The organism is Pseudomonas sp. SJZ074, from assembly GCF_007828215.1.
Lineage (GTDB): Bacteria > Pseudomonadota > Gammaproteobacteria > Pseudomonadales > Pseudomonadaceae > Aquipseudomonas.
Genome location: NZ_VIUE01000001.1, coordinates 55,668 through 171,010 on the forward strand (window position 1 = coordinate 55,668; position 115,343 = coordinate 171,010).

General features: G+C 60.4%; 111 protein-coding genes and 1 tRNA gene (1 of these 112 only partly in view). 59 read left to right on the forward strand and 53 right to left on the reverse strand.

The genetic code is table 11. The features are described from left to right. The first annotated feature begins 669 nt into the window (after positions 1–669). Positions 670–807: a hypothetical protein gene (locus FBX99_RS28805; protein WP_003178782.1), complete on the forward strand. Its 138-nt coding sequence runs from the start codon at positions 670–672 to the stop codon at positions 805–807. 90 nt (positions 808–897) lie between these two features. Then, on the forward strand, positions 898–1,863 hold the full coding sequence (locus FBX99_RS00310) for a leucyl aminopeptidase (protein WP_145130368.1): 966 nt from the start codon (positions 898–900) through the stop codon (positions 1,861–1,863). A 272-nt stretch (positions 1,864–2,135) separates the two neighbouring features. Here FBX99_RS00310 and rluB read toward each other — a convergent pair whose 3' ends face one another. The 5 genes from rluB to FBX99_RS00340 all read right to left on the reverse strand — a co-directional run bounded on the left by rluB (position 2,136) and on the right by FBX99_RS00340 (position 6,929). Continuing rightward, positions 2,136–3,353, reverse strand: coding sequence for a 23S rRNA pseudouridine(2605) synthase RluB (gene rluB / locus FBX99_RS00315; RefSeq protein WP_145130369.1), 1,218 nt, complete (start codon positions 3,351–3,353; stop codon positions 2,136–2,138). A 288-nt stretch (positions 3,354–3,641) separates the two neighbouring features. Then, on the reverse strand, positions 3,642–4,580 hold the full coding sequence (gene scpB, locus FBX99_RS00325; RefSeq protein WP_144924881.1) for an SMC-Scp complex subunit ScpB: 939 nt from the start codon (positions 4,578–4,580) through the stop codon (positions 3,642–3,644). Between the two features lie 11 nt (positions 4,581–4,591). Further along, a complete protein-coding gene (locus FBX99_RS00330) occupies positions 4,592–5,290 on the reverse strand; it encodes a ScpA family protein (RefSeq protein WP_173668659.1) in 699 nt (232 codons plus the stop codon). A 132-nt stretch (positions 5,291–5,422) separates the two neighbouring features. After that, positions 5,423–6,052, reverse strand: a complete 630-nt coding sequence (locus FBX99_RS00335; RefSeq protein WP_024779546.1) for an L-threonylcarbamoyladenylate synthase — start codon at positions 6,050–6,052, stop codon at positions 5,423–5,425. Between the two features lie 13 nt (positions 6,053–6,065). Continuing rightward, a complete protein-coding gene (locus FBX99_RS00340; RefSeq protein WP_144924876.1) occupies positions 6,066–6,929 on the reverse strand; it encodes a PHP domain-containing protein in 864 nt (287 codons plus the stop codon). An 87-nt stretch (positions 6,930–7,016) separates the two neighbouring features. On the opposite strand from FBX99_RS00340, the gene FBX99_RS00345 reads away from it, so the two are divergent. The 6 genes from FBX99_RS00345 to FBX99_RS00370 all read left to right on the forward strand — a co-directional run bounded on the left by FBX99_RS00345 (position 7,017) and on the right by FBX99_RS00370 (position 11,105). Next, positions 7,017–7,613: a septation protein A gene (locus FBX99_RS00345; protein ID WP_144924872.1), complete on the forward strand. Its 597-nt coding sequence runs from the start codon at positions 7,017–7,019 to the stop codon at positions 7,611–7,613. Between the two features lies 1 nt (position 7,614). Further along, complete coding sequence (locus FBX99_RS00350) at positions 7,615–7,914, forward strand: YciI family protein (protein ID WP_144924869.1); 300 nt, start codon at positions 7,615–7,617, stop codon at positions 7,912–7,914. 96 nt (positions 7,915–8,010) lie between these two features. Next, positions 8,011–8,421 carry a translation initiation factor 2 gene (locus FBX99_RS00355; RefSeq protein ID WP_144924866.1) on the forward strand — a complete coding sequence of 137 codons (411 nt, stop codon included), beginning with the start codon at positions 8,011–8,013 and terminating at the stop codon, positions 8,419–8,421. Between the two features lie 7 nt (positions 8,422–8,428). After that, the gene (locus FBX99_RS00360; protein WP_144924863.1) at positions 8,429–9,106 is read left to right on the forward strand and encodes a response regulator transcription factor; all 678 of its coding nucleotides are present in this window, start codon (positions 8,429–8,431) and stop codon (positions 9,104–9,106) included. Positions 9,107–9,261: 155 nt separating this feature from the next. Next, positions 9,262–9,699: a Spy/CpxP family protein refolding chaperone gene (locus tag FBX99_RS00365; protein WP_144924860.1), complete on the forward strand. Its 438-nt coding sequence runs from the start codon at positions 9,262–9,264 to the stop codon at positions 9,697–9,699. A 65-nt stretch (positions 9,700–9,764) separates the two neighbouring features. Next, positions 9,765–11,105 (forward strand): HAMP domain-containing sensor histidine kinase, encoded by a 1,341-nt coding sequence (locus FBX99_RS00370; RefSeq protein WP_144924857.1) that lies wholly within the window; start codon positions 9,765–9,767, stop codon positions 11,103–11,105. Between the two features lie 28 nt (positions 11,106–11,133). On the opposite strand, the gene FBX99_RS00375 is transcribed toward FBX99_RS00370, so the two are convergent. Together FBX99_RS00375 and FBX99_RS00380 are read right to left on the reverse strand one after the other, a co-directional pair. After that, entirely contained in the window at positions 11,134–12,612 is a 1,479-nt protein-coding gene (locus tag FBX99_RS00375) for a hypothetical protein (protein WP_145130371.1), read from the reverse strand. A gap of 2 nt (positions 12,613–12,614) precedes the next feature. Next, positions 12,615–13,436 carry a hypothetical protein gene (locus tag FBX99_RS00380; RefSeq protein ID WP_256663989.1) on the reverse strand — a complete coding sequence of 274 codons (822 nt, stop codon included), beginning with the start codon at positions 13,434–13,436 and terminating at the stop codon, positions 12,615–12,617. 286 nt (positions 13,437–13,722) lie between these two features. Here FBX99_RS00380 and FBX99_RS00385 point away from each other — a divergent pair, with 286 nt between their 5' ends. The 5 genes from FBX99_RS00385 to FBX99_RS00405 all read left to right on the forward strand — a co-directional run bounded on the left by FBX99_RS00385 (position 13,723) and on the right by FBX99_RS00405 (position 21,679). Further along, on the forward strand, positions 13,723–15,150 hold the full coding sequence (locus FBX99_RS00385) for a di-heme oxidoredictase family protein (protein ID WP_145130373.1): 1,428 nt from the start codon (positions 13,723–13,725) through the stop codon (positions 15,148–15,150). Positions 15,151–15,176: 26 nt separating this feature from the next. Then, complete coding sequence (locus tag FBX99_RS00390; protein WP_144924851.1) at positions 15,177–16,241, forward strand: imelysin family protein; 1,065 nt, start codon at positions 15,177–15,179, stop codon at positions 16,239–16,241. Between the two features lie 2 nt (positions 16,242–16,243). Next, positions 16,244–17,338, forward strand: a complete 1,095-nt coding sequence (locus FBX99_RS00395; RefSeq protein ID WP_144924847.1) for a DUF1513 domain-containing protein — start codon at positions 16,244–16,246, stop codon at positions 17,336–17,338. Positions 17,339–17,490: 152 nt separating this feature from the next. After that, positions 17,491–18,639: an efflux RND transporter periplasmic adaptor subunit gene (locus tag FBX99_RS00400; protein ID WP_144924844.1), complete on the forward strand. Its 1,149-nt coding sequence runs from the start codon at positions 17,491–17,493 to the stop codon at positions 18,637–18,639. Between the two features lie 13 nt (positions 18,640–18,652). Then, complete coding sequence (locus FBX99_RS00405; RefSeq protein WP_145130375.1) at positions 18,653–21,679, forward strand: multidrug efflux RND transporter permease subunit; 3,027 nt, start codon at positions 18,653–18,655, stop codon at positions 21,677–21,679. Positions 21,680–21,924: 245 nt separating this feature from the next. On the opposite strand, the gene FBX99_RS29065 is transcribed toward FBX99_RS00405, so the two are convergent. From FBX99_RS29065 to colR, 5 genes are all read right to left on the reverse strand, one after another. Continuing rightward, positions 21,925–22,152 (reverse strand): hypothetical protein, encoded by a 228-nt coding sequence (locus FBX99_RS29065; RefSeq protein ID WP_144924837.1) that lies wholly within the window; start codon positions 22,150–22,152, stop codon positions 21,925–21,927. A gap of 2 nt (positions 22,153–22,154) precedes the next feature. After that, entirely contained in the window at positions 22,155–22,865 is a 711-nt protein-coding gene (locus FBX99_RS00415; RefSeq protein WP_145130377.1) for a lipopolysaccharide kinase InaA family protein, read from the reverse strand. A 4-nt stretch (positions 22,866–22,869) separates the two neighbouring features. Beyond that, positions 22,870–23,538, reverse strand: a complete 669-nt coding sequence (locus FBX99_RS00420) for a class I SAM-dependent methyltransferase (RefSeq protein WP_144924831.1) — start codon at positions 23,536–23,538, stop codon at positions 22,870–22,872. A gap of 102 nt (positions 23,539–23,640) precedes the next feature. Continuing rightward, positions 23,641–24,930 (reverse strand): HAMP domain-containing sensor histidine kinase, encoded by a 1,290-nt coding sequence (locus FBX99_RS00425; RefSeq protein ID WP_144924828.1) that lies wholly within the window; start codon positions 24,928–24,930, stop codon positions 23,641–23,643. Further along, positions 24,920–25,603 (reverse strand): two-component system response regulator ColR, encoded by a 684-nt coding sequence (gene colR / locus FBX99_RS00430; protein WP_025215158.1) that lies wholly within the window; start codon positions 25,601–25,603, stop codon positions 24,920–24,922. The genes FBX99_RS00425 and colR overlap by 11 nt, the downstream gene beginning before the upstream one ends. Before the next feature lie 208 nt (positions 25,604–25,811). On the opposite strand from colR, the gene FBX99_RS00435 reads away from it, so the two are divergent. Next, positions 25,812–27,761: an LTA synthase family protein gene (locus FBX99_RS00435; protein ID WP_144924825.1), complete on the forward strand. Its 1,950-nt coding sequence runs from the start codon at positions 25,812–25,814 to the stop codon at positions 27,759–27,761. Between the two features lie 53 nt (positions 27,762–27,814). Continuing rightward, positions 27,815–28,558, forward strand: a complete 744-nt coding sequence (locus FBX99_RS00440) for a phosphatase PAP2 family protein (protein ID WP_144924822.1) — start codon at positions 27,815–27,817, stop codon at positions 28,556–28,558. 305 nt (positions 28,559–28,863) lie between these two features. Here the strand turns inward: FBX99_RS00440 and groL are convergent, their stop codons facing one another. From groL to FBX99_RS00460, 4 genes are all read right to left on the reverse strand, one after another. After that, a complete protein-coding gene (groL, locus tag FBX99_RS00445; protein WP_144924819.1) occupies positions 28,864–30,507 on the reverse strand; it encodes a chaperonin GroEL in 1,644 nt (547 codons plus the stop codon). Positions 30,508–30,557: 50 nt separating this feature from the next. Further along, positions 30,558–30,851 carry a co-chaperone GroES gene (locus FBX99_RS00450; protein WP_047701141.1) on the reverse strand — a complete coding sequence of 98 codons (294 nt, stop codon included), beginning with the start codon at positions 30,849–30,851 and terminating at the stop codon, positions 30,558–30,560. A gap of 243 nt (positions 30,852–31,094) precedes the next feature. Further along, positions 31,095–31,571, reverse strand: a complete 477-nt coding sequence (locus FBX99_RS00455; protein ID WP_144924815.1) for an FxsA family protein — start codon at positions 31,569–31,571, stop codon at positions 31,095–31,097. A gap of 99 nt (positions 31,572–31,670) precedes the next feature. Then, a complete protein-coding gene (locus FBX99_RS00460; protein WP_144924812.1) occupies positions 31,671–32,402 on the reverse strand; it encodes a HugZ family protein in 732 nt (243 codons plus the stop codon). A 56-nt stretch (positions 32,403–32,458) separates the two neighbouring features. On the opposite strand from FBX99_RS00460, the gene FBX99_RS00465 reads away from it, so the two are divergent. Beyond that, the gene (locus FBX99_RS00465; RefSeq protein WP_144924808.1) at positions 32,459–33,217 is read left to right on the forward strand and encodes an SDR family oxidoreductase; all 759 of its coding nucleotides are present in this window, start codon (positions 32,459–32,461) and stop codon (positions 33,215–33,217) included. 122 nt (positions 33,218–33,339) lie between these two features. On the opposite strand, the gene apbC is transcribed toward FBX99_RS00465, so the two are convergent. Then, positions 33,340–34,434 (reverse strand): iron-sulfur cluster carrier protein ApbC, encoded by a 1,095-nt coding sequence (apbC, locus tag FBX99_RS00470; protein ID WP_144924805.1) that lies wholly within the window; start codon positions 34,432–34,434, stop codon positions 33,340–33,342. A 305-nt stretch (positions 34,435–34,739) separates the two neighbouring features. Here apbC and metG point away from each other — a divergent pair, with 305 nt between their 5' ends. From metG to FBX99_RS00510, 8 genes are all read left to right on the forward strand, one after another. Next, entirely contained in the window at positions 34,740–36,785 is a 2,046-nt protein-coding gene (metG, locus tag FBX99_RS00475) for a methionine--tRNA ligase (protein WP_144924802.1), read from the forward strand. 117 nt (positions 36,786–36,902) lie between these two features. Beyond that, complete coding sequence (locus tag FBX99_RS00480) at positions 36,903–37,475, forward strand: Rnf-Nqr domain containing protein (RefSeq protein WP_145130379.1); 573 nt, start codon at positions 36,903–36,905, stop codon at positions 37,473–37,475. Beyond that, positions 37,472–38,485 carry an electron transport complex subunit RsxB gene (gene rsxB, locus FBX99_RS00485; protein ID WP_144924797.1) on the forward strand — a complete coding sequence of 338 codons (1,014 nt, stop codon included), beginning with the start codon at positions 37,472–37,474 and terminating at the stop codon, positions 38,483–38,485. Before FBX99_RS00480 ends, rsxB begins: the two co-directional genes overlap by 4 nt. After that, a complete protein-coding gene (locus tag FBX99_RS00490; protein ID WP_144924794.1) occupies positions 38,472–39,458 on the forward strand; it encodes an RnfABCDGE type electron transport complex subunit D in 987 nt (328 codons plus the stop codon). The genes rsxB and FBX99_RS00490 overlap by 14 nt, the downstream gene beginning before the upstream one ends. Then, positions 39,455–40,069: an RnfABCDGE type electron transport complex subunit G gene (locus tag FBX99_RS00495; protein WP_145130381.1), complete on the forward strand. Its 615-nt coding sequence runs from the start codon at positions 39,455–39,457 to the stop codon at positions 40,067–40,069. The genes FBX99_RS00490 and FBX99_RS00495 overlap by 4 nt, the downstream gene beginning before the upstream one ends. Beyond that, entirely contained in the window at positions 40,062–40,592 is a 531-nt protein-coding gene (locus FBX99_RS00500) for an Rnf-Nqr domain containing protein (RefSeq protein ID WP_145130383.1), read from the forward strand. The genes FBX99_RS00495 and FBX99_RS00500 overlap by 8 nt, the downstream gene beginning before the upstream one ends. Beyond that, complete coding sequence (gene nth / locus FBX99_RS00505) at positions 40,589–41,227, forward strand: endonuclease III (protein WP_144924786.1); 639 nt, start codon at positions 40,589–40,591, stop codon at positions 41,225–41,227. The genes FBX99_RS00500 and nth overlap by 4 nt, the downstream gene beginning before the upstream one ends. Positions 41,228–41,334: 107 nt before the next feature. Next, complete coding sequence (locus tag FBX99_RS00510) at positions 41,335–41,514, forward strand: PA3496 family putative envelope integrity protein (RefSeq protein WP_144924783.1); 180 nt, start codon at positions 41,335–41,337, stop codon at positions 41,512–41,514. 54 nt (positions 41,515–41,568) lie between these two features. Here FBX99_RS00510 and FBX99_RS00515 read toward each other — a convergent pair whose 3' ends face one another. Then, positions 41,569–42,195 (reverse strand): response regulator transcription factor, encoded by a 627-nt coding sequence (locus FBX99_RS00515; RefSeq protein WP_024779512.1) that lies wholly within the window; start codon positions 42,193–42,195, stop codon positions 41,569–41,571. 474 nt (positions 42,196–42,669) lie between these two features. On the opposite strand from FBX99_RS00515, the gene FBX99_RS29070 reads away from it, so the two are divergent. Further along, positions 42,670–43,161: a hypothetical protein gene (locus FBX99_RS29070; RefSeq protein ID WP_145130385.1), complete on the forward strand. Its 492-nt coding sequence runs from the start codon at positions 42,670–42,672 to the stop codon at positions 43,159–43,161. A 93-nt stretch (positions 43,162–43,254) separates the two neighbouring features. On the opposite strand, the gene FBX99_RS00525 is transcribed toward FBX99_RS29070, so the two are convergent. After that, complete coding sequence (locus tag FBX99_RS00525; protein ID WP_024779511.1) at positions 43,255–44,472, reverse strand: argininosuccinate synthase; 1,218 nt, start codon at positions 44,470–44,472, stop codon at positions 43,255–43,257. Positions 44,473–44,600: 128 nt separating this feature from the next. Then, entirely contained in the window at positions 44,601–45,626 is a 1,026-nt protein-coding gene (locus FBX99_RS00530; RefSeq protein ID WP_144924778.1) for an OmpA family protein, read from the reverse strand. A 190-nt stretch (positions 45,627–45,816) separates the two neighbouring features. Between FBX99_RS00530 and pyrC the strand changes: the two genes are divergently transcribed. Both pyrC and rnt read left to right on the forward strand, forming a co-directional pair. Further along, positions 45,817–46,863, forward strand: a complete 1,047-nt coding sequence (gene pyrC, locus FBX99_RS00535) for a dihydroorotase (protein WP_144924775.1) — start codon at positions 45,817–45,819, stop codon at positions 46,861–46,863. Next, on the forward strand, positions 46,860–47,537 hold the full coding sequence (gene rnt, locus FBX99_RS00540; RefSeq protein ID WP_047701157.1) for a ribonuclease T: 678 nt from the start codon (positions 46,860–46,862) through the stop codon (positions 47,535–47,537). Before pyrC ends, rnt begins: the two co-directional genes overlap by 4 nt. A 132-nt stretch (positions 47,538–47,669) precedes the next feature. On the opposite strand, the gene FBX99_RS00545 is transcribed toward rnt, so the two are convergent. Then, positions 47,670–48,272, reverse strand: coding sequence for a peroxiredoxin (locus FBX99_RS00545; protein ID WP_144924769.1), 603 nt, complete (start codon positions 48,270–48,272; stop codon positions 47,670–47,672). 296 nt (positions 48,273–48,568) lie between these two features. Between FBX99_RS00545 and FBX99_RS00550 the strand changes: the two genes are divergently transcribed. Then, entirely contained in the window at positions 48,569–48,787 is a 219-nt protein-coding gene (locus FBX99_RS00550; RefSeq protein WP_041020240.1) for a bacterioferritin-associated ferredoxin, read from the forward strand. 199 nt (positions 48,788–48,986) lie between these two features. After that, complete coding sequence (gene bfr, locus FBX99_RS00555) at positions 48,987–49,460, forward strand: bacterioferritin (RefSeq protein WP_041020241.1); 474 nt, start codon at positions 48,987–48,989, stop codon at positions 49,458–49,460. 230 nt (positions 49,461–49,690) lie between these two features. On the opposite strand, the gene grxD is transcribed toward bfr, so the two are convergent. From grxD to FBX99_RS00570, 3 genes are all read right to left on the reverse strand, one after another. Further along, the gene (grxD, locus tag FBX99_RS00560; RefSeq protein WP_144924765.1) at positions 49,691–50,041 is read right to left on the reverse strand and encodes a Grx4 family monothiol glutaredoxin; all 351 of its coding nucleotides are present in this window, start codon (positions 50,039–50,041) and stop codon (positions 49,691–49,693) included. Between the two features lie 99 nt (positions 50,042–50,140). Further along, a complete protein-coding gene (locus tag FBX99_RS00565; protein ID WP_144924762.1) occupies positions 50,141–52,249 on the reverse strand; it encodes a molybdopterin oxidoreductase family protein in 2,109 nt (702 codons plus the stop codon). A gap of 131 nt (positions 52,250–52,380) precedes the next feature. After that, the gene (locus FBX99_RS00570) at positions 52,381–52,665 is read right to left on the reverse strand and encodes a hypothetical protein (protein WP_047701161.1); all 285 of its coding nucleotides are present in this window, start codon (positions 52,663–52,665) and stop codon (positions 52,381–52,383) included. Positions 52,666–53,068: 403 nt separating this feature from the next. On the opposite strand from FBX99_RS00570, the gene argF reads away from it, so the two are divergent. Together argF and FBX99_RS00580 are read left to right on the forward strand one after the other, a co-directional pair. Beyond that, positions 53,069–53,989, forward strand: coding sequence for an ornithine carbamoyltransferase (gene argF / locus FBX99_RS00575; RefSeq protein ID WP_144924759.1), 921 nt, complete (start codon positions 53,069–53,071; stop codon positions 53,987–53,989). Next, positions 53,986–55,095, forward strand: a complete 1,110-nt coding sequence (locus FBX99_RS00580) for an ABC transporter ATP-binding protein (RefSeq protein WP_144924756.1) — start codon at positions 53,986–53,988, stop codon at positions 55,093–55,095. The genes argF and FBX99_RS00580 overlap by 4 nt, the downstream gene beginning before the upstream one ends. A gap of 134 nt (positions 55,096–55,229) precedes the next feature. Here FBX99_RS00580 and FBX99_RS00585 read toward each other — a convergent pair whose 3' ends face one another. Together FBX99_RS00585 and ybaK are read right to left on the reverse strand one after the other, a co-directional pair. Then, positions 55,230–56,012: a PhzF family phenazine biosynthesis protein gene (locus tag FBX99_RS00585; RefSeq protein WP_144924753.1), complete on the reverse strand. Its 783-nt coding sequence runs from the start codon at positions 56,010–56,012 to the stop codon at positions 55,230–55,232. 113 nt (positions 56,013–56,125) lie between these two features. Continuing rightward, the gene (ybaK, locus tag FBX99_RS00590; RefSeq protein WP_144924750.1) at positions 56,126–56,596 is read right to left on the reverse strand and encodes a Cys-tRNA(Pro) deacylase; all 471 of its coding nucleotides are present in this window, start codon (positions 56,594–56,596) and stop codon (positions 56,126–56,128) included. A 195-nt stretch (positions 56,597–56,791) separates the two neighbouring features. Between ybaK and glpK the strand changes: the two genes are divergently transcribed. The 11 genes from glpK to FBX99_RS00645 all read left to right on the forward strand — a co-directional run bounded on the left by glpK (position 56,792) and on the right by FBX99_RS00645 (position 69,419). Further along, positions 56,792–58,297, forward strand: coding sequence for a glycerol kinase GlpK (gene glpK / locus FBX99_RS00595; RefSeq protein WP_144924747.1), 1,506 nt, complete (start codon positions 56,792–56,794; stop codon positions 58,295–58,297). 94 nt (positions 58,298–58,391) lie between these two features. Then, positions 58,392–59,147, forward strand: a complete 756-nt coding sequence (locus FBX99_RS00600; protein WP_144924744.1) for a DeoR/GlpR family transcriptional regulator — start codon at positions 58,392–58,394, stop codon at positions 59,145–59,147. 222 nt (positions 59,148–59,369) lie between these two features. Next, positions 59,370–60,095 carry a hypothetical protein gene (locus tag FBX99_RS00605; RefSeq protein ID WP_144924741.1) on the forward strand — a complete coding sequence of 242 codons (726 nt, stop codon included), beginning with the start codon at positions 59,370–59,372 and terminating at the stop codon, positions 60,093–60,095. A 348-nt stretch (positions 60,096–60,443) separates the two neighbouring features. Next, entirely contained in the window at positions 60,444–61,982 is a 1,539-nt protein-coding gene (gene glpD, locus FBX99_RS00610) for a glycerol-3-phosphate dehydrogenase (protein WP_144924738.1), read from the forward strand. Positions 61,983–62,421: 439 nt separating this feature from the next. Further along, the gene (locus FBX99_RS00615) at positions 62,422–63,336 is read left to right on the forward strand and encodes a glutamate/aspartate ABC transporter substrate-binding protein (protein ID WP_055126729.1); all 915 of its coding nucleotides are present in this window, start codon (positions 62,422–62,424) and stop codon (positions 63,334–63,336) included. 192 nt (positions 63,337–63,528) lie between these two features. After that, positions 63,529–64,275: an amino acid ABC transporter permease gene (locus FBX99_RS00620; RefSeq protein ID WP_144924735.1), complete on the forward strand. Its 747-nt coding sequence runs from the start codon at positions 63,529–63,531 to the stop codon at positions 64,273–64,275. After that, entirely contained in the window at positions 64,275–64,946 is a 672-nt protein-coding gene (locus tag FBX99_RS00625) for an amino acid ABC transporter permease (RefSeq protein WP_041020253.1), read from the forward strand. The genes FBX99_RS00620 and FBX99_RS00625 overlap by 1 nt, the downstream gene beginning before the upstream one ends. Then, on the forward strand, positions 64,943–65,677 hold the full coding sequence (locus tag FBX99_RS00630) for an amino acid ABC transporter ATP-binding protein (protein WP_024779491.1): 735 nt from the start codon (positions 64,943–64,945) through the stop codon (positions 65,675–65,677). The genes FBX99_RS00625 and FBX99_RS00630 overlap by 4 nt, the downstream gene beginning before the upstream one ends. Before the next feature lie 159 nt (positions 65,678–65,836). Beyond that, the gene (locus tag FBX99_RS00635; protein WP_144924732.1) at positions 65,837–67,738 is read left to right on the forward strand and encodes a sensor histidine kinase; all 1,902 of its coding nucleotides are present in this window, start codon (positions 65,837–65,839) and stop codon (positions 67,736–67,738) included. Further along, entirely contained in the window at positions 67,735–69,063 is a 1,329-nt protein-coding gene (locus FBX99_RS00640) for a sigma-54 dependent transcriptional regulator (RefSeq protein ID WP_144924729.1), read from the forward strand. Before FBX99_RS00635 ends, FBX99_RS00640 begins: the two co-directional genes overlap by 4 nt. A gap of 26 nt (positions 69,064–69,089) precedes the next feature. Further along, a complete protein-coding gene (locus FBX99_RS00645) occupies positions 69,090–69,419 on the forward strand; it encodes a GlpM family protein (protein WP_178111831.1) in 330 nt (109 codons plus the stop codon). A gap of 122 nt (positions 69,420–69,541) precedes the next feature. On the opposite strand, the gene FBX99_RS00650 is transcribed toward FBX99_RS00645, so the two are convergent. Then, complete coding sequence (locus tag FBX99_RS00650) at positions 69,542–70,156, reverse strand: NAD(P)-dependent oxidoreductase (RefSeq protein WP_144924723.1); 615 nt, start codon at positions 70,154–70,156, stop codon at positions 69,542–69,544. 94 nt (positions 70,157–70,250) lie between these two features. Then, the gene (locus tag FBX99_RS00655; RefSeq protein WP_144924720.1) at positions 70,251–71,129 is read right to left on the reverse strand and encodes an MBL fold metallo-hydrolase; all 879 of its coding nucleotides are present in this window, start codon (positions 71,127–71,129) and stop codon (positions 70,251–70,253) included. A gap of 112 nt (positions 71,130–71,241) precedes the next feature. Between FBX99_RS00655 and FBX99_RS00660 the strand changes: the two genes are divergently transcribed. The 8 genes from FBX99_RS00660 (at position 71,242) to FBX99_RS00695 (ending at position 81,269) form a co-directional block, all read left to right on the forward strand. Next, positions 71,242–72,147 carry a LysR family transcriptional regulator gene (locus FBX99_RS00660; protein WP_145130387.1) on the forward strand — a complete coding sequence of 302 codons (906 nt, stop codon included), beginning with the start codon at positions 71,242–71,244 and terminating at the stop codon, positions 72,145–72,147. Between the two features lie 110 nt (positions 72,148–72,257). Next, the gene (locus FBX99_RS00665) at positions 72,258–73,766 is read left to right on the forward strand and encodes a sigma-54-dependent transcriptional regulator (RefSeq protein WP_144924714.1); all 1,509 of its coding nucleotides are present in this window, start codon (positions 72,258–72,260) and stop codon (positions 73,764–73,766) included. A gap of 424 nt (positions 73,767–74,190) precedes the next feature. After that, positions 74,191–74,574, forward strand: a complete 384-nt coding sequence (gcvH, locus tag FBX99_RS00670) for a glycine cleavage system protein GcvH (protein WP_144924712.1) — start codon at positions 74,191–74,193, stop codon at positions 74,572–74,574. A 10-nt stretch (positions 74,575–74,584) separates the two neighbouring features. Next, positions 74,585–77,434, forward strand: a complete 2,850-nt coding sequence (gene gcvP / locus FBX99_RS00675) for an aminomethyl-transferring glycine dehydrogenase (RefSeq protein ID WP_145130389.1) — start codon at positions 74,585–74,587, stop codon at positions 77,432–77,434. Positions 77,435–77,542: 108 nt separating this feature from the next. Beyond that, entirely contained in the window at positions 77,543–78,919 is a 1,377-nt protein-coding gene (locus FBX99_RS00680; RefSeq protein WP_144924706.1) for an L-serine ammonia-lyase, read from the forward strand. Positions 78,920–78,954: 35 nt separating this feature from the next. After that, positions 78,955–80,079 carry a glycine cleavage system aminomethyltransferase GcvT gene (gene gcvT, locus FBX99_RS00685; protein WP_144924703.1) on the forward strand — a complete coding sequence of 375 codons (1,125 nt, stop codon included), beginning with the start codon at positions 78,955–78,957 and terminating at the stop codon, positions 80,077–80,079. A 395-nt stretch (positions 80,080–80,474) separates the two neighbouring features. Then, positions 80,475–80,687, forward strand: a complete 213-nt coding sequence (locus FBX99_RS00690; RefSeq protein ID WP_040070294.1) for a cold-shock protein — start codon at positions 80,475–80,477, stop codon at positions 80,685–80,687. A 93-nt stretch (positions 80,688–80,780) separates the two neighbouring features. Next, positions 80,781–81,269: an RDD family protein gene (locus tag FBX99_RS00695; RefSeq protein WP_144924700.1), complete on the forward strand. Its 489-nt coding sequence runs from the start codon at positions 80,781–80,783 to the stop codon at positions 81,267–81,269. Positions 81,270–81,392: 123 nt separating this feature from the next. Here the strand turns inward: FBX99_RS00695 and nadA are convergent, their stop codons facing one another. Beyond that, a complete protein-coding gene (nadA, locus tag FBX99_RS00705; RefSeq protein WP_024779477.1) occupies positions 81,393–82,451 on the reverse strand; it encodes a quinolinate synthase NadA in 1,059 nt (352 codons plus the stop codon). 336 nt (positions 82,452–82,787) lie between these two features. Here nadA and FBX99_RS00710 point away from each other — a divergent pair, with 336 nt between their 5' ends. From FBX99_RS00710 to FBX99_RS00735, 6 genes are all read left to right on the forward strand, one after another. Next, a complete protein-coding gene (locus FBX99_RS00710; protein ID WP_144924693.1) occupies positions 82,788–84,593 on the forward strand; it encodes a copper resistance system multicopper oxidase in 1,806 nt (601 codons plus the stop codon). A gap of 11 nt (positions 84,594–84,604) precedes the next feature. After that, positions 84,605–85,516 (forward strand): copper resistance protein B, encoded by a 912-nt coding sequence (locus tag FBX99_RS00715; RefSeq protein ID WP_145130391.1) that lies wholly within the window; start codon positions 84,605–84,607, stop codon positions 85,514–85,516. Between the two features lie 56 nt (positions 85,517–85,572). Beyond that, the gene (gene copC / locus FBX99_RS00720) at positions 85,573–85,959 is read left to right on the forward strand and encodes a copper homeostasis periplasmic binding protein CopC (protein ID WP_145130393.1); all 387 of its coding nucleotides are present in this window, start codon (positions 85,573–85,575) and stop codon (positions 85,957–85,959) included. A 1-nt stretch (position 85,960) separates the two neighbouring features. Then, the gene (gene copD, locus FBX99_RS00725) at positions 85,961–86,887 is read left to right on the forward strand and encodes a copper homeostasis membrane protein CopD (protein WP_256663990.1); all 927 of its coding nucleotides are present in this window, start codon (positions 85,961–85,963) and stop codon (positions 86,885–86,887) included. A 311-nt stretch (positions 86,888–87,198) separates the two neighbouring features. Continuing rightward, positions 87,199–88,386 carry a cyanate transporter gene (locus FBX99_RS00730; protein WP_144924684.1) on the forward strand — a complete coding sequence of 396 codons (1,188 nt, stop codon included), beginning with the start codon at positions 87,199–87,201 and terminating at the stop codon, positions 88,384–88,386. A gap of 130 nt (positions 88,387–88,516) precedes the next feature. Further along, entirely contained in the window at positions 88,517–89,428 is a 912-nt protein-coding gene (locus FBX99_RS00735; protein WP_144924681.1) for a DMT family transporter, read from the forward strand. Between the two features lie 42 nt (positions 89,429–89,470). Here FBX99_RS00735 and FBX99_RS00740 read toward each other — a convergent pair whose 3' ends face one another. Genes FBX99_RS00740 through FBX99_RS00765 form a run of 6 tightly spaced genes read right to left on the reverse strand, consistent with a single transcriptional unit; the run spans position 89,471 to position 96,373 of the window. Further along, the gene (locus FBX99_RS00740) at positions 89,471–90,886 is read right to left on the reverse strand and encodes an amidase (RefSeq protein ID WP_145130508.1); all 1,416 of its coding nucleotides are present in this window, start codon (positions 90,884–90,886) and stop codon (positions 89,471–89,473) included. Between the two features lie 2 nt (positions 90,887–90,888). After that, positions 90,889–92,229, reverse strand: coding sequence for an aspartate aminotransferase family protein (locus FBX99_RS00745; RefSeq protein WP_144924678.1), 1,341 nt, complete (start codon positions 92,227–92,229; stop codon positions 90,889–90,891). After that, positions 92,207–93,331, reverse strand: a complete 1,125-nt coding sequence (locus tag FBX99_RS00750) for an aminotransferase class III-fold pyridoxal phosphate-dependent enzyme (RefSeq protein ID WP_144924675.1) — start codon at positions 93,329–93,331, stop codon at positions 92,207–92,209. Before FBX99_RS00750 ends, FBX99_RS00745 begins: the two co-directional genes overlap by 23 nt. 9 nt (positions 93,332–93,340) lie before the next feature. Further along, on the reverse strand, positions 93,341–94,222 hold the full coding sequence (locus tag FBX99_RS00755) for a TauD/TfdA family dioxygenase (RefSeq protein WP_144924672.1): 882 nt from the start codon (positions 94,220–94,222) through the stop codon (positions 93,341–93,343). Next, on the reverse strand, positions 94,197–95,759 hold the full coding sequence (locus tag FBX99_RS00760) for an AMP-binding protein (protein WP_144924669.1): 1,563 nt from the start codon (positions 95,757–95,759) through the stop codon (positions 94,197–94,199). Before FBX99_RS00760 ends, FBX99_RS00755 begins: the two co-directional genes overlap by 26 nt. Continuing rightward, the gene (locus FBX99_RS00765; RefSeq protein WP_144924666.1) at positions 95,756–96,373 is read right to left on the reverse strand and encodes a thermostable hemolysin; all 618 of its coding nucleotides are present in this window, start codon (positions 96,371–96,373) and stop codon (positions 95,756–95,758) included. The genes FBX99_RS00760 and FBX99_RS00765 overlap by 4 nt, the downstream gene beginning before the upstream one ends. Positions 96,374–96,542: 169 nt before the next feature. Here FBX99_RS00765 and FBX99_RS00770 point away from each other — a divergent pair, with 169 nt between their 5' ends. The 3 genes from FBX99_RS00770 to leuD all read left to right on the forward strand — a co-directional run bounded on the left by FBX99_RS00770 (position 96,543) and on the right by leuD (position 99,795). After that, complete coding sequence (locus FBX99_RS00770) at positions 96,543–97,478, forward strand: LysR family transcriptional regulator (RefSeq protein ID WP_144924663.1); 936 nt, start codon at positions 96,543–96,545, stop codon at positions 97,476–97,478. 284 nt (positions 97,479–97,762) lie between these two features. Then, positions 97,763–99,184, forward strand: a complete 1,422-nt coding sequence (gene leuC / locus FBX99_RS00775) for a 3-isopropylmalate dehydratase large subunit (protein WP_144924660.1) — start codon at positions 97,763–97,765, stop codon at positions 99,182–99,184. Further along, complete coding sequence (gene leuD, locus FBX99_RS00780) at positions 99,181–99,795, forward strand: 3-isopropylmalate dehydratase small subunit (RefSeq protein ID WP_144924657.1); 615 nt, start codon at positions 99,181–99,183, stop codon at positions 99,793–99,795. The genes leuC and leuD overlap by 4 nt, the downstream gene beginning before the upstream one ends. 98 nt (positions 99,796–99,893) lie before the next feature. Here leuD and FBX99_RS00785 read toward each other — a convergent pair whose 3' ends face one another. The 18 genes from FBX99_RS00785 to aspS form a co-directional block, all read right to left on the reverse strand. Continuing rightward, entirely contained in the window at positions 99,894–100,808 is a 915-nt protein-coding gene (locus FBX99_RS00785) for a LysR substrate-binding domain-containing protein (protein WP_144924654.1), read from the reverse strand. Positions 100,809–100,886: 78 nt separating this feature from the next. Next, on the reverse strand, positions 100,887–102,191 hold the full coding sequence (gene dctA / locus FBX99_RS00790; RefSeq protein ID WP_144924651.1) for a C4-dicarboxylate transporter DctA: 1,305 nt from the start codon (positions 102,189–102,191) through the stop codon (positions 100,887–100,889). A gap of 96 nt (positions 102,192–102,287) precedes the next feature. Further along, on the reverse strand, positions 102,288–103,163 hold the full coding sequence (locus FBX99_RS00795) for an alpha/beta fold hydrolase (protein WP_144924648.1): 876 nt from the start codon (positions 103,161–103,163) through the stop codon (positions 102,288–102,290). Positions 103,164–103,687: 524 nt separating this feature from the next. Next, positions 103,688–103,763 (reverse strand) — tRNA-Lys (locus FBX99_RS00805). 63 nt (positions 103,764–103,826) lie between these two features. After that, positions 103,827–104,501: a 7-cyano-7-deazaguanine synthase QueC gene (gene queC / locus FBX99_RS00810; RefSeq protein ID WP_178111833.1), complete on the reverse strand. Its 675-nt coding sequence runs from the start codon at positions 104,499–104,501 to the stop codon at positions 103,827–103,829. Positions 104,502–104,520: 19 nt separating this feature from the next. Next, the gene (gene queE / locus FBX99_RS00815) at positions 104,521–105,168 is read right to left on the reverse strand and encodes a 7-carboxy-7-deazaguanine synthase QueE (protein WP_041021787.1); all 648 of its coding nucleotides are present in this window, start codon (positions 105,166–105,168) and stop codon (positions 104,521–104,523) included. A 166-nt stretch (positions 105,169–105,334) separates the two neighbouring features. Continuing rightward, positions 105,335–106,171: a tol-pal system protein YbgF gene (gene ybgF / locus FBX99_RS00820; RefSeq protein WP_144924641.1), complete on the reverse strand. Its 837-nt coding sequence runs from the start codon at positions 106,169–106,171 to the stop codon at positions 105,335–105,337. A gap of 6 nt (positions 106,172–106,177) precedes the next feature. Beyond that, the gene (gene pal, locus FBX99_RS00825) at positions 106,178–106,678 is read right to left on the reverse strand and encodes a peptidoglycan-associated lipoprotein Pal (protein ID WP_024779460.1); all 501 of its coding nucleotides are present in this window, start codon (positions 106,676–106,678) and stop codon (positions 106,178–106,180) included. 52 nt (positions 106,679–106,730) lie between these two features. Continuing rightward, complete coding sequence (gene tolB, locus FBX99_RS00830) at positions 106,731–108,032, reverse strand: Tol-Pal system beta propeller repeat protein TolB (RefSeq protein WP_144924638.1); 1,302 nt, start codon at positions 108,030–108,032, stop codon at positions 106,731–106,733. Then, positions 108,029–109,087 (reverse strand): cell envelope integrity protein TolA, encoded by a 1,059-nt coding sequence (gene tolA / locus FBX99_RS00835; protein ID WP_144924635.1) that lies wholly within the window; start codon positions 109,085–109,087, stop codon positions 108,029–108,031. The genes tolB and tolA overlap by 4 nt, the downstream gene beginning before the upstream one ends. Continuing rightward, positions 109,087–109,539: a protein TolR gene (gene tolR, locus FBX99_RS00840; RefSeq protein ID WP_161796096.1), complete on the reverse strand. Its 453-nt coding sequence runs from the start codon at positions 109,537–109,539 to the stop codon at positions 109,087–109,089. The genes tolA and tolR overlap by 1 nt, the downstream gene beginning before the upstream one ends. A gap of 23 nt (positions 109,540–109,562) precedes the next feature. Next, positions 109,563–110,258, reverse strand: a complete 696-nt coding sequence (tolQ, locus tag FBX99_RS00845) for a protein TolQ (protein WP_042728759.1) — start codon at positions 110,256–110,258, stop codon at positions 109,563–109,565. Then, complete coding sequence (gene ybgC, locus FBX99_RS00850) at positions 110,248–110,715, reverse strand: tol-pal system-associated acyl-CoA thioesterase (protein WP_139645237.1); 468 nt, start codon at positions 110,713–110,715, stop codon at positions 110,248–110,250. Before ybgC ends, tolQ begins: the two co-directional genes overlap by 11 nt. Positions 110,716–110,841: 126 nt before the next feature. After that, the gene (gene ruvB / locus FBX99_RS00855; protein ID WP_144924632.1) at positions 110,842–111,903 is read right to left on the reverse strand and encodes a Holliday junction branch migration DNA helicase RuvB; all 1,062 of its coding nucleotides are present in this window, start codon (positions 111,901–111,903) and stop codon (positions 110,842–110,844) included. After that, a complete protein-coding gene (gene ruvA / locus FBX99_RS00860; RefSeq protein WP_024779454.1) occupies positions 111,904–112,512 on the reverse strand; it encodes a Holliday junction branch migration protein RuvA in 609 nt (202 codons plus the stop codon). Between the two features lie 114 nt (positions 112,513–112,626). Beyond that, complete coding sequence (gene ruvC, locus FBX99_RS00865) at positions 112,627–113,151, reverse strand: crossover junction endodeoxyribonuclease RuvC (protein WP_024776477.1); 525 nt, start codon at positions 113,149–113,151, stop codon at positions 112,627–112,629. A 168-nt stretch (positions 113,152–113,319) separates the two neighbouring features. Then, positions 113,320–114,066 (reverse strand): YebC/PmpR family DNA-binding transcriptional regulator, encoded by a 747-nt coding sequence (locus FBX99_RS00870; protein WP_144924629.1) that lies wholly within the window; start codon positions 114,064–114,066, stop codon positions 113,320–113,322. A gap of 118 nt (positions 114,067–114,184) precedes the next feature. After that, positions 114,185–115,343: the 3' portion of an aspartate--tRNA ligase gene (gene aspS, locus FBX99_RS00875; protein WP_024776475.1), read on the reverse strand. Its footprint extends 617 nt past the window's final position; 1,159 of the gene's 1,776 nt are visible here — the last part of the coding sequence; its start codon lies beyond the right edge, outside the window — the gene reads right to left on this strand; it ends in the stop codon at positions 114,185–114,187.

The following is a 115,343-nucleotide window of genomic DNA, read 5'->3' on the forward strand; positions in this document are numbered from 1 at the left end:
TGTTTTTATCTGTGACGAAATCGAACCCGACACGCTTGTGGCGTGGCGGAATGAGCAAGGCGGATAACCTTGAAGGTGCGTGGGTACGCGAAGGGTCACAGTAAAACGCGGCGCATTGTACACCGCCGACCCTTGGCTGTAGTGGCCTGTACGGCTAATTTGAGTACACGAATTAGCCACACAGGCCACTAGACACCTGACAAGGCATGAGGCGCATATGACCCTCCTCATGGATTGGAAACAAGCCGGCCAACACCTTACGGCACGACGTATGAAAGGTCTGCTGGAAGCTTTTTCTTACATTCATCTGGAGGAGATTTACAAACCGAGCAGGCGCACGCTTTTCGTAAGCATTCCTTTACGATGCGTAACGAAATTTTTCCACGTAGGAATTTTCTGTAGTCCGTCTACAAATTGACGGTAGGAAGTTTCCTAACATCTGACCCCTGCAGGTGGCTGTTTAAAAAAGCAAAAAAATCTGCGAGAAATAGAATAAAAAGTTCATCTCAAAAAAAATAAAATTATTTTTTGCATTCCAAAATCCCGTCGACTAGGTTTTAGCGACTTGCCCAGGCATCGTGCCGGCAAGCCCTGCGGGGCCTGATGCGGTCAGCTTTCACTCACCGGATTACCCGCAACTTTCCGTAAAAGTCATCTAGGAGATTCACTATGCAAGCACTGGACAAAGACTTGGAAACCGAACTGCAACTGGACGAATGGTTTGAAGCGCCAACCCATGAAGCCGCCGTTGAAATGATGCAAGCCGACGCCGTCGTTCCGTTCGGCACGGCGATGTGGCCTCTGTAAGCGCAACCCGGCGGAGTTGATCCGGCCGGTCGGCTCCGCCACTTTCAGCAGGTTGTCAGGGACGCTCATTCATCAAGGAAGAAAACAAGTATGGACACTCAACGAGCCATCTCACATTTCCTTTACTACCTCGGACACCACCCCGCCCTGGCCGGCATCCAGCCCGCCAAGGTACTGCTCGGCCATACCGCCGACTACGAAGCCCTGACCGGCGCCATTGCCGAACAAGCCGGCAACGGATCACCCTTCCGCTTCAGCGCCATGCGTCTGGACCTCGAATCCACCGAGCGTCTGTCCAAGGCCATTGCCGACAGCGATCTGTATATTTTCTTCTACGACTCTTCCACCTTGCCCCATCCACGGCCTGACGGTCCGGACTTCGTCCGCGCCCTGCAAGGCGTGATGGCGGACAACTGGAAAAAATCGCTGTTGTTCAAGGACTACGGCGAATATTTCTACGACACCTTCAGCGTCATCCCGCAACGTATCGCCGGGCTCAACAGTCATCTTATCCGGCGCATGTCACAAGCAAGCACGCTGAGCTTCCAGGACGAGCACGGCTCGTACTTCGATACGGCACTGGACAGCGTCAAGAAGTGGACCGACATCAACGGCCTCGGCAATTACGACCTGGCCCCTGGTGAAATCGCCACTCACAGTGACACCATCAATGGCCGGGTGAGTTTCGTCGGCACATTCCTGAGCACCATCCCGTTCGCACGCAAATATGGCGTGCTGCAGTCGCCCCTGGAGCTGTGGATCGAAGACTCCACCATTCAGAAAATCGCTACCGAGGTGCCAGGCCTGGAACACGACTTCAACCGCTACCTGGACGCCAACCCGTCCAACCGGTGCATCGAAGAGTTGGGGATCGGCACCAACGAAGGGGTCAAGAGCCTGTATGCCCGCAACGCCGGGTTCGAGGAGCGACATTGTGGCCTGCACCTGGGACTGGGTGGCGGCGCCAAGGGCAGCCATCACCTGGATCTGATTTTCGAGAGCGGTATGCTGGCGCTGGATAATGAGCCGATGTTTGATGGGCGGTTTGTGTTTTAAGGGCAGCGTTGAGCGGCAAGCTCAAGCGGCAAGCGAGGGGTGGGTCTGGAAGAGTATGGTTGGGACTGCGGGCCCCTTCGCGGGCAAGCCCGCTCCCACAGTTATCTCAGTGAATGGAAGGTTGGTGAACGCCACCGCCCCAATGTGGGTGCGGGATTGCTCGCGAAAGCGGTCTTAGCTACACCCCATCACTCAAGCCAGACCAAAAAAAAACGCCAACCCTACGGTTGGCGTTTTTTCTTGCAGCTTGCCGCTAGCAGCTCAAACCCGCCTCACTCCGGCTTGCGACGCCCAAACCCAGGACGCTGCCCCGAACCCGCCGGTGCGCCACGACGCTTGCCCGACGGCGCGTCACGATCCACCAAGGTGATGGCCGGGCGTTTCTTCGAGGTCGGCTTGGCCGGGCGCTTGACGTCGGCCGGGCGTTCAGCCACCGGGGTACCGCGACCTTCGCCACGCTCAGTCCGGCCGTTGGCCGGGCGCGGCGTGCGTGGACCACGCTCACCATCCTGACGAGGCCCCGGCTTGCGGGCCGGACGTTCGCCTTCGATCTGCGGCTCGCGTGGAGCACGTGGGGCAGGCGCTGCGCCCTCAGCCGCTGGACGCAAGGTCCGTACGCGCTCGGTCTTGCCCATCGGGCGCGAGGATTTACGCTGCATCCGCTCCAGCTTGTCCTTGCTCTTGGCGGTCATCTGCGGCATTGCCACCGGCGCAAGACCAACTTCGGCCGACAGGATGTCGACTTCCTGCTGGCTCATTTCGCGCCAGCGGCCCATCGGCAGGTCGGAATTGAGGAACACCGGGCCGAAACGCACGCGCTTCAGACGGCTGACCACCAGCCCCTGGGATTCCCACAGGCGACGCACTTCACGGTTACGGCCTTCCATCACCACGCAGTGGTACCAGTGGTTGAAACCTTCACCACCGGGCGCCTGCTTGATGTCGGTGAAGCGCGCCGGGCCGTCTTCCAACACGACGCCGGCCTTCAAGCGCTCGATCATCTCATCGTCGACCTCACCGCGTACGCGCACGGCGTACTCGCGGTCCATCTCGTAGGACGGGTGCATCAGACGGTTGGCCAGCTCACCGTCGGTGGTGAACATCAGCAAGCCGGTGGTGTTGATATCGAGGCGGCCGATGTTGATCCAGCGACCTTCTTTCGGACGCGGCATCTTGTCGAACACGGTCGGACGGCCTTCCGGGTCGTCACGAGTGCAGATCTCGCCGTCGGGTTTGTTGTACATGATCACGCGGCGCACCGTTTCGGCGGCCTCTTCGCGCTTGATCACCTTGCCATCGATGGTGATGGCGTCGTGCATGTCGACGCGCAGGCCCAAGGTGGCCTCTTTGCCGTTGACCTTGATCCGGCCCTGGGTGATCCAGGCTTCCACGTCGCGGCGCGAGCCGACGCCGATACGGGCGAGGACTTTCTGCAGTTTCTCGCCTGCGGGACCGATTTCGTGGCTGTCGTTCTTGTCTTGGTCTTTCATGCTGGGCACCTCCCGGTGTGGTCTTGAAAAGGGTCGTTTGGCGCAAGGTTCGCCAAAGGGTCGCGAATCATACGCCCGTTGAGGCGTTTGCGCATCAGAGAGTAGCTGATCTATGGGTGCCCGACGCGATTTCCGCCGATCGGTTGCAAGCCATTTTCCATACTCTCCATATTCCACTGTGGGAGCGGGCTTGCTCGCGAAAGCGGTGAGTCAGTTGGAGGTGATGTTGACTGTGCCGCCGTCTTCGCGAGCAAGCCCGCTCCCACAGAGGGTGCAGTATGAGCTGGGTCAATCGTCAAACTGGCGACGTTCGTTTTCGATCGCTTCAGCCAGCGCCCGGGCTTCGGCTTCCTCGTCGCTCAGCTCAGGCTCGGGTACGTGCGGCTCAAGGGCAGCTACAGCAGCCAGCAGTTTTTCCCGGGCTTCGGCAACTCCGAGCACGTCCTCTTCGGGTTCAGGCTCGGCCGCGGGTTCAACTTCATTGTCAGGCGCCTCGCCCTCAGGTTCCGGACCGTCACGCAGCAAGTCGTCGAAATCGGTCTTGAGCCCCTCTTCCATAGTGTCCAGTTCCAGCAGCAACGAATGGAAACTGGTTTCTTCCTTCGGCTCCTCCGGTTCGGCACTGGCATCGGCCAGGTCTTGCAAACCCTGGGGCACCGGGGCGTCGTCGAACTCGAGCATCGGCTCGGGCTCCAGTTCCCGCAGTTCGGCCAGCGGAGGCAGCTCATCGAGGTTTTTCAAGTTGAAATGATCGAGAAAAGCCTTGGTGGTGGCGAACATCGCCGGTTTGCCCGGCACGTCGCGGTAACCGACGACCCGGATCCACTCACGCTCAAGCAGGGTCTTGACGATGTGGCTGTTGACCGCCACGCCCCGCACATCCTCGATCTCGCCGCGAGTGATCGGCTGGCGGTAGGCGATCAGAGCCATGGTTTCGAGCATGGCGCGGGAATAGCGCTGGGGCCGCTCTTCCCATAGGCGCCCAACCCACGGCGCGAATTTCTCGCGGATCTGCAGGCGATAACCGGAAGCCACTTCCTTGAGCTCGAAGGCCCGCCCCTCGCAGGATTTGCCCAACAGGGTCAGGGCTTTTTTGAACACGGCCGGTTCCGGCCGCTCGCCTTCTTCGAAAAGCTCGAACAGGCGCTCCATCGATTGCGGCTTTCCCGAGGCCAACAAAAAAGCTTCAAGCAAGGGGGCCAGCTCGCGGGGTTCAGTCAGATTCATTGATTTGCTCGTTATTCGGCTCGTGCCCGCACGTGGATCGCTGCGAACGGCTCATTCTGCACCAGCTCGACCAAGGATTCCTTGACCAATTCCAGGATCGCCATAAACGTGACGACCACCCCCAACCGCCCTTCCTCGGCGGTGAACAGCTCGACGAATGGCACGAAACCGCCGCCCTTGAGCCGCTCCAACACGTCGCTCATGCGTTCGCGGGTGGACAGCGCTTCGCGGCTGACCTGGTGGCTTTCGAACATGTCGCCCCGGCGCAGGACCTCAGCCATGGACATCAGCAATTCTTCCAGGCTCACGTCCGGCAGCAACTTGCGCGCTCGTGCCTCGGGAGCATCGAGCTTGGGCACCACCACGTCGCGCCCGACCCGGCTCAAGCCATCGATGCCTTCGGCGGCGCCCTTGAAGCGTTCGTACTCCTGCAATCGCCGGATCAGTTCAGCACGGGGATCGTCCTCCTCCGCTTCGACCTCGGCCGAGCGCGGCAACAGCATCCGTGACTTGATCTCGGCCAGCATGGCTGCCATCACCAGGTACTCAGCCGCCAGCTCAAGGCGCACCGACTGCATCAGCTCGACATAGCCCATGTACTGGCGGGTGATTTCCGCCACGGGGATGTCGAGGATGTTGATGTTCTGCTTGCGGATCAGGTACAGCAGCAGATCAAGGGGGCCCTCGAAGGCTTCGAGGAAAACCTCCAGGGCATCCGGCGGAATGTACAGGTCCAGGGGCATTTCGGTGACCGCCTGGCCGTAGACCATGGCGAACGGCAACTCCTGCTGGGCGCCGGCCTGGCTGTCTACGCTGTCCACCACGGCTTCCACGGCGGACATTCAGGCCTCGACCAGAAACGGCGCCGGATCGCCGCAACCGACGCGCACCACCTGCGGCTCGCCGTCGGCCAGGTTGATCACGGTGGAGGCTTTCATGCCGCCATAACCGCCATCGATGATCAGATCGACCTGATGTTCGAGCAACTGGCGCATTTCGTAGGGATCGGTCAGGGGATCGGTTTCACCGGGCATGATCAGCGTCACACTCATCAACGGCTCACCCAGTTCCGCCAACAGCGCCAGGGCAATGGGGTGGCTCGGCACCCGCAGGCCGATGGTGCGTTTCTTCGGGTGCAGCAACAGGCGCGGTACTTCGCGGGTGGCGTTGAGAATAAAGGTGTAGGGGCCCGGTAGATGGGCCTTGAGCAGCCGGAAGGTGCCGGTGTCGATCTTGGCGAACAGGCCCAGTTGCGACAGGTCACTGCAGATCAACGCAAAGTTGTGCTTGTCGTCCAACTGACGCAGGCGCCTGACCCGTTCCACGGCATTCTTGTCGCCGATCTGGCAGCCGATGGCGTAGGAGGAGTCGGTGGGATAGACCACCACCCCACCGCCACGAATGATTTCCACCGCCTGTTTGATCAGGCGCGCTTGCGGGTTTTCCGGATGAATCTGGAAAAATTGACTCACGTGTTCTACCTGTTCAGACGGCGTCGGTAACAAGATCATGTTTGAATCTACACCAAAGTGGTGGCAGATCTTCGGGCAACGGGCGGTACTCGCCGATCTCGGACCAGCCTCCAGGGCCATGGAAATCACTGCCGGCGGTAACCAGCAGGCCAAACTCCCGGGCCAGAATCGCCAGGCTGCCGACCTGCTCGGCCGGCTGATGGCCATTGACCACCTCAATGGCGTGGCCCCCTGCTTGAATATAGTCGGCTATCAGGCGGCGACGTTTGCTACGGGTGAAATCATAGTGCCAGGGATGCGCCAGGCTGACCCAGGCCCCGGCGGCCCGCAAAGTCTCAACCGTCTGTTCCAGCGTCGGCCAATGTTGCTTGACGTCCCCCAGCTTGCCGGCCCCCAACCATTTGCGAAACGCTTCGGCGCGGTCCTTGACGAAACCTTCGCGCACCATCCAATCGGCGAAGTGCGGCCGGGCCGGCGCATTGCCGCTGTCCCCCAGTTCCTGCTGGATCTGCCGGGCGCCCTCCAGCGCACCGGGCATGCCCTTGAGGGCCAGCTTGCGGCTGATCTCCTCGGCACGCAGCCAGCGCCCATCGCGCAATTCGGCGATGGCCTGCACCAGTGGCGGCGCACCGACATCGAAACCATAGCCCAGCACATGGATGGTCGCCCCACCCCATGTGCAGGACAACTCGACGCCGTTGACCAGCTGCATGCCCAACGCTGTCGCCGCGTCGCGAGCCTCATCGAGGCCTTCGAGGGTGTCGTGATCGGTCAGGGCCAGGACTCGCACGCCGTGCTCGAACGCCCGCGCCACCACAATCGCAGGCGCCAGGGCGCCATCGGAGGCCGTGCTATGGCAGTGCAAATCAACATTCACGGGGGGTTGTTACCTCAAATCAGCTGGCCCTATCACGGCCAAGGATGTTTGTTATTATGCCGCCACATCCTGCTTCTGGCTGCCATTGTGAAACAATTCATCGACTTCATTCCGCTTCTGCTGTTTTTCATCGCTTATAAACTTGACCCACGCACCGTCGACATTGCCGGTCAGTCCCTGACCGTGGGTGGTATCTACAGCGCCACCGCGGTGCTTATCATCAGTTCCCTGGTGGTCTATGGCGCGCTGTTCATCTCCCAGCGCAAGCTGGAAAAAAGCCAGTGGCTGACCCTGATCGCCTGCCTGGTGTTCGGCAGCCTGACCCTGGCCTTCCACAGCGATACCTTCCTCAAATGGAAAGCGCCGGTGGTCAACTGGCTGTTCGCCCTGGCCTTTATCGGCAGTCATTTCATCGGCGACAGCCTGCTGATCAAACGCATCATGGGCCATGCCGTCAGCCTGCCGGACGTGATCTGGACCCGCCTGAACATCGCCTGGATCGCCTTCTTCCTGTTCTGCGGCGGCGCCAACCTGTTCGTCGCGTTCACGTTCCAGGACTACTGGGTCGACTTCAAGGTCTTCGGCAGCCTGGGCATGACGCTGCTGTTCCTGATCGGCCAAGGCATCTACCTGTCCCGCCATCTGCACGATGCCGACACCCCCCCGCAAAAAACCGAGGACTGACATGCTCTACGCAATCATTGCCACCGACGTCGCCAACTCCCTGGAAAAACGCCTGGCCGCTCGCCCCGAGCACCTGGCGCGCCTGCAGCAGCTCAAGGCCGAAGGCCGTGTCGTGCTGGCTGGCCCCCACCCTGCGGTGGACAGCAATGATCCAGGTGCCGCAGGTTTCAGCGGCAGCCTGATCGTGGCCGAGTTCGAATCCCTGGCCGTCGCGCAAGCCTGGGCCGAGGCCGACCCGTTCGTGACCGCTGGCGTCTACGCCAATGTCGTGGTCAAGCCGTTCAAGCAAGTCCTGCCATAACCCGATGCGCAATGAGCCTTCATGGCTCATTGTTCTCATTTGCCTGCCGACAACCTGTCTAATCTGTCTAAACTCGAGCGGAATTCAGGAGTGACCATGCGCAAAGGTCCGTTGTGCCTGTTGTTGATCATGTTGTCGATCGGGGCACCCGCCCATGGCGAAGAAAGCACCGAGGGCAGTCATTCGACGCCCTTGTCCCTGAGCGCGGGCGGCCAGCTCGCCGAGCTGCAGCAACGCTTGAAAGACAGCGAGCGCCTGCGCGAAGAACTGACCCAACAATTGCAGAACACCAACAGCGAACGCGAAACCGCACTGGTGAGCCGGTTGCGCCAGGAGAACCAGCGCCTGAAGCTGCAACTCAAGGAAGCCCAGTCAAGCACGCTGCCGCGCCTGTTGACCGATCAACAGCAATGGTTCGTCATTGGTGCCGGGGTAGCGCTATTGGCCCTACTCTGCGGTATCTTTGCCAGCGGTGGACGTAGACAGCGTCGGCAATGGCTAAATTGAGTGTTTCATGAGCGAGCTGTTACTGATTGATGATGACCAGGAGCTGTGTGAGCTCCTCGGCAGTTGGCTGGGTCAGGAAGGGTTCCAGGTCCGGGCCTGCCACGATGGCCAGAGTGCCCGCAAGGCCCTGGCCGAAACCGCTCCGTCAGCGGTGGTGCTGGATGTGATGCTGCCCGACGGCAGTGGCCTGGAGTTGCTCAAGCAACTGCGCACCGACCATCCGGAACTGCCGGTGGTGATGCTGTCGGCCCGCGGCGAGCCGCTGGACCGCATCCTCGGCCTGGAACTGGGCGCCGACGACTACCTGGCCAAGCCCTGCGACCCCAGGGAACTGACCGCCCGCCTGCGCGCCGTGCTGCGGCGCAGTCATCCGACGGCGGTGTCCAGCCAGATCGAACTGGGCGACCTGACCTTCAGCCCGGTACGTGGCGTGGTCAGTATCGATGAGCAGGAACAGACCCTCACCGTGTCCGAGAGCCGCCTGCTCGAAGCGCTGCTCAAGCAACCAGGTGAGCCGCTGGACAAGCAGGAACTGGCACAGATCGCCCTGGGCCGCAAGCTGACCCTGTACGACCGCAGCCTCGACATGCACGTAAGCAACCTGCGCAAGAAAATCGGCCCCCATCCCGACGGCCGCCCGCGCATCGTGGCGTTGCGCAGCCGGGGTTACTACTACAGCCTCTGAACGACGCAGATCCCCTCGCCACGGGTTTGCGTTTTGTCAGGATCACACCCAAACCTCTTTACCCAAGCTTTACCCACCCCTGACCGCCGCTGACCTTGATCTCAGTAATCTGCACACATCCGGAACCGACCGGGAACGAGACAAGGAGATACACCATGCGCAAGACCCTTATCGCTCTGATGTTCGCTGCCGCCCTGCCGACCGTGGCCATGGCCATGCCTGAAGGCGCTGGCCCGATGGGGCCGATGGATGGCCCGCGTCACGGCGGCCAGATGCACGACAGAGGTCCGTACAGCCAGCTGGACCTGACCCACGAACAGCGCCAGCAGATCCGCAGAATCATGGGCGAACAGCGCCATGAACGTCAGGAGCTGGTAGAGAAATACCTGGCGAAACTGTCGCCGGCCGACCAGAAGGCCATGCAGGATGAAATGAAAGCACGGCACGAGAAAGTCGACACCCAGATCCGTGCTCTGTTGAAGCCTGAGCAACAGAAAGAGTTCGACGCGATCCAGAAGAAACAGGCCGAGCGTCGCGCCGAGTGGGCCGAATTCAAGGCCTGGAAGGCGCAACAGCCGCAAAAAGCGCAATAATGCACTGACGTTCCCCAGCCCAGCGGCTACGTGCCGCTGGGCTTTCTCTGTTTCGAGGATTTACCGTGCGTTCATTGTTCTGGCGCATCCTGGCCAGTTTCTGGCTGGCCATCACGCTGGTTGCAGGGCTTTCCATCCTGCTGGGGCACATGCTGAACCAGGACGCCTGGATCCTCAGCCGCCATCCAGGGCTCAACACCCTGCCCGAAGAGTGGACGCAAACCTACGAAAGCCAGGGCGAGGATGCGGCCCAGGATATTCTGCAACAGCGCAAACGCCAGTATCACATCGACGTCCAGGTGTTCAACGAGAGCGGCGACCCGGTGGTGCGCGGCACGTTTCCCCATCGGGCGGCCGCCTTTGAGGCACGCCAGAACAACGACGACCGACGCCTGCCCTGGCGACGCCTGACCGACGAGTTCACCAGCGCCAAGACCGGAGACACTTACCTGTTCATCTACCGCATCCCCCATCCCGAGCTGGATGCCTGGCACCGCGACAGCCTGCTCTGGCCCCTCAGTGCCCTGGGCATCGCCTTGGTGGTGCTGACCTTGTTCAGTCTGCTGGTGACTTTCTCTATCACTCGCCCATTGAACCGGCTGCGCGGTGCCGTGCATGACCTGGGACAAACCACTTATCAACAGAACAGCCTGGCCAAACTGGCCAACCGTCGCGACGAATTCGGTGTATTGGCGACAGACTTCAACCGCATGGGCGCACGCTTGCAAAGCCTGATTGGCAGCCAGCGACAGTTGCTGCGGGACGTGTCCCATGAACTGCGCTCGCCCCTGGCCCGGCTGCGCATCGCCCTGGCATTGGCGGAGCGGGCCGGCCCCCAGGAGCGCGAAGCGCTGTGGCCGCGCCTGACCCGCGAATGCGATCGCCTGGAGGCGTTGATCAGTGAAATCCTGGTGCTGGCCCGGGTCGATGCCGACAACGCCGGCGCCGAAGAGATCGATCTGAACGGCCTGCTGGTCGCCCTGCAAAAAGATGCACAACTGGCGTCCCCGGAACAAAGCGTGCAATTGAACGCCGAGCCGAGCCTGACCCTCAAGGGCTGGCCGACCATGATCGAGCGAGCGGTGGACAACCTGCTGCGCAACGCCCAGCGCTTCAACCCGGCCGGGCAACCCATCGAAATGCGTGCGGTGCGCCAGGGAGAAAAGATTCTGGTGAGCGTGCGCGACCATGGTCCAGGCGTGGAGGCCGAACACCTGGGGCAACTGGGCGAGCCGTTCTATCGTGCACCTGGCCAGACCGCCGCCGGCCATGGCTTGGGCCTGGCTATCGCCCGCCGTGCCGCGGAACGGCACGGTGGTACCTTGATACTGGCCAACCATCCCGATGGAGGGTTCATCGCAAGCCTGGAACTTCCGTTGGTGCCGGGGGCTGTTGTCCAGCCTTGAGCATTGCAAGAAATCTCCATGGAGGCTGTCATACCGCCTTGATCATCCACCCCGTCGCATAGTCGGCATCCTGGGACAGCGTTTCTATCTCCCCAGTTAAAGGTTGAATCGCATACTCTTGCCTATCACCCGCAGCGGGGTTGGAAGTCCACGAACGCAAGTTGCCCAAACCTGGATCGCCGTCATGGGTGGTTCGAATGGCTCCCCATGTCTGCAGGTCAGGAATGTTACCCCCAAAATTCACCGCGGCACCCCAGCAGTTCCAATAGGTGTGCCATCTGTAGGCCTCCCCCATCCCCATCAGCAGCCAGACATTGGAAGTGGTGACTGGATAGGAAACACTTCCACCGAGCTGATCTCGAATAGTGATCGTGGTAGTCCCTGAGAACTTCGATACGACCCGTGGTTGATCTGCTGAAAAAAGCTCGGCCACGTTTGGATCGCTGGAGGTATAGCTATAAGGAGGCGCACCTCCGGACGGTATCCGCTCCACGTATGCGCCAACTGGCGGGCGCACTGGGAATTTCTCGGTTCTGTACATTGGCGTGCTGAGAGTGGCGAGGCTGGTGTCGACAGTCAGACGTTCCACCACCGTAATCCTCCAGGGCGGCGACACTGGATTACTACGTAAGATCGCCCGGGCGGTGAAATTATGCCCCCCTATGGCGAGCCCGCTCAGAGTGTCACCCCATAAGCCATTGGTATCGACCTCGACCGTCTTTTTGTATTCATCATTGTCGAAAATTTCGACTTTCGTGTTGGGCGTTGCTTCGCCGGTCAGCATCACGGTGGTCGCGAGGGTGTAGCCGTTATCGGAGATCGGGGCGTCGCTGGGATCCTTGACCGAGGTAATGAGCGGTGTTTCCAGCACCACGGACCTGATCGAGTAAGTGCGCAGGGGAAAGCTGATGGCCTCGGTGATATCCGGGGATTTATTGAACGTCACCTGCAGCACGACGTTCAGGTCAGAGCGGTCGCGCAGTAGTTGCAGTTGACCTTGGGGAACCGGTCTGGACAGTCCGACCCTCACTTCATCCGCCGTCAGGCTTGTGGCGGTTTGCAAGGTGATCGTATGCCTCGTCCCGTCAGTCTTGGTGCCTTCGCAGTAAAGCCATACCTTCTGGTCTATGGCAATGAGCGGCCAGGGCACCACCGTCACATTGGCATCACCCGCGTAACTGGCCAGGTCAAGCTCAGGTCCGGCGCCGCCATTGGCCGCTTCGGGAATCAGCGGCGTCGGCAGATCGCTCTGGGCGATGTCGCGCACGTTGAGCAGGAGCGGATCGGAGGGGGTGGTGGTCGCTCGGTTATTACGGGTGACGGTATAGCTTACCGTCACCGTCTTGCCCAAATTGAAGGCCAGGACCGCGACCGGAATCGGCACCTCCTTCTCGCCAACAGTACCGACCTCCTCTGCGTCGGTGGTGTGGGAACCGGCGCCGGCCGTACCTGCCCAAGTCACGCTCAGCAGGTCGGTGGGCAACATGTCGTCATAGCGCACCACCACGGTCAGAGTGTCTTTTGCATCAACCGGGTCGAGGCTGTTGCCAAGCGCTTCCTCGACCCTGGGCGGGGCAGGTCCAACTGCCGGTCAAGATGAATATCAAGGCGCTTGGTTGGCGACTGGTTGGAGTTGCCCAATTGGTCTGTCACCCGATACTCGATGAGTGTATTGGGGTTGTCACCTGCCTGTTGGAACGTGGCGGTGAACAGAGTCCTGGTCACCGGTATCGAGGCGTCGGCCACCTCAAAGGGAATAGTTACATTCCCCACTAAAAAGTTAATGCGGTCGTAATTTCGCGGGTTGGTGTAGGCGAAACCGAATTCCACCCCCTGCGCCGCCCGCTCGGCGCTGACCCCATTGCTGACAACATCGGGCGGGATCAGCAGATCCAGGCCGTCTGGCGCTGGGTCACCCGGTGCCCGCAGGTGATACAACACATGCAAGTTCCTGGAGTCCTCAGCGTTTTGCCCGGGGCGGGTCACTTTGTAATGCAGTCTGTTGACCCCATGAATTAACTGCCCGTGGGGGATGCGCAAGGGTATCCGATCTTGCTCTTCCCCCGGCTCTACAGTCTTGCCGGCGACGGGAGTGGGATCATCATTGACGTACAGGTCAGCGCGATCATAGGCCGCCATTGTCCAGGATTGACGCTTGAGTTCCGTCCACGGATCAATCACGCAGAGAAGCCCCTGAGGCTCGCCGTCGTAAAGGCTTTTGGGGATGCCCCCATCGGCGAGGCCATCCGGTCTCACTGGAGTGACCCAGCCCGGAATGATCACGGGGTACAGGACGAACAAGTCGTTTAAGGTAGAAGATTGGATATCCATCAGACTCTCCTGACAGGTGACGGGACGTGGACCTCTTGGGCACGGTTATCACACGCCAGACCAAGGCAACTGCCTACTGTTAGAACTTACAGGTGAGGATAGATTGCAGACGAACGGATGGGACCGGAGATGACCGGACGCCGGGACCTACCCTTGAATCATGTAGCGTTCCGCATTCCCCCGAATAAAAGCGACGTTCCCAAACCAAACGATAATTCCTCTTATTCAAAGTCCATCGTCCTGTTAGACTTTGCGCCCTCGTTTCACTTGCCTCCCAGGATGTCCGATGCCGTCGTTGTTTCTTCGTACATGCGCACTATTCATGGCCATGGGCCTGAGCGCCTGCGATGATGCACCGCACTTTACCCAGGCCGAACCTGGTGAAGCCCGGTCCGGCGGTGCCGCGACGGTTCGCAAGGCCGATCAGAACGCGTTCTCCCTGCCCTCGGCCAACCTGCCGCCCTCACGGCGCGTGGATTTCAGCGTCGGCAACAGCTTTTTCCGCAGCCCCTGGGTGATCGCGCCGTCGACCACCACCGCCCGGGATGGCCTCGGGCCGCTGTTCAATACCAATGCCTGTCAGAACTGCCATATCAAGGACGGTCGCGGCCATCCGCCAGCGCCGGACGCGGCCAATGCGGTGTCGATGCTGGTGCGCCTGTCGATCCCCGATGCGCCAGCCTACGCCAAGGTCATCGAGCACCTGGGCGTGGTGCCGGAGCCAGTCTACGGCGGACAATTGCAGGATATGTCCGTACCCGGCGTCGCCCCGGAAGGCAAGGTGCGGGTCGACTACGCGCCTGTCCCGGTTCGTTTCAACGACGGTACGGTGGTGGAACTGCGCAAGCCGAACCTGCAGATCAGCCAGTTGGGCTACGGTCCGATGCACCCCGACACACGTTTATCCGCCCGGGTCGCGCCGCCGATGATCGGCTTGGGATTGCTGGAAGCCATTCCCGATGAAGCCATCCTGGCGAATGCCGAGGCCCAGGCGCGGGAGAAAAACGGCATCGCCGGTCGGCCGAACCAGGTCTGGGACGATGCCCTGCAGAAAACCGTCATGGGACGTTTCGGCTGGAAAGCCGGACAGCCCAACCTCAACCAGCAGAACGTCCACGCGTTCTCCGGCGACATGGGCCTGACGACAAGCCTGCGGCCGTTCGACGATTGCACCGAGGCCCAGGTCGATTGCAAGCGCGCACCCAATGGCAATGGTCCGGACGGCGAGCCGGAGGTGAGCGACAACATCCTGCGGCTGGTGCTGTTCTATAGCCGCAACCTGGCCGTACCGGCGCGCCGGGACGTGAATTCATCTCAGGTGCTGGCCGGCAAGAACCTGTTTTTCCAAGCCGGCTGCCAATCCTGCCACACGCCGAAATACACCACGTCCGCCAACGCTGCCGAGCCGGAGTTGGCGAACCAGGTCATCCGCCCTTACACCGACCTGTTGTTGCACGACATGGGCGAAGGGCTGGCCGACAACCGCAGCGAATTCAAGGCCGGCGGCCGTGACTGGCGGACCCCGCCGCTGTGGGGTATCGGCTTGACCGAAACCGTCAGCGGCCACACCCAGTTCCTGCACGACGGACGCGCCCGCAACCTGCTCGAAGCCGTGCTCTGGCATGGCGGTGAAGCGCAAGCGGCACAGCGCCAGGTTTTAGCATTCAATGCCGAGCAACGCGCCGCGTTGCTGGCTTTCCTGAATTCCCTTTAAATAATTTTCCGAAACGGGAGTCCGACATGTTCCGTCCCAAGCTGTTGTTCACCAGCCTCGCCGCCTTCGCCCTCGGCGCATGCTCGCCCCAGGATCCGCAAGCAGTCACGTCGGCCGCCATCGCCAAGCAAGTGATCCTGCCGACCTACAGCCGTTGGGTCGATGCCGACCGGCAACTGGCGAGCAGCGCCCTGGCGTTCTGCCAAGGCAAGGAGAACCTGGAAACCGCCCGCGCCGACTTCCTCAAGGCACAAAAGGCCTGGGCCGAGCTGCAACCGCTGCTGATCGGTCCGCTGGCCGAAGGCAACCGCGCCTGGCAGGTACAGTTCTGGCCGGACAAGAAAAACCTGGTGGGCCGTCAGGTCGAGCAACTGGTCGAAAGCCAGCCGCAGATCGACGCCGCCGGTCTGGCCAAATCCAGCGTCGTGGTCCAGGGACTGTCGGCCTACGAATACCTGCTGTTCGATGCCAGGATCGACATGGCCGACAGCACGCAGAAAGCCAAGTATTGCCCACTGCTGATGGCCATTGCGGAACGTCAGCAACAACTGGCGGAAGAGATCCTGTCGCGCTGGAATACCAACGACGGCATGCTCGCACAGATGAGCAAGTTCCCGAACCAGCGCTACGCCGATTCCCACGAAGCGATCGCCGATCTGCTGCGGGTCCAGGTCACCGCCCTCGATACATTGAAGAAGAAACTCGGCACCCCGATGGGCCGCCAGACCAAGGGCGTACCGCAACCTTTCCAGGCCGATGCCTGGCGCAGCCAGTCGTCGTTGCAAGGCCTGGAAGCCAGCCTCAGCGCGGCCAGGACGGTTTGGGTAGGCGTGGATAACAAGGGCCTGCGTGGTCTGTTGCCGAGCGACCAGAAACCTCTCGCCGACAAGATCGACGCCGCCTATGACGCATCGTTGAAACTGTTCGCCAGCACCCAGCGCTCACTGACCGAAATGCTCAACGACGACGCCGGGCGCCAGCAACTCAACGACTTGTACGACAGCCTCAACGTCGTCCATCGCCTGCACGAAGGCGAACTGGCCAAGGCGCTGGGCATCCAACTGGGCTTTAATGCCAACGATGGTGACTGATCATGTTTCGACGTCAGGTCCTGGCACTGGGCAGCTTGCTCGGCGCCGTTACCCTGGGTGGCTGGACGCTGTTCAAGCACAAGGACAAACCTGCGCTGCTGCTTTCGGCACGGGACGATGGTGATGGCAAGCACTACGCCGTGGGTTATCGACTGGACGGCACGCGGGTGTTCGCCACCCGGGTCGGCCAGCGCTGCCACGACATCGTCAATCATCCGTCGCAGCCGGTTGCGCTGTTCGTTGCCCGTCGCCCGGGCACCGAAAGCTACCTGATCGACCTGCGCGACGGCACGTTGCTGCAGACCATCACGTCCTTGCCGAACCGGCATTTCTACGGCCATGCGGTGATCCATCGCAGTGGCGAGTGGCTGTACACCACCGAGAATGACACCTCTGATCCCGGACGCGGCCTGTTGGGCGTGTACCGCTTCGAAGGCGAACGGCTGGTACACAGCGGCGAGATCCCCACCCACGGCATCGGTCCGCACCAGGTCTCGTGGATGCCCGACGGCGAAACCCTGGTGGTGGCCAACGGCGGTATCCGCACCGAAGCCGAGAGCCGGGTCGAGATGAACCTCGACGCCATGGAACCCAGCCTGGTCCTCATGCAACGCGACGGCACGCTGTTGAGCAAGGAAACCCTCCCCCAGGCCATGAACAGCGTGCGCCACCTGGGCATCGCCAGTGACGGCACCATCGTTTCCGGCCAGCAGTTCATGGGAGATGCCCACGAATCCTCGGAGCTGGTGGCGATCAAGCGTCCAGGCCAGCCGTTCAAGGCGTTTCCGGTGTCCGAGCAGCAATTGCAAGCCATGGGGCATTACACCGCCAGCGTCGCCGTGAACAGTGACCTGCGCCTGGTCGCCCTGACCGCCCCCCGTGGCAATCGCTTTTTCATCTGGGACCTGGACAGCGGTGAAGTCCGCCTGGACGCCCCTCTGCCGGATTGCGCCGGGGTGGGAGCGGTGGCGGATGGCTTCGTCGTGACCTCGGGCCAGGGCCGTTGTCGCTATTACGATTGTCGACAGGCCCAACCGGTTGTAAAGCCGCTGGACCTGCCGGCGGGGCTCTGGGACAACCACTTGCACCTGGCCTGATTGAACGGGGGCGGAGTTATCGACACGAAGCCCCCGTATTTCGGGAATATTCCTACACAACGCAGGCCTTACGGGATCTGGAATCCCCAGCACACTCAGAGTAATGTGCCCGCCTGAATGTCTTTTCTAACACCTGTCCAAGGAAGTGGAACATGCTGCGACGCCGCATGCTGATCATGTTGGGTGTTGTCCTGCTGGTGGTGCTGTTGCTGGGCGGCTACAAGGGCTTCTCCATCTACCAGCAGATCCAGTCGTTTTCTGTGCCGAAACCGCCAATCAGTGTCGCCGTGGCCAGCGCCGCCGAGCAGCCCTGGCAGAGCCGGCTGCCTACTGTCGGCAGCCTCAAGGCGTTGCAAGGCGTGGACCTGAGCCTGGAGATTGCCGGGACCGTGCAGAAGGTGCTGTTCCAGTCCGGACAGAAGGTCAAGGCCGGCCAGCCGCTCCTGCAACTGGACAGTGAAGTCGAAAGTGCCCTGCTGGAAACCGCCGAGGCCGACCTGGGCCTGTCGCAACTGGACTTCGGTCGCGGTCGGCAGCTGGTGGGCAGCCAGGCGATCTCCAAGGGCGAGTTCGACCGGCTCTCGGCACAATTGAAAAAGAACCAGGCCACGGTCAACCAGCTCAAGGCGTCACTGGACAAGAAACGCATCGTCGCACCGTTCAGTGGCACCATCGGCATTCGCCAGGTGGATGTTGGTGATTACCTCGCCAGTGGCACGGTCATCGCCACCCTGCAGGACCTCAGCAGCCTCTACGTGGACTTCTACGTTCCTGAGCAAACGGTACCGAGGCTGGCTGTTGCCCAACCGGTCAATGTCGGCGTCCCGGCCTACCCCGGCCAGACGTTCGTCGGCGCCATCAGTGCCATCAACCCCAAGGTCGAAGACAGCACCCGCAATGTGCTGGTACGCGCCACCCTGGCCAACCCCGACGGCAAGCTGTTGCCCGGCATGTTCGCCAACCTGCAGGTGATCCTGCCTGATGTGGCGGCCGGGATCGTCGTGCCGGAGACCGCGGTGACCTACACCCTCTATGGCAACTCCATGTACGTGGTCACACAGAAGAAAGCCGCCGACGGCAATGTCGAGAAGGATGACAAGGGCCAGCCGGTCCTGATTGCCGAACGACGCTTCGTCGAAACCGGCGAACGTCGTGACGGGCTGGTGCTGGTTACCAAGGGCGTACAGAGCGGCGAACAGGTCGTGATCGCCGGCCAGATCAGACTGGATAACGGTACCCACATCGCCATCAGTGACGACAAGACCCTGACCGAACAGAACAGCCCGCGATCCGCGGACTGATCAAGGAATCCCCATGGCTTTTACCGATCCGTTCATCCGCCGTCCGGTGCTCGCCACCGTGGTCAGCCTGCTGATCGTGCTGTTGGGCTTCCAGGCCTGGAGCAAGTTGCCCCTGCGCCAGTATCCACAGATGGAGAACGCCCTGATCACGGTGACCACCGCTTACCCCGGGGCCAACGCCGAAACCATCCAGGGCTATATCACTCAGCCGATGCAGCAGAGCCTGGCCAGCGCCGAGGGCATCGACTACATGACCTCGGTCAGCCGCCAGAATTTCTCGGTGATATATGTCCACGCCCGCATCGGCTCCAACAGCGACCGGCTCTTCACCGAACTGTTGGCCAAAGCCAACGAGGTCAAGAACCAGCTGCCCCAGGATGCCGAGGACCCGGTGCTCAGCCGGGAGGCCGCGGATGCCTCGGCCCTGATGTACATCAGCTTTTTCAGCAAGGAACTGAACAACCCGCAGATCACCGACTACCTGTCACGGGTGGTCCAGCCCAAGCTGGCGACCCTCCCGGGCATGGCTGAGGCGGAAATCCTTGGCAACCAGGACTTCGCCATGCGCCTGTGGCTCGACCCCGCCAAGCTCGCCGGATTCGGCCTGACCGCCGCCGACGTGACCAACGCGGTGCGCCAGTACAACTTTCTCTCTGCCGCTGGCGAGGTGAAGGGCGAATACGTGGTTACCAGCATCAACGCCAACACCGAACTCAAATCCGCCGAGGCCTTTGCCGCGATACCACTCAAGACCGACGGTGACAGCCGGGTCCTGCTGCGTGATGTGGCGCGGGTGGAGATGGGTGCCGAGAACTACGACACCATCAGCTCCTTCGGTGGTACGCCCTCGGTGTACATCGGGATCAAGGCCACGCCCGGCGCGAATCCGCTGGATGTGATCAGGGAAGTGCGCAAGATCATGCCGGAAATGGAGGCCCAGTTGCCGGCGAACCTCAAGGCCGAGATTGCCTACGATGCGACCCTGTTCATCCAGGCCTCCATCGATGAGGTGGTGAAAACCCTGTTCGAAGCGGTGTTGATCGTCATCGTCGTGGTGTTCCTGTTTCTCGGCGCCCTGCGTTCGGTACTCATCCCGGTGGTGACCATCCCGCTGTCGATGATCGGCGTGATGTTCTTCATGCAGTTGATGGGCTACTCGATGAACCTGCTGACGCTGCTCGCCATGGTGCTGGCCATCGGTCTTGTGGTGGACGACGCCATCGTCGTCGTGGAGAACATCCACCGGCACATCGAGGAAGGCAAGAGCCCATTCGATGCAGCGCTGGAAGGCGCCCGGGAAATCGCCATGCCGGTGGTCTCGATGACCATCACGCTGGCGGCGGTGTATGCGCCGATCGGCCTGCTCGAAGGCCTGACCGGCGCCTTGTTCAAGGAGTTCGCCCTGACCCTGGCAGGGGCCGTGGTGATTTCCGGGATCGTCGCCCTGACCCTATCGCCCATGATGTGCGCCATGCTGCTGCGCCACGACGAGAACCCTTCGGGGCTGGCCCATCGGCTGGACACCGTCTTCGAGCGCTTGAAGAACCGCTACCAGCGCATGCTTCACGGCACGCTCAATACCCGGCCGGTGGTGCTGGTGTTCGCCGTGATCGTCCTGTTGCTGATTCCTGTGCTGATCATGTTCACCAAGTCCGAATTGGCCCCCGACGAAGACCAGGGCATCATTTTCATGATGGCTACGGCGCCGCAGCCGACCAACCTCGATTACCTGAACACCTACACGGACCACTTCCTCGAAATCTTCAAGGAGTTCCCGGAGTACTACTCTTCGTTCCAGATCAACGGCTACAACGGCGTGCAATCCGGCATCGGCGGTTTCCTGCTCAAGCCCTGGAACGAACGCAGCCGCACCCAGATGGAAATCCTGCCGGATGTCCAGGCCAAGCTGGAAAGCATCCCGGGGTTGCAGATCTTCGGTTTCAATCTTCCTTCCCTGCCCGGCACCGGTGAAGGCCTGCCCTTTGACTTCGTCATCAACTCCCCGAAAGACTACGCGACACTTCTGGAAGTGGCAGAACGAATCAAGAAACGCGCAGAGGAATCCGGGAAGTTCGCGTTCATGGACATTGACCTGGCCTTCGACAAGCCCGAAGTGGTCGTCGACATCGATCGTGACAAGGCCGCCCAGATGGACGTCTCGATGCAGGACCTGGGCGGAACCCTCGCCACCTTGCTGGGGGAGTCGGAGATCAACCGCTTCACCCTCGAAGGGCGCAGCTACAAGGTCATTGCTCAGGTCGAACGGCCATTCCGGGACAATCCTGCCTGGTTGAACAATTACTACGTGAAAAACGCCAAGGGTGAATCGCTACCGCTATCGACGCTGATCAAGGTCAGCGATCGGGCCCGCCCGCGGCAACTCAATCAGTTCCAGCAACTCAATGCGGTGAGGATTTCCGGCTTCCCCATCGTGAGCATGGGCGAGGCCGTCCAGACCGTCAGCCAGATCGCCCATGAAGAAGCACCGGTGGGGTTTGCCTTCGATTATGCAGGCGCCTCGCGTCAGTTCGTCCAGGAAGGCAGCGCCTTGTGGGTCACTTTTGCCCTGGCGCTGGCGATCATCTTCCTGGTGCTGGCGGCACAGTTCGAAAGCTTTCGCGACCCCTTGGTGATCCTGGTGACAGTGCCCCTGTCAATTTGTGGCGCACTGATTCCGTTGTTCCTCGGCTGGTCGAGCATGAACATATACACCCAGGTGGGCTTGGTGACACTGATCGGCCTGATCAGCAAGCATGGGATCCTGATCGTTGAATTCGCCAATCAACTGCGCAAGGAACAGGGCCTGACGCCGCGGGAAGCTGTGGAGCAGGCCGCGTCGATTCGTTTGCGGCCGGTACTGATGACTACCGCTGCAATGGTGTTTGGCATGGTACCGCTGATCCTGGCCACCGGCGCCGGAGCAGTGAGCCGCTTCGACATTGGCACAGTCATCGCCACCGGCATGTCGATCGGTACCCTGTTCACGCTGTTCGTATTGCCTTGCATCTACACGCTGGTGGCCAAGCCGGATAAAGCCTGACCCCTATTTGAGCAAGGGATTTCTGTGGCGAGAGGATTTATCTGTGGCGAGGAAGCTCGCTCCCGCTGGGTGGCGGAGCCGCCCCAACCCCATCCCAATCCACCTGAAACCAAGTTGCAGAACTTCAGGGTTGCTTTGCAACCCAGCGGGAGCAAGCTCCCTCGCCACAGAGGTTTCAACCACTTCCCAATACACAAAAATAAAGGCCTCGCAGATGCGAGGCCTTTATTTTGATCTCATGACTCTCAACTCTGCGGCCTCACGCCTTGGGAAAGACTGAACATGAACAACAACAGGTCATTATCCGGCCGGACAACCTCACTGGCCTTGGCCACCCGTGGTAAAGGGCAGTGAGCGTCAGAGTGGGAGGCACTGAGTATCTGAGAACGGGGCTGTTCCCACACAGCCACCGCCATCGACGTAACTGCCAGGGCTCCAACTAAAAACACACCTCTAGCAATTTCAAGTTTCATCGTTATAAGCCTTTGATAGCGCTGCCAAACGCCGTCTCATAAAAGTAGACGAGTTTTTTCCAGTCAGAATCGCTGAACGACGAATGGCGCCGTAGCTGTTTCAAGTCATGGGATGCAGCCCTTCGGGCGGTCAAACGCTGGCGACACTTCTCCAGGTCCAGCAGGGCAACTTCGGGCTTCGCCGCCTCACCCTCCCCGGTCACGCGCACAAAAACATGCTTGATGTAAATGCAGCCGTGCTGCCAGCGGCCTTTGTGCATACGGGCCAGGTTTTCGGCCAATGCCCGGAGGATCTGATCATTCACCGCTTCGCCATGGCGCTCGCGCCCACCCGCGGCATACCATTTCTCTATCTCCTCGAAACCTTCGAGCGCCCGGGTCACCAGCAGCGCACGCCACTTGTGGACCGGGTCCCGCTGGGCCCCACAGAAAACCAATTGAGGAACGCGAACATCAAGCCGGGTCAGCGCCAGCAGAGCGTCCTGCTCTCGCAGCACTGTAGGCCTGCCGAACGGATGCAGCCAACTGCGATAAATGTGTCCAGTCTGACGCTTGGCGTAAAGCAGCTCGCCATCCTTGCTAATGATCCGTTGTACGCCACTTTCTCCGCCACGACGCACGTTGGGCTCTTCTACCCATTCGCCCTTCATGTTCCAGAAATGGTCGAAGCTGCTGCGGGAAACCCCAGGTGTTTCTACTACCTGCGCAACCATGCTGTTACCTCTTGCGTAATACATAAACTCGCCACATGGCATAGAGCGGTAGGAAGTCCAGTTGCTCCTGGATACGAAACCCAGCCTGCCTGAACTCCTCTTCTACTGTAGCAACCGGTAACACAAATCGATTCTGGTAGTCTTTCTGCCCACGGTTACGTTCCTGACGCTTGCGTTTCCAGGCCTTGAAATTGCCATCGACCCACAATGAAATAACCACGCTATCGCGGCTGACACGCGCGAATTCCTTCAGAATGGCCAGTCGATGCGCGGGTTCGCCGATGTGGTGAAGCAGGCGCATACAAAAAATGCTGTCGACGGCGTTATCAGGCAAGGCGATGTCGAATGCAGAAGTGTGCAAGGGTTGTACCCGTTTTACGACATCGGCGGGTTGAGATGCCATTGCAGTCTTGATCATCGCCTCGGAGTTGTCCGCACCAATGATGACGCGATTCGGCTTTTCGGCCAGCAAGGACCAAAAACGCCCGGCACCGCAAGGCAGGTCCAACACCAAGCCTGGGTCACCAGCAAGTGCCAACGCGCGCTTGGCCAGTTGTTGATCTCGCCGATTGGAGAGACGGCGACTCAAGCCGCTTCGATGCTTATGGAAGTACTTCTGCGCGTGCTGCTCGTCGTACTTTTCGGAAAAATCGAGCTTGATGGACTTGGACATTAAAGGGGACCTCCATTTCAGACAGGCCCAACCTTAAAAATCGCTTTGTCATCAGTTTGTGAAAAAGAAGTCATGTAATCTTGGCAATGATTACAAGATTTTTCAGGGCGCACTCACTCCCTCGGGATTCAACTCAACCTCGAACCGGCAACCGTTGGGTTCCATCGTACTGAGACTCACCACCCAGCCCTGGTTCTCGCAAATCCGCTGCACCAGCGACAAACCCAGCCCAAGCCCCTCGCCGCGCTTCTCGTTGCCGCGCACGAACGGTTCGAACATTGCCTCGCGCTTCTCCTCGGGAATGCCCACTCCACTGTCCTCCACCACGAATCCAGTGCTATGGAGGGTGAGGCGGATGAAGCCCTGGTCGGTGTAGTGCAAGGCGTTGCGCAGCAGGTTACCCATGACCGCCGTCAGGAATGTAGCGTTATAGGGAGTATCGAGGGGCTGGCCCGGCTCGAAAATGAGCGCCAAGCCTTTGGATTCAATAGCCGCACGCCATGTGCCGAGAAGATTTTCCGCGACCTGACCAAGGGTCAGGCGAGGCGACATGCCGTTGTCCTCGCGCTGAGCCCTGGCAAGCATCAAAAACGTTTGCACCAATTCGCGCATCTCTTCATTGGCTCGACTGATGCGCTCGACCTGCAGGCGACCCCGTTGATCCAATGCCGGGTTTTCCAGCAACAGTTCACAGGAAGTCGCCAAGACCATCAATGGCGTGCGCAACTCATGGCTGACATCACTGGTAAACAACCGCTCGCGCGTCAGGGCCTGGCGCAACCGCCCCAAAGTGGCGTCGAACGCCACCGCCAGCTCACCCACTTCATCGGCGGCATAGTCAGGCGCCAACGGTGGAGCGAGCCCGAGGAGCTGGTCGCGATGCCGTACTTGCCGGGCCAGGCGCACCACCGGTGCCATCACCCGGCGAGCCAGGATCCAGCCAAGGAACACCGCCAGCGCCAGGCTGAGCACGAAGCCCACCAGTACGACGGCGAACAGTACCCGCTCGCGTTCTTCGAAGTCACTCTGGTCCTGCAGCAACACATAATGACGGCCGTCAACGATCTCCACCATGGCGTGATAGGACAATTGTTCGCGAAACACCTCGTGGAAGCCAGGTTCCAAATGACGCAAATCCTTGGGCAATTCGAAATCACCCGGGCCGCCGCTGAAATAGAACAACTGGTCAGGTTCCGGACGATGATTCCAGTCCGAGACGCTGTCCATCAGCAACAGGCGTTGCAGGTCGCCACCCAGTCCAGCAGAAATCAGCTTCTCTTCCACCAGGTGCACCGTCGCCACGATGCCCATGGCGAACGCCCCGGCCACCAATGCACTCATCAATGCAAAGGCAATGATGATCCGTTGAGCAAGGCTCTGCTTAAACTCCATCGCGGCCCTCGGCCAGGCGATAACCGACACCGTGCACGGTATGCAGCAGAGGCTTGTCGAACGGTTTGTCGATCACCTGGCGCAGTTGGTGGACATGGCTGCGCAGGCTGTCGCTGTCCGGGCAGTCATCGCCCCACAAGGCTTCTTCAAGGATTTCCCGACGCAACACGTGGGGACTCTTCTGCATCAGTACCGCCAGCAACTTCAGGCCGACCGGGTTGAGCTTGAGCAGCTTGCCCTCGCGGGTCACTTCCAGGGTATCGAGGTCATAACTCAGGTCGCCGACCTGCAAGGCGCGCCGGCCGCCGCCCTGGGCCCGGCGCATGACCGCTTCGATCCGCGCCGCCAGTTCCGACAAGGCAAAGGGTTTGATCAGGTAATCATCGGCCCCGGACTTGAAGCCTTGCAGGCGGTCGTCCAGTTGATCCCGGGCGGTGAGCATGATCACCGGCGTATCGCGCCGGGCATCTTCACGCAGGCGCTTGCACAAGGTGTAGCCGTCGATGCCGGGCAACATGATGTCGAGCACGATCAGGTCGTAATGCTCGGTCGCAGCCAGGTGCAAGCCCGACAGACCGTCCTGGGCGCAATCGACGGTATACCCCTTGAGCCCCAGGTAATCGGCCAGGTTGGCCAGGATGTCGCGGTTGTCTTCGACCAATAGAATTCGCATGGGCACCTCTGCATATACGGTTAACGGCCGTCTTGGCCCGCGCAGCTTAAGGCCAATGGCGACTCAGGGCCAGCACTGGAAACGACATGCGTCAACGCCGTCAAGCAATCACATCATTGATGAGTTTTTCACTACAGGTTCACAACCTGACTACAGTGAGGGGGTAACACTTTCGCGCTATCGGATCGATATATAAGGAATGTAGTAAATGGACTTTATGAAAATGGCGCCCGTGCGCTTTTTGCTGCTGATCTCCGGCGCCTGGCTGGTGGTGTTTCTCCTGACACGAACCGTTTTACTGCTGGCCCATCTGGATGAATCCGGTGGCAACGCACTTTCGGTCTTCGGTGTTGGACTGGTATATGACCTGGGCTTCCTCGCCTATGCAATCCTGCCGATGGGCCTGTACCTGTTGCTTTGCCCTGCTGCCTTGTGGCGCCGTCGCGGCCATCGCTGGTTCCTTCAGGGCCTGTTGACGGTCAGTCTGTTCACCATGCTGTTCATCTCGGTGGCCGAATGGCTGTTCTGGGATGAGTTTGGCGTGCGCTTCAACTTCATTGCTGTCGATTACCTGGTCTACTCCGATGAAGTATTGAACAACGTACTGGAGTCCTACCCGATCGGCATCCTGCTGACGATTCTTGCCGTAGTGGCTGTGGGTTTGAGCCTGGCCTTGCGCAAACCGCTCCAGGCCGCGCTGGACGCCCCATTACCAGCCTTGCGCGGACGCCTGGCCATTGCCTTGGGCCTGCTGGCCCTCACCGGCCTGAGTTTGCAATTACTCAGTCAGGATGCGCCACGCACCCAAGGCGGCAACGCCTACCAGAACGAGCTGGCGAGCAACGGCCCGTACCAGTTCTTCGCTGCGTTCCGTAACAACGAACTGGACTACGGACAGTTCTACAGCAGCTTGCCCCCGGCTACCGTCGCCCCGCAGATTCGCGCCGAACTGAACGAGCCCAATGCACATTTTATCGATGAAGATCCACAAGGCATCCGGCGGCGGATAGACAATCCCGGTACTCTGCGCAAACCGAACATTGTGCTGGTGACTATCGAAAGCCTCAGTGCCAAGTACCTGGGCAGCAATGGTGACAAACGCGACCTGACCCCCAACCTGGACGCCTTGCGCAAGCAAAGTCTGTATTTCAATAGATTCTACGCCACCGGTACCCGTACCGATCGCGGCCTGGAAGCCATTACCCTGGCCATTCCGCCGACACCGGGACGTTCGATCGTCAAGCGTATCGGCCGGGAAAGCGGCTTTGCCAGCCTGGGCCAACAATTGAGCGCGATCGGCTACGACAGCGTGTTCGTCTACGGTGGCCGCGGCTACTTCGACAACATGAACGCGTTTTTCAGCGGCAACGGTTATCGTGTCGTTGACCAGAGCAGTGTCGAGGAGTCCGAAATCCACTTCAAGAATGCCTGGGGCATGGCCGACGAAGACCTGTACAAGCAGACATTGAAACTGGCCGATGCCAACTACGCAAAACAGCGGCCGTTCCTGTTACAACTGATGACGACCTCCAACCATCGCCCTTACACCTATCCGGATAACCGGATCGATATCAAATCCGGCAACGGCCGGGATGGAGCAGTCAAGTACACCGACTATGCCATCGGTCAGTTCCTGGACCAGGCACGGCAGAAACCGTGGTTCGATAATACGATCTTCGTCTTCGTCGCCGACCACACTGCTGGTAGCGCCGGCAAGGAGGACCTGCCGATCAGTAACTATCAGATCCCTTTGTTCGTCTATGCGCCAAAGCTGATCGAGCCACGGGAAACCAACCAGCTCGCCAGTCAGATCGATCTTGCGCCGACCTTGCTCGGCTTGCTGAATCTGGATTACGAGTCGACGTTCTTCGGTCGCAACCTGTTGCAGGACAACCCGTTACCGCCCCGCGTCGTCGTCGGCAATTACCAGCATCTGGGCATGTTCGATGGCAAGGATCTGGCGATACTCAGCCCGCGCCAGGGCCTGCGCCGGCATGATGACGCACTGACCGAAAGCCGTGAGTCCCGGGCAACCAGTGACGATCCCTTGATCAGCCGCGCCATTGCGTATTACCAAACCGCCAGTTATGGCTTCAAGCAACAGCTGCTTGGCTGGAGAGCGCCCATGGAGGGTGCCGAGCAAGTCAGCGAACGTTAACCGAACTGCCCCGGGAGGATGGCCCGGGGCGCTTTCTTTGTGCAGGATCTGTTATGCCGTCAAGCGTTCTACGCTCTTCCCCCCGCCCGCTGAACTTCTGGCTGTGCCTGGGCATTCCCGCCGTTACGGCGATCATTCTGATTTTGCTGGAATGGACCGACCTGGACATGAACCTGGCCCAGCTGTTCTACGACCCCACCGTTGGCGACTTCATCGGACGACACAGTTTTTTCCTGGAAGACATCCTCCATGACCGCGCGAAGCAAGTGGTCATCGCCTTTTCGGTGTTTTCCATCATCGGCTTCATCAGCGCTTTTTTCGTCACCCGACTCAAACCCTTCAAACGTGAATTGGGCTGCCTTGTGCTCTCCCTGGCGCTGGCGACATCCTTCGTCACGCCGATGAAAGCGGTGACGGCGGTGCAATGCCCCTGGAGCCTGAAGGAGTTCGGCGGCAAGGAAACCTACAGTGAACTGCTGAGCCCGCGTCCTGATACCAACAAACCGGGCAGATGCTGGCCGGGGGGGCATGCCGCCACCGGATTTACCCTGTTCGCCCTGTTCTTCGTATTGCGCGACCGCAAGCCGCGCCTGGCCCGACGGGCTTTCGTATTTGCGTTCACCCTGGGAACGGTGTTCTCCATAGGCCGGATGATGCAAGGGGCACACTTCTTCTCGCACAACGTGTGGACGGCGGTGTTCTGCTGGCTGATCTGCCTGGGATGTTATTACTTCGTCCTGTATCGGCCGGCCACGAGAGCAGAACCCTTGGTCGAGACACAACCGGTCAATGCTTGAGCAACCTCCGACTGGAGCCTATGGGAGTCGAACCTGCAATAACAGCGGCATGCCCAGCATCATTGCGAGTTGATCCACCGTAATCGCGAGCAGGCTCGCTCCCTCCCTGGACAGTGAAGGCCAACAACCTCCGAAAACACCGCCTAACCCTGTGGGAGCGAGCCTGCTCGCGAAGGCGGCACATTTCAACATCACTGCTGCTGCCCCACCGCTATCGCGAGAAGCTCAGTTCCCAAAGACCGCGTCAATAAAAAACCCCGCCTGCTTTCGCAGGCGGGGTTTTTCAGTACAGGGGTAAAGCTGGCTTACATCATGCCGCCCATGCCACCCATGCCGCCCATGTCTGGCATGCCGCCAGCCGCTGGAGCGTCTTCCTTGATTTCAGCGATCATTGCCTCGGTGGTGATCATCAGGCTGGCAACGGAAGCCGCCGCCTGCAGAGCCGAACGAGTCACTTTGGCCGGGTCCAGGATACCCATTTCGATCATGTCGCCGTATTCGCCGGTAGCAGCGTTGTAACCGTAGTTACCCGAACCCTGCTTGACCTTGTCGACCACAACGCTTGGCTCGTCGCCGGAGTTGGCAACGATCTGGCGCAGCGGAGCTTCGACAGCGCGACGCAGCAAGGTGATACCGACGTTCTGATCGGCGTTGTCGCCTTTCAGTTCGCTGATGGCCTGCAGGGCACGAACCAGTGCCACGCCACCGCCAGGTACCACGCCTTCTTCGACGGCTGCACGGGTAGCGTGCAGGGCGTCTTCAACGCGGGCCTTCTTCTCTTTCATTTCAACTTCGGAACCGGCACCAACCTTGATGACAGCAACGCCGCCGGACAGCTTGGCCAGGCGCTCTTGCAGTTTTTCACGGTCGTAGTCCGAGGTAGTGTCGGCCACTTGTGCGCGGATCTGGGCAACGCGGGACTGGATGTCAGTCTCAACGCCGGCACCGTCGATCACGGTGGTGTTTTCCTTGGTCAGGATCACGCGCTTGGCGTTACCCAGGTGCTCCAGGGTGGTGCTTTCCAGGCTCAGGCCGATTTCTTCGGAGATCACGGTACCGCCGGTCAGGACGGCGATGTCCTGCAGCATGGCCTTGCGACGGTCGCCGAAGCCTGGTGCCTTGACGGCGGCAACCTTGACGATGCCACGCATGTTGTTCACCACCAGGGTCGCCAGGGCTTCGCCTTCAACGTCTTCGGCCACGATCAGCAGTGGGCGGCCGGCTTTGGCAACGGCTTCCAGCACTGGCAGCATTTCACGGATGTTGGAGATCTTCTTGTCGACCAGCAGGATCAGCGGGCCGTCGAGCTCGGCAACCATGGTGTCCGGCTTGTTGACGAAGTATGGCGACAGGTAGCCACGGTCGAACTGCATGCCTTCAACGACGGACAGTTCGTTTTCCAGGCCCGAGCCTTCTTCAACGGTGATCACGCCTTCTTTACCGACTTTTTCCATGGCTTCGGCAATGATGTCGCCGATGGAATTGTCGGAGTTGGCCGAGATGGTACCTACCTGGGCGATGGCCTTGGAGTCGGCGCACGGCTTGGACAGGGCCTTCAGTTCTTTGACGATGGCGATGGTCGCCTTGTCGATACCGCGCTTGAGGTCCATCGGGTTCATGCCGGCAGCGACGGCTTTCAGGCCTTCGTTGACGATCGATTGAGCCAGGACGGTGGCGGTGGTGGTGCCGTCACCGGCGTCGTCGTTGGCACGGGAGGCAACGTCCTTGACCAGCTGCGCGCCCATGTTTTCGAAACGATCCTTGAGCTCGATTTCCTTGGCTACGGAAACGCCGTCCTTGGTGATGGTCGGAGCGCCGAAGCTCTTCTCGATGATCACGTTACGGCCTTTCGGGCCCAGGGTCGCTTTTACTGCGTCAGCCAGGACGTTGACACCGGCGAGCATTTTCTTGCGGGCGGAATCGCCGAATTTAACTTCTTTAGCAGCCATGATCGATATTCCTTAAATACTGTGTAGTAGCGGGAAAATGAGCGGGGAAATCAGCCTTCGATGACAGCGAGGATTTCGCTCTCGCCCATGACCAGCAGTTCTTCGCCGTCGACTTTTACTGTGTTGCTGCCCGAGTAAGGGCCGAACACGACCTTGTCACCCACTTTCACGGCCAGCGCACGCACTTCACCGTTGTCCAGCACACGGCCGGTACCTACAGCGAGAACTTCACCGTGGTTGGCTTTCTCGGCAGCCGAACCTGCCAAGACAATGCCGCCAGCGGATTTCTTCTCTTCTTCGCTGCGACGGATGACGACGCGGTCATGCAGAGGACGAAGCTTCATTGTCGATCTCTCCTAATTTTGGTTTTCATCGGCCGGTGTAGTCCCGGCGGGTTTAACAAAAGCCGGCAGAGCCGGGTGCGGTTCGTCAGTCGAACCGCGGAAGTCTGTCCGGTGTTGCCACCGGAAACCTTGCGGTGACCGATACATAAGGGCGTACAAGGGGATTACAAGGGCCGGATCGAAAAAAATTTCTTCATCGAGCCGAAAACGCACACGGCACCCGAAGGTGCCGTGTGGTGGGTTTTACTTGGAATCGCGGTGTTCGAATTCGCCTTCGATCACATTGGGTTCGCGGCCCAACGGCTCTCGCGGCGCCGGGCCACCACGTGGTTGAAGGTCGTCGGCAAACGCCCGCTGGCGCATCGCCTGTTCCTCGGCTCGCTGGCGCATCTTGTTGGCCAGCAACCGACGGGTGAAAGGCAGCAACATGAGCAGGCCCAATACGTCGCTGATAAAGCCAGGCAGAATCAGCAGACCGCCGCCCAGGGCCAGCATCAGGCCTTCGAGCATGGTCTGGGCAGGCAGCTCGCCGCGGCTCAGGCTTTCACGGGCACGCAAGGCCGTGGCGAGACCGGCGATGCGCAGCACGAACACGCCGAGCATCGAGCCGAGAATGACCAGCAGCAGGGCCGGGAAAAACCCGATCGCACCGCTGACCTTCACGAATACGAACAGCTCCAACACCGGGAACAGCAGAAAGAGCAATAAAAAAGGGCGCATCAAATGGTTTCCTCAACGCAAGAATGCCTGGTGGCCTGTACGGTTAGCCACACAGGCCACTAGCTATGAAAACCTAAATGACGTCGCCCTTTCGTGAATTCAAGCGTCGGCCTCTGCATTTTTCGGCCATTGTTCGGCGTGAGCCAGATAAACCAAGGCTTCGCGCACTTGTGTCGGCGTGTTGCAGGACGCAGGAAATGCCAGCCAATGAAGCCCCTGACCGATACGCAGGTGCATGCCTTCACTGTCGATGCCCACCAGTTGCGCCGCTTCGGTCTTGGGCAGATCGGCCAGATCGACGTAATGGGCGATGGCCTTGGCATGATCGGCATTCATGTGTTCGATCATGCTCGCCTCGGCTTTGCCGGCAAAGGGGTTGGCCAAGGTGATCCGGTCGATCCAGTGGATGGCGCCAAAACCGCCGATGTAGCGATGGCGCACAGGATCGAGCACCCAGAAATCGAAATCGTGGGCCTTGTGGTAGTTCTGCGATTCAGGAAAGTAGCGGTAATAACGCTCGGCGGCAGCATCGATGGCGGCGCTGTCTTCAAGTTTCCGCGCCTCGGCCAGGTAGGTCAGACGCCCCACGGCCTGTACGTCTTCGGCGCCCCGCTCGCCCACCAGCATGGAGCACTTCGGGTCTTTCTGCAGGTTGTGGGTGTGCTGGGCGATGCGGCTGATCAGGATCAACGGCCGCCCTTGCTCGTCCAGGCAATACGGCACCACGGAGCCGAACGGAAAGCCAGGCATGGATTTGGAATGGGTGGAGAGCATTCCACGGTATTCCTTGAGCAGTAATTCTCGTGCATGCTTGGCAGCGTCAACGCTCAATTTATGACTCCTTGAATGAAATTCGTCTAAAAACGCTCAGACACCTGGACATACGAATGCAACTCACTGACAAAGTAATCATTATCACCGGCGGTTGCCAGGGTCTGGGCCGCTCCATGGCCGAGTATTTTGCCGGCAAAGGCGCGAAGCTCGCCCTGGTGGACCTCAATCAGGAGAAACTCGACCAGGCTGTTGCCGCCTGCGTGGCCAAGGGCGTCGAAGCCCGGGCCTACCTGTGCAACGTGGCCAATGAAGAGCAGGTGAGCGACATGGTCGCCCGGGTCGCCCAGGATTTCGGGGCGATCCACGGGTTGATCAACAACGCCGGGATCCTGCGTGACGGCCTGCTGCTCAAGGTCAAGGACGGCGAGATGACCAGGATGAGCCTGGCCCAGTGGCAGGCCGTGATCGACGTCAACCTCACCGGCGTGTTCCTGTGCACCCGTGAAGTGGCGGCGAAAATGGTCGAACTGGAGAACAGCGGCGCCATCATCAATATCTCGTCGATCTCCCGGGCCGGCAACATCGGCCAGACCAACTACTCGGCCGCCAAGGCCGGCGTGGCAGCCGCCACCGTGACCTGGGCCAAGGAGCTCGCGCGCTACGGCATTCGTGTCGCGGGCATCGCACCGGGCTTCATCGAAACCGAAATGACCCAAAGCATGAAACCCGAGGCCCTGGAAAGAATGACCTCGGCGATTCCACTCAGGCGCATGGGTCGGCCCGAAGAAATCGCTCATTCAGCGGCCTATATCTTCGAGAACGACTATTACACCGGACGGATCCTGGAGATGGATGGCGGGTTGCGGATGTAAGAACACCGCAAACCAAATGTGGGAGCGGGCTTGCTCGCGAATGCAGCGTGCCATTCAATGGATAAATTGACTGACCTACCGCATTCGCGAGCAAGCCCGCTCCCACAAGGGCCAGCGTGCGATCAATCGTCGCTGACAGTAATGTTCGGCATCGCCGGTGCAGCCGCTTCCTGCAACACGATCCGCGCGCCCACATGACGGGCCAGTTCCTGATAGACCATGGCGATCTGGCTGTCCGGCTCGGCGATCACCGTCGGCTTGCCGTTGTCCGCCTGTTCGCGGATCAGCATCGACAGCGGCAGCGAAGCCAGCAATTCGACGCCGTACTGGGTGGCCAGTTTTTCCCCGCCGCCTTCGCCGAACAGATGTTCAGCGTGCCCGCAGTTCGAACAGATGTGCACCGCCATGTTTTCCACCACGCCCAGCACCGGGATGTTCACCTTGCGGAACATCTCCACACCCTTGCGGGCGTCCAGCAAGGCCAGGTCCTGGGGCGTGGTGACGATCACCGCACCGGCCACCGGGACCTTCTGCGCGAGGGTCAACTGGATATCGCCAGTGCCGGGCGGCATGTCGATCACCAGGTAATCCAGGTCGCCCCAGGCGGTCTGTGTCACCAGTTGCAGCAAGGCACCGGACACCATCGGCCCGCGCCAGACCATCGGCGTGTTGTCGTCGGTCAGGAAGGCCATGGACATGACCTCCACGCCATGGGACTGGATCGGCACGAACCACTTCTGGTCTTTGACCTGCGGCCGGGTGCCCTCGGCGATGCCGAACATGATGCCCTGGCTCGGGCCGTAGATGTCCGCGTCGAGCATCCCGACCTTCGCCCCTTCACGGGCCAGGGCCAGGGCCAGGTTGGCGGCGGTGGTGGACTTGCCCACACCACCCTTGCCCGAAGCCACGGCGATCACGTTCTTGACGTTCGCCAATCCCGGCACCTGTGCCTGGGCCTTGTGCGGGGCGATCACGCTGGTGACATCGACTTTGGCGCTGGTCACACCGTCCAGGGCCTCGATGGCCATCTGCAGCATCTGCGCCCAACCGCTCTTGAACAGATCGGCGGCATAGCCGATTTCCAACTGGACACTGACACGCTCACCCTGGATATCGATAGCGCGCACGCATCCGGCGCTGACCGGGTCCTGGTTCAGGTAGGGGTCGGTGTATTGGCGAAGGACGGCTTCCACCGTTGCGCGATTGACGGCGCTCATGGGCAACTCCGATAACAGGGCTAGAAAAACAGGTCGCTATCCTAGACCCGATTACCAGCATGTGAATACTTTTGTGGCGAGGGGATTTATCCCCGCTGGGGTGCGAAGCAGCCCCCCAGTCCACCCAACCGGATCAGTCTGGCACACCGAGTCGGCTGATTTCCGGGCTGCTTCGCAGCCCAGCAGGGATAAATCCCCTCGCCACAGTTCACACTTTAACCCTCCCGAAACAGGCCCGAAGGGTGAAAAAAAGCCGCCGGCGCTTTATAGTGGCCGACCTCCGTTTCATCAAGTAGCCGAGCCCCATGTCCGAGCCACGCAAGATTCTCGTCACCAGCGCCCTGCCCTATGCCAATGGTTCGATTCACCTCGGCCATATGCTGGAATACATCCAGACCGATATGTGGACGCGCTTCCAGAAACATCGCGGCAACCAGTGCATCTATGTCTGCGCCGACGACGCCCACGGTTCGGCCATCATGCTGCGCGCGGAAAAGGAAGGCATCACCCCGGAACAACTGATCGCCAACGTCCAGGCCGAGCACAGCGCCGACTTTGCCGAGTTCCTGGTGGACTTCGACAACTTCCACTCCACTCACGCCGAAGAAAACCGTGAGCTGTCGAGCCAGATCTACCTGAAGCTGCGTGACGCCGGGCACATCGCCACTCGTTCGGTCACCCAGTATTTCGACCCGGAAAAGAACATGTTCCTGGCCGACCGCTTCATCAAGGGCACCTGCCCGAAATGCGGAACCGAAGACCAATACGGCGACAACTGCGAAAAATGCGGCGCCACCTACGCACCAACCGACCTGAAAGACCCGAAATCGGCGATTTCCGGCGCCACCCCGGTGCTCAGGGACTCCCAGCATTTCTTCTTCAAGCTGCCGGATTTCCAAGAGATGCTGCAAACCTGGACCCGCAGCGGCACGTTGCACGACGCGGTGGCCAACAAACTCGCCGAATGGCTCGACTCGGGCCTGCAGGAGTGGGACATTTCCCGCGATGCGCCGTACTTCGGCTTCGAAATCCCCGGCGAGCCCGGCAAGTATTTCTACGTGTGGCTGGATGCGCCCATCGGCTACATGGCGAGCTTCAAGAACCTTTGCGATCGCACGCCTGGGCTGGACTTCGACGCGTTCTGGGGCAAGGATTCCACTGCCGAGGTGTATCACTTCATCGGCAAGGACATCGTCAACTTCCACGCGCTGTTCTGGCCCGCCATGCTCGAAGGCGCCGGTTTCCGCAAGCCGACCGGCATCAACGTCCACGGCTACCTGACCGTCAATGGCCAGAAGATGTCCAAGTCCCGCGGCACCTTCATCAAGGCCCGGACCTACCTGGACCACCTGTCGCCGGAATACCTGCGCTACTACTACGCGGCCAAGCTCGGCCGCGGCGTCGACGACCTCGACCTGAACCTCGAAGACTTCGTGCAGAAGGTCAACTCCGACCTGGTGGGCAAGGTCGTCAACATTGCCAGCCGTTGCGCCGGGTTCATTCATAAGGGCAACGCCGGGGTCCTGGTCGCCGGTAACGCCGCGCCGGAACTGACCGACGCTTTCCTGGCGGCGGCACCCAGCATCGCCGATGCCTACGAGAGCCGCGACTTTGCCCGTGCCATGCGCGAAATCATGGCCCTGGCCGACCGCGCCAATGCCTGGATCGCCGACAAGGCCCCGTGGTCGCTGGCCAAGCAGGAAGGCAAGCAGGACGAAGTCCAGGCCATCTGCGCCTTGGGCATCAACCTGTTCCGCCAGTTGGTGATCTTCCTCAAGCCAGTGCTGCCGTTGCTGGCCGCTGATGCCGAAGCGTTCCTGAACGTCGCGCCGCTGACCTGGAACGACCACCAGACACTGCTGAGCAACCATCAGTTGAACGCGTTCAAGCCATTGATGACCCGTATCGATGCCACCAAGGTCCAAGCCATGATCGACGCCTCCAAGGAAGACTTGGCCGCCAGCCAGACCGACACCGGCGGCCCGACCGGCAACGGCGAGTTGACCAAGGATCCGTTGTCGCCGGAAATCGACTTCGACGCTTTCGCTGCCGTTGACCTGCGCGTGGCGCTGATCGTCAAGGCCGAAGCCGTCGAAGGGGCCGACAAGCTGCTGCGCCTGACCCTGGACATCGGCGATGAGCAACGCAACGTGTTCTCCGGTATCAAGAGTGCCTACCCGGACCCGGCCAAGCTCGAAGGCCGGTTGACGATGATGATCGCCAACCTCAAGCCGCGCAAAATGCGCTTCGGCATCTCTGAAGGTATGGTGATGGCGGCGGGCCCAGGCGGCGAGGAAATCTACCTGCTGAGCCCCGACAGCGGCGCCAAGCCGGGTCAGCGGATCAAGTAAAGCGGCTGTACGTTGCACCGATCCCACAGACGCTTTGCAAGCGGCTGTGGGATTTTCATATCTGGCCTGCCGGATAATGCCTAATCTTGTAACAGGTTCTTTGTCGCCCAATAGCTCATGTCCGACCTCCTTCTCACATTGCTCGGCACCGCCCTGATCAACAACCTGGTGTTGCATTGGCCGCTGGGCGTCGATCCGCTGCTGAAGGCTGGCGGAAGACGGCAGGTCCATGCCCTGGGCCTGGCCTCGACATGCCTGATGCCGATGGTCGGCACCCTGGGTTACCTGATCGACCACTGGCTGCTGATGCCGGCAGGCCTGACGTCGCTGCGCCTGTTCGCCTGGCTGCCCCTGAGCGTCCTGCTGATCAGGCCGTTACTGCGCCTGCTGGCACGTTGGCTGCCGACACTGCCGTTCAAGGGATTGTGGCCACTGTTGCTTGGCAACGCCGGCATACTGGGTGTCACGCTGCTCAATAGCCTGGACGATCAGGGGCTGGCCCACGCCATTGCCTTGAGCCTGGGTGCCGGACTGGGCTTCTGGCTGGTGTTGAGCCTGTTCGACGATTTGCGCCAGCGCACCCTCGATAATGATATTCCCCTACCCTTTCGAGGCCTGCCTGTTCAGTTGATTGCCGCCGGTTTGATGGCGGTGGCGTTCCTTGGATTACGCGGGCTGGTCAAGACATGAACCTGATTCAACGTATCGATGCCCTGCTACCGCAAACCCAATGCGGCAAGTGCGGTCACCCGGGGTGCAAGCCCTACGCCGAAGGCATCGCCGAGGGCGAACCGATCAACAAATGCCCACCCGGTGCAAGCGAAACCATCGCCGCCCTGGCCGACCTGCTGAAAATACCGGTACTGGAACTCGATACCAGCCGCGGCTCGGCCCCGGCACAAATAGCCTTCATCCGTGAGGCCGAATGCATCGGCTGCACCAAGTGCATCCAGGCCTGCCCGGTGGACGCGATTGTCGGCGCGGCAAAGCTGATGCACACCGTTCTCATCGACGAATGCACGGGCTGCGATCTCTGCGTGGCCCCCTGCCCGGTCGACTGCATTGAAATGCGGCCCCTGCCTCCGACAACCGTGGTGCCGGTTGTCGGAGGCCTGGCCTTCAGTCCCGAGGAACACCAGGCCCGTACCGCCAAGCGCAACCATGCCCGGCGACGCTTCGAACAACGCACTGCGCGTTTACTTCGCGAGGAAGAGCAGCGTCAGGCGGAGCGCCTGGCCCGAACCCAGCATGCCGCCAAATCCCAAGCCCAGCCCCAGACCAGCGATCCGGTGCAAGCCGCACTGGAACGGGTGCGCGCGCAAAAAGCCGCCAGCGCCGACGCCGCGCTGAAAAAGGCCAAGGTCGACCTGGCCATGAGCCGGGCACAATTGAATAAATCCTTGAAGGCATTCGGCCATCCGCCGACGTTTGAGCAGCAGTCGCAACTGATCCTGCTGCAACGCCAGTACGAAGCAGCGGAGCAGGCCTTGGCGCAATTGGAAAACACCGCGCTACCCACCCCAACAGCCCCTGCACCGGCGCAGGATGCCGAACTGAAGCGGGCGAAGATTCAACTGGCGATGCGGCGCGCGGAGCTCAGCAAAGCCCGGGCTGCGGCAGCCCCGGACGCAGACGTACAGGCGTTGGAACAAGCGGTCAAAAACGCCGAACGCCAGGTGGACGCTCATGCCACTTCCTGAGGCCCCGGAGGAGCGGCTGCGGCAAGCGATGATGCGCGTGCTGTTGGCCACGCTACCCGGCGTGCTGGTACTGATGTGGTTCTATGGCTGGGGCATAATCCTCAACCTGTTGCTGTCCGGGATCACCGCATTGGCGGTCGAAGCACTGGTGCTGCGCTTGCGGCATCGACCGCTCAAAGCCGAACTGAGCGACGGCAGCGCGCTGGTCAGCGCCACATTGCTGGCCCTGGCCTTGCCGGCCTATTGTCCATGGTGGCTGACGGTTACTGCGGCCGCCTGCGCCTTGTTGTTCGGCAAGCACCTGTGGGGCGGCGTCGGCAACAACCCGTTCAACCCGGCCATGCTCGGTTACGCCCTGATGCTGGTGGCATTCCCCGTCCACATGAGTCAATGGCCAATGCCCCATGGCGTCGGCTTGCTTGAAGGCCTGCAACAGGTGGTTGGCATTCATCCCAGCCCCGATGCCTGGGCCGGCGCGACAGCGTTGGACAGCCTGCGTATTAACAAAAGCCTGACCATTGATGAGTTGTTCGCCAGCCATCCGGCGTTCGGACGTTTTGGCGGTCGCGGGGTCGAATGGATCAACCTGGCGTTCCTGGCGGGCGGTCTGTTTCTGCTGCAACAACGCGTGTTCAGTTGGCATGCGCCAGTAGGCATGCTGGCCGGCCTGTTCACCATCAGTCTGTTGTGCTGGAACGGCTCGGGCTCGGACTCCCATGGCTCTCCACTGTTTCATCTGCTGACAGGGGCAACCCTGCTGGGAGCGTTTTTCATCGTGACCGAACCGGTCTCGGGGCCCAAGGCGCCGCTCGCTCGCCTGCTGTTCGGCGCAGGCGTGGGACTGCTGGTCTATCTGATCCGCATCTGGGGTGGCTATCCGGACGGCGTGGCCTTTGCGGTGCTGCTGATGAACCTCGGGGTGCCGGCGCTGGAGCGTTTCGTCGAGGCACGGCAGGGACGGCCAGCACCATGAGAAATAATCCCGGCGGTCTTGCCCTCCTGGCGCTGTTGACCGTTCTCGGTCTCGGCGCCACTTACCTCATGCAAATCGGCACTGCCGAGCGCATCGAGGTCCAGCAACAGACCCTCGCGAACAGAGCCCTGCTCGAGGTCTTGCCCACCAACCTGTACGACAACCAGCCATTGGCACAACCGGTGTTGACGGAGCCGGTCCCCCTGGCCCATAGCACGCTGCTGGGCGGTTACCTCGCGACCCATGCCGGCCAACCCGCCGCTGTGCTGTTACGCAGCCAGGCGTTGGGCTACGAAGGCAGCATCGAACTGCTGATCGCCATCGACCCGTCGGGCCATCTGCTGGGTGTGAAAACCCTGCGCCAAGCCGAAACACCGGGATTGGGGGCGGCCATTGCCAGTTGGCCGAACGCCTGGCTGCAGAGTTTCACCGGTAAATCCCGCGGGGCTCCCAACGACAGCGGTTGGGCGTTGAAAAAGGACCAGGGGCAATTCGATCAACTGGCCGGCGCAACGGTGACCTCCCGGGCGGTGCTCCAGGCCGTACACGATGCGCTGCGCTATTTCGACGAACACAAGGCACCGTTGACCGGAGGCGTTGCCCATGAATAAACAATCACTGACCCGCGGCCTGCTGCTCGTGCCTTTGGTCGGCGCCAGCAACTCATTGATCAATGCGCTGGGCCTGTGGGCGGCATGGACGTTGATCAGCGGCGGCCACGGCTTGGCAATGGGCCTCGTGCGGCCGCGCCTGAGCGCCTATCAGCGCTTGCTGACCTCTGTCATCCTGGCCGCTACCCTGACCGCCTGCGCCAGCCTGGTCGTGCAGGGCTGGTGGCTGGAATGGTACCGGCCGGTGAACCTTTACATCGGCTGGATAGCCTTGAGCTGCGTGGCGCAGGAACACGACCGCTCATTCATCGAGCCGCGCCTGCCCGGCTATCTCACGCTGACGGGACTGTTTGGCCTGTTGATGCTCGGCATGGGCGCGCTGCGCGAACTGATCGGCAAGGGCACGCCATTGGCCTTGATTGCCCCCGGAGGATTCCTGCTGCTCGGCCTGTTGCTGGCGGCCTACCAGGCTTGGATGCTTGCCCAAACCCAATCACCCCGCGAGGAAACGCCGCGCCCATGAACGCCGCAAAACGCCTGGAAATATTTCGTCGCTTTCACGAAGACAATCCCGAGCCGAAAACCGAACTGGCCTACTCCTCGCCGTTCGAGTTGTTGATCGCAGTGATCCTCTCGGCACAGTCCACCGATGTCGGCGTCAACAAGGCCACGGCCAAGCTGTTTCCGGTGGCCAACACCCCAGAGGCAATCCATGCCCTGGGTGTCGAGGGGCTATCGGAGTACATCAAGACCATCGGCCTGTTCAACAGCAAAGCAAAGAACGTGATCGAAACCTGCCGCCTGCTGATCGAGCGTCATGGCAGTGTCGTTCCCCAGACCCGCGAGGCGCTGGAAGCCCTTCCCGGCGTAGGCCGCAAGACCGCCAACGTGGTCCTCAATACTGCATTCCGCCAGTTGACCATGGCCGTGGACACCCACATTTTCCGGGTCAGCAACCGCACCGGCCTGGCGCCGGGCAAGAACGTGGTGGAAGTGGAGAAGAAGCTGATGAAGTTCGTGCCCAAGGAGTACCTTCTCGACTCCCATCACTGGCTGATCCTGCATGGGCGCTACGTCTGCCTGGCACGCAAGCCCCGCTGCGGCAGTTGTCGGATCGAAGACCTGTGCGAATACAAGGACAAGACCTCTGACGATTGAGCCGTTATTGCCTTTATGGATTCATCGATTGAAAAAATCTTTTTTACCCGCTCGTGGTTTATCGATATAAGGTGCCCCAAAGGCAGTCTTAGCCTGGAGTCGAACCCATGAGTACTGGCAAAGAACAACTGGATGTAGAAGACGATTTCATCGCCGTTGAAACTGAAGACGCCGAACCGGTGGTGGAAGTGCCCAAGACCAACCTGAGCAAGCGTCGCACCATCGACAACCTGCTGGAAGACCGTCGCCTGCAGAAGCAGCTGGCCGAGTACGACTTTGACCTCTGACACGTAAAAGCCTCCCTGGTGGAGGCTTTTTACTGAGTACGCGTGACCGAAACCTCACACCAACCCGTTACGCTGTGCCAGCTCGATCAGGTCGACCAGCGAACGGGCATTGAGCTTCAACAACAAGCGGGTCTTGTAGGTACTGACGGTCTTGTTGCTCAAGAACATCCCGTCTGCAATTTCCTTGTTGGTTTTTCCGCGAGCCAGTTGTTGCAGCACCATCATTTCTCGTCCAGACAAGCGATCCACCATATCGGACTCGCTGGCATTACCCAGACTCGAACGCACCGTGTGCAACGCCTGGTTGGGAAAATAGCTGTAGCCGGAGAGTACCGCCTTTATCGCACTCAACAATTCCGTGAGATCCTGTTGCTTGCATACATATCCGGCCGCCCCCGTCTGCATGCATCGCATCGAAAAATGCCCGGGTGCCTGGGAAGTCAGCACCAGCACTTTCAACGGTGAAGGGTTGGCGGTCAGACGCGCAATGACCTCCAATCCATCCAACTTCGGAATACCAATATCCAGGATGACAATATCAGGGGCTTGCTCCCGGGCAAGTTGTAACGCATCGACGCCGTTATCCGTTTCGGCAATAACTTCATAACCATGACGCTCCATCAGTAAACGTACAGCAAGACGAATGACGGGATGATCATCGACGATCAGCACTTTATTCATGGGCAAATCCAACTTCGCTGTTCGAATTTTTAGAGCAGGCACAATAGCCTAGTCATTTCTACCTTGGCATGCCGCGCCCCCTGGCCGCCCACACCGAAAGACGCAACCTACAGGCAACACAGAAAATTCCTACAAATTCCCGTAGAAATAATGTGTCATGAATAGGTCAGCAGAACCCGAGGAGCGCTTCCTTGGTTCCCGCGCTCCTATGAACAGCGTGGCTTTGACCCTAGGAAACCACTCTTTTTACATGAGGACAGGCACTCGGCCGCTCATAAAAAGTAACCGATTTATTTATCCATAAATCAAATTTCCTCCCACCCAAGCAACAGAATTCATATAAAAGATCAGGACCACCTCATATAACTATTACTAGAAGACGTCTCCTTTTCGTCATTCAACGCCTTGACCTCAACCCTTTTCAAACTTTACTCAACTTAAACTACCGAACTGGATCACCCATGAGCATTCATCATGAACAGACCTTTGAAAACCATTGCAAACCCCATGACCCTCATCGCTATATTCGCAACTTTATCCGAAACCTCCGCAGCGATTTCCCTGCCGTTTCTGGATGCTCAGGATCGTAAATATTATTTGTGGTTCCTGATCAGTTTTCCTTTTTATCTGTTGCTTCTTTTTTTCGTCACGCTCAATTTCAATTATCGCTCGTTATATTCCCCTTCGGACTTTCGCAAGAACAAACACTTCGTCAAGACCATGGATGAGCCGACGTGCCGCGGTAGACGTATGTTCCGTCGGCCCCACAAGATGAAAAAATGGCGGCGGCGCCTTCAGCGAGCAAAGCACGATCCACGGTGCCTGGTCTTTCTGGTGTATAGCCCGTCGGAGCGGCTGATCGAAATCAACCGGGCAAAACGTTCGAGACAGGCGAAGGAGCGTGCAGAGATCGTCGTGTACGTCATGTTCGACCACGACAGGGCCGACATTGTGCCGGACGGATAAACGATCAGGAGGAAGTGCCGCAATGGGGCGCAGCACAGGCTGGGAAGGAAAAAAACGGCCTGCTCAAGGCAGGCCGTTTTCACATCGGCAAGGTCAGAACAGCTTGCGACCCTTGTTCGCCGCGATACGCATGCGCAGGGCATTGAGCTTGATGAACCCGGCCGCGTCAGCCTGGTTGTAGGCGCCACCGTCCTCTTCGAAAGTCGCGATGTTGGCGTCGAACAGCGAATCGTCGGACTTGCGCCCGGTCACGATCACGTTGCCCTTGTACAGCTTCAGGCGTACGACACCGTTCACATTGACCTGGGAAGCGTCGATCATCTGTTGCAGCATCAGGCGCTCAGGGCTCCACCAGTAGCCGGTGTAGATCAGGCTGGCGTACTTGGGCATCAGCTCGTCCTTGAGGTGCGCCACTTCGCGGTCCAGGGTGATCGATTCGATTGCCCGGTGGGCGCGCAGCATGATGGTGCCGCCCGGGGTTTCGTAGCAACCACGGGACTTCATGCCGACGTAACGGTTCTCGACGATGTCCAGACGACCGATGCCGTGTTCGCCACCAATGCGGTTCAGGGTCGCCAGCACCGTGGCCGGGCTCATTTCCACGCCGTCCAGTGCAACGATATCGCCGTTGCGATAGGTCAGTTCCAGGTATTGCGGGGTGTCCGGGGCCTTTTCCGGGGAAACGGTCCAGCGCCACATGTCTTCTTCGTGCTCGGTCCAGGTATCTTCCAGCACGCCGCCTTCATAGGAGATGTGCAGCAGGTTGGCATCCATCGAGTACGGGGATTTCTTCTTGCCGTGACGCTCGATCGGGATCGCATGCTTCTCGGCGTAATCCATCAGTTTTTCACGGGACAGCAGGTCCCATTCGCGCCACGGGGCAATGACTTTCACGCCGGGCTTGAGGGCATAGGCGCCCAATTCGAAACGCACCTGGTCGTTGCCTTTACCGGTAGCGCCATGGGAAATGGCGTCGGCGCCGGTTTCGTTGGCGATTTCGATCAGGCGCTTGGCGATCAGCGGACGGGCGATGGAGGTACCGAGCAGGTACTCGCCTTCGTAAACGGTGTTGGCACGGAACATCGGGAACACGAAGTCGCGGACGAACTCTTCGCGCAGGTCATCGATGTAGATCTCTTTGACGCCCATGGCCTGAGCCTTGGCGCGTGCAGGCTCGACTTCCTCGCCTTGTCCCAGGTCAGCGGTGAAAGTCACCACTTCACAGTTATAAGTATCCTGCAGCCACTTGAGGATCACCGAAGTGTCCAGGCCGCCGGAATACGCCAGAACGACCTTGTTTACGTCCGCCATGCCATCACTCCACGGGTTGTACGGAAAGCCGTGAAGTCTAACGTCCAGCGCAGATAATTTACAGAGGCGCGACAGCTTATGACGACGAAGCGACAGATTATGTCGACCGCGCGACGATCAACATTTGATCAGGATGTGCGCGCTGTCGCCGGAACGGGGCTCGGGGCCGTTGTCTTGCCCGGCGCGACCGCAGGTGCCGGGGCTTTGGCGGGTGCAGCGGTTGGTGCCGGAACCTTGGCTGGAGCCGCAGCGGGCGCAGGAGGCGCTGGCTGAGAGGCTGGTTGAGGAGCCGGAGTTTCGGAGGGAGACACACGTGACAGCTGGACGACCACACGACGGTTCTTGGCCCGGTTGGCGGCGTTGGTGTTGGGCACCAGGGGATAGCGCTCGCCATGGAAGCGCACGGTGATCTGCGACTCCTGGAAGCCATTGGCCTTGAAGAAATCCTGGACCGCCAGGGCCCGGCGACGTGACAGCTCACGATTGGTCAAGCGATTACCACTGTTGTCGGAGTGGCCATCAAGCTCGACATGATTGACGCTCGGGTCGGCCTTGATGAAGTCGAGCATGACCTGCAATTGAGCCTTGGCGTGCGCGTCGAGCTCGACCTCTTCGCCGGGGAAGCCGATCTGGGTCTGCTTCACTTGCTCGAAATTCTTGGGCAACAGTTTTGCCACACAGCCCTGATAGTCGCTGAAGGCCTTGTTGAAGCGCACGGGCAGCAGCCGGACTTCCGACACCCGCCCGTCCTCGGTATTGCGACGCACCACCGGGCTACGGCCCTCCATCAACCCGCTGATCAAACGCCCCGCCTGGACCTGGGAGCTATTGAACAGTACATCGCCACTGCCGATCCTGACCGAACCCAAGTTGATGTCGCCCCGTCCCGGTTGCCATGGCGCAGCCGCCGCCAGCAAGGTGGCCGATCCGCCGCCCTGCATCGGGTTATAGGTCTTGAGGCGGAACGTGGCCTGCTCGCCCGCCCGGCGCACGAATTCGCCGCTGCCGAAATCGGTGATCGGCTGGCTTAGCCGGCACTCGAACTTGTCACCTTCGACCGTCCACTCAATGCTCTCCAGACGGGTCTGGAAAGTGAGCGCCATGGCAGGAAGGCTGGCAAACACACTGAGCAAGGCTAGATAACGCTGGCGCACGGGAGGCTCCACTGGCTTTTGTACGAAATTCGGTACTCGCTGGGAGTATGACGCCGCCCGAGACACCGCACGGATTCGGTTCATACCTGAAGGAGCTATCGGTCACTTGCGGCAAAACTTGATAGCGGGTGCCTGTATCGGTCTTTTCCGGTAGCATTCCCCAGAGTTTGACCCGCCTGGAAGCCCCCCAATGTCCGACCGCCTGACCCTGCTGCGTCCCGACGACTGGCATATTCATCTTCGCGATGGTGCTGTGTTGACCCATACCGTCGCTGATGTCGCGCGCACCTTCGGGCGCGCAATCATCATGCCTAACCTGGTTCCACCCGTGCGCAATGCCAGCGAGGCCGACGGCTATCGTCAGCGTATCCTCGCCGCACGCCCGGCCGGCAGCCGCTTCGAACCGTTGATGGTGCTTTACCTCACCGACCGTACCCAGCCCGAAGAGATTCGCGACGCCAAGGCCAGCGGCTTCGTCCACGCTGCCAAGCTGTACCCTGCCGGCGCCACGACGAACTCGGACTCCGGCGTCACCAGCATCGACAAGATCTTCCCGGCGCTGGAGGCCATGGCGGAAGTCGGCATGCCCTTGCTGATCCACGGTGAAGTCACCCGCGGCGATGTCGACGTATTCGATCGCGAGAAAATCTTCATCGACGAGCACATGCGCCGTGTCGTGGAGCGCTTCCCGACACTCAAGGTCGTATTCGAGCACATCACCACCGGCGATGCCGTGCAATTCGTCAACGAGGCCCCGGCCAACGTCGGCGCTACCATCACTGCGCATCACTTGCTGTACAACCGCAACCACATGCTGGTGGGCGGGATCCGGCCTCACTTCTATTGCCTGCCGATCCTCAAGCGCAACACCCACCAGGAAGCCTTGCTCGATGCCGCCACCAGCGGCAGCGCCAAGTTCTTCCTCGGCACGGACTCGGCGCCCCACGCCCGCCATGCCAAGGAAGCCGCCTGCGGTTGCGCCGGTTGCTACACCGCCTATGCCGCCATCGAGATGTACGCCGAAGCGTTCGAACAACGCAACGCACTGGACAAGCTCGAAGGCTTTGCCAGCCTCCATGGCCCAGGTTTCTACGGCCTGCCGGTGAACACCGATCGCATTACCCTGGTCCGCGACGAATGGACCGCCCCCGCCAGCCTGCCGTTCGGCGAACAGACTGTCATCCCGCTGCGCGCCGGTGAAAAACTGCGCTGGCGCCTGCTGGAGGAAAACGCGTGAGTGAAGAGCATTTCGATGACGAACTGGACGGTAACAGCGGTTCAAGCGGCACTCGCCATCCCATGGCTGCCCGGTTCCGCGGTTACCTGCCGGTCGTGGTCGACGTAGAGACCGGCGGCTTCAACTCCGCCACCGATGCGTTGCTGGAAATCGCCGCGACCACCATCGGCATGGACGAAAAAGGCTTCGTGTTCCCCGACCACACCTATTTCTTTCGCGTCGAACCCTTCGAAGGCGCCAACATCGAAGCCGCGGCCCTGGAATTCACCGGCATCAAGCTCGATCACCCGTTGCGCATGGCCGTCAGCGAGGAAACGGCCCTGACCGACATCTTCCGCGGTGTGCGCAAGGCACTGAAGGCCAACGGTTGCAAACGCGCGATCCTGGTCGGGCACAACAGCAGCTTCGACCTCGGTTTCCTCAACGCGGCCGTCGCCCGCCTGGACATGAAGCGCAACCCGTTCCATCCGTTCTCCAGCTTCGATACCGCCACCTTGGCCGGCCTGGCGTACGGCCAGACGGTGTTGGCCAAGGCTTGCCAAGCGGCCGACATCGATTTCGACGGCCGCGAGGCTCACTCGGCCCGCTACGACACCGAGAAAACCGCCGAGCTGTTCTGCGGGATCGTCAACCGCTGGAAGGAGATGGGTGGCTGGCAGGATTTCGACGATTGAAATAGGCCCCTGTGCTGGGGGATGTATCTGTGGCGAGGGAATTTATCCCCTCGCCACAAGTACTGCGTTTCAGTTTGAAACGCCCATAAAAAAACCGGCCCATCGAGGCCGGTTTTTTTATGCCAGGTTCGCTTACAGATTGTCGCCGTGCTCACCCAGGTAAGCAGCAACGCCTTCAGGCGAAGCGGTCATGCCCTTGTCGCCTTTTTTCCAGTTGGCAGGGCAGACTTCGCCGTGCTCTTCGTGGAATTGCAGGGCGTCGACCAGACGGATCAGCTCTTCCATGTTACGACCCAATGGCAAGTCGTTGACGATCTGCGAACGAACCACGCCTTTGTCGTCGATCAGGAATGCACCACGGAACGCTACGCCACCTTCGGACTCGACATCATAGGCCTTGGCGATTTCGTGCTTCATGTCGGCAGCCATGGTGTATTTCACCTGGCCGATGCCGCCGCCGTTGATCGGCGTGTTGCGCCAGGCGTTGTGGGTAAAGTGGGAGTCGATGGAAACGGCAATCACTTCAACGTTGCGCGCCTTGAAGTCGTCCATGCGGTGGTCCAGGGCGATCAGCTCGGACGGGCAGACGAAGGTGAAGTCCAGCGGATAGAAGAACACCAGGCCGTATTTGCCTTTGATGGCCGAGGACAGGGTGAAGCTGTCGACGATTTCGCCATTGCCAAGAACGGCAGGAACGGTGAAGTCAGGGGCTTGCTTGCCTACGAGTACGCTCATTGGATATCTCCTGGTGTAGTAACGTGAAAATTCAAGGTTCACATCAGCCTGCCACCCTCCGGCGACAGCCCTGTGACACGAACCTGCTTGCAAGGACCGACCATCATACACCGCGCATTTGGACTGTCCTCAACGGTTTTTTGGCGTTATCGAAAAATCGCCAGGGTGCCACTAAAAAACCGTTCGTCAGCCCGACGCCGCTCTAATCCAGGCATTTCAGAAACCACTTTGACAATCATTCTCGTTAACATTAAGATCCGTCTCAATTGAGTCACAACCAGCGACGGTTCTCACTTATGTATGTATGCCTCTGCACTGGCGTCACCGACGGGCAAATCCGCGAAGCGATCTATGAGGGTTGCTGCAGCTATCGCGAAGTCCGTCAGGCCACCGGCGTAGCCAGCCAATGCGGCAAATGCGCCTGCCTGGCCAAGGAAGTGGTTCGCGAAACCCTCGCCAAAGTGCAAACGGCACAGGCATCGATCCCCTTCCCCGTGGAATTTACCGCCGCTTGATAAACAGCTTTTTATAGAACCGGACTCAATGTCCGGTTTTTTTATGCCTTTAAATCAATTGCTTAGCTCCAAGACGCGGAACACAAACATTCTTATTCCGATTAATTTTCATTTATTATTCAATAACTTAGGTTTGACACCCGTAAATGCGCGGCTCAAACTCTGCCTCATACACAGCTACTACAGGGCAGGCCTCACCATGAAAGGCGACGTAACAGTCATCCAGCATCTCAACAAGATCCTTGCCAATGAACTGGTCGCAATCAACCAGTACTTCCTGCATGCGCGCATGTACGAGGATTGGGGCCTGAACAAGCTGGGCAAGCACGAATACCACGAGTCCATCGATGAGATGAAACACGCGGACAAGCTCATCAAGCGCATCCTGTTCCTCGAAGGCCTGCCGAACGTCCAGGACCTGGGCAAACTGCACATCGGCGAACACACCCGGGAAATGCTCGAGTGCGACCTGCGTATCGAACGCACCGGCCACGCCGACCTGAAAGCCGCCATCGCTCATTGCGAAAGCGTTGGCGACTTCGGCAGCCGTGAACTGCTGGAAGATATCCTCGAGTCCGAGGAAGAGCACATCGACTGGCTGGAAACCCAACTGGGCCTGATCGACAAAGTGGGTCTTGAGAATTATCTGCAATCGCAGATGGGCGAAGAGTAATCTTCGCCAAAAACGAGCCACTAAAAAGCCCCGCCCTCTGACGAGAGGCGGGGCTTTTTGTTGCCTGGACTTCAAGGACAACTGAAATCCACTGTGGGAGCGAGCCTGCTTGCGATGGCGGTGTATCAGCCGCCATCACTGTATCTGACCCGCCGCTATCGCGAGCAGGCTCGCTCCCACAAGATCCGGGTTCAACCACAATATGTGTGTTGAACCCGGACCAGCGTAAATCAGGCTTCGGTCTGGCTCGCCGCTTTCTCTGCCGCTTGCTTGACCGCATCCTTGATCGTGGTCTGCAACGTACCGTCAGCGGCCATCTCGACCATGATGTCGCTACCACCGATCAACTCACCCCCGACCCACAGTTGTGGGAAGGTCGGCCAGTTGGCGTACTTCGGCAGGTTGGCACGGATTTCCGGGTTCTGCAGGATGTCCACGTAGGCGAACTTCTCGCCACATGCCATTACCGCCTGGGCAGCCTTGGCCGAGAAACCGCATTGCGGCGCATTCGGCGAGCCTTTCATGTAGAGCAGGACAGTGTTGTTGGCAATCTGGTCTTTGATCGTTTCGATGATATCCATGGAGCACCTCGGCTTAAACTTCGCGACTTAAGTCGTCGACACGGTGGCGCATTGTAACGGAAAGCCGAGCAAGGTGCTCGGTCTCCTCCAGAGGCAAATTCACGCAGCCACCACCGTCACCGGCACGCCATTGAGCGCCGCATTGCCGGACAACTCGTCCAGCTGACGGTCGTCGGTCAGATCATTGGCGCTGGAGCCCGGCTGTTCGCTGGCAATGCTCATCTGCACGCCCGGCCGGGCATGCCCCCAACCGTGAGGCAGGCTGACCACGCCCTTCATCATGTCCGGGCTGCCCTGCACCTGGACTTCAATCACTCCCACCCGTGAACTGACCTTCACCCGCTGCCCATCACTCAGCCCGCGACTGACCAGGTCATCCGGGTGCATCAGCAACTGATGACGCGGCTTGCCCTTCACCAGCCGATGGAAGTTATGCATCCAGGAATTGTTGCTGCGCACATGCCGACGGCCAATCATCAGCAACTCGTCCGACTTGGGTGTCGGCAACGCGGCGAAACGTCCGATGTCGGCGAGAATCACCGCGGGGGCGGCCTGCACCCGTCCATTTTCGGTCTTCAGCCGCGGCGCCAGGTTGGGCTTGAGCGCCCCCAGGTCGATGCCATGGGGATGGTCAAACAGCGTCGCCAGGGACAGCTTGTGCGGCGAGTCATCCCCATAAGCGCCCGCCCGCAGGCCGAAGTCGATCATCTGCGCGGGCGGCATGGTCGGCTTGAGCGCCTTGCCGGTCCGAGCGGCGAAGGCCTTGGCCAGGCCGACAAAAATTTCCCAATCGTGCAAAGCGCCCTCGGGCTTGGGCAGGATGGCCCGGTTGAAACGGGTGACATTGCGCACTGCGAACAGATTGAACGTGGTGTCGTAATGGTCGTTTTCCAGGGCGGAGGTCGAAGGCAGGATCAGGTCGGCATAGCGCGTGGTTTCGTTGATGTACAAATCGACGCTGACCATGAATTCCAGCCCGTCCAGTGCCTGCTCCAGTTGCCGTCCGTTGGGCGTGGACAGCACCGGATTGCCGGCCACGGTAATCAATGCCCGGATCTGGCCTTCGCCCTCGGTGAGCATTTCCTCGGCCAGGGTCGACACCGGCAGTTCGCCAGAGTACTCGGGACGCCCGGACACACGGCTCTGCCAGCGGTTGAAATGCCCGCCCGAGGTACTGGCAACCACATCCACCGCCGGCTCGGTGCACAGCGCCCCGCCCGCCCGGTCCAGGTTACCGGTCACCAGGTTGATCAACTGGATCAGCCAGTGGCACAGCGTACCGAAAGCCTGGGTCGAGACGCCCATCCGCCCATAGCAGACCGCCGATGGCGCGGCCGCGAAGTCCCGGGCCAACTGACGAATCTGCGGTGCCGGCACTGCACAGAGCGGGCTCATCGCCTCGGCGGTGAAGGTTGCGACAGCCTGGCGCACGTCCTCGAGGCCATCCACCGGCAAGTGGCTGTCACGGGTCAGGCCTTCGCTGAACAGGGTATTGAGCAAACCAAACAGTAGCGCGGCGTCACCACCGGGGCGTACGAACAGATGCTGGCTGGCCATGGCCGCCGTTTCGCTGCGACGCGGATCGACCACCACCACCTTGCCGCCGCGGGCCTGAATCGCCTTGAGGCGCTTTTCGACATCCGGCACGGTCATGATGCTGCCATTGGACGCCAGCGGGTTGCCGCCCAGGATCAGCATGAAGTCGGTGTGGTCGATGTCCGGGATCGGCAACAACAGGCCGTGGCCGTACATCAGGTGGCTGGTCAGGTGATGGGGCAACTGGTCCACCGACGTCGCCGAGAAGCGGCTACGGGTCTTCAGCAAACCCAGGAAATAGTTGCTGTGGGTCGTCAGCCCATAGTTGTGCACACTGGGGTTGCCCTGGTAGACCGCCACCGCGTTCTGGCCGTGACGCTCCTGAATGGCTGCCAAACGCTCAGCGACCAATGCGAACGCGTCGTCCCAGGCGATGGGCTGCCATTCGCTACCAATGCGCTGCATGGGTTGGCGCAAACGATCCGGGTCGTTCTGGATATCCTGCAGAGCCACCGCCTTGGGGCAGATGTGACCACGGCTGAAGCTGTCCAGCGGATCACCCTTGATCGAGGTGATCGCCAGGCCCTGGCCTTCGGTTTCGGTGGTTTCCAGGGTCAAGCCGCAGATGGCTTCACACAGATGGCATGCACGGTGATGAAGAGTCTTGGTCATGGCCAGCCTCTGTTTTATTCGTGGCGGCCGCTTTCGGCCGCGGGAACAAAACTATGGCGCGTGATCCACGCCTTTGCCAGCGAGGTTCGTCCTGTGAATTGCCGGGCATCAGGCGTACCGATGAACTGGCATCACTGCTCCGGGGGCGGAGCCAGCAGTTGGATCTCTTCGACGGTCTGCACCTGTTCCTGGGCGATAGGCTCTCCCGTCAGCTCACCGATCAAGCGCCAATGCTCGTCGAGCCCGCCGCTGATGGTGGCCATGCGATCGATCATTCGGCGACCGGCGGCCTTGATGACTTCATCGTCGCTGCGCAACAACTCGAATGACATGGACGTCACCGAAGCGGTGAGGTGAGTCAGGGAGCGTGCCGTCAGCCCCAGCAGCTCCATCAGTTGTTGCTCTTTCGAATCCATTTCGAAACTCCTGCGTCTAGGGGTTCTTTTATAACCCAGCCCTTTTGCATTAGGAAATGTTTCGCACTCACCAACAGACAGGCGAATCATTGAGCGACAGGTCATAAAGCGACCACCTGTCATGCCAGGTCCGTCCCGACTGATTGCCAAGCCGCGCAACGCCAGTGTACAAATGGGTCGCTGCTGTCAGGAAACCGGCCTCAAACATGTCATCACAGTCTGGTGGTGACCCCGCTGAAATCCCCAAAACCGTAGCCCTATTGGTAAGACGCGACATTTAATGTCAATATCGCGCCTTCCCCTATTTTCGTCGCCCCCGTGCGGCTTTTGCCGCAGGTCTCGCCCGTTTTTCCTTAAACAAGGCTTTGAGTATCTGCGGTCCGTTACAAAAAGGTAGTCAATCATGAGCGCAAGGCACTTTCTCTCCCTGATGGATCTCACGCCCGATGAGTTGCTCGGCGTGATCCGTCGAGGCGTGGAGCTCAAAGACCTGCGTAACCGCGGCGTACTGTTCGAGCCCCTGAAGAACCGCGTACTGGGCATGATCTTCGAAAAATCATCGACCCGTACCCGTATTTCGTTCGAAGCCGGCATGATCCAGCTCGGCGGCCAGGCGATCTTCCTGTCGCCCCGCGATACCCAGCTGGGCCGTGGCGAGCCGATCGGCGATTGCGCCATCGTCATGTCGAGCATGCTCGACGTGGTGATGATCCGCACCTTTGCCCACAACACCCTGACCGAATTCGCCGCACATTCCCGTGTGCCGGTGATCAATGGCTTGTCCGATGACCTGCACCCCTGCCAGTTGCTGGCCGACATGCAGACGTTCCTGGAACACCGTGGCTCGATTCAGGGCAAGACCGTGGCCTGGGTCGGCGATGGCAACAACATGTGCAACAGCTATATAGAAGCGGCAATGCAATTCGACTTTCAGTTGCGCATCGCCTGCCCCGAGGGCTACGACCCCAACGCCGAGCTGGTCGCCAAGGCCGGGGACCGGGTGACCATCGTCCGTGATCCGAAACTGGCCGTAGCCGGCGCACATCTGGTGAGCACCGACGTCTGGACCTCCATGGGCCAGGAAGAAGAAACCGCCAGGCGTCTCGAGCTGTTCGCACCGCTGCAGGTCAACCGGGCCCTGCTCGACCTGGCGGACGCCGACGTGCTGTTCATGCATTGCCTGCCGGCCCACCGTGGCGAGGAAATCAGCTTCGACCTGCTGGACGACCCACGCTCGGTCGCTTGGGACCAGGCCGAGAATCGTCTGCATGCGCAAAAAGCCCTGCTCGAATTCCTTGTCGAGCCAGCGTATCACCACGCATGAGTCATTCCCTGCTGTTGAACCTGCAGAACCTGGCCTGCGGTTACCAGGATCAGCGAGTCGTGCAGAATCTCAACCTGCACCTCAATGCCGGCGACATCGGTTGCCTGCTCGGCTCGTCCGGGTGTGGCAAGACCACGACACTGCGGGCCATCGCCGGCTTCGAGCCGGTACATGAAGGTGAAATCCAGCTGGCCGGAGAAACCCTTTCCCGCGCCGGCTTCACCCTGGCTCCGGAAAAACGCCGTATCGGCATGGTGTTCCAGGACTACGCACTATTCCCCCACCTGAGCGTGGCCGAGAACATCGCCTTCGGCATCCGCAAGCATCCGGCCAAGGATCGCGTGGTGGAAGAGCTGCTGGAGCTGGTCAACCTGAAGAACCTGGGCAAACGCTTTCCCCACGAACTGTCCGGCGGCCAGCAACAGCGGGTGGCGCTGGCCCGTGCGCTGGCGCCGGAGCCACAGCTGCTGTTGCTCGATGAGCCGTTCTCCAATCTCGACGGCGAGCTGCGTCGCAAACTCAGCCATGAGGTGCGGGACATCCTCAAGACACGCGGCACCAGCGCCATTCTGGTCACCCATGACCAGGAAGAAGCCTTCGCCGTGAGTGACCATGTCGGCGTGTTCAAAGAGGGCCGGCTGGAGCAGTGGGACACGCCCTACAACCTCTACCACGAGCCGTTGACGCCCTACGTCGCCAGTTTCATCGGCCAGGGCTATTTCATCCGTGGCCGGCTCGAAAGCCCGGAATCGGTGCAGACCGAACTGGGTATCCTGCGTGGCAACCGGGCCTACACCTGGCCCGTCGGCGGCGCGGTGGACGTGCTGCTGCGGCCGGACGATATTGTCTATGCGCCGGACAGCCCACTCACCGCCCGGATCGTCGGCAAGACGTTCCTGGGTGCTTCGACCTTGTACCGCCTGCAATTGCCGACGGGAGCGCAGCTGGAATCGATTTTCCCGAGTCATGCTGATCATCAGGTCGGCGCCAATGTCGGTATCCGCGTGTTGGCTGAACACCTGGTGCTGTTCCAGGCCTCGGGCAGCATGGCCGCGCAGATACCGGCGGTGGAAAGTGGGGTGCGGCGGTACAGCACGGCTCATTGAGCCTGGCCCGAGCCGCCTTCTCTCCACGGTGCTCGGATCTTTGATTGCAGGAGCAACTGTCTTATCTTTGCCGCCGTCCATCGCGAGCAGGCTCGCGATAGCGGCCTGACTCTCCCTGACGTACTCAGTTCAACTCAGCCCAGCAACAACGTCCCACTGGCCACTAGCATCGCATCCCCGCCAATTTTCACCCGCTCCCCCTCCAGCCGGCAGAACAACGCCCCACCCCTGGTCGAGCACTGATAGGCCGTCAGTCCCAGCTTGTTCAGGCGCTTGGACCAGTACGGAACCAGGCTGCAATGGGTCGATCCGGTCACTGGGTCCTCGTTGATACCAATCGCTGGCGCAAAGAAACGCGAAACAAAGTCATGCCGGCTACCCGGCGCGGTCACGATAGCACCGGGCCACGGCAGTTTGGCCAGGGCCGCCATATCCGGTTTGCAATCGAGCACCGCTTGCTCCGACTCCAGCACCACCATCAGTACATTGGATGACAGGACGTCCACCGCCTCGACACCGAGGGCATTCTGCACGGCCAGGGAGGCGCCCAGTTCGCTGGGCACCATGGCCGGGAAATCCAACCACAACCGGTCACCTTCGCGACTGACGCTCAAGGGGCCGGACTTGCAGATAAAATCCAACCGCTCGGCAGTCTCGTGGTAGACCTCGAACAGCACATGGGCGCTGGCCAGCGTGGCGTGTCCGCATAACGGGACTTCGGTGGTGGGGGTGAACCAGCGGATGTGCCAATACTGGCCTTCGCGGACCAGGAACGCGGTTTCGGCCAGGTTGTGTTCGGCGGCGATCTTGTGCATCAAGTCATCGGCCAGCCAGGTATCGAGCCTATAGACTATCGCCGGGTTGCCGCCAAACGGTCGGTCGCTGAACGCATCGACTTGATGAAACGCAAGCTGCATGGCCTTCTCCTTGTAGGATCCTTGTTATAGAGGCGCGAGCATGTAGCGCCTTGAGCCGTCACGCCAGTGACAGATCAAGTGAATTTTCACCCTACAGCGTAGCCCGCAAGAGATCAGACACGGCCGATATCAGCGAACGCCGCCCCGGTATGCTCGGCCAGTACCCCTGGCGCCAGTTCCACCTCCAACCCCCGCCGCCCCGCACTGACATAGATGCTGGCAAAGGGCCGGGCGGAATTGTCGATGAAGGTACGCAAGCGCTTCTTCTGCCCCAACGGGCTGATACCGCCCAGCAGATAACCCGTGGAGCGTTGTGCGGCCGCCGGGTCGGCCATCTCGACTTTTTTCACCCTGGCGGCATGGGCCAGCGCCTTAAGATCCAGGCTGCCGACCACCGGCACCACCGCCACCAGCAACTCGCCTTTTTCGCTGGAAGCCAGCAATGTCTTGAACACCTGCGCCGGATCCAGCCCCAGTTTTTCCGCAGCCTCCAGGCCATAGGAGGCGGCCTTGGGGTCGTGTTCGTAGCTGTGGACACGATGCTCGGCGCGCACCTTTTTAAGCAGATCCAATGCGGGGGTCATGACCGCTCCTGAAGAAATCAGAAAAGAGTGGGCCGGGATTCTAAGTCATACTTCACGAATAGTTGAAAATATGACCGAAGGTTCACTTTCAATCTTTGACAGCAGCGTTTCTTGTCTATATTTTTTCGAAAGTGAAAGCCAGACCGCACATCTCGAGACCACCCGAGACCAGATTTACGTCCCAAGGCATTCGATATGACCGACATTCAGAACAAGAACTACATCATTGCCCTCGACCAGGGTACGACCAGCTCCCGGGCGATCATCTTCGACCGTGACGCCAATGTGGTCTGCACTGCCCAGCGCGAATTCGCCCAGCACTATCCCCAGGCCGGGTGGGTCGAACATGACCCGATGGAAATCTTCGCCACCCAGAGCGCGGTCATGGTCGAAGCCCTGGCCCAGGCCGGCCTGCATCATGATCAGGTGGCCGCCATCGGCATCACCAACCAGCGTGAGACCACGGTAGTGTGGGACAAGACCACCGGCCGACCGATCTACAACGCCATCGTCTGGCAATGTCGGCGCAGCACCGAAATCTGCCAACAGCTCAAGCGCGACGGCCACGAGCCTTATATTAGCCAGACCACCGGCCTGGTCACCGACCCGTACTTCTCCGGCACCAAGCTCAAGTGGATCCTGGACACCGTGGAAGGCAGCCGTGAGCGTGCGCGCAACGGCGAACTGCTGTTCGGTACCGTCGACAGCTGGCTGATCTGGAAATTTACCGGCGGCAAGGTCCATGTCACCGACTACACCAACGCCTCGCGCACCATGCTTTTCAACATCCATTCCCTGGAGTGGGACGCGAAGATGCTCGACATCCTCGACATCCCCCGGGAAATGTTGCCGGAAGTGAAGTCCTCCTCGGAAATCTACGGCCGCACCAAGAGCGGCATTGCCATTGGTGGTATCGCCGGCGACCAGCAGGCCGCTCTCTTCGGCCAGATGTGCGTGGAACCGGGCCAGGCGAAAAACACCTACGGCACCGGCTGTTTCCTGTTGATGAACACCGGGGAGAAGGCGGTCAAATCCAATCACGGCATGCTCACCACCATCGCCTGCGGCCCCCGCGGCGAAGTGGCCTATGCCCTGGAAGGAGCAGTATTCAATGGCGGCTCCACAGTGCAATGGCTGCGCGACGAGCTGAAAATCGTCAACGACGCCCTCGACACCGAATACTTCGCCAACAAGGTCAAGGACAGCAATGGCGTGTACCTCGTGCCCGCCTTCACGGGTCTGGGCGCGCCGTACTGGGACCCCTATGCCCGTGGCGCCTTGTTCGGCCTGACCCGCGGCGTTCGGGTCGATCACATCATCCGCGCGGCGCTGGAGTCGATTGCCTACCAGACCCGCGACGTACTCGATGCCATGCAGCAGGATTCCGGTGAACGCCTCAAGGCCCTGCGCGTTGATGGCGGCGCGGTGGCGAACAACTTCCTGATGCAGTTCCAGGCCGATATCCTCGGCACCCAGGTCGAACGCCCGAAAATGCGCGAGACCACAGCCTTGGGCGCCGCCTACCTGGCGGGCCTGGCGTGCGGCTTCTGGGGCAGCCTGGAAGAGTTGCGCGGCAAAGCGGTGATCGAGCGCCGGTTCGAACCACAACTGGACGAACAGGCGAAGGAAAAACTCTACGCCGGTTGGAAAAAAGCCATCAGCCGCACCCGTGATTGGGAATCCCATGAAGACGCCGAGTAGCCTGAAACCGGCATGAGAAAGGACTGAAACTGGTCGGGAGTGGATTCCTGCGGCATCATGGGCAAATTTTGCATGGCAGCCCAAAGGAAGCCCCATGAATCTGCCTCCCCGTCAGCAGCAAATCCTCGAACTGGTCCGTGAACGCGGCTATGTCAGCATCGAGGAAATGGCTCAGGTGTTCGTCGTCACCCCGCAAACCATCCGCCGCGATATCAATCAGCTGGCCGAGATGAACCTGCTGCGTCGCTACCATGGTGGCGCCGCCTACGATTCGAGCGTTGAAAACACCGCCTACGCCATGCGCGCCGATCAGATGCGCGATGAGAAACAACGCATCGCCGAAGCCATCGCCGCGCAGATCCCCGATCATGCGTCGCTGTTCATCAACATCGGCACCACCACCGAATCCATCGCCCGGGCGCTGCTCAACCACAATCAGCTGAAAATCATCACCAACAACCTGCACGTGGCTTCGATCCTCAGCGCCAAGGACGACTTCGAAGTGCTGATCGCCGGCGGCAACGTGCGCCGCGACGGCGGCGTGGTTGGCCAGGCCAGCGTCGATTTCATCAACCAGTTCAAGGTCGACTTCGCCCTGGTAGGTATCAGCGGCATCGACGAAGACGGCAGCCTGCTGGACTTCGATTACCAGGAAGTGCGCGTCTCCCAGGCAATCATCGCCAATGCCCGGCAAGTCCTGCTGGCGGCGGATTCCAGCAAGTTCGGGCGCAACGCCATGGTCCGCCTGGGGCCCATCAGCCTGATCGATTGCCTGGTCACCGACCAGCAACCGGTGCCGGCCTTGGTGCAGTTGCTGAACCAGCACAAAATTCGGTTGGAGGTGGTTTGACTGCCATCCATCCGTCCAGCGTTTCGGGCTTTAAAATTCTGCTAGCTTGAAAAATAGCCAAGCGGTCGAATACCAGATTTGCTGACAGACCATGACGTTGGGTTTGTGCCTTCTCAATCCTGCGTTCGTTTGGGCACCCGCTCCGCACCAGCCGAGCGGGCACTGACCAAATGACCACGGCACGTAGTAGCTGCCATGACTTGAGTGTGTGGAGTTACTACTATGACCGATTTGCCAAAAGACCTGCGTTACCTTCCTGGTGCCGATGTACTGGATCTTCCGATGGTCATGGAGCTTTCGCCAGAAAGTGGAAATCTCGATTTGCCCTCGGTTGCCGAGTCAGGAGCCGTTGTCCGCATAGCGGTCTATCCGGGTATGACTACAAACGATACTGTCCAGCTTTCATGGCTGGGCGGAAACGAGGCGAGCAGCTATTACGCAAAGTCGTCGGTACGGGATCCCGAGCGGTTTCTCGATTTCGTTGTACCGAAGAGTGTTCTGCGCGCAGACCCTGGGACGCCTCCGGGAACAAACTTTGCCCATCCAGATGTCAGCTATCAGGTTTTTCCAGCCTCTGGGGAAAACAAGGAATCAGCAGTCAACTCCTTGTATTTCCATCGAAGCGAAATCTCACCGAACCCACCCCCGGAAGTTCCGGCTGCCACCGGAGGTCTGTTCGATCCTGACAAAATCCCCGACCCCGGACTCACAATTATTTTTCCCAGGTTCGTTGTACTGTGGGCTAGATGGACAAGCTACGGACGCGACGGCAGGGTGATGTATAGGGAGCGATTCGGCGTAGGAGATGACCTTTCTGTGGTTATCTTTCGCCCGGTCCTGAACCTGACCGAGGATGGCGGCGAGGTACGCATCGTCTATTACACCGGGAATGATGAAAATATCCTTGGGACATCTCTTCCAGCCGTGCTGAAAGTCACGCGCGATTGAAATCTAAAGTATATCGGCGGCACGTTTTCAACGTCGCCGATGCCAACACCCAAGCCCTCCTCAACCCTACGTTTGCCCCGTTACGAGGCGCCCACACGCTCAATGTAAGTCAGTTAAGCCATCACTCGTGGGAGCAAAGCTTGCTCCCACGAGCTCTGCGGCGCCTCCCCCTGGTTGACCGACATTACCTGCGCCCTAATTTTTTTCGAAAATTTTCCTTTCAGTTTCCTTTGATCAGTATTTTCAATCGAAGCCCACTGGCTGCCGGCGTCTTTATGGGCTAATATTTTCGCAAATGAACATTTATGTTCGAATTCAAATATTGCGAACAGAACCCGAGGCCAGCCGATGCCCACCTCCACGTTGCCTACGCCCCCAATTGCCGAAATCTACGACCTTGCCGTCATTGGCGGTGGTATCAATGGCGTAGGGATTGCCGCGGACGCTGCCGGTCGCGGTCTTTCGGTGTTCCTTTGCGAAAAGGACGACCTGGCCAGCCACACCTCCTCGGCCAGCAGCAAGCTGATCCACGGCGGGCTGCGCTACCTCGAACATTACGAATTCCGCCTGGTGCGTGAAGCATTGGCCGAGCGCGAGGTGTTGCTGACCAAGGCCCCACACATCGTCAAGCAGATGCGCTTCGTATTGCCTCACCGTCCGCACCTGCGCCCGGCCTGGATGATCCGTGCCGGCCTGTTCCTTTACGATCACCTGGGCAAGCGTGAACAACTCGCCGGTTCCAAGAGCTTGAAATTCGGTGCCGACAGCGCGCTGAAAAGCGAAATCACCAAGGGCTTCGAATACTCCGATTGCTGGGTCGACGACGCTCGGCTGGTAGTGCTCAACGCCATGGCGGCGAGGGAAAAAGGCGCGCACGTCCACACCCGTACCCGCTGCGTGAACGCTCGCCGCAGCAATGGACTGTGGCATTTGCACCTGGAACGCGCCGACGGCAGCCTGTTTTCCATCCGCGCCAAGGCCCTGGTGAATGCGGCCGGCCCGTGGGTCGCCAAGTTCATTCGCGATGACCTGAAGATGGAATCCCCCTATGGCATTCGCCTGATCCAGGGTAGCCACGTGATCGTGCCGAAACTCTACGAAGGCGAACACGCGCATATCCTTCAGAACGAAGACCAGCGCATCGTGTTCACCATTCCTTACCTGAACCAGTTCACCCTGATCGGCACCACCGACCGCGAATACACCGGCGATCCGGCCAAAGTGGCGATTACCGACGGCGAAACCGATTACCTGTTGAATGTGGTCAACGCCCACTTCAAGAAACAGATCAGCCGTGACGACATTCTGCACAGTTATTCCGGTGTACGTCCGTTGTGCAACGACGAGTCCGACAACCCATCGGCCGTGACCCGGGACTACACCCTGGCACTCTCCGGCGTCGGCGTAGAGGCGCCCTTGCTGTCGGTGTTCGGCGGCAAGCTGACCACCTACCGCAAACTGGCCGAATCGGCCATGGCGCAACTGGCCCCCTATTTCACCCAGATACAGCCGAGCTGGACCGCCGACGCCCCGCTGCCCGGCGGCGAGAACATGACCACCCCGCAGGCGCTCTGCTCGGCAATTCGCGATAAGTTCGACTGGGTACCGACCGCCCTCGCGCGCCGTTGGGCCACGACCTATGGCAGCCGTACCTGGCGCATGCTTGAAGGCGTGCACAATCTGAGCGACCTGGGGGAGTTGATCGGTGCCGACCTCTATACCCGGGAAGTCGACTACCTGTGCAGTGACGAATGGGCCGTCGATGCCCGGGACATTCTGTGGCGCCGCAGCAAATTGGGCTTGTTCACCACTCCGGCCGAACAGGAGAAGCTGCAGCAATACCTGGATAAAGTTGCCCACAACCGCCGCAAGATCGAAGCGGCCTGATCGATACCCCGCCCCCCAAAGCCCCTGGATCCAGCGATTCAGGGGCTTTTTTCATTCTGGCATACACCGCATATCCCCTGTAGGAGCGGGCTTGCGCGCGAAAAGGGCAGCACATCCAGCATCAAAGTGGCTGACCTACCGCTTTCGCGAGCAAGCCCGCTCCCACTGGATTGAGACGGGCCCAAGCCATTCGGTTTTCCGAACACGACCCGACGGTCGGTTCGGCTAACCGGATAATTTGCCCACAAAAAACCTGAAACAAAACATTAATACCCATATAAAACAATAAGTTAGTACTAACGTCCTGGCCTGGCACGGGTCATGCTCTACACTCGTGGAGACGAATGCCCGGGCGCCAACACAACAGGAGCAACCGGACATTCGAAGTACTCAGGGCCGAACCGGCTGAAATAAAAAAAACAATGTCGAGGAAACATCGATGCGTATCGTTCCCCATCTCCTGGGCGCAGCCGTTGCTGTCGCTCTGATCAGCACCCCAGCTTTCGCCGCCGAACTGACCGGCACGCTGAAAAAGATCAAAGAGTCCGGCGTCATCACGCTTGGCCATCGCGACGCTTCCATTCCGTTCTCCTACATCGCGGACGCTTCCGGCAAACCGGTCGGCTACTCCCACGACATTCAGCTGAAAGTCGTCGAAGCCCTGAAAAAAGACCTGGACATGCCCAACCTGCAGGTCAAGTACAACCTGGTCACCTCGCAAACCCGTATCCCCCTGGTACAGAACGGCACCGTGGACCTGGAATGCGGCTCCACCACCAACAACGTCGAGCGTCAGCAACAGGTTGACTTCTCCGTCGGCATCTTCGAGATCGGCACCCGCCTGCTCTCCAAGAAAGATTCCAAGTACAAGGATTTCGACGACCTGAAAGGCAAGAACGTCGTGACCACCGCCGGCACCACTTCCGAGCGCCTGCTCAAGGCCATGAACGCCGACAAGCAGATGGGCATGAACGTCATCTCCGCCAAAGACCACGGCGAATCCTTCCAGATGCTGGAATCGGGTCGTGCCGTCGCGTTCATGATGGACGACGCCCTGCTGGCTGGCGAAGCGGCCAAGGCCAAGAAAGCCGATGACTGGGCCGTCACCGGTACGCCACAGTCCTACGAAATCTACGGCTGCATGATGCGCAAAGGCGACGAGCCGTTCAAAAAGGCGGTGGACGACGCCATCAAGGCCACCTACGCGTCGGGCGAGATCAACAAGATCTACGACAAGTGGTTCACCCAGCCGATCCCACCGAAAAACCTGAACCTGAACTTCCCGATGAGCGACGAGCTCAAGGCACTGATCGCCAATCCGACCGACAAAGCGGCTGACGACAAGAAGTCCTGATTTTTCTGACTAACCTTATCTCCTGAAGGGGCCCGGCCCTTTCAGGGGATGGTCACTCCCAGCTGACAATAAGGAAACACTCGAACCGGTGGCTGTCGAGCCGGTCGCGTGTGCCTGGCCTTCAAGGCCGGGCGGGAACGGAGCTTCCCCAGACGGGCATCTGTACATCGAACGATCTGAGGGGAGACCCTAATGAATTACAACTGGGACTGGGGCGTATTCTTCAAGTCCACCGGTGTGGGCAGCGAGACCTATCTCGACTGGTACATCGCCGGCCTGGGCTGGACCATCGCCATCGCCGTCGTGGCCTGGATCATCGCCCTGCTGCTGGGCTCGATCCTGGGCGTGATGCGCACCGTGCCGAACCGGCTGGTGTCGGGTATTGCCACCTGCTACGTGGAGCTTTTCCGTAACGTGCCCTTGCTGGTGCAGCTGTTCATCTGGTACTTCCTGGTGCCCGACCTGCTGCCCGCCGATATCCAGGAATGGTACAAGCAGGACCTGAACCCGACCACCTCGGCCTACCTGAGCGTCGTCGTGTGCCTGGGCCTGTTCACCGCCGCCCGGGTCTGCGAGCAAGTGCGCACCGGTATCCAGGCGCTGCCACGCGGCCAGGAATCCGCGGCCCGGGCCATGGGCTTCAAGCTGCCGCAGATCTACTGGAACGTGCTGCTGCCACAGGCCTACCGGATCATCATTCCGCCGCTCACCTCGGAATTCCTCAACGTCTTCAAGAACTCCTCCGTGGCCTCGCTGATCGGCCTGATGGAACTGCTCGCGCAGACCAAGCAGACCGCCGAGTTCTCCGCCAACCTGTTCGAAGCCTTCACCCTGGCGACACTGATCTACTTCACCCTGAACATGAGCCTGATGTTGCTCATGCGCATGGTCGAAAAGAAAGTCGCGGTGCCCGGCCTCATCTCCGTGGGGGGTAAATAATGGAATTCGATTTCAGTGGTGTCGTCCCGGCCATTCCCGGCCTGTGGAACGGCATGGTAATGACCCTCAAGCTGATGGTCCTCGGCGTGGTCGGCGGCATCGTCCTGGGCACGATCCTGGCGTTGATGCGCTTGTCCCACAACAAGTTGCTGTCCAACATCGCCGGCGCCTACGTCAACTACTTCCGCTCGATCCCGCTGCTGCTGGTAATCACCTGGTTCTACCTGGCGGTGCCGTTCGTGCTGCGCTGGATCACCGGCGAAGACACGCCAATCGGGGCGTTCGGCTCTTGCGTCGTGGCGTTCATGATGTTCGAAGCCGCGTACTTCTGCGAAATCGTACGGGCCGGCGTGCAGTCGATCCCCAAGGGCCAGATGGGCGCCGCCCAGGCGCTGGGAATGAATTATGGCCAGACCATGCGCCTGATCATCCTGCCCCAGGCGTTTCGCAAGATGACCCCGTTGTTGCTGCAACAGAGCATCATCCTGTTTCAGGACACCTCGCTGGTGTACACCGTCGGCCTGGTGGACTTCCTCAATGCTTCGCGGGCCAATGGCGACATCATCGGCCGCTCCAATGAGTTCCTGATCGTCGCAGGTCTCGTGTACTTCACAATCAGCTTTGCCGCCTCGCTGCTGGTCAAGCGTCTGCAAAAAAGGTTCGCCGTATGATCTCTATCAAGAACATCAACAAGTGGTATGGGGACTTCCAGGTACTGACCAATTGCAGCACCGAGGTCAGCAAAGGTGAGGTGGTGGTGGTATGCGGGCCGTCGGGTTCGGGCAAGTCCACCCTGATCAAGTGCGTGAACGCCCTGGAGCCGTTCCAGAAAGGCGACATCGTCGTCGACGGCACGTCCATCGCCGACCCGAAGACCAACCTGCCAAAACTGCGTTCGCGGGTGGGCATGGTGTTCCAGCACTTCGAACTGTTCCCGCACCTGACCATCACCGAGAACCTGACCATCGCGCAGATCAAGGTGCTGGGTCGCAGCAAGGAAGAAGCCACCAAGAAAGGCTTGCAGTTGCTCGATCGGGTCGGCCTCTCCGCGCACGCCCACAAGCATCCGGGACAGCTCTCCGGCGGCCAGCAACAGCGCGTGGCGATTGCTCGTGCGCTGGCGATGGACCCAGTGGTCATGCTGTTTGACGAACCAACGTCGGCCCTCGACCCGGAAATGGTCAACGAAGTGCTCGACGTGATGGTGCAACTGGCCCACGAAGGCATGACCATGATGTGCGTGACCCACGAAATGGGCTTCGCCCGTAAAGTGGCGAACCGGGTGATCTTCATGGACCAGGGCCAGATCATCGAAGACTGCCCGAAGGAGGAGTTCTTCGGCGACATCAGCGCCCGCTCCGAACGTGCGCAGCACTTCCTTGAGAAAATCCTGCAGCACTAAAAGCTCCACCCTTCTCTGTGGGAGCGGGCTTGCTCGCGAATAGGGCAGCACATTCAACCTCATGTGGCTGACACACCGATTTCGCGAGCAAGCCCGCTCCCACATAGGGGTTGGAGTTGGCTTGTAGATTTGTGTTGTGGTTGACCCAAGGCTTCTGTGATGAAATGCGACCCCACCCTCTATCGCGCGACGCCGCCATCACTTGCCGTGAAACCCCGTCTGATCCGCCATCTGTTCCTGCCGCCGTTGATCATCGCGCTGACGATCGGCCTGGGTTACCTTGGTTTCTGGATCAGCGAGCACTATGGCATTCGCGGTCTCGCCGAAAATGGCGAGCGCCAGTTGGAGTTGCATGCCCGCGCCGTCGAGAGCGAGATCAGCAAGTACACCTACCTGCCCAGCCTGCTGGAGCTTGAATCCAGCGTCTCGCAACTGCTCGACGACCCGACACCGGAACATCGCAAGACCGTCAATGAATACCTCGAAGGCCTGAACCGCCGCAGCCTCAGCCGGGCCATCTACGTGATGGACACCACCGGGCGGGTCATGGCCACCAGCAACTGGCGCGACGTCGACAGCTACCTGGGTGAAGACCTGTCCTTCCGCGCCTACTTCCAGAACGCCGTTCGCGGCCAGCCGGGACGCTTCTACGGCATCGGCAGCACCAATGGCGAACCAGGCTATTACCTGGCCCATGGTCTCGAACAACAGGGCAAGATCATCGGCGTGGCCGTGGTCAAGGTACGGCTCGAAGCCATGGAGGAGCGCTGGCAACGGGCGCGCCTGGAGGCTTTCGTCAGCGACGAGAACGGCATCATCATCCTCTCCAGCGATCCGGCACGACGGCTCAAATCCGTGCGTCCGCTGAGTGACGACACCAAGGAACGCCTGGCACGCAGTCTGCAGTATTACTGGTTCCCGCTGAACGAACTGATCCCCCTGGCCCGGGAGCGGCTGACCGAAGGCATGGAGAAACTGACCTTCCCGGCCAACACCGAAGTGGCCGCCGAGAAGCAGGCCATCAGTTACCTTTCGCAGACCCGTCCCCTGAACGACACACCGTGGAATTTCACCCTGCTGACGCCCCTTGAAGACTTGCGTCGCCAGTCAATCAACCAGGGCATCCTGGTGGCCGTGGCCTTCGCCCTGGTGGCGTTCCTGTTGATTGCCTGGAACGAACGGCGCAAGGTCATCGCCACCCGCCTCGCCGCCCGTGAAGCCCTGCAGGAAGCCAACAGCCAGCTCGAGCGTCGGATTACCGAACGCACCACCGACCTGCGGGCCAGCAACGATCGGCTCAAGAGCCAGATCCGCGAACGCCGGCAGGCTGAAGAAACATTGCGCCGGGCCCAGGACGAACTGGTGCAGGCCGGCAAACTGGCGGCCATCGGGCAGATGTCCACCAGCATCGCTCACGAGCTCAACCAGCCGTTGGCCGCCCTGCGCACCTTGTCCGGCAACACCGTGCGCTTCCTGGAGCGCGGCCAGTTGGATACAGCCAGCGCCAACCTGAAGACCATCAACGAACTGATCGATCGCATGGGCCGGATTACCGCCAGCCTGCGTTCCTTCGCCCGGCGCGGGGACGACAAGGGCCGGGCCAGCCTCGGCAAGGCCGTCGAGGCCGCCCTGCAGCTACTGGCCGGTCGCCTTGAAAACCAGGGTGTCCAGGTGCATGCCGGCTTCGATGACATCCAGGTGCAGATCGACCAGACGCGCCTGGAGCAGATCCTGGTGAACCTGATCGGCAACGCCCTCGACGCCATGCAGGACCGACCCGAGCCTCGGCTGTGGCTCGAAGGCCAGGCCCAGGATGGGAAATATCGCCTGCGGGTACGGGATAATGGCCACGGTATCGACCCGGAAACGCGCAAGCATCTGTTCGAACCCTTTTTCACCACCAAACCCGGCGAACAAGGCCTGGGGCTGGGGCTGACGCTCTCGGCGAGCCTGGCCGCCGCCGCTGGCGGGCACCTGGATGTCGAGCACCCGGAAGGCGGTGGCAGCACCTTTGTCCTCAGTTTACCGTTGGTAAGCCCTTTATCTGCCGAGCCGCTATGAACAACGACCTGAGCGTACTGATCGTCGAAGACGATCCCCATGTCCTGCTGGGCTGCCAGCAGGCCCTGGCCCTGGAAGACATTCCCTGTGACGGCGTGGGCAGCGCCGAAGAGGCCCTGGCGCGGGTCGGCGAAGACTTTGCCGGCATCGTCATCAGTGACATCCGCCTGCCGGGCATCGATGGCCTGGAACTGCTGACCCGCCTCAAGGAACGGGACCGCAGCCTGCCGGTGGTGCTGATCACCGGTCACGGCGACATCTCCATGGCAGTGGACGCCATGCAAAAAGGCGCCTACGACTTCATGGAGAAACCCTTCTCCCCCGAACGCCTGGTGGACGTCGCCCGCCGCGCCCTGGAAAAGCGCAGCCTGGCCCGAGAGGTGACTTCGCTGCGCCGGCAACTGGCCGAACGCGACTCCCTGGAAGGGCGGATCATCGGTCGCTCGCCGGCCATGCAGCACTTGCGGGAATTGATCGCCAACGTAGCCGATACTTCGGCCAACGTGCTGATCGAAGGCGAAACCGGTACCGGCAAGGAACTGGTCGCCCGCTGCCTGCATGACTTCAGCCGACGCAACGGCAAACAGTTCGTCGCGCTGAACTGTGGCGGCTTGCCGGAGAACCTGTTCGAAAGCGAGATCTTCGGCCACGAAGCCAATGCCTTCACCGGTGCAGGCAAGCGTCGGATCGGCAAGATCGAGCACGCCGACGGCGGCACGCTGTTTCTCGATGAAGTGGAAAGCATGCCCCTGCCCTTGCAGATCAAGCTGTTGCGCGTCCTGCAGGAGCGCACTCTCGAACGGCTGGGCTCGAACCAGAGCGTGGCCGTGGATTGCCGGGTGATCGCCGCGACCAAGTCCGACCTGGATGAACTGGGTCGGGCCGGACAGTTTCGCAGCGACCTGTATTACCGCCTCAACGTGGTGACCCTGGAACTGCCGCCGCTACGCGAACGGCGGGAAGACATCCTGCAACTGTTCGAGCATTTTCTTCAGCAATCATCCCTGCGCTTCGACCGTACGGCACCGGAGCTGGACAACCAGACCCTGTCCAATCTGATGAGCCACGACTGGCCAGGCAACGTGCGGGAGCTGCGCAACGTTGCCGAACGCTTCGCCCTCGGCTTGCCGGCCTTCAAAAAATCCGGGTCCAGCGGCGCCAGCCAGGGCCTGGCCTTCGCCGAAGCGGTGGAAGCCTTCGAACGCAACCTGTTGGTCGACGCCCTGCAACGCAGCGGTGGCAACCTGACCCAGGCCAGTCAGGAACTGGGGATGGCCAAAACCACGCTGTTCGACAAAGTCAAAAAATATGGCCTGAGCCACTGACCGGGGACGATGAAACTGTGGACCTGATTTTCAAGGCGGCGCTCGGCGCGGCGGTGGTGGTGATCCTGGCGATGCTCGCCAAGACCCGCAACTATTACATCGCCGGGCTGGTGCCGTTGTTCCCCACCTTTGCCCTGATTGCCCATTACATCGTCGGTAAGGGCCGCTCGGTGGAGGACCTGAAGACCACCATCGTGTTTGGCATGTGGTCGATCATTCCGTACTTCGTATATCTGGCGACGCTGTACATCATGGTCGACCGCATGCGCCTCGAGGCTTCACTGGCCGTGGCGGCCGTGGCATGGCTGATGGCGGCGACGGTACTGGTCAGTGTCTGGGTGAAGGTTCACGGCTGATCTGTAAAACCCTGTGGGAGCGGGCTTGCTCGCGAAAGCGGCGTGTCAGTCGACATTTACTTGGCTGACACACCGCCTTCGCGAGCAAGCCCGCTCCCACAGGGGCTCGCGATGGGGCCGGATCAGTAGCCGACGGTGAACCGCGCGCGTGAGAACTGCGGCGCTTCCACTTCATCGATCATTGCAATGGCGTAGTCGGCAAAGCTGATCCAGCTGCGCCCGCTGGCGTCGAACAACAGGTGCTCCTTGCCAAGCCGGAACTGGCCGGTGCGCCCGGTTTCGACGAACTCCGCCGAGGGCGAGAGGAAGGTCCAGTCCAGGTCCTGCTCCTTGCGCAGCACGTCCAGGAACAGCGCACCGGCGGTGGCTTCGGCGAGGTATTGCTCAGGAAAACCCTCGCTGTCGATCACCCGACTGTTGTCCGGCAGCAGCAACGAGCCGGCACCGCCCACCACCAGCAAGCGCTTGACCCCGGCAGCCTTGAGCGGAGCGATCACCTTGTCGGCCGGGACGGTGGCGAAGTGGGCGGCGCTGATGACCACGTCGTGGCCGGCGACCGCTGCGGTCAACGCTTCGCTGTCCAATACATCCAGTTGCTTGCTGGTCACCCCGGCCCTTTCCCCGATTTTCGCGGTGTTACGAGCGATGGCTGTCACGCTGTGACCGCGACGCAGGGCCTCTTCCATCAGTTGGCTGCCGGCACGACCGGTAGCACCGATGATTGCGATTTTGCTCATGGTGTTCTCCTGTGATTATCAATGTTTGAAAGCTTGCTTTTTGGCGAGGGGATTTATCCCTCGCCACAACCGGGTTACAGCCGGAAATCGGGCTTCACCACTTCATCTCCCCCTTGGCCACTTTGGCACTGAGCTCCAGAGAGCTGTCTTCACCCAGGCTCGGGAAGCGTTGCTTCATCGCGGCGATAAGGGCAGCGGAGTCTTTGGCGCGGGTGGTTTCTTCGTCGAAGGCCTGGATGTAGGCGGCGGTGAATTTGACCGACGTCAGCGAACGCTCGCTCTCGCCCAGGTAATGGCCCGGAATCACCATGCGCGGTTGCAACTTCTCAATGCCGGCCAGTATCGCCAGCCAGTCCTTATGGGATTGCGGCGTCTGGGTATCGGCCATCCAGACATGAATATTCTCGGCCACCACCACACCGCCGACTACGGCCTTGATCGATGGAATCCACAGAAAACTGCGGTCCGGTTGTGGACCGTCGAGGCCGACGACCTGCAAGCGCTGGCCTTCCAGCATCAGGCTGTCGCCCTTGAGTACCTGGGGCACGACCGCCTTGGCCGGTGCGTCGGCCTTCAGGATCGGCCCCCAGTATTGAAGCTTGCCGTCGACGGTCTGTTTGATGTGCTCGACGGTTGGCGCAGACGCCAGCACCTTGGCTTCCGGGAACGCGGCGGTCAGGGTTTCCAGGCCGAAATAGTAGTCCGGGTCGCCATGGCTGATATAAATCGCGGTCAATCGCTTGCCGCTGGCACGGATTTTCTGCGCCACCTGCTCAGCCTGGGATTTGCCGAATTGGGCATCCACCAGAATCGCCTCCTTTGCGCCGCTGACCAGTACCGAGGTCACTGGGAACACCGCTGCCTCGCCAGGATTGTAGACGTCGAGGGTAAGGTCGGCGGCCCAGGCGTGGGCCGCGAAGACCAAGCCGGCAGTCGCCAGCAACAGGCGCTTGAGTGAGGTGCTTGCGGTCATGCTGTGCTCCGTTGTCGATTGGCCCGAAGGCAATGAAACGGAGCTTAGTCACCTGATTCGCTCCAAAAAATGCGATGCTACGACATAGTTTGTTTCTGAAATCGGGCAAATCATGGATCGTCTACAAGCAATGCGGGTGTTTATCACCGTGGTGGACCTGGGCAGCCAATCGGCGGCGGCCGATTATCTGGAGCTGTCGCGGCCGGTAGTGTCGCGGTATCTGGCGGAACTGGAGGATTGGGTCGGTGCCCGGCTGATGCACCGAACCACCCGCAAGCTGAGCCTGACGGCCGCCGGCATCGAAACATTGCCACGCTGCCGGCAAATGCTGGAACTGTCCAGCGACATGCAGGCGGCCGTCAGTGCACCGGACGACGCCCCACGGGGCATGTTGCGCATCAGTTCCAGCACCTCGTTCGGCCAGGCCCAGTTGGCAACGGCCATCACCGAGTATGTCACCCGTTATCCGGGAGTGAGCGTCGACCTGCAAATGCTCGATCGCATCGTGAACCTGGTAGATGAGCGCATCGACCTGGCGATCCGCATGAGCTACGACCTGGACCCCAGCCTGATCGCCAGGCGCCTCACCGTCTGCCGCTCGGTGATCTGTGCCTCGCCCAGCTATCTGCGCGAACACCCGGTACCGCAACGGGTCGAGGACCTGAGCCGGCACAATTGCCTGACCCATTCCTACGTGGGCAAGAGCCTCTGGCATTTCGAGCAGGACGGCGAGCAGGTCGCGGTGCCGGTGCAGGGCAATATCAGCGGCAACGACGCCAGTACCCTGCTGCGAGCGACCATCGCCGGGGCCGGCGTGGCAATGCTGCCCAGCTACCAGGCCGGCGCCCACATCAAGAGCGGTGAGCTGGTTCGCCTGCTGGCCCACGCCGAACCCCGGCAGATGAACATGTACGCGGTGTACGCATCACGCCGACACATGCCGTCGGCACTGCGCAGCCTGGTGGATTTCCTGGTGGTGAGATTTCCCGAGACGCCGGAGTGGGATATCGGCTTGTAAGCTCCCACAGGGGTACCCAGTGGAGGTCAAGAATAGCGCCAGGATTCCACCAACAGCCCGCCCCAAGGCATACTTGCCACCCTCCGCATTCCAGAACCCGAAACCGCCCCATGCGTATCCACGTCAGTTTCATCGACCGCGTTGGCATCACCCAGGAAGTCCTGGCATTGCTGGGTGGTCGCAATCTCAATCTGGATGCGGTGGAGATGGTACCGCCCAACGTCTACATCGACGCCCCGACCCTCAGCCCACAGGTGCTGGACGAGCTGCGCGAGGCGCTGTTCAGCGTGCGCGGGGTACAATCGGTCACCGTGGTGGACATCCTGCCGGGCCAGCGTCGGCATCTGCAGCTCGATGCGTTGCTGGCGGCCATGACCGACCCGGTGCTGGCCCTCGACAGCTCCGGCAACGTGTTGCTGGCCAACCCTGCGCTGATTGCCCTGTACGGTCGCGAACCGGCCGGCGAAAGCGTAGCCGGGCTGTTCGGGGACGAGGCGCTGTTGGACACCCTGGTGGAGAATGGCTTTCGCTTGCCGCTGCGAGAAATCACCCTCAATGGCCAGACCTGGTTGCTGGACGCCATGCCCATCACCGACGCCGGCGCGTTGCTCACGCTGTACCAGCCGAACCGCATCGGCGAACGCTTGTCGGCGCTGCACCACGACCATGCCGAAGGTTTTGATGCGCTGCTTGGCGACTCCCCGGCGATCCGCTCCCTCAAGGCCAGGGCGAAAAGGGTTGCCGCGCTGGATGCTCCGCTGCTGATCCAAGGAGAAACCGGCACCGGCAAAGAGCTGGTAGCCCGGGCCTGCCATGCCATCAGTGCGCGGCACGGTGCACCGTTCCTGGCCCTGAACTGCGCCGCGCTGCCGGAGAACCTGGCCGAAAGCGAACTGTTCGGTTACGCCCCCGGCGCCTTTACCGGTGCACAACGGGGCGGTAAACCGGGGCTGATGGAACTGGCGAACCAGGGTACGGTGTTCCTGGATGAAATCGGCGAAATGTCGCCGTACCTGCAAGCCAAGCTGCTGCGCTTCCTCAACGACGGCAGCTTCCGCCGGGTCGGCGGCGACCGGGAAATCAAGGTCAACGTGCGGATTCTCAGCGCGACCCATCGCAACCTGGAGAAAATGGTCAACGAGGGTTCGTTCCGCGAAGACCTGTTCTATCGCCTGAACGTGCTCAACGTCGAGGTCCCGCCACTGCGTGAGCGCGGCCAGGACATCCTCCTGCTGGCCCGGCATTTCATGCAACAGGCCTGCGCCCAGATCCAGCGCCCGGTCTGTCGCCTCGCCCCCGGCACCTATCCGGCGTTGCTGGGCAACCGCTGGCCCGGCAACGTGCGACAACTGCAAAACGTGATCTTCCGTGCCGCGGCCATCTGCGAGAGCAGCCTGGTGGACATCGGCGATCTGGACATCGCCGGCACCTCCGTCGCGCGACAAGGCGATGTGGACGTCGAAAGCCTGGAACAGGCCGTGGAAACCTTCGAAAAACATCTGCTCGAAAGCCTCTACGTCAACTACCCCTCCACCCGTCAACTCGCCAGCCGCCTGCAAACCTCCCACACAGCGATTGCTCATCGGCTGCGCAAGTATGGGATTCCCAACAAGCCGTAGCCGCATCACCTTCCACTGTGGGAGCGGGCTTGCTCGCGAATGCGGTTGCCAGTCGATATGTGATTACCTGACACACCGCATTCGCGAGCAAGCCCGCTCCCACAGGGACGGTGCGCGCCTGAACCCATACAAAAACGACCTCTATCTGTACTGAAAGCGCTACAGTGGAACGTTATCGCTACAGCCTACGGTAAGCTGCGCCGGATAAGGCTTTGATCCCGCAATCATTTTCTCCAAGCGCGCTGCTGTAGCGATTTCACTACAGCTGCGGTTGCCCGAGTCGCACCCAATTCAACTAAGTCATTGATTTGTAAGCAATTATCAACATTGGCCGCATTCTTGCTATGGGTATTTACATATGGCCGGGCCAAGCCCCCGCGCCTTTCTTCGCGTCCACCAGACGAATCTGGCCCCAGGAGTTCCCATGAGCGAGTTGCGTTTCACTGAAGATCACGAATGGCTGCGCGCCGAAGCCGATGGCAGCGTCACAGTCGGCATCACCGCGTTTGCACAGAACGCTTTGGGCGATGTGGTCTATGTTCAGTTACCGGAACTGAAAACCTACGCCAAGGGTGACGAAGCCTCTACCGTGGAATCGGTGAAGGCCGCCAGCGGTGTCTACATGCCGCTGAACGGTGACGTGCTGGAAGTCAACCCGGCCCTGGAAAGCAATCCTGAACTGGTCAACGAAGATCCGCTGGGCGAAGGCTGGTTTTTCCGTTTCAAGCCAGCCAATGCCGCTGAAGTTGGCCAACTGCTGGATCAGGACGCCTATGACCGCCTGATCAAAGCCAACGCCGAAGCCTGAGGAGCGCCACATGACCGTTAATCTGGGCACCGCCAACGAATTCATCGCCCGTCATATCGGCCCACGGGCCAGCGACGAGCAAGCCATGCTCGAGCGCCTGGGCTACGACTCCCTGGAAGCCCTGAGCGCCAGCGTCATCCCTGAGAGCATCAAGGGAACCAGCGTGCTGGAGATGGGGGACGGTCAGAGCGAAGCCGATGCACTGGCCTCGATCAAGGCCATCGCCGCCAAGAACAAACTGTTCAAGACCTACATCGGCCAGGGCTACTACAACTGCCACACGCCGGCCCCGATTCTGCGTAACCTGCTGGAAAACCCAGCCTGGTACACCGCCTACACGCCGTACCAACCGGAAATTTCCCAGGGTCGTCTCGAAGCGCTGCTGAACTTCCAGACCCTGATCAGCGACCTCACCGGCCTGCCGATCGCTAACGCTTCTTTGCTCGACGAAGCCACCGCCGCCGCCGAAGCCATGACCTTCTGCAAGCGCCTGAGCAAGAACAAGGGCAGCAATGCCTTCTTCGCCTCCGTGCACAGCCACCCGCAAACCCTCGACGTGCTGCGCACCCGTGCCGAGCCCCTGGGCATCGACGTGGTGGTGGGCGATGAGCGCGAACTGAGCAACGTCAGCAACTTCTTCGGCGCGCTGCTGCAGTACCCGGCCAGCAACGGCGACCTGTTCGACTACCGCGAACTGACCGAACGCTTCCACGCCGCCAACGCCTTGGTGGCCGTTGCCGCGGACCTGCTGGCCCTGACCCTGCTGACCCCGCCGGGTGAATTCGGTGCCGACGTGGCCATCGGCAGCGCCCAGCGCTTCGGCGTGCCGCTGGGCTTCGGCGGCCCACACGCGGCGTACTTCTCCACCAAGGATGCCTTCAAGCGCGACATGCCGGGCCGCCTGGTCGGTGTTTCCGTGGACCGTTTCGGCAAGCCGGCCCTGCGCCTGGCGATGCAGACCCGCGAGCAACACATCCGTCGCGAGAAAGCCACGAGCAACATCTGCACCGCCCAGGTGTTGCTGGCCAACATCGCCAGCATGTACGCCGTGTACCACGGCCCCAAGGGCCTGGTGCAAATTGCCAATCGCATCCATCACCTGACCGCGATCCTCGCCAAGGGCCTGGGCGCGCTGGGCCTGAGCGTCGAGCAAGAGAGCTTCTTCGACACCCTGACCCTGCACACCGGCGCGCAAACCTCCGCCCTGCACGACGAGGCCCGCGCCCAACGCATCAACCTGCGTGTGGTGGACGCGGAACGCCTGGGTCTGTCCCTGGACGAAACCACCTGCCAGGCCGACATCGAAACCCTGTGGGCGCTGCTGGCCGGCGGCAAGGCCCTGCCAGACTTCACCGCACTGGCCGCCACCGTACAAAGCCGCATCCCGGCCGAGCTGGTGCGCCAATCGGCGATCCTCAGCCACCCGGTGTTCAACCGCTATCACTCCGAAACCGAGCTGATGCGCTACCTGCGCAAGCTTGCCGACAAGGACCTGGCCCTGGATCGCACCATGATCCCGCTGGGTTCCTGCACCATGAAACTCAACGCCGCCAGCGAAATGATCCCGGTGACCTGGGCCGAATTCGGCGCCCTGCACCCATTCGCCCCGGCTGAGCAGAGCGCCGGTTACCAGCAGTTGACCGATGAACTGGAAGCCATGCTTTGCGCTGCCACCGGCTACGACGCGGTGTCGCTGCAACCCAACGCTGGTTCCCAGGGTGAATACGCCGGCCTGCTGGCGATCCGCGCCTATCACCAGAGCCGTGGCGAAGACCGTCGCGACATCTGCCTGATCCCTTCGTCGGCCCACGGCACCAACCCGGCCACCGCCAACATGGCCGGCATGCGCGTGGTGGTCACCGCCTGCGATGCCCGTGGCAACGTCGACATCGAAGACCTGCGGGCCAAGGCCATCGAGCACCGCGAACACCTCGCTGCGCTGATGATCACCTATCCGTCCACCCACGGTGTGTTCGAGGAAGGCATCCGCGAAATCTGCGGCATCATCCATGACAACGGCGGCCAGGTGTACATCGACGGCGCCAACATGAACGCCATGGTCGGCCTCTGTGCGCCAGGCAAGTTCGGCGGAGACGTGTCGCACCTGAACCTGCACAAGACCTTCTGCATTCCCCACGGCGGTGGCGGCCCGGGCGTCGGCCCGATTGGCGTCAAGTCGCACCTGGCGCCGTTCCTGCCGGGCCATGCCAACATGGCGCGCAAGGAAGGCGCGGTGTGTGCGGCGCCGTTCGGCAGCGCGAGCATCCTGCCGATCACCTGGATGTACATCCGCATGATGGGTGGCGCCGGCCTCAAGCGTGCTTCGCAACTGGCGATCCTCAATGCCAACTACATCGCCCGTCGCCTGGAAGAGCATTATCCGGTGCTCTACACCGGCAGCAACGGCCTGGTGGCCCACGAGTGCATCCTCGACCTGCGCCCGCTCAAGGACAGCAGCGGCATCAGCGTCGATGACGTGGCCAAGCGCCTGATCGACTTCGGTTTCCATGCCCCGACCATGTCGTTCCCAGTGGCCGGCACGCTGATGATCGAGCCGACCGAAAGCGAATCCAAAGAAGAACTGGACCGCTTCTGCGACGCCATGATCTGCATCCGCGAAGAAATCCGCGCAGTGGAAAACGGCAGCCTGGACAAGGACGACAACCCGCTGAAAAACGCTCCGCACACCGCGGCGGAAATCGTCGGTGAGTGGACCCACTCCTACAGCCGCGAACAGGCCGTTTACCCGGTCGCGTCGTTGATCGAAGGCAAGTACTGGCCGCCAGTGGGCCGGGTCGACAACGTGTTCGGCGATCGCAACCTGGTCTGCGCCTGCCCGTCGATCGAAAGCTACGCTTAAAGAAGCAGCGGCAAGTGACGAGCCGCAAGCTGCAAGTTAGACCCCACTCTGCTTTTAACTTGCAGCTTGTAGCTTGAAGCTCCTAGCTGCTCCCCCAAGGAGCCTCCTATGTCGTTAAGCGTGTTCGACCTGTTCAAGATCGGTATCGGCCCCTCCAGCTCCCATACGGTCGGCCCGATGCGTGCCGCCGCCCGCTTCGTCGAAGGGCTGCGTCGTGATGACCTGCTCGAGAGCATTACCAGCGTCAAGGTCGAGCTCTACGGCTCTCTCGGTGCCACCGGCAAGGGCCATGGCAGCGACAAGGCTGTGCTGCTGGGCCTGGAAGGCGAACACCCGGATACCGTGGACACCGAAACGGTGACCGCCCGCCTGCAGGCGATCCGCAGCAACGGTCGCTTGAACCTGCTGGGCCAACACCCCATCGAATTCAACGAAAAACTGCACCTGGCGATGATTCGCAAGCCGCTGCCCTTCCATCCAAATGGCATGATCTTCCGCGCCTTCGATGGTGCGGGCCTGCAAGTGCGCAGTCGCGAGTACTACTCGGTGGGCGGCGGTTTCGTCGTCGATGAAGACGCCGCCGGTGCCGACCGTATCGTCGAAGACGCCACGGTCCTGACCTTCCCGTTCAAAAGCGCGAAGGATCTGCTGGGCCATTGCAGTACCTATGGCCTGTCCATCAGCCAGGTGATGCTGACCAACGAAAGCGCCTGGCGCCCCGAAGCCGAAACCCGCGCCGGCCTGCTGAAGATCTGGCAAGTGATGCAGGATTGCGTGGCAGCCGGATGCCGCAACGAAGGCATCCTGCCGGGCGGGCTGAAGGTCAAGCGACGAGCAGCGGCGCTGCACCGTCAGCTGTGCAAGAACCCTGAAGCGTCGCTGCGCGACCCCTTGTCGGTGCTGGACTGGGTCAACCTGTATGCCCTGGCCGTCAACGAAGAGAACGCCTTTGGCGGGCGCGTCGTCACCGCCCCTACCAACGGCGCGGCGGGGATCATCCCGGCCGTGCTGCATTACTACATGCGCTTCATCCCCGGGGCCAACGAGGACGGCGTGGTGCGGTTCCTGCTGACCGCCGCCGCCATTGGCATCCTGTACAAGGAAAATGCCTCCATTTCCGGTGCCGAGGTCGGTTGTCAGGGTGAAGTCGGCGTCGCCTGTTCCATGGCCGCCGGTGCCTTGTGCGAAGTCCTGGGCGGTACGGTGCAGCAAGTGGAAAACGCCGCCGAAATCGGCATGGAACACAACCTCGGCCTGACCTGCGATCCGATCGGCGGCCTGGTGCAGGTGCCCTGCATCGAACGCAACGCCATGGGCTCGGTGAAAGCCATCAATGCGGTGCGCATGGCCATGCGCGGCGACGGGCATCACTTCGTGTCCCTCGACAAAGTCATCCGCACCATGCGCCAGACCGGCGCCGACATGAAAAGCAAATACAAGGAGACCGCCCGCGGCGGTCTGGCGGTCAACATCATCGAATGCTGATGCGCGCCTCTCTCTTCATTTTTCCCGGAGCTGATATGTCCACCGAACAACTGCTGAAGACCCCGCTACATTCCCTGCACCTGGAACTCGGCGCCCGCATGGTGCCGTTCGCCGGCTACGACATGCCGGTGCAGTACCCATTGGGGGTCATGAAAGAACATCAGCACACCCGTGAACAGGCCGGGCTGTTCGACGTGTCCCACATGGGCCAGATCCGCCTGACCGGCGCGGGCGCCGCCCAGGCCCTGGAAACCCTGGTACCGGTGGACATCATCGATCTGCCAGTGGGCATGCAGCGCTACGCCATGTTCACCAACGCCAATGGCGGCATTCTCGACGACCTGATGGTCGCCAACCTGGGCAACGACGAACTGTTCCTGGTGGTCAACGCGGCGTGCAAGGATCAGGACCTGGCCCATTTGCGCACTCACATCGGCAGCCAGTGCGACATCGAGCCACTGTTCGAGGCCCGCGCCCTGCTCGCCCTGCAAGGCCCGGCGGCCGTTACCGTGCTGGCTCGTCTGGCACCGGACGTGGCGAAAATGACCTTCATGCAGTTCCAGCGCGTTACGCTGCTGGGCGTGGACTGCTTTGTCAGCCGTTCGGGCTACACCGGTGAAGACGGTTTCGAAATCTCCGTGCCCGCTGCCAATGCGGAAAAACTTGCCCGCGCCCTGCTGGCGGAACCGGAAGTCGCCGCCATCGGCCTCGGTGCCCGTGACTCCCTGCGCCTGGAAGCCGGCCTGTGCCTCTACGGCCACGACATGAACACCGAGACGACGCCGGTCGAAGCCAGCCTGCTGTGGGCCATCTCCAAGGTCCGTCGTGCCGACGGTGCCCGCGCAGGTGGCTTCCCGGGCGCTGAAACCGTGTTCGCCCAGCAACACAATGGTGTGAGCCGTAAACGCGTCGGCTTGCTGCCCCAGGAACGCACACCGGTGCGCGAAGGCGCGGAAATCGTCAACGAGGCCGGTGAGATCATCGGTACGGTGTGCAGCGGCGGCTTCGGTCCGACCCTGGGCGGTCCCTTGGCGATGGGTTATCTGGACGCTGCCTATACCGCCCTGGAAACACCAGTCTGGGCCATCGTCCGTGGGAAAAAGGTGCCTTTGCTTGTAAGCAAAATGCCATTCGTTGCACAACGCTACTACCGTGGCTGATTGACTGTTTCTATAAGTAACGCGATTGCGTTATACGTGCACTAATGTGTAACGCAACCGCCATAAAAAGGTGCATTTATTTCCTATTCAACGGTGTTTATATCGTTGGCAAACAATTGAACTCGCCTATCGATTAAGCCCAGGCCAACGAAGCGCATAAATGGCGGCAAGCTGAGGAAAACCGGGCCCTTTAGAGGGGGTTGTTTTTTCATTCGTAGTTGGCGTAGAGTTTGGTCACTGTGTTTGCATGGGTCGCTTGGAATCGTGACCTGGGCAGTAGCCTATGAAGTTCGCTACATCCCGTTCGACGTCTCTTACTTTCCTGCAACCCAGCCCCAGTACTCTTTCCAGTGAAAGAGGCTGTCATCAATTTAAGCGTCAAAGGAAATAAGAAAATGGCTGAGCGTCAGAGCGGTACCGTCAAGTGGTTCAACGACGAAAAGGGTTTTGGTTTTATCACTCCTGAAAGCGGTCCGGATCTGTTCGTACATTTCCGTGCCATCCAGGGCAGCGGCTTCAAAAGCCTGAAGGAAGGCCAGAAGGTCACCTTCGTTGCCGTGCAAGGCCAGAAAGGCATGCAGGCTGACGAGGTTGTCGCCGAAGCCTAAGCTTTCGCGACCCCAAAAGCCCCTGATTGATATCAGGGGCTTTTTTATGGGCGTAAATCCGTAGAATGAGCTTCTTTTTGGTCCGAGGCCGTCATGCCGAAACACCTGCTCACCCCTCAGGGCGACTTCCCTCCCGTCGGCCTGGGTCGTCGCCTGGCGGCGATGTTCTATGACTTTCTGCTGTGCACGGCGTTGCTGATCGTCACCAGTGGCGTCTACAAGATGATCCAGATGGGAATCATCGGCGAAGAGAAAATGCGCGCCCTCACCGAGGCCGGCGCACTGGATGGCGACCCGTTGCTCTCCACCGTGCTGCTGTTCGTACTGTTCGGTTTCTTCGCCAAGTTCTGGACCCACAACGGCCAGACCCTAGGCATGCAGGTGTGGGGCGTCCGCGTACAGAACGCCGATGGCACGGCCATCAGCCTGTGGCAGGCGCTGTTGCGGTTCGTGGTGTCGATTGCCTCATGGCTGCCGGTGGGGCTGGGCTTTCTCTGGTCGTTGTTCGACAAACGCAAGCGCAGCTGGCATGACATCTACTCGGATACGCAATTGGTGCGGATTCCCAAGAAGACCAAGTGATTCACACGTCTCGTTCCCACGCTCTGCGTGGGAATGCAGCCAAGGACGCTCCGCGTCCCAAAGCCGAACGCGGAGCGTCCGTAGAGACATTCCCACGCGGAGCGTGGGAACGAACATCAGGGCTCAGGCATTCCCCGCCAGCTTCATCCGCGCCGCCTGGGTGAAGTCCAGCATGCGCTTGAGCGGGCGAATGGCCTGGGGGATCAACGCCGGGTCGACGAAGATCTCGTTAGTGCCTTCCTGCAGGCTCTTGAGGGTACGCTCCAGGGTATTCATCGCCATCCACGGGCAGTGCGCGCAACTGCGGCAGGCCGCGCCGTTGCCGGCAGTCGGGGCTTCGATGAAGACCTTGTCCGGGCACAGCTGCTGCATCTTGTAGAAGATGCCACGGTCAGTGGCAACGATCAGCGTCTTGTTCGGCAGGCTCTGGGCCGCGGCGATCAGTTGGCTGGTGGAGCCCACGGCGTCCGCCAGTTCGATCACCGAAGTCGGCGACTCCGGGTGCACCAGGATCGCGGCGTCCGGGTACAGGGCCTTCATGTCCTCCAATTGCTTGGACTTGAATTCCTCGTGGACGATGCAGGCGCCGTCCCAGAGCAGCATGTCGGCGCCGGTCTTGCGTTGGATATACGTGCCCAGGTGCTTGTCCGGGCCCCAGATGATCGTCTCGCCGTTGTCCATCAGGCTCTCGACGATTTCCAGCGCACAGCTGGACGTCACCACCCAATCGGCACGGGCCTTGACCGCCGCCGACGTGTTGGCATACACCACCACGGTACGCTCCGGATGCTGGTCGCAGAACGCCGAGAACTCGTCCACCGGGCAACCGAGGTCCAGAGAGCAGGTGGCTTCCAAGGTCGGCATCAACACGCGTTTTTCAGGATTGAGGATCTTGGCGGTCTCGCCCATGAACCGGACCCCGGCCACCACCACGGTCTTGGCCGGGTGGGCATTGCCGAAGCGGGCCATTTCCAGGGAGTCGGACACGCAGCCGCCGGTTTCCTCGGCCAGGGCTTGGATGATCGGGTCACAGTAGAAGTGCGCGACCAGCACCGCGTCCTGAGCCTTGAGCTCGGCGGCGATGGCGGCGCGGTACCAGGCTTCTTGCTCGGCACTCAGCGGCTTGGGCTGTTTGGCGTCGAGGTGAGCCTGGACCAGAAGACGTTCGGAAATTTGGGTCATGTTCGCAAGACCTGCAGGCGCATTTGCGCGAAAGTCGAGTATACACCCGGCTCCGGACCACTCGGGTACCGCCGGGAAAGTGGGTATCAATCAGGCACGGGACAACGTGAAGCCGGCAAGGCTACAGAATATCCTGCCGATGCAAAAGATCATTCTGATCAGTACCTGGCCGGCACGCTCCAACGCCATCAAACACTGCATCGCTGGCGAACGGAGGGGCGAACCAACCTGACTGAAATGTAATCACCCGCCCCGCTCGCCTATGTCATTTTTGCTTCACACCTGCACGGGGATTGCCCCCATGCACGTTGCGAATCGACGGATGGACTTTTATCGATGCAAACAAAAACTTCCCGGCGCACCTTCGTAAAGGGCCTGACCGCTGGCGGCATCCTGGGTGGTCTGGGCCTGTGGCGCCCCCCTGTCTGGGCGGTGACCGGCCCAGGCCAGCCCAATGTACTGAGCGGCACCGATTTCGACCTGTTCATCGGCGAAAGCCCGGTCAATTTCACTGGTCATCCCCGCATAGCCCAGACCATCAACGGCGGCATTCCCGGCCCACTGCTGCGCTGGCGCGAAGGCGACACGGTGACCCTTCGGGTGCGCAATCGCTTGAAAGACACCACATCCATCCATTGGCACGGCATTCTCCTGCCAGCCAACATGGACGGCGTGCCAGGGTTGAGCTTCAAGGGCATCGAACCCGATGGCCAGTACGTCTATCAATTCAAGGTCCGCCAGAACGGCACGTACTGGTACCACAGCCATTCCGGGTTCCAGGAGCAATCCGGGGTGTATGGCCCGCTGGTCATCGATGCCCGGGAACCCGAGCCCTTCCAGTACGAACGGGACTACGTGGTGATGCTCACCGATTGGACCGACGAAGACCCCGCCGACGTCATCCGCAAACTCAAGAAGCAGTCGGACTACTACAACTACAACAAACGCACCGTCGGCGACTTCATCGACGATGTCGCCAGCAAGGGCTGGGGCGCCACCGTGGCCGATCGCAAGATGTGGGCCGAGATGAAAATGAACCCCACCGACCTGGCGGACGTCAGTGGCACGACCTACACCTACCTGATGAACGGCCAGGCGCCGGACATGAACTGGACCGGCCTGTTCAAGCCCGGCGAGCGGATTCGCCTGCGCTTTATCAACGGTTCGTCCATGACCTACTTCGACGTGAGCATCCCCGGCCTGAAAATGACCGTGGTCGCCTCCGATGGCCAATACGTCAATCCGGTGTCCGTCGACGAGTTCCGGATCGCCGTGGCCGAAACCTACGACGTCATCATCGAGCCCACCGAGCAGGCCTACACCTTGTTCGCCCAGTCGATGGACCGCACCGGGTATGCCCGTGGCACCCTGGCGACCCACGCCGGACTCTCGGCCCCGGTCCCACCGCTGGACCCGCGACCACTGGTGACCATGGACGACATGGGCATGGGCGGCATGGATCATGGATCGATGCAGGGCATGGATCACAGCAAGATGCCCGCAATGGATCACGCTGCCATGCAGGACATGCAGGGCATGGATCAAGGCGAAATGTCGACCATGGATCAGGGTGACATGCCGATGATGAACCACGGCGCCATGCCCGGCATGGGCAACATGCCGTCCCATCCGGCATCGGAGCAAGGCAACCCACTGGTGGACATGCAGGCCATGAGCGTCAAGCCCAAGCTCGACGACCCGGGCATGGGCCTGCGCAACAATGGTCGCAAGGTGCTGACCTATGCGGACCTGCGCAGCAGCTTCCCAGACCCGGACGGCCGCGAACCGGGTCGCACCATCGAATTGCACCTGACCGGACACATGGAAAAATTCGTCTGGTCATTCAACGGCGTGAAGTTCTCCGACGCCGAGCCGTTGCTGTTCAAGTACGGCGAACGGCTGCGCATCGTGCTGATCAACGACACCATGATGACTCACCCCATCCATCTGCACGGCATGTGGAGCGACCTGGAAGACGAAAACGGTCAGTTCATGGTGCGCAAGCACACCCTCGACGTGCCGCCCGGTTCCAGGCGCAGCTACCGGGTCACCGCCGATGCCCTCGGACGCTGGGCGTATCACTGTCACCTGCTCTTCCATATGGAAATGGGCATGTTCCGTGAAATCCGGGTACAGGAATGAGGAGCCGAACCATGACCCGCCACATTCAATCCCCCCTCCTGTCGATGATGGTCATGGCCGGCCTGGCACAAGGCATCGCCGCGCCCGCCTGGGCAGCCGGCAACGCTATGCCAGGCATGGATCACAGCCAGATGCAGGGCATGGACCACGGCCAGATGCAAGGCATGGATTCAATGCAGGACATGCAGTCGATGGAGCCGCCCAGGACCACCAGCCGCACGCCGATCCCCGAACTGACCGCCGCCGATCGCGCAGCGGTCTATGAGGACCACGGCGGCCATAGGATGAATGACAGCGCGCTCAACTCATTCTTCCTGGTCAATCAATTGGAATGGCAAGGCGCCGACGAAGGCAACGCACTGAGTTGGGACGCCTCCGGCTGGATCGGCGGCGACATCGATCGGTTGTGGCTGCGCACCGAAGGCGAACGCACCAACGGCAAGACTGAAGAAGCCGAACTCCAGGCCCTTTGGGGTCACGCCATCAGCCCCTGGTGGGAGGTAGTGGCCGGCGTGCGCCAGGACTTCAAGCCGGACGAGCCACAAACCTGGGCTGCCTTGGGCATCCAGGGCATGGCGCTGTACAACTTCGAAACCCAAGCCACGGCCTATCTCGGCGAGAACGGCCAGAGCGCCATGCGCCTGGAAGGCGACTACGACATCCTGTTGACCAACCGCCTGATCCTGCAACCCACTGCCGAAGCCAATTTCCATGGCAAGAACGATCCGGCACGCGCGGTGGGTTCAGGGTTATCGAACACCGAACTGGGCCTGCGGCTTCGTTATGAAATCCGTCGCGAATTCGCCCCTTACATCGGCGTCACCTGGAACCGCACCCATGGCAACACCGCCGACTACGCCCGCGAAGAAGGCGATGACCGTAGCGAGGCACGCCTGGTCCTGGGCGTGCGCATGTGGTTCTGACGGATTGAGCCCCTTCATTTCCCAAAAAACTAGAAAACCGTTGTAGGAGTCCTTGCATGTCATTCATCAAAAACACTGTGATCACCGTCGCGTTGTCCACCGGGCTGCTGAGCAGCGGCCTGACCCAGGCACACCCCAAGCTGCTGTCCACCACCCCTGCCGAAGGCTCGCAGGGATCGGCACCGGAGAAAATCGAGCTGCACTTTTCCGAGAACCTGATGATCAAGTTCTCCGGCGCCAAGCTGCTGATGACCGAGATGCCCGGCATGTCGGCCCATTCGCCGATGCCTATGCCGGCCAAGGTATCGGGCAGCGAAGACCCCAAGACCATGGTCATCGTCCCGAATACCCCGCTCATGTCGGGCACCTATCAGGTCCAATGGCGCGCGGTATCGTCCGATACTCACCCGATCACCGGCAACGTCACATTCAAGGTGAAGTGAGTTGAGCGACTCGATCGACATAGCGCTGATCAACATCGCTCTACGCCTGGCCCTCTATCTGGATCTGATGTTGCTGTTCGGCCTGGCGGTTTTCGGCCTTTATGGTCTGCGGGGCCAGGAACGAAGGTCGGGTGAAGTGTTGCCTTTCGCATGGCTGCTGGCGAGCACGGCCATCATCGGCGTGCTGCTGTCCATCGCTGGCATGCTGTGCATGGTCTGGGCCATGAGCGGCGTGACGGATTGGACCGAGTTGCGACCGCACCTTGAGATGATGGTATTGGAGACTGACGTGGGGTCGAGCTGGAGTCTGCGGATCCTGGCATTGATGCTGACCGTTGTCGCCGCGACGCAAAGCAGACACAGACCGACCGCCAGCCTGTGGCTGGGCACGCTGGCCGCAGGCGTGGCCCTTGCGACACTGGCGTGGGCCGGCCATGGCGCCATGGACGAAGGCGAACGACGGAGCTGGCACTTCATCACTGACTTTTTGCACCTGTGGGCGGCGGGTGCCTGGGTCGGCGCGTTGGCAGCGTTTGTACTGCTGCTTCGCCAGGCCGAACAGCGCTTGTCAGTGCTGTCTCGAACCCTGACCGGTTTCGAAAGAGTCGGGGCGGTGATCGTGCTGATCATCAGCGTGACCGGCGTGATGAACTATCTGTTCATCGTCGGCCCGAGCATCGACGGACTGTTCGACAGCACCTACGGTCAGTTGCTGACACTCAAACTCGTCCTGTTCGGAGTCATGCTGGTGTTCGCCGCACTGAACCGTTTTCATCTGAGCCCACAGTTGGAACGGGCCAGGCAAACCGGCGAACACAGTATCGCCGTGGGAGCCTTGCGGCGCAGTATGGTGCTCGAGTTTTCAGTGGCAGCGGTCATCCTGGCACTGGTGGCCTGGTTGGGGGCGTTGAGCCCGGCGATGCAATAGCATCTGTGGGAGCAAGCCTGCTCGCGATAGCGGTGGGTCAGCTTGCGGCGATGTCGGCTCTGCCAGTCATCGCGAGCAGGCTTGCTCCCACAGGGGTCGGCGGCGTCTGCCAATGCTGCTTATATCCGACTCAAATGTTGGAGTGAGCCTGCTCGCGATGGCAGTGGGTCAACTTGCGGCGATGTCGGCTTTGCCGCCCCCAATCACAGGGTTAATAGCATTTAATCTTTCAATATCCCTGCCCAGTTTTCAGTTTGCCCCTGCCCTCGCTTCCCGGCCTAAATGGCATTTTTATCAGCCAAGGCTTCGTTATGGAAAATGTTCGAACTTCAAGCACCCACGCCGTCTGGCTGATGGTCAGTGTGGTGTTGGTGGCGTTGAACCTGCGACCTTCGATGGCCGCGGTCGGGCCATTGTTGTCAGCCATTCGTGGCGACGTACCGTTGAGTTTCAGCACCGCTTCACTGCTGACCATGCTGCCGGTCATGGCGATGGGCCTGGCGATGTTCCTGGGCATGCGCATTGCCCTGCGCATCGGTGAACATCGCACCATCGTGCTGTCGCTGTTGATCGTGGGCATCGCCACGGCGTCGCGCCTGTATCTGGACAGCGCCGCCGAGCTGATTGTCAGCGCCGTGGTGGCCGGGGTCGGGATCGCGCTGATTCAGGCGGTAATGCCGGCCCTGATCAAATCGCGATTCAGCGACAACGTTTCGCTGTTCATGGGGCTGTATGTCACTTCGATCATGGGCGGCGCGGCACTGGCAGCGTCGTTTTCGCCCTTCGTCCTGACCCAGACCGGCAGTTGGCGTATTGGACTGGCGATCTGGGCGGTATTGGCGCTGGTGGCCCTGGGTTGCTGGTACGCCCAGCGCTCGGCCGTCACGCCGCTACCCGACGCTCCGAGCCGGAACAAGGAGTCGTTCTTCGCCAATGGCCGGGCCTGGCTGCTGGCGATTTTCTTCGGCCTGGGCACTGCGTCCTACACCTGTGTGCTGGCCTGGCTGGCGCCGTACTACGTGGAAAAAGGCTGGAGCGAGCAGCACGCGGGCCTGTTGCTGGGGTTCCTGACGGCGATGGAAGTGTTGTCTGGCCTCGTCACCCCGGCCATTGCCAACCGCAGCCAGGATAAGCGCCTGGTGCTGGCTGTCCTGTTGGCCCTGATCATGGCGGGCTTCTGCGGCCTGATTCTCAGCCCGGACCGCTTCAGCCTGCTGTGGCCTTGCCTGCTGGGGCTGGGCATCGGTGGCCTGTTCCCGATGAGCCTGATCGTGTCCCTTGATCACTTGGACAATCCACGCCGGGCCGGGGGCCTGACGGCATTCGTGCAGGGCATCGGCTATCTGATCGCCGGACTTTCACCGTTGATTGCCGGAATGATCCGCGATCAGTTGGGCAGCTTCGAATGGGCCTGGTGGTCGCTCACCGCGGTCATGGCACTGATGATTCTCATGGTGTTGCGCTTCAATCCCAAGCAGTACGCACGGCACATCAGCTAGAGAATCCGTTTGCGTCACCGAGCAAAGGGCCGCAATGACTGCGGCCCTGTCTTTATCCACCCTACCCATGACGGCTGACGGATTTGTCCATCATGACGTTCCAGTTCTCGAACACAGGAATCAGACATTGATGAAACACGTCGGTTTTGCAGCCGCTCACTGGGGCATGCTTATCTGGGCAATACTGATCGCCTCGTCGTTCTTCGCGGCGGCCCAGGTCAGCCACTCGATCGATCCGATTCTGCTCACGGGCTTGCGACTGCTGTTTTCGGCCTTGCTGTTCCTGCCGCTGTTGCTGCTGAAAAACACCTCGCCCATCACCACCAAAGGGTTGCTGGCTCACGCAGTGCTTGGCCTGTTGTTGGCGACCTATTTTGGTTCGTTGTTCGAGGCGTTGCGCTACACCTCGGCGGTCAATACCGCGACGTTGTACACACTGGTGCCATTGATCACCTTGTTCTTCGAGGTGTTCCTGCTGCCCAGTCCAAACCTCAAGACCCGCCTGCTGCCCATGCTGATCGCGGCGGCCGGTGCCGTGTTACTGACGCTCAAGGGGGCGGCACCGGGGCAGATGCCCGCGCTCTATCCGGTACTGGTCTTCGGTGTCGGTTGCGTGGCGATGGCGTTGTACTCGCCCCTTAGCCAACGATTCAAGGCCAAGGCGCTCAAGGGCCGGGATCCAGTGGCGATGACGTTCTGGAACATGCTGTTCGGTTCGCTGTTTCTGCTGGTGTTCTGCCTGTTCAGCGGCGGCTGGCGCAGCGGCCGGCTGCTGTCGCTGCCGGATATCGGCTGGCTGGTGTACCTGGCCCTGTTCGGTACCCTCGCCACGTTCTGGCTGTTGCACCGGGCCATCGGCGTGATCGCACCGTCCACGGTCATTTCCTACGTGTACCTCAACACCCTGTTCGTGACGCTGCTCAACTGGTTCTGGCTCAGGCAACAGCCAATGGCGCTCGAAATCATCGGCGCCGGGCTGGTAGGCGTCGGGATGCTGGCATTGGTGATTTCAAGCCGTAATGCCAGAACCGCTACGGCTTGAAATCGCCCCGGGGCCCTATGCTTGCGCGACGCACATGCAACGCTAGTACGACGACGCCGAGCGAGGTGCAACCGGGCTCCAGCGCTCCAGCTCCCGTTCCAGGAAAGCCGCTACCGCCAGCAACCGCTCTTCCTGCCAGTGGGGTCCGACGATCTGGATGCCGATGGGCATCCCGGTGGCCGCATCGGTGCCGGCGCGGATCACCACCGCCGGCGAACCGCTGAGACTGAACGGGAACACGAAGGCATAGCGGTTGCGATCCTCCAGGGACTCGCCATGACGGAACGCAACGTCAGGAAACACCGGGCAGATGAACAGGTCGTGTTGCTTGAAGAACTTCGCCAGCTGATAGCGGAATGTGTCGATCGCGATCCAGTCACGCTTGACCTCATCCACGGTCAACTCAGTCGCTTCGCTCATGTCCAGCAACCGCGCAATGGCCGGGGTGAAACGACGCTTGTTCATCGACTCGAACAGCTGTCGCCAGCCACGCCCGGCGTCGGCGCCGGTGATGAACACCCGCCACAGCACATCACAGGCCTCCTCGAGCATCGGCGGCGCCACCGGACTCACCTGCGCCACCACCTGCCCCAGGCACCGTTCGACCTGTTGCAACACCTCGCTCACCGCCGCACTGACAGGCGTGCGGTCCGACTCCGAAAACAGTGCGACCCGCAGGCTGGCCAGCGGTTCACTGGCGACAAACGGCACGTCGACGGTGTCCGGATCCTGTCCGTCGGCACCGCTGATCAGCGGCCCGAGCAACGCCAGGTCATCGACATAACGTCCCATCACGCCGAAAGCCGAAGTCATGTGGAACAACCCGGAGCGGTCGTTGGGAAACTGGCCGGTCAACGGCACCCGGCCCTGGGTCAGTTTCAAGCCGCAAATGCCGTTGAAGTGCGCAGGTATCCGCACGCTGCCGCAGGCATCGGAAGCCAGCCCGGCGGGCGAGCATCCGGCGGCGATTGCAGCCGCTTCACCGCCACTGCTGCCGCCGGCGGAGCGTTGCAAGTCGTGGGGATTGAGGGTGCGACCGTAGATCAGGTTTTCGGTCTCGAAGGCCATGCACAGTTCAGGCACATTGCTGATGCCCAGGATGATCGCACCGGCCTGCCGAAGCCGGGCGACGGCCGTCGCGTCCTGCTGGCTGACGTCGCCCAGCATCTCCTCCACCCCCCGGGACATCCGGAATCCCTGGACGTGGAGGACATCCTTGATGGTGATGGGAATACCGTGCAGCGGACCACTGATCTGGCCGATGCGCGCCATTTCGTCCGCTTCGCGGGCCTGGCGCCGCAGTTCCTCCACGGGCGCCAGTTGGATCAGTGCATTGATCTGCCGGTTACGCTCGGCAATCCGCTGCAGGTAGAACTCCAGCAACGTGACGCTGGTCAGCACGCCACGTCGCAACAGACCCGCCATTTCCCGCAGGGTCAGCGAGTCGGGATTGAACATACTCACGACGCCTCCTTGCTGCGCAACCATTTATTGGGTAACTGGTACATGTTGCGCACCACCAGGGAAAACGCCTTGACCGCCAGCTTCGGGCGCCGGTTGATGGCTTCGAGGGCCTCTTCGATCATCGTCAGGATATGGCGCAACGCATCGGGCGAGATGTTCAGCGGCGGATAAAAGCGCAGTACCGGACGCTCGGCCTTTTCATTCATCGAGTGGCCGGCATGAATGCCGCGTTTGCTCAATTCCATGCTCATCAGGGCTTCATAGACCGATCCGCGCAAACGCAACCCCGTCATCAGGCCCACGCCCGGTACGTCCTCGATGATCTGCGGATAGCGCAGCGCCAGGCGTTGCAGGCCATGGCGCAGCAAACCGCCGTTGATCCGTGACTGCTCCACCAGGTTGTTCTGCTCGATGTAATCGATCGCCGCCAGCGCCGAGGCGCACGCCACCGGGTGCCCGCCATTGGTGCGCGTATCGGGCTCGATTTCACTGAGTGGGTATTGGGTCGCCAGGCGCTTGCTGTACATGGCGCAGGCGAACGAGGTGTAGCCGCCGGTCAGACCTTTGGAGAGGATCATGATGTCGGGCACCACGTCGTCATACTGCACGGCGAACCATTTGCCGCAGCGACCGAAGCCGGTCTGGATTTCATCCGCCACCAACAGGGTGCCGGTGGCATCGCACAAGGCTCGCAGATTGGCCATGTAGCCCACCGGCGGCACCTGCAGGTGGGCGCCGCCCAGGATCGGTTCGACATACACCGCGCATACGCCCTCGCCGACGGCTTTTTGCAGGGCCGCAAAATCACCGTAGGGCACATGGGTCACATCGGGAGCCGCGATGCCATAGCTGCTGTGATTCTGGCGTTGCCCCAGGATACTCATCGCCGCCAGGGTCTTGCCATGGTAGGACCCGCTCATCACCACGATCCCACGCCGATGCGGCTGGATGCGCAACGCATAGCGCAGGCTCTGCTCGATGGCCTCGGCCCCCGAGACCATATACTGCACATCACCCCACTCCCCCGGTACCAACTGGCACAGACGCTCGGTCAATTTGTCCTGGAGCGGATGGCGCCGGCCTTCCGGTACCCAGGCCATCTGGTTCAGTTGAGCCTGCACCTGCTCGCGGACCATCGGGTTACGGTGGCCGACGATAAATACGCCATAGCTGCACGCGCAGTCGATGAAGCGTTTACCGGTGTGGTCGGTGACGTGAATGCCATCGGCCTGTTGCTCGACGCTGGTCTTGCCCAGGCGATAGAGCTTGGCCGCCGATGCGCTCCAGTACCGCTGGCAATCATCCAGCAGTTGTTCATGCGGCCTGAGTAAGGACATGGCTTAAAGTCTCCTTGATGATGTTGGCGGCACGTTGGATATGTTCGGGGCGAGCGGTGATCGGGCAGCGCAAGATCAATTCGCGGCCACGGGGCGTACTGACATAGATGCCTTGCAGGTAAAGCGCCTCGCACAGCACGCTCGGTTGCAGGTCATCGGCCAGTGGCAGGCTGACCCAGCCGCCTTCCGCCACGGCGCCGAACGACGCCAGGGTCTGCGCCAGTCGCTGGCCGTTTTCCAGGCATTGACGGGGCGAGTCGTGGGCCTGCACGTAGTCCAGCGCGGCCAGCGCGGCCACGCAAGCCATCGGATTGCCGGCAGTGGTGCTGCCATGCTTGGCCGGGCTGCTGCGTCCATAGACTTGCCAGGCCATGCGCTCGCTGCAGGTATAGGTGCCGATGGGAATCGCACTGCCCCCCAGCGCGCCACCGAGCACGACAATGTCCGGTACACAGCGATAACGCTGGAAGCCGAACAGCGAACCCAGACTGCCGAGGCAGGTCTGGGTATCGACCGCGATCACCGGCACCGAGGCTTGCGCTGCACGGGCATGCAAGCGCTCGACCAGGGCCGGCTCGAGCAATTGCAATCGACCGCTCGCATCGAGGCGGGTACTGCTATGGCAGACCGCGAAGCAATCATTCCAATCCACCGAGTCCAGGTCCGTGAGATGACGAATCGCCACACGCTTTAAGCCCAGGAAATCTTGCACATCGAGGTCGCCCTGCGCGGCGTTGAGGCAACGCCCGTAGGTCAGCGAGCCGTAATCACCACCCTGGATATACACGATGGTGTTGCCCTTCGGCTTTAGCCCCTTGCATAACTTCAAAGCGCCCTCGAACGCTTCGTCGCCGGAACTGCATACATAGGAACTGACCAGCTGCTCAGGCAGCAGCTCGGCCAGGCGGCGGCACAAGGCAATCAGCGGTTCAGACATCAGTACCCGGTTGGACAGCCCCATGATCTGCGCCTGGCGAGTGACCGCTTCGATCACCGCAGGCACCTGGAAGCCAAACCCGCCGGTCAGGTCGATGATCTGCCGACCATCGCCGTCGAGGTACGTCTCGTACTGCCCGCCAATAATGTATTTATCGTTGTTCATGGATCCCTCTCAGCGATAGCTCAGGGCATTGAAAATGCGTCGACGCTCATCGACGATCGTTTCACGACCGTGCATGACCCGACGGTTATCGATCATCACCACGTCGTGGTCACGCCACCCCACCGGAACGGTGTACTGGGCTGAGACTTCAGCGATTTCGGCGAGAAACTCGGCGGGAATCACCTGACCGCTCACCGTATCGATCACCGGCGCCTCATAGTTGAACGAAGGCCCCAGGATGCTGTTGGCAAAAGCCGGGCGCTGGCTGAAGGCAGAAGTGAGGATCGCCGACGTGCTGAAGGCGTAGTGCATCGAATCATCGGCCGGATTGAAGGAAATCTGCGTCTGCGGGTCATTGCCAATGATCTGCAACAGATCCTCGATGACCACGTCTGCCGGGTTCGACAGGGTCGGCGAATAATGGCAAACCAGCCGACGCCACTTTTCCCCCGCCACGGTGCGGCTGTAGCGAATAGGGTTGTTTTCGAAGAAGCTGCGGCAACCCGGAGACAGCCTCGCCAGCACTTTCTCACCGTCGCAGATCGTGGTTTGCGAACCCTTGCGCGGCGCTTCCTGGCAATAGAACCAAGTCATGTCCGGCCAGAACGGCGAATTACCGTTTTCGCAATGCAGGCCGACCGCCTGATGCCCGGCGTCCACCAACTGCGCCGCACCACCGACCATGACCCGCGCCGGATCCAGGCTCAACCGGGAACTGTTTTGCTTGACGTAGGCGCTGAACGCCTCGGCGCTGTGAATGCAGTTGCGAAACAGCACGACACCGTAGTGTCCCAGCAGCTCGTACAACTCGGCCTTGCCCAGGCTGGCGAAGTGGTGCGACTCGACGATAGAGACGTCGGGGTTTTCAAAGTGAAAGGCAGGTGTGCTCATTGGATGCGTTCCCTTGCAGAGTGGAAAAAACAGTGGCGATGTCGGCACGTTTCGGTCGGCCGGTGACGGTGTAGAGCTGCTCGATCAACGGATCGTCCTTGTTCAACAACCAGAGCCGGTTCGGTCGTTCAATGTCGGAGAAACGGCCGGTCGACCAGGTCACCAGTTCATCGCTGGCCGGCGTGGACTCGACACACAGCAACGCCACAAGACCGTGCTGCTCATCGAAGAACACCGCGGCGTCGTTCACGCCCGGGTACTTGCGGTATTCCAGCTCGACCTGCTCGGGGCTGACATTGCGACCGTTGGGTAGGCAGATCACGTTCTTCTTGCGGCCGTGCACATAGAGGTAGCCGTCTTCATCGAGCATCCCCAGGTCGCCGGTGTCCATCCAGCCATCGCCAGACATTGAGCATGCGCTGGGGTCCGTCCCCGAATAGCCGCTGAACAGCGAACTGCTCTTGACCTCGATGGTCTGGTCGGCGCCGATCCGCACCTGAACATGGGGCAGCGGTTTGCCAACACTGCCCAGGCGCTGCTCTTCGAAGGTGTTCATGCTGACCACAGAGGCGTTTTCCGACAGTCCGTAGCCCTGGTACACCTCGATGCCTTGCTCGGCCAGAGCATGCAGAGCATCGATACTCACCGCCGCGCCGCCGCAGGTGATATGAGCCCCGGACTTCAGGTAACTCGCCAGCCGTTCCCCAGCCTCACCGCCATCGTTCAATTGTTCCAGGAAGCGATTGATCATGACCGGCGGTACCGTCAGCGCCGTTGGCTGGACCTGCAAGATCCAGTCGACCAGACGCTGCGGCGACGCCCCGGGTTCGCCGAGCAATGCTTCGCTCGGCGGCAGGAAATGCACGGTCCCACCGGCCAACAACGGCAGGTACGCAGCGGTCACCTGCTCGAGCAGCAGGCTCAATGGCACCAGCGACAAATACCGACGATGGGCATTGACCGGCATGCGTTCGCGCAGCGACGCCAGTACCGCGCCAACCGCCTGATTGCTCAGGCGCACGCCTTTCGGCCGGCTGGTGGTGCCCGAGGTGTGAATGATCTTGCAGATCCAATCACCCTCACCATCCGGCGTGTGAGGCAGGGGCTGTTCGATCACCGGCTCGCCGAGACGGCGCAGGCGACTGTCGGGAAAATTCAGCTTCCAGCGTTGCGCCAGTGTCCGCTGCCCTGCGGCATCCACCAGGAATCCGTCGCAACGCTCGGCCAGGTGCTCGGCCTGGGATTGACTGAACGCCAGCGGCAACGGCAGCGCGGTAATCCCGGCAAACAGGCACGCCAGGTCGGCCACCAGCCAGTCACTGCTATTGCGCGTCGCGATCCCCAGCACCACTTGATCGCCGTGGGCTGGCGTCGCGAAACGCCATTGCAGCTCCGCAGCCAGATTAAGCGCCCGGTGTTCCAGTTCGCCGTAGGTCAGCGCCACGGATTCGGTACCCGACGTCCAGTCGACCGCGCAGACCGCCTGGCGATTGTCCTGCAACGCCTGCTTCAACTGATTGATGAAACCGCCGCTCATGGTTGTGCCCTCGCCAAAGATTCACCGGGCAACTGGGTAAACGAGGTACTGAGTGTCGTAGCGGCGAAACGAGAACGCTTTGGATCGACCCGGATGAAACCGGTCACCGGTTTCTTGGCGTAATAGGTTCCCCAATTTTTGCCACCATCATCGGCCAGGCGAGTGGGGTCAGCGGTCAACAGCGGCTCGAAATCGATCTGGCAACTTTCCATCATTTGCCGGACCCGAGGCGTAACAGTGCACAACAGGTAATGCCCGCCCATGCACCAGGACAACAACGGAATCATATTAACGAGAATCATTCCCGCTGTTAGGTGATGGGAAATCAAATTGCCGATCTCGACAATGTTCGAACGCTCGATGGTTTTCTCGAAACGTTGAGACAGGATCTCCTCGATCGGTTGTGTCAGGTATTGTTCGGAAAAGAGAATGCGGTGGTCCGCAAAAGTAATCCCGGCACACGCGAGTATGCGATCGTCCTGATCCTGAGTAACTGCAAAGTATTGCGGATTCGGTTCTACCGAAGCCGCATAAGAACTTCGAAACTTGTCTTTTACTACTTCAGTAGCCTGTACCCATAGTGGCGTTTTAGTTTCCGCGACTCGTATTTGCATTTCGTCCTCCTCCGTCCCTGTGCAGGATGTCTTAAAAGCGAGGCGAGCATATTTAAGAAAATTCCTACAAGCCATTTAAAAAATAAATTGCTTCCGCTAATATATAAATAAACGTCTTTGTCATAAAAACCAGAGACGCTAGCCCATGGATTGCGCCAAGAAGGATCTTATGCTCAATAGTAATTTGCTTAGAAAGCTGGACATGCAGGACTTGATGGTGTTCGTCGCGGTGTACGAGCAGAGCAGCGTTACCGAGGTCTCCGAAGCCCTCTGCGTCAGCCAGTCAACCGTGAGCTACTGCTTGAAGAAGCTGCGCACCAGCTTCGAAGATGAATTATTCATTAATACCCGCAGTGGCATGCGCCCAACCAATAAAGCCACCGCGATGTACAGCCATATCGTCAAGATTCTTCAAGCTATTAATATCTGCCACTCAGGTATCCAGAGCTTCGACCCCACGCAAAAAGAAATAACATTCAATATCTGCGCTCCCGAATATTTTGAATTATTGATCCTGCCCAAGTTGGTCAAGCGCTTTATCGGCAGTCAATTCCCGGTCATCATTAATATAACGAAATTTCACAAGGATATTCCCGTTGACGAACTGACGGACGGCCGTTTTGATCTAGTGGTTTGTTTCGGCCCAAACTTTCATCGCAGTGCCAAAGGCTTGCGCTCGCAAGTATTACTGGAAGATGAACTGGTCTGCGTAGTCGATAGGAACGTCGATTTGCCGGGCGAGGCCCTCAGCCTGGAAACATTCGTGGCATGCCAGCATGTGTTCCCGACCCCATGGACATCCGACACCAACATGATCGACGGTTGGCTTGCCCGCCAGGGCCATAGCCGGCAGATCGTCGCCCGGGCCAACAGCTATGTGGCCGCGCTCAATATGGTCACCGGGACCGACTTCGTGCTGACCCTGCCCCGACGCATTCAGGCATTGACCTGTGATGAGGCCAAATTCAGCCATCGCAAGCCACCGGCCGGGTTACCGAACTTTACGCTGGATATGATGTGGAGTGAAAAACCGGGCCAGGACAACGCCAACGTCTGGTTTCGCGAGCAGATCGTGAAGGTCTGCGCCGAAGACGGCTTGCTCTAAGCCGCCCGGGAACCACGCGCATCTTCGCGTGGTTCCCGGGGTGGGGTTTTCCGACGGGCCCCCAAAAAAATCTGGAAATGAGTCGTGAGCACTCCGTGCCTATTGAGGCGATAACGCACTAACGTTGCTTTTTGCCGTCGATCGAACACGAACCATGTCCCAAGCCATCACTGTCCTACCATTGATGGGCTTGTGGTGCTGCCTATGATTGAGCCATACGCCTGTCGGCATAGACCTGCCGCTTTCCGACAGCCTCGCGTACTTTCACCCAAGCGAGTGCCTTCATGACTCAAGCAAGAACCCTCTACGACAAACACATTGATTCCCACACAGTGTGCCGCCTCGATGATCAGGGCCACGTCCTGTTGTACATCGACCGCCAAGTGATCAACGAATACACCAGCCCGCAGGCATTCACCGGCTTGCGTGAAGCCAAGCGCGGCGTCTGGCGCGCTCAAACTGCGCTGGCGGTAGTTGACCATGTGAACCCCACCACGCCCAAACGCATCGCCGCCATGCCCGACGCCGGTGGTGCGCGGCAGGTCTCGTACCTCGCGGAAAACTGCCGGGATTTCGGCATCGAACTGTTTGACATCCTCGACAAGCGCCAGGGCATCGAACACGTGGTTGCACCAGAACAGGGTTTCATTTTGCCGGGTATGATCATCGCGGCGGGGGACAGCCACACCACCACGTATGGAGCGCTCGGGGCGTTCGGGTTTGGTATTGGCACCTCGGAAATCGAGCACTTGCTGGCCACGCAGACGCTGGTCTACAAACGCCTGAAGAGCATGCGCGTGACCGTCAACGGCGCACTCGCCGTCGGTCTGACCTCCAAAGACGTGATCATGGCGCTGATCGCCAAAATCGGCGCTTCCGGTGCCACTGGCTATGCCATTGAATTCCGTGGTTCGACCATCGATGCCTTGAGCGTCGAGGCGCGCATGACCATCTGCAACATGGCGGTGGAGGCGGGAGCGCGTGGCGCATTCATGGCGCCGGACGAGAAAGTCTTTGCCTACTTGAATGACAAACCGCGCGCACCGAAAGGCGAGCAGTGGCAACGTGCCGTGAACCATTGGCGAACCTTACACAGCGACGTCGACGCGCTGTTCGACCGTGAAATCGAGCTCGATGCCAGCGCTCTGGAGCCCATGGTCACCTGGGGTACCAGCCCGGATCAGGCGTCACCCATCGGCGCCACGGTGCCGGACCCGGACGCCATCAGCGATCTGATCCTGCGTCAGGACATGCGCCGCGCCCTGAACTATATGGGTCTGGAAGCCGGCATGCCGCTGAGTGACATCGTCATCAGCCATGCCTTTATCGGCTCGTGCACCAACGCTCGGATAGAAGACTTGCGCGATGCCGCCAGCGTAGTTCGCGGTAAGCACGTGGCCGATCATGTGCGGGGGATAATTGTTCCCGGGTCCACTGAGGTCCGTAATCAGGCGGAAGCGGAAGGACTGGCCGCGATATTTATCGACGCCGGTTTTGAATGGCGGCAATCAGGCTGCTCCATGTGCCTGGCGATGAACGACGACGTATTGGAACCGGGCGATCGCTGCGCGTCCAGTACCAACCGCAATTTCGAAGGACGCCAGGGCGCGGGGGCGCGTACACACCTGATGAGCCCGGCGATGGTTGCAGCGGCGGCGATTGCCGGACGCCTCACCGATATCCGCAACTTTGGAGACAAAACATGAGCCTGCAACCGTTCACCCAAGTCACCGGCAAGGCCGCGCCGATGCTCGCGGCCAATATTGACACTGACGTGATCATGCCCAAGCAGTTTCTTAAGGGCATTGACCGCAACGGCCTGGACCGTGGTTTGTTCTTTGATTTGCGCTTTCTGCCTACCGGTGAGCCGAACCCTGAGTTCGTGTTCAATCAGCCGGCCTGGAGCGGCGCGAGCTTCATGGTGGTGGGACCGAATTTTGGCTGTGGTTCAAGCCGTGAGCATGCTGTGTGGGGCTTGAAGCAATTGGGTATTCGGGCACTGATCGGCAGCAGTTTCGCCGGGATCTTCTACGACAACTGTCAACGTAATGGGGTGTTGCTGATTACGCTGGAGGAGGCGCTCTTGCAGCGCATCGGACAGGTGGTCAGCCAACCGGACAGTGCAACCATCAGCGTCGACCTGGAGGCTCAGGAGATTCGATTACAGGACGGCGCGGTGATCCCGTTCCAGATCGATACCCTGCGCAAGACCGCGTTGTTGCTTGGCCTTGATGCCATCGGCAGCACGTTGCAGCGCCGCGAGCAGATCAAGGCCTTCGAGCGTGAGCATCTGGCCGCCAATCCCTGGTTGAGCTGAAATCGATGGTGAGCGGTTCCAGCTCATTCGCGGGCAAGCTTCGCTCATTGGATAGGTGCGAGGCTTGCCCGCGATGAGGCTCGATCAGGCTACGCAGATCAAATCGACAACCCCTTGAAGTGCTCCTGCAAGAACTCCACACACGCCCGCAATTTTCCCGAATACGCCAGCCGCGTCGGGTACACCGCCCAAACATTGGCGCTTTGGGTGTACTGGGGCAGCACTTGCACCAGTTGTCCTTGCTCCAACAACGGTTTCACATCCCACAGTGAACGCAACAGGACGCCACGTCCGTCCAGTGCCCACTGCAGCACAATCTCCCCGCTATTGGAGGACAAGGGGCCGCGAACCCGAACGCTGTCCTGAGTGCCGTCGTGTTCCAGATTCCAGATGCCAAACGCATTGTCACGCTCCTTGAGCACCAGGCAATCGTGTTGCTCCAGTTCGCTCAGCGTTTTTGGCGTGCCTCGGCGCTTCAGATAGTCCGGTGCTGCACACAGCACCCGTCGATTGCTCACCAGTTGCCGGCCAATGTGCTGACCGGGAATGTCATCGCCGACGCGGATCTCCAAGTCAAATCCCTCGTTGACGATATCCACCACCCGGTCGAACAGGTCCAGGCGAATTTCCAGGTCGGGATAGCGCTCGGCGAGTAACGACAGCGCTGGAGCAACATGATTGCGCCCGAAGCCGAAACTGCTGCACAGGTGCAAACGCCCACTTGGGCTGCCGTGAGCGTCGCAGAGTTCGTCGTGCAATAGCTGGAAGTCTTCGAGAATGCGCACGGCCCAGCGCTGTACCCGGTCGCCGTCTTCGGTCAGCGCGATGCGCCGACTGGTGCGATGCAACAGCCGCGTACCCAGGGACGTTTCGAGGATCTGGATACGCTTGCTGACGTAGGCGGGTGACAGGCCCAGTTCATCCGCCGCCGAAGCGAAGCCGGCCTTACGGATTACAGTGAGAAAAACGCGCAGGTCTTCGGGTAGGGGCACAGTGTCTTTCTTGAGAGTCATAACACACGAAGAATGGCGGCATGAGCCGCCATAATAGCACTGGAACGGCGAGCTCTCGGCTCGCAGGATCCTGCGGGATTACTCGACTGAAACCTTGGCTGGCGCAGCGGCCAGTGCCGCACGGCCACGCTTGAGTGCGATGGGCTCCATTTTGCTGCGATCCAGCTCACCTTCCCAGGCGGCGACCACCAGCGTCGCGACGGCGTTGCCGATGATATTGGTCAGCGAGCGACATTCGGCCATGAACCGGTCCACGCCGAGGATCAAGACCATTGTTGCCACCGGCACTGTTGGTACCACGGCCAGGCTTGCGGCGAGTGCAACAAAACCGGCCCCGACGACCGCTCCCGCGCCTTTTGAGGTGAGCATGGCCACCGCCAGCAAGGTGAGTTGCTGTTCCAGTGTCAGGTCGATGTTGGTTGCCTGGGCCAGGAACAGCACCGCCAGGGTCATATAGATGTTGGTGCCGTCCAGGTTGAAGGTGTAACCGGTGGGAACGACGATGCCAACTACGCCTTTGGAGCAACCCAGGCGCTCCAGATTGTTCATCAACTGTGGCAGCGCCGATTCAGAAGAGCTGGTGCCCAGTACGATCAACAGTTCAGATTTGATATAGGTCAGCAGACGAAAAATGCTGAAGCCGGCATAACGGGCAATGCTGCCAAGCACGCAGACCACAAAGATAAAAGCAGTCAGGTAAAACGTGCCGACCAGTTTGAGCAGTGGCAACAGCGAAGCGAGGCCATATTTACCGATGGTGAACGCAATCGCACCGAAAGCACCGATGGGCGCGACGCGAGTGATCATGCCGACGATACGGAAGAACACATCGCTGGCCTGGTTGATGACACCAACCAGTGGCCGGCCTTTTTCGCCGATCATCACCAGACCTAGAGCGAACAGCACCGCGACGAACAGTACGGGCAGGATTTCGCCTTTGGAGAATGCGTCGAAGAAGGTCGTCGGGATCACATGCAGCAGAAAACCGGTGATGCCTTCACCGTGTTCGGCCTGACCGACAAAACCTGAGATGGCTGAAGTGTCGAGCGTCTTCACGTCAACGTTGAAGCCGACGCCTGGGTGCAGGGCATGGGCGGCGAGCAGACCGATCAACAGAGCGATGCTGGAGACGATCTCGAAATACAGCAGCGCCTTGCCACCCACCCGGCCGACCTGTTTCACGTCGTGCATGCTGGTGATGCCGCAGACCACGGTGCAGAAGATGATCGGGCCAATGACCATCTTGATCAATTTGATGAATCCGTCACCCAACGGCTTGAGGTCGATCCCGACCTGAGGCCAATAGTTGCCGATCAACACGCCCAGGACGATGGCGATGATCACCTGGATATACAGGGCTCCCAGCAGTTTTCTGATTATCATTTTTATTATCTCGAGACGTTTTTTGGGCAAGTTGAACCCGTTACAGGCCAGTGATGGCCTGCGCGGGACGGTTTCCATCAGGTTGGGTGAGTGGCTTTAGCCAAGGAAAGTCAGAACTTCGTCCAGCAGCAACTCGGGAACTTCCTCCGCCAGGTAGTGGCCGGCCGCCAATGCTTTGCCGCGCACATCGGTGGCAACTTGCCGCCACTCCTTGAGAGGGTCGAAGCAGCGCCCGACGGTGCCTTCGGCGCCCCATAAAACCAGCAGCGGCATGTTCAAGCGGCGACCGGCAGCGATGTCGGTACGGTCGTGATTCAGATCAATACTGGCGCTGGCCCGATAGTCTTCGCAGATGCCACGTGCGGTTCCGGGCAGTTTCAGACAGCGAAGGTATTCGCTGAAGGCTTGCTCGGTGAACGGCTTGAGTCCGGCGCTGCGGCTGCCCATGACACTGCGCAAATACAACTCGGGATCGGCCTCGATCAGGGTCTCCGGCAACGGTGCCGGACGGATCAGGAAAAACCAGTGCCAGTAGGCGCGGGCGAAGGTTTCGTCGGTCTGGGCGTACATCGACAAGGTTGGCGCGATATCCAGCAACACCATGCGTTGCACCGCCTGCGGATGATCGAGGGCCAACCGATGCGCAACCCGTGCGCCACGGTCGTGGGCCAGCACCGAGAACTCACTGAAGCCGAGGTCCTTCATCAGTTCGAGGCCGTCACGGGCCATTTCGCGCTTGGAGTAATGGGTGTGATGGTCGTTGGCCGGCGGTTTGCTGCTGTCGCCGTAACCGCGCAGGTCGGCGGCGACCACGGTGAAGTGCTGCGCGAGTTGTTCGGCGATTTTATGCCAGATGACATGCGTTTGCGGATGGCCGTGCAGCAGAAGCAGGCCCGGCCCGGTGCCTTTGATGCGGTAGACGATGTCCACACCGTTGACGTGGCGCTGATCTTTCTGGAATCCGGCGAACATGGGGATGACTCCTTACGATTGTCGCCTACATCGTAAAACCCACAACGCTGAGGAAAAAGCGCGAAACGTGGTGGCCTCGTTCATGAAGTGTGTTGAAGGGGAGTGATTAAACAGTGCAACTGCATCTGCATACGCGGGACCGATTCTCACAAATGCTGGTTAAGAGCGCCTCTCGAGACCTCTGACCAATCCGCACGGATGTTGTGGAATCGGGGGTTCAGGCTATTCAAGCGCCCTGCCCCCCCGGCAAGAACTGAGCGGTTGCAGGAGCTGAGTGCAACACAGTCATTGAATTGAAGCCGGAACATCGTGCCGGATCAGCGCAGGCAGACGATCAGTTCCTTGCGCAGCTCACCGACGGGCAGGTCGAAGATCGCGTTGTAGATCGTCTCGCGACAGAGGTAGATATGTCTGTACGCTGGGATAGCTCTCCCCTCAGGCCCGCGCCCCACAATATTGCAGGCAAAAAAAAATCCGGAAATCCTCACTTTCGTGGGCTTTCCAGACTTTTAAAACAGCAAAAATGGTGGGTCGTGTGGGATTCGAACCTACGACCAATTGGTTAAAAGCCAACTGCTCTACCAACTGAGCTAACGACCCGCTGTGTGGTGGCGCGTATAATACTGATTTCTAAGGACTATTCAATACCTAATTTGAAATAAATCAAAAATAAGGGGTTGGATCGCTCACGCCTGCCGCAGCGAAGCCTTCGGCGCGCAGGCGGCAGCTGTCGCATTTGCCACAGGCGCGGCCCTGATCGTCGGCCTGGTAACAGGAAACGGTCAACCCATAATTCACGCCGAGCTTCACACCGGCCCTGATGATATCGGCCTTGCTGAGATTCTGCAGCGGCGCCTGGATGCGGAAGCCTTGCCCTTCCACGCCGGCCTTGGTCGCCAGGTTGGCCATGCGCTCGAAGGCTTCGACGAACTCGGGACGGCAGTCCGGGTAGCCGGAATAATCCACCGCGTTGACGCCGATGAAAATGTCACGGGCTTCCAGCACCTCTGCCCATCCCAGCGCCAATGACAGGAATACCGTGTTACGCGCCGGCACGTAGGTTACCGGTATGCCTTCACTCGGAGCTTCGGGTACGGCGATGGTGCTGTCGGTCAGGGCCGAACCACCGATGCCGTTGAGGTTCAGGCCGATCACCTTATGCTCCACCACACCCAGGTCCCGAGCCACTCGCTCGGCGGCGTGCAATTCAGCGCGGTGACGCTGGCCGTAATCGAAACTCATGGTGTAGCAGCGGTAACCCTCGGCACGAGCCATGGCTACGACCGTGGCCGAATCCAGGCCGCCGGACAACAGGATGACCGCTCGTTTTTCTGCAATGTTCGTCTGCTCAGTCATATCAGCGCCCCGGCTCATCGTTCCAAAGATATTTGTGCAGCTGCAATTGCAGGCGCACCGGCAGGTTATCCGCCACCACCCAGTCCGCCAGATCCCGCGCGTTCAAATCGTGATGACTTGGCGACACCAGGACCTCACCGGCTCGCTTGTCGAGCCCATACTGGATCAGCTTGGACACGGCCCAGTCGTAATCCTCCCGAGAACAGATAACGAACTTGACCTGATCGTTGGGCGTCAGCAGTTCAATGTTCTCGTAACGGTTACGATGCGCTTCCTTGGAGCCTGGGGTTTTCAGGTCCACGACGCGACTGACGCGTGGGTCGACGGCCGAAATATCCAGGGCACCGCTGGTTTCCAGCGAAACTTCATAGCCGGCATCACACAACTGCTTGAGCAAGGGAATGGCATTGGGTTGTGCCAGTGGCTCGCCACCTGTGACACAAACGTAGCGCGGGCGATAGCCGGCCACTTGCTCGAGGATGTCGTCAAGGGTTCGCAGGGTGCCGCCGCTGAAGGCGTAGGCGCTGTCGCAGTATTGGCAACGCAACGGGCAACCGGTGAGGCGCACAAATACCGTGGGCAGCCCGGCCGTTCGCGTTTCACCCTGCAACGAGTAAAAAACTTCGGTGATTCTCAATGTGTCTTGCATAGTCGCCACGGGCGTAACAGCTAAACAGGCCGTCCGCCTCCGTCAGGCACTTCAAGGAACCCCGCCATCGCGCAGGCTCCAAAAAGCGTGTTTCAGAAAAGGGCGTGAATTCTAACGAAAAAACCCGCGACAAGCGCGGGTTTCTTCATTACCAGGTCTAACCGGCTTACATGCGTTGCAGATCGCGCTGGGCCAACTGGGCGGCAGAAGTCCCCGGATACTGGGAGACTACCTGCTGCAGAATGCCCTTGACCTTGTCGGTATGACCAAGGCGGCGCTCTACGTCAGCCAGCTTGTACAGCGAATCTGGCACCTTGGCATGCTTGGGATACAGCTGGGAAACCTTGGCGAATGCCTGGCCGGCACCCTGCAGGTCACCCTTGGCCAGGTTCACTTCACCCAACCAGTATTGGGCATTGCCCGCGTACTGGCTGTTTGGGTATTTGCGCAGGAAAGCGGCAAAGGCCTGGCTGGCCTTGTCGAAATCCTTGGCCTTGATCAGGTCGAAGGCAGCGTCGTAATAGAGCTTTTCCTTCGCCGGATCGGCCGGTTCGCCACTGGCGGCAGGTGCTGGAGCGCTTGCTCCGGCAGCCGCGCCTGCGGCAGCACCAGGGGCGTTCAAGTCGCCACCGGCAGGAGAATTCTCAGGAGTCGCGGCAGGTGCAACACCGCTTCCTATGCGCCGATCAAGATCCTGGTAACGCTCCAGGTTTTCCTGCTTCATGCGCGATACTTCGTTTTGCAGAACTTCAATCGCGCCTTGTTGGCGTGAAAGCTGATCCTGCATTTGCTGCAGTTGGTTGAACAGCTCGCCCTGTGCCGAGACAGGGGCCGAAACCCCTCCCCCGGCATAGGCGCCGTTCGTACCGTAACCTGCAGGCGGATAGCTGCTCCCGCTATTGTTATAGCCGGCATCGTTATCGACCACAGGAACCGCAGCCCACACCGCAAGCGGTGCGAGACTGAGAGCCAGAACAGTTACAGCACGACGGCACGTTCGCATGACGAATCAGTTCTTACGCAGTTCGACGCGACGGTTTTGAGCCCAGGACTGCTCGTCGTTGCCGGTAGCAACTGGACGCTCTTCGCCGTAGGAAACCAGTTCCAGCTGAGCTGGGGAAACACCTTGCAGTACCAGGTAGCGTTGAACGGCTTTCGCACGACGCTCGCCCAGTGCCATGTTGTACTCACGAGTACCACGTTCGTCAGTGTTGCCTTCCAGAACAACGCGAGCGCCGTTTGCTTTCAGGTCTTTGGCGTGAACGTCCAGAGCGCGCATGGCTTCTGGCTTCAGGTCCGAGCTGTCGTATTCGAAGTAGAAGGTGGTGATTGCGCGCAGAGCAGCTTCTTCGCTCATGGAGCCGTCAACTGCACCAGTGTTAGCGCCGTAACCAGCGTTCGGATCAACAGCGCCTTCACCGGCGTTGTCGCCGCCTTTGGACGAGCAACCTACAGCTACGGCCATGGCCAGAGCCAGCGCAGCAAATTTACCAAACTTCAGCATTTCCATCGTGAAACTCCTAATGAACCCCAGTGTGTTAAGTAAAACGTATTGCGCCGCGTCAGTTCAGGTAAGGGGACCAGGACGGTTCTCTGACTTCGCCTTGAGCGGTAGGAAGCGGGAGCCTCACGCGTCCATTAATGGACACGAGCATCAAGACTCCCCGGCCCTGCTGGCGGGTGGCGTAGATTACCATGGTGCCGTTGGGCGCAACAGTAGGTGACTCGTCCAGAGTGCTATCAGTTAGGATTTTTACGCTGCCGCGTTGCATATCCTGGGCTGCCACCTTGAAATTGGTGAAACCGTCCTGACGATGGATCATCACCAGGGTCTTCTCGTCCGCCGACAGTTTAGGGTTGGCGTTGTAGTTACCGACGAAGGTTACGCGCTCGGCACCGCCGCCACCGGCACTGGTCTTGTAGATCTGCGGCTTGCCACCACGGTCGGAGGTGAAGTAGATGGTCGAGCCATCCTTGCCCCAGAACGGTTCGGTGTTGATGCCCGGGCCGTTGGTGACACGGGAGATCGAACGCGAGCCCAGGTTCATCACATAGATGTCCGGGTTACCGTCCTTGGACAGCACGAATGCCAGGCGGTTACCGTCCGGCGACCAGGCTGGCGCGCCGTTCAGGCCTTCGAAGTTGGTAATCTGCTCGCGGCGACCGGTGTCGATGTGCTGCACGAAAATGCGCGGACGCTTCTGCTCGAACGACACATAGGCGATGCGCTTGCCATCGGGGGCGAAACGCGGCGACAGGATCGGCTCACGCGATTGCAGCAGGGTGACCGCGCGTGCACCGTCGTAGTCGGAGCGCTGCAGGGTGTAGCGGGTGTTTTTCTCGGAGAAACGTTCGGCCGTCACGTAGAGCATGCGGGTGGAGAATGCACCCTTGATACCGGTGAGCTTCTCGAACGACTGGTCGGAGATGTAGTGCGCCATGTCACGCAGCTGGTCTGTGCTGCCCGATACGCTGCCGGTCAGCACCTGCTGTTCGGTGGCGACGTTGAACAGAGCATATTGCACCTGCAGGCGGCCGCCCGCCGGAACGATGCTGCCGACCATGATGTACTGGGCGCCCAGGGCCTTCCAGTCACGGTAGATGACTTCGCTGGCCTGGGTGGGCAGGCTGATCATGTTCTGCTTCGGAATCGGCGCGTAGTAACCCGAGTTGCGCAGGTCGTTGCCGATGATTTCCGCCATATCGTCCGGCAGGACGCTACCGCCCTGCCAGCCGAACGGTACGACGGCGATCGGGGTCGCCCGATCGCTGCCGCTGGTGACCAGAATGTTCTTTTCCTCTGCCACCGCTATCCCTGCCAGGCAGCAGATAACGACAAGCATTCCTCGAAGAAGGTTTCTCACAAGGCTAGATCCTCAGGTGTGAATGTCATCTTGAATGAACGATAGGGAGCGAAATCGCTCGGCTTCATTCCTTGCATTTCCGTCAATCGTCCAATGTTCTTGACCGCGGCAACCGCCGAAGCATCGAAAGGTCCGTCGCCGCTGGACTTGGCCACGCTGACCGAGGCCACCGTACCGTCCGGCAACATGCCGATCTGCAATACCACCGTCATGCCCTGGCGCGCCGAAGGCGGACGAGCCCAGCCCTCTGCCGCCCGGGCACGAATCAGATCATCGAAGCTACCGGCGACTTCATCGCCCTGCTCATCGGCCAAGGCCTGCTGGCGCTGCGGCGTGTCGGAAAGCAGATCCGCCAAGGCCTGGGCCTTCTTCTCTTCGGCAGATTTGCGCGCTGCATCCTGTGCCTTTTTCTTGGCGGCGTCGGCGGCGGCTTTCTTCTTCGCATCCTCGGCGACTTTCTTTTTCGCCTCGTCAGCTTCAGCTTTCTTCTTGGCGTCTTCGGCCGCTTTCTTCTTCGCGTCCTCGACAATCTTCTTCTTGGCCTCTTCGGCGGCCGCTTTCTTGGCCTCTTCCTCAGCGGCTTTCTTGGCTTCCTCTTCGGCTTTCTTCTTGGCTATATCAGCCAATTGTTTCTCTTCTGCCTTCTTGGCCTCGGCTTTTTTCGCTTCATCGGCTTTCTTGGCCTCGTCAGCTTTTTTCGCCTCGTCGGCCTTCTTCGCTTCTTCGGCCTTTTGAGCGGCTTCCTCTTTCTTTTGTTCCGCTGCCTTTATCGCTTCCTGTTCGACCTTCTTCTGCTCCATCTGCTCGACTTCAGTCTGCCGCGCAGCGGATTTCTTCGCCTCACCGGCCAGCTTCTGGTTGGTCTGCGTGGTGGCCTGGCTCTTGGACTTGAGCTGGTAAAGGGTCGCCTGCACGATCGGCTTGGCCGGCGGCAGCTCCGGTGTCATGGCAAAACTGACGAACAACATGCCGAACACCAGCACGTGCAGGCCGATTGCCAGGACGCTGGGCCAGAAGTAGCTTTCCGAGGCGGACGGCTCTCGCTGTTGCTGCATCAGGGGGCCTCGGTGATCAAGCCAACATTACCGACCCCGGCTTTCTGCAGACCGCCCATCGCGCCCATCACGGCTCCGTAGTCGACGGTCTTGTCACCGCGAATGAAGACCTGGGTGCGTTTGCCGGCATCATTGCCGACACGAATGATCTTGGTCACCGCATCGGTCATCTGGGGCAGGGTCATGGCCCGGTCCTGTTGCTTCTCGGTATCGACTTCGCTGCCAAGGTTCCAGTAGTAGGTCTTGTCAGCCTTGATCGAAATGGTCAGGACCTGGGTGTTGTTGTCCTGCGGCAAGGCTTCGCTGGAAACCTTGGGCAGATCCACCTTCACGCCCTGATTGAGCATGGGCGCGGTCACCATGAAGATGACCAGCAGCACCAGCATCACGTCGATGTAGGGCACCACGTTCATCTCGGCAACCGGCTTGCGCTTGTTTCGGGCTCGAGCGATTAAAGCCATCGGGAAATACCTGCTTATTCTTCGCTGGTGTGCACTTTGCGGTGCAGGATCGCCTGGAATTCATCGGCGAAGGTGTAGTAACGGCCGATCAGCGTTTCGCTGCGGGCAGCGAAGCGGTTGTAGGCGATAACGGCCGGGATCGCCGCAAACAGGCCAATGGCGGTGGCGACCAGCGCCTCGGCGATACCCGGGGCCACGGTGGCCAGGGTTGCCTGCTGGGCGGAGGCCAGGCCACGGAAGGAGTTCATGATCCCCCACACGGTACCGAACAGGCCGATGTACGGGCTGACCGAACCGACGGTGGCCAGGAACGGCAGGCTCTGCTCGAGCTTTTCTTCTTCCCGGGAAATGGCGACGCGCATGGCACGGGCCACACCTTCCATCACCGCTTCAGGGTCGACGCCCGGCTGCTGGCGCAAACGGGAGAACTCCTTGAAACCGGCACGGAAGATCTGCTCCACGCCCGAATCCGGATCCGGGTTGCTGCCCGCCTGGCGGTACAGCTTGGACAGGTCGATACCCGACCAGAAGCGCTCTTCAAAGCTCTCCAGGGCACGGCGACCAGCGCGCAGCAGGTTGCTGCGCTGAAAAATCATGATCCATGAGGTCACCGATGCGGCTACCAGGGTCAGCATTACCAGTTGCACCACGACGCTGGCATTGCTGACCAGGCTCCACATGGAGGTATGGTCGACGACGTTAGCTTCCACGCTTTATCTCCTGCTCTGAGTGTGTACCCGCGCCGCTCACGCCGGCAAAGGCCGCACGTAGAGCTTCGGGAATGGCCCGGGGTTTCAAACTATGGGTGCGCACACAGGCCACCAAAAACTGCCCTTCACAGAGCAGCGCATTATCCGTAGCCCGCCTGACCTGCTGCTTGAAGCGCAGGCTGACACGGTTCAATTCGATGACATCGGCACTTACCAGAAGCTCGTCGTCAAGTCGCGCCGGCGCGTGGTAACGCGCTTCGCTGGAATGCACGACGAATAACAGGTCCTCCCCTGCCAGCGCGGATTGGGCGAAACCCAGTTCCCGCAGCCGTTCGGTTCGAGCCCGTTCCATAAACTTGAGGTAATTGACGTAGTAAACGATGCCGCCGGCATCGGTGTCCTCGTAATAAACGCGACAGCGATGTGCGAACGACTCCAGCCCGTTTTGCGCGCGCATACTCTAGTGCTTACTCCTCGGGTTGCCAATCGGCGGCAACTGTTTTTTCATTCTCGAGTACATAGACGCTCCGGACGTCGTCTGGGACAGCACAATCCGGAAAAAAGTCGCTACATGAAAAGTCGTTCAATCGTCCACGGCATCAAGGAATTCGTCTACCACCGGCATCTCGCCCATTCGTGTCGGGATGTTTAAGCCAAAATGCAGGTAAGCATGACGCGTCACCACTCGCCCGCGTGGGGTGCGCATGATGTAGCCCTGTTGGATCAGGTACGGCTCCAGTACATCCTCGATGGTATGGCGCTCCTCGCTGATGGCCGCGGCCAGACTGTCCACACCCACCGGACCACCGTCGAACTTCTCGATCATGGTCAGCAGCAGGCGCCGATCCTGATGATCGAAACCATGCTCGTCAATGTCCAGCAGGTTCAACGCCAGGTCGGCAATCGACTTGGTGATGTGGCCCTTGGCCCGGACCTCGGCAAAATCCCGAACCCGGCGCAACAGCCGGTTGGCGATCCGCGGCGTACCCCGGGCCCGACGCGCCACTTCATAGGCACCCTCCGGGTCCAGCGGCAACCCGAGGATGCCCGCCGAGCGGCTGACGATCGTGGCCAGGTCCGCGTTGTTGTAGAACTCCAGGCGCTGGACGATGCCGAAACGGTCGCGCAGCGGGTTGGTGAGCATGCCGGCGCGGGTGGTGGCACCCACCAGGGTGAAGGGCGGCAGGTCCAGCTTGATGGAGCGCGCCGCTGGGCCCTCGCCGATCATGATGTCGAGCTGGAAATCTTCCATGGCCGGATACAGCACTTCTTCGACAATCGGCGACAGCCGATGGATCTCGTCGATGAACAACACGTCGTGGGGCTCAAGATTGGTCAACAACGCCGCCAGGTCGCCCGGACGCTCGAGGACCGGACCGGACGTGCTCTTGATCGACACACCCATTTCCTGGGCAATGATATTGGCCAGGGTGGTCTTGCCCAGGCCCGGCGGGCCGAAGATCAAGGTGTGGTCCAGCGACTCGCTACGCCCCCGGGCCGCCTGGATAAACAACTCCATCTGCTCACGCACGGTCGGTTGGCCAATGTAGTCGGCCAGGCTGACAGGGCGAATCGCACGGTCCTGGACTTCCTCGCGGTCACGGGGCGCACCCGTGGCGGCGATCAGACGATCAGCTTCAATCACTTAGATCATTCCCTTCAGGGCACGACGAATCATGTCTTCAGTACTCAAGCCTTTTTCCTTGATGGCGGAAATCGCCTTGCTGGCTTCCTGTGGCTTGTAGCCCAGGGAGATCAGCGCAGTGACCGCGTCGTTCTCGGCACTGGCCGCTGGCACCGGTGCATCAGGCTGGTTCGGCACCAGCGCAAACATGGCCGGCACCGCTTCCCAGGCCTTGAAGCGATCCTTGAGCTCCACCAACAGGCGTTCGGCGGTTTTCTTGCCGACACCTGGCACCTTGGTCAGCGCCGAGGTGTCCTGGGATTGCACGCAACGCACCAGCTCGTCGACTTCCAGGCTCGACATCAAGGCCAGGGCCAGTTTCGGACCTACACCATTGAGACGGATCAACTCACGGAAAAAGTCTCGCTCGCGCTTGCCGACGAAACCATAGAGTAACTGCGCATCCTCGCGCACGACCAAATGGGTGTGCAACGTCAGCGGTTCACCGACCGACGGCAAGCGATACAGCGTGGTCATGGGCACTTCCAGCTCATAGCCCAGGCCATTTACATCCAGAATCAGGTGCGGCGGCTGTTTTTCAGCCAGGGTGCCGCGCAAGCGTCCAATCACGTTTCAGATCCTTGGGCGTTGACCAGCCGCTGGCTGGCGAATAACGGCCCGGGCATGAAGGCCGACGACACAGGCGCAACAGGCTCGGGCTCATGAATGAGAGCGCTGATGCTATCAGAGACGCAGGCGCCCGCCACGACTGCGTGCGGTTCCCAGACCATGAGGCAACAGGCTGGAGCGGGTATGGGCATGACAAATAGCGATGGCCAGGGCGTCGGAGGCGTCAATCTGCGGCTTGCTGACCAGCTTCAACAGGTGCATCACCATCATTTGCACCTGCTCCTTGTTCGCCGCCCCTGTTCCGACGACCGCCTGCTTGACCTGGGTCGCGGTGTACTCGGCGATCTCCAGACTTTCCTCGGCGCCAGCAACAATCGCCGCTCCCCGGGCCTGCCCCAGCTTCAAGGCGGAATCGGCGTTGCGCGCCATGAAGACCTTTTCGATCCCCATGGTGACCGGGCCGTAGGTCTGGATGACTTCGCGCACGCCGCGATAAACGATCTGCAGACGCTCATGCAACTCGCCCGCCCCGGTGCGGATGCAGCCGGACGCCACATACACACAGCCGCGTCCGGTGTCGCGAACCACGCCGTAGCCGGTAATGCGCGAACCGGGGTCGATGCCAAGGATTAAAGTCATAGCGCCTGCAGGTTGAAGAAGGAGTTGCCTGGACCTGTGGGAGCGGGCTTGCTCGCGAAAGCGGAATGTCAGTCACACATGTATTGCCTGACACACCGCCTTCGCGAGCAAGCCCGCTCCCACCCTAGTCATCAGGCATCAGAAAAAAAGTTATTGCACACAACAATATCAGCCAAGCTGTTGCGCCACGGATTCTGGGATATCGGCATTGGAATAAACGTTCTGCACGTCATCCAGGTCTTCGAGCATGTCGATCAGCTTGAGCACCTTCTCGGCACCCTCGAGGTCCAGTTCGGCGCTGGTGGTCGGCTGCATGACGATTTCCGCGTCGGCCGGCTTGAACCCGGCCGCTTCCAGGGCGTTGCGCACGGCATAGAAGCTGGCGAACGACGTGAAGACGTCGAACGAGCCGTCTTCATGGCTGACTACGTCATCGGCATCGGCCTCCAGGGCCGCTTCCGTCAGGGCATCTTCATCGAGACCCGGCGCGAAGCTGATCTGCCCCTTGCGCTCGAACAGATAAGCCACCGAACCGTCGGTACCGAGGTTGCCACCGCACTTGCTGAAGGCGTGACGCACGGCCGCCGCGGTACGGTTGCGGTTGTCGGTCATGCATTCGACCATCACCGCCACGCCGCCCGGGCCATACCCTTCGTAGGTCAGTTCTTCAACGTTGTCGGCCTCGGTCGCGCCAGCGCCACGGGCAATCGCCCGGTCAATGATATCGCGGCTCATGTTGGCACCGAGTGCCTTGTCCAGGGCCAGGCGCAGACGCGGGTTAGAACCCGGATCGCCGCCACCCTGGCGGGCCGCGACCGTCAGTTCACGGATCCACTTGGTAAAGATCTTGCCCCTCTTGGCATCCTGACGTTCTTTGCGGTGCTTGATGTTCGCCCACTTGGAATGACCTGCCATAACTCGCTCCGGTTCTTCTTGAAACGTTGCCCGCCCCGCGCTCGCGCGGTGGCAGGCAAGCAGAAATATCGACACCAACGAAAAGGCGCATCCGAAGATGCGCCTTCAGGTGTCGGCCTTACTCAGCCTTAGGCTGTTCACGCAGGCGGATGTGCAGCTCGCGCAGCGCCTTGGCATCCACCGCACCCGGGGCCTGGGTCATGACATCGGCCGCGCTCTGGGTTTTCGGGAATGCGATCACTTCACGGATCGACTGGGCGCCGGTCATCAGCATTACCAGGCGATCCAGGCCGAAGGCCAGGCCACCATGGGGCGGTGCACCGAACTTCAGGGCGTCGAGCAGGAAGCCGAATTTCTCTTCCTGCTCCGCTTCGTCGATGCCCAACAGGCGGAACACCGCCTGCTGCATGTCCTTGCGGTGGATACGGATCGAACCGCCACCCAGCTCGGTGCCGTTCAAGACCATGTCGTAGGCACGGGACAGAGCGGTAGCCGGATTGGCCTCCAGCTCTTGCGGCGTGCATTTCGGCGCAGTGAACGGGTGATGCAGGGCAGTGAAGCTGCCATCGTCGTTTTCTTCGAACATCGGGAAGTCCACGACCCACAACGGCGCCCACTCGCAGGTCAGCAGTTCCAGATCGTGGCCGACCTTGATCCGCAACGCCCCCAGAGCTTCGCTGACGATCTTGGCCTTGTCTGCGCCGAAGAACACGATATCGCCGTCGACCGCGCCGACGCGATCGAGGATCACGTTCAGGTTGGCTTCAGGGATATTCTTGACGATCGGCGATTGCAGGCCTTCGACGCCTTTGGCGCGCTCGTTGACCTTGATGTACGCCAGGCCCTTGGCACCGTAGATGCCGACGAACTTGGTGTAGTCGTCGATCTTGCTGCGCGGCATGCTCGCCGCACCCGGCACGCGCAAGGCGGCAACACGGCATTTCGGATCATTGGCCGGACCGCTGAAGACCTTGAATTCGACGTCCTTGAGCTGGTCGGCCACGTCCACCAGCTCCAGCGGGATACGCAGGTCCGGCTTGTCGGAACCATAACGACGCATGGCCTCGTCCCAGGTCATGTGTGGGAAGTCACCGAATTCCAGGCCCAGCACTTCCTTGAACAGGTTGCGGATCATGCCTTCGGTCAGGCCCATGATGTCTTTTTCGTCGAGGAAGCTGGTCTCGATGTCGATCTGGGTAAACTCAGGCTGACGGTCGGCACGCAGGTCTTCGTCGCGGAAGCACTTGGCGATCTGGTAGTAACGGTCGAAGCCGGCC

Coding starts and splice junctions, on each gene's coding strand:
- FBX99_RS28805 (WP_003178782.1), top strand. CDS start 670: ATGCAAGCACTGGACAAAGACTTGGAAACCGAACTGCAACTGGACGAA.
- FBX99_RS00310 (WP_145130368.1), top strand. CDS start 898: ATGGACACTCAACGAGCCATCTCACATTTCCTTTACTACCTCGGACAC.
- rluB (WP_145130369.1), bottom strand. CDS start 3,353: ATGAAAGACCAAGACAAGAACGACAGCCACGAAATCGGTCCCGCAGGC.
- scpB (WP_144924881.1), bottom strand. CDS start 4,580: ATGAATCTGACTGAACCCCGCGAGCTGGCCCCCTTGCTTGAAGCTTTT.
- FBX99_RS00350 (WP_144924869.1), top strand. CDS start 7,615: ATGCTCTACGCAATCATTGCCACCGACGTCGCCAACTCCCTGGAAAAA.
- FBX99_RS00355 (WP_144924866.1), top strand. CDS start 8,011: ATGCGCAAAGGTCCGTTGTGCCTGTTGTTGATCATGTTGTCGATCGGG.
- FBX99_RS00360 (WP_144924863.1), top strand. CDS start 8,429: ATGAGCGAGCTGTTACTGATTGATGATGACCAGGAGCTGTGTGAGCTC.
- FBX99_RS00365 (WP_144924860.1), top strand. CDS start 9,262: ATGCGCAAGACCCTTATCGCTCTGATGTTCGCTGCCGCCCTGCCGACC.
- FBX99_RS00380 (WP_256663989.1), bottom strand. CDS start 13,436: ATGGATATCCAATCTTCTACCTTAAACGACTTGTTCGTCCTGTACCCC.
- FBX99_RS00385 (WP_145130373.1), top strand. CDS start 13,723: ATGCCGTCGTTGTTTCTTCGTACATGCGCACTATTCATGGCCATGGGC.
- FBX99_RS00390 (WP_144924851.1), top strand. CDS start 15,177: ATGTTCCGTCCCAAGCTGTTGTTCACCAGCCTCGCCGCCTTCGCCCTC.
- FBX99_RS00395 (WP_144924847.1), top strand. CDS start 16,244: ATGTTTCGACGTCAGGTCCTGGCACTGGGCAGCTTGCTCGGCGCCGTT.
- FBX99_RS00400 (WP_144924844.1), top strand. CDS start 17,491: ATGCTGCGACGCCGCATGCTGATCATGTTGGGTGTTGTCCTGCTGGTG.
- FBX99_RS00405 (WP_145130375.1), top strand. CDS start 18,653: ATGGCTTTTACCGATCCGTTCATCCGCCGTCCGGTGCTCGCCACCGTG.
- FBX99_RS29065 (WP_144924837.1), bottom strand. CDS start 22,152: ATGAAACTTGAAATTGCTAGAGGTGTGTTTTTAGTTGGAGCCCTGGCA.
- FBX99_RS00415 (WP_145130377.1), bottom strand. CDS start 22,865: ATGGTTGCGCAGGTAGTAGAAACACCTGGGGTTTCCCGCAGCAGCTTC.
- FBX99_RS00420 (WP_144924831.1), bottom strand. CDS start 23,538: ATGTCCAAGTCCATCAAGCTCGATTTTTCCGAAAAGTACGACGAGCAG.
- FBX99_RS00425 (WP_144924828.1), bottom strand. CDS start 24,930: ATGGAGTTTAAGCAGAGCCTTGCTCAACGGATCATCATTGCCTTTGCA.
- colR (WP_025215158.1), bottom strand. CDS start 25,603: ATGCGAATTCTATTGGTCGAAGACAACCGCGACATCCTGGCCAACCTG.
- FBX99_RS00435 (WP_144924825.1), top strand. CDS start 25,812: ATGGACTTTATGAAAATGGCGCCCGTGCGCTTTTTGCTGCTGATCTCC.
- FBX99_RS00440 (WP_144924822.1), top strand. CDS start 27,815: ATGCCGTCAAGCGTTCTACGCTCTTCCCCCCGCCCGCTGAACTTCTGG.
- groL (WP_144924819.1), bottom strand. CDS start 30,507: ATGGCTGCTAAAGAAGTTAAATTCGGCGATTCCGCCCGCAAGAAAATG.
- FBX99_RS00450 (WP_047701141.1), bottom strand. CDS start 30,851: ATGAAGCTTCGTCCTCTGCATGACCGCGTCGTCATCCGTCGCAGCGAA.
- FBX99_RS00455 (WP_144924815.1), bottom strand. CDS start 31,571: ATGCGCCCTTTTTTATTGCTCTTTCTGCTGTTCCCGGTGTTGGAGCTG.
- FBX99_RS00465 (WP_144924808.1), top strand. CDS start 32,459: ATGCAACTCACTGACAAAGTAATCATTATCACCGGCGGTTGCCAGGGT.
- apbC (WP_144924805.1), bottom strand. CDS start 34,434: ATGAGCGCCGTCAATCGCGCAACGGTGGAAGCCGTCCTTCGCCAATAC.
- metG (WP_144924802.1), top strand. CDS start 34,740: ATGTCCGAGCCACGCAAGATTCTCGTCACCAGCGCCCTGCCCTATGCC.
- FBX99_RS00480 (WP_145130379.1), top strand. CDS start 36,903: ATGTCCGACCTCCTTCTCACATTGCTCGGCACCGCCCTGATCAACAAC.
- rsxB (WP_144924797.1), top strand. CDS start 37,472: ATGAACCTGATTCAACGTATCGATGCCCTGCTACCGCAAACCCAATGC.
- FBX99_RS00490 (WP_144924794.1), top strand. CDS start 38,472: ATGCCACTTCCTGAGGCCCCGGAGGAGCGGCTGCGGCAAGCGATGATG.
- FBX99_RS00495 (WP_145130381.1), top strand. CDS start 39,455: ATGAGAAATAATCCCGGCGGTCTTGCCCTCCTGGCGCTGTTGACCGTT.
- FBX99_RS00500 (WP_145130383.1), top strand. CDS start 40,062: ATGAATAAACAATCACTGACCCGCGGCCTGCTGCTCGTGCCTTTGGTC.
- nth (WP_144924786.1), top strand. CDS start 40,589: ATGAACGCCGCAAAACGCCTGGAAATATTTCGTCGCTTTCACGAAGAC.
- FBX99_RS00510 (WP_144924783.1), top strand. CDS start 41,335: ATGAGTACTGGCAAAGAACAACTGGATGTAGAAGACGATTTCATCGCC.
- FBX99_RS00515 (WP_024779512.1), bottom strand. CDS start 42,195: ATGAATAAAGTGCTGATCGTCGATGATCATCCCGTCATTCGTCTTGCT.
- FBX99_RS29070 (WP_145130385.1), top strand. CDS start 42,670: ATGAACAGACCTTTGAAAACCATTGCAAACCCCATGACCCTCATCGCT.
- FBX99_RS00525 (WP_024779511.1), bottom strand. CDS start 44,472: ATGGCGGACGTAAACAAGGTCGTTCTGGCGTATTCCGGCGGCCTGGAC.
- pyrC (WP_144924775.1), top strand. CDS start 45,817: ATGTCCGACCGCCTGACCCTGCTGCGTCCCGACGACTGGCATATTCAT.
- FBX99_RS00545 (WP_144924769.1), bottom strand. CDS start 48,272: ATGAGCGTACTCGTAGGCAAGCAAGCCCCTGACTTCACCGTTCCTGCC.
- FBX99_RS00550 (WP_041020240.1), top strand. CDS start 48,569: ATGTATGTATGCCTCTGCACTGGCGTCACCGACGGGCAAATCCGCGAA.
- bfr (WP_041020241.1), top strand. CDS start 48,987: ATGAAAGGCGACGTAACAGTCATCCAGCATCTCAACAAGATCCTTGCC.
- grxD (WP_144924765.1), bottom strand. CDS start 50,041: ATGGATATCATCGAAACGATCAAAGACCAGATTGCCAACAACACTGTC.
- FBX99_RS00565 (WP_144924762.1), bottom strand. CDS start 52,249: ATGACCAAGACTCTTCATCACCGTGCATGCCATCTGTGTGAAGCCATC.
- FBX99_RS00570 (WP_047701161.1), bottom strand. CDS start 52,665: ATGGATTCGAAAGAGCAACAACTGATGGAGCTGCTGGGGCTGACGGCA.
- argF (WP_144924759.1), top strand. CDS start 53,069: ATGAGCGCAAGGCACTTTCTCTCCCTGATGGATCTCACGCCCGATGAG.
- FBX99_RS00580 (WP_144924756.1), top strand. CDS start 53,986: ATGAGTCATTCCCTGCTGTTGAACCTGCAGAACCTGGCCTGCGGTTAC.
- FBX99_RS00585 (WP_144924753.1), bottom strand. CDS start 56,012: ATGCAGCTTGCGTTTCATCAAGTCGATGCGTTCAGCGACCGACCGTTT.
- ybaK (WP_144924750.1), bottom strand. CDS start 56,596: ATGACCCCCGCATTGGATCTGCTTAAAAAGGTGCGCGCCGAGCATCGT.
- glpK (WP_144924747.1), top strand. CDS start 56,792: ATGACCGACATTCAGAACAAGAACTACATCATTGCCCTCGACCAGGGT.
- FBX99_RS00600 (WP_144924744.1), top strand. CDS start 58,392: ATGAATCTGCCTCCCCGTCAGCAGCAAATCCTCGAACTGGTCCGTGAA.
- FBX99_RS00605 (WP_144924741.1), top strand. CDS start 59,370: ATGACCGATTTGCCAAAAGACCTGCGTTACCTTCCTGGTGCCGATGTA.
- glpD (WP_144924738.1), top strand. CDS start 60,444: ATGCCCACCTCCACGTTGCCTACGCCCCCAATTGCCGAAATCTACGAC.
- FBX99_RS00615 (WP_055126729.1), top strand. CDS start 62,422: ATGCGTATCGTTCCCCATCTCCTGGGCGCAGCCGTTGCTGTCGCTCTG.
- FBX99_RS00620 (WP_144924735.1), top strand. CDS start 63,529: ATGAATTACAACTGGGACTGGGGCGTATTCTTCAAGTCCACCGGTGTG.
- FBX99_RS00625 (WP_041020253.1), top strand. CDS start 64,275: ATGGAATTCGATTTCAGTGGTGTCGTCCCGGCCATTCCCGGCCTGTGG.
- FBX99_RS00630 (WP_024779491.1), top strand. CDS start 64,943: ATGATCTCTATCAAGAACATCAACAAGTGGTATGGGGACTTCCAGGTA.
- FBX99_RS00635 (WP_144924732.1), top strand. CDS start 65,837: ATGAAATGCGACCCCACCCTCTATCGCGCGACGCCGCCATCACTTGCC.
- FBX99_RS00640 (WP_144924729.1), top strand. CDS start 67,735: ATGAACAACGACCTGAGCGTACTGATCGTCGAAGACGATCCCCATGTC.
- FBX99_RS00650 (WP_144924723.1), bottom strand. CDS start 70,156: ATGAGCAAAATCGCAATCATCGGTGCTACCGGTCGTGCCGGCAGCCAA.
- FBX99_RS00655 (WP_144924720.1), bottom strand. CDS start 71,129: ATGACCGCAAGCACCTCACTCAAGCGCCTGTTGCTGGCGACTGCCGGC.
- FBX99_RS00660 (WP_145130387.1), top strand. CDS start 71,242: ATGGATCGTCTACAAGCAATGCGGGTGTTTATCACCGTGGTGGACCTG.
- FBX99_RS00665 (WP_144924714.1), top strand. CDS start 72,258: ATGCGTATCCACGTCAGTTTCATCGACCGCGTTGGCATCACCCAGGAA.
- gcvH (WP_144924712.1), top strand. CDS start 74,191: ATGAGCGAGTTGCGTTTCACTGAAGATCACGAATGGCTGCGCGCCGAA.
- gcvP (WP_145130389.1), top strand. CDS start 74,585: ATGACCGTTAATCTGGGCACCGCCAACGAATTCATCGCCCGTCATATC.
- FBX99_RS00680 (WP_144924706.1), top strand. CDS start 77,543: ATGTCGTTAAGCGTGTTCGACCTGTTCAAGATCGGTATCGGCCCCTCC.
- gcvT (WP_144924703.1), top strand. CDS start 78,955: ATGTCCACCGAACAACTGCTGAAGACCCCGCTACATTCCCTGCACCTG.
- FBX99_RS00690 (WP_040070294.1), top strand. CDS start 80,475: ATGGCTGAGCGTCAGAGCGGTACCGTCAAGTGGTTCAACGACGAAAAG.
- FBX99_RS00695 (WP_144924700.1), top strand. CDS start 80,781: ATGCCGAAACACCTGCTCACCCCTCAGGGCGACTTCCCTCCCGTCGGC.
- nadA (WP_024779477.1), bottom strand. CDS start 82,451: ATGACCCAAATTTCCGAACGTCTTCTGGTCCAGGCTCACCTCGACGCC.
- FBX99_RS00710 (WP_144924693.1), top strand. CDS start 82,788: ATGCAAACAAAAACTTCCCGGCGCACCTTCGTAAAGGGCCTGACCGCT.
- FBX99_RS00715 (WP_145130391.1), top strand. CDS start 84,605: ATGACCCGCCACATTCAATCCCCCCTCCTGTCGATGATGGTCATGGCC.
- copC (WP_145130393.1), top strand. CDS start 85,573: ATGTCATTCATCAAAAACACTGTGATCACCGTCGCGTTGTCCACCGGG.
- FBX99_RS00730 (WP_144924684.1), top strand. CDS start 87,199: ATGGAAAATGTTCGAACTTCAAGCACCCACGCCGTCTGGCTGATGGTC.
- FBX99_RS00735 (WP_144924681.1), top strand. CDS start 88,517: ATGAAACACGTCGGTTTTGCAGCCGCTCACTGGGGCATGCTTATCTGG.
- FBX99_RS00740 (WP_145130508.1), bottom strand. CDS start 90,886: ATGTTCAATCCCGACTCGCTGACCCTGCGGGAAATGGCGGGTCTGTTG.
- FBX99_RS00745 (WP_144924678.1), bottom strand. CDS start 92,229: ATGTCCTTACTCAGGCCGCATGAACAACTGCTGGATGATTGCCAGCGG.
- FBX99_RS00750 (WP_144924675.1), bottom strand. CDS start 93,331: ATGAACAACGATAAATACATTATTGGCGGGCAGTACGAGACGTACCTC.
- FBX99_RS00755 (WP_144924672.1), bottom strand. CDS start 94,222: ATGAGCACACCTGCCTTTCACTTTGAAAACCCCGACGTCTCTATCGTC.
- FBX99_RS00760 (WP_144924669.1), bottom strand. CDS start 95,759: ATGAGCGGCGGTTTCATCAATCAGTTGAAGCAGGCGTTGCAGGACAAT.
- FBX99_RS00765 (WP_144924666.1), bottom strand. CDS start 96,373: ATGCAAATACGAGTCGCGGAAACTAAAACGCCACTATGGGTACAGGCT.
- FBX99_RS00770 (WP_144924663.1), top strand. CDS start 96,543: ATGCTCAATAGTAATTTGCTTAGAAAGCTGGACATGCAGGACTTGATG.
- leuC (WP_144924660.1), top strand. CDS start 97,763: ATGACTCAAGCAAGAACCCTCTACGACAAACACATTGATTCCCACACA.
- leuD (WP_144924657.1), top strand. CDS start 99,181: ATGAGCCTGCAACCGTTCACCCAAGTCACCGGCAAGGCCGCGCCGATG.
- FBX99_RS00785 (WP_144924654.1), bottom strand. CDS start 100,808: ATGACTCTCAAGAAAGACACTGTGCCCCTACCCGAAGACCTGCGCGTT.
- dctA (WP_144924651.1), bottom strand. CDS start 102,191: ATGATAATCAGAAAACTGCTGGGAGCCCTGTATATCCAGGTGATCATC.
- FBX99_RS00795 (WP_144924648.1), bottom strand. CDS start 103,163: ATGTTCGCCGGATTCCAGAAAGATCAGCGCCACGTCAACGGTGTGGAC.
- queE (WP_041021787.1), bottom strand. CDS start 105,168: ATGCAAGACACATTGAGAATCACCGAAGTTTTTTACTCGTTGCAGGGT.
- ybgF (WP_144924641.1), bottom strand. CDS start 106,171: ATGCGAACGTGCCGTCGTGCTGTAACTGTTCTGGCTCTCAGTCTCGCA.
- pal (WP_024779460.1), bottom strand. CDS start 106,678: ATGGAAATGCTGAAGTTTGGTAAATTTGCTGCGCTGGCTCTGGCCATG.
- tolA (WP_144924635.1), bottom strand. CDS start 109,087: ATGCAGCAACAGCGAGAGCCGTCCGCCTCGGAAAGCTACTTCTGGCCC.
- ybgC (WP_139645237.1), bottom strand. CDS start 110,715: ATGCGCGCGCAAAACGGGCTGGAGTCGTTCGCACATCGCTGTCGCGTT.
- ruvC (WP_024776477.1), bottom strand. CDS start 113,151: ATGACTTTAATCCTTGGCATCGACCCCGGTTCGCGCATTACCGGCTAC.
- FBX99_RS00870 (WP_144924629.1), bottom strand. CDS start 114,066: ATGGCAGGTCATTCCAAGTGGGCGAACATCAAGCACCGCAAAGAACGT.